Source organism: Streptomyces sp. NPDC040610 (assembly GCF_055594065.1).
This window is the reverse complement of sequence record NZ_JBVIXA010000017.1, coordinates 57,672-173,014: the sequence shown is the minus strand read 5'-3', so window position 1 is coordinate 173,014 and position 115,343 is coordinate 57,672. Positions and strand designations below refer to the sequence as shown.

The following is a 115,343-nucleotide window of genomic DNA, read 5'->3' as shown; positions in this document are numbered from 1 at the left end:
GCTGACGCAGGCCAAGGACGCTCTCGGCAGCGCCAAGAACGACCTGGACCGGTTCACACAGGGCCTGTCGCCGCTGCTCGACAAGGCCGAGACCCAACTGGCGCGCCTGGCCCCGGCCGTGGAGCGCGCCCGGCAGACGCTGCTCGCCGCGAGCAACGCCCTGGACGCGGTCCGGGCCGCGGGCCTGAAGGCCGACGACCTCGCGGGCCGCCTCGCCGCGCTCGCCCCGGAGCTGACCAAGCTGAACCAGGGCGCCGGGCAGCACGGCGTCGCCGACACCCTGCAGCGCGCCGACCGTGTCGTACGGGACGGCGAAGCGGTCCGCGCCGAGGCCGAGCGGCTGCCGGAGCGGGCCCGTGAGATCGACCGGCGCCTGGTGTCGCTGCGTACCCGCGCGCAGGCCCTGACCACCCGCAGCGAGCAGGTGCAGCCGATCCTCAGCGAGCTGCGGCGCCGGTTCACCGCCGCCTGCTGGCAGGACCTCCAGCAGGTGCCGCAGCAGGCCGAGGAGAACGTGCGGCAGGCCGAGACCAAGCTGAAGGAGGCGCAGCGGGCCCGCGAGGACCAGCGCTGGCCGGACGCCACGGCCCTGCTCTCCACCGTACGGGCGCTGCTGAACTCCACCGACGAGGCCGTGTCCGCCGCCGGTGACCGGCTGCGGCGGCTGAACGCCGTGTCGAAGGACCCGCAGGCGGAGATCGAGCGCACCCGCTTCGCCGTCCGGGACGCCCAGCGCCTGGCCATGGCGGGCCGCCAGAAGCCCGACCCGCGCCACGCCCGCCCCCTCGACGACTCGGTGGCCCGGCTGGACCGCGCCGTCGCCGCCCTGGAGGGCCGCCACCCCGACTACTGGCACTTCCTGACCGAGACGGAAGGGGTGCGCACGACCGTCGCGCGGGTCGTCGCGCAGATCAGGGAGGAGCGGGGGCAGGGGGCCTAGGGCCTGTCCGGTCCCGCCGGGAGTCCACGAAGGTGCTGGTCAGCCGCGCTCTTGTTGGCGATCGGGGGTCCCTTGACGGATCCTGGAAGGACGAAGGACGGGCCTCCGCGCGCAGGTGAGGATTCAGGGAGGCGGACATGGCCACGCACGTACTTCACCCCGGCCCCCGGTCCAAGGACCGCAGGCGGCACGTCACCCTCGACGAGCATCTCCCCGTCGACCACCGGCTGAGCCGGATCTACCGCTTCGGCGCCGGTCTGATGGGTCTGGTCCTGCTCGCGTTCGGCATCCTCGGCCTGATCGACAAGATCGGGTTCTTCGACACCCGCGGCGACACCGTGGCGGGCCTGAACACCAACGGGGCGCTGAGCGTCCTGTCGATCTGCGTCGGGCTGCTCCTCTTCGCCGGGATGGTGATCGGCGGCAACTTCGCGTCGACCCTGAACATGGTCCTCGGCATCGCGTTCATCCTCAGCGGCTTCGTCAATCTCGCCCTCCTCGAGAGCAGCCTCAACTTCCTCGCGTTCCGCATCCAGAACGTGCTGTTCAGCTTTGTGGTGGGCGTGCTCCTGATGTTCTTCGGGATGTACGGGCGCGTCAGCGCGACGCTGCCGCACGACAACCCGTACTGGAAGGCGCGGCACCCGGACCGGGCCTGACCGGGCCGGTGCCCCGGGGGCGCGGAGGCTAGCCCGGGGCGCTGTGCGAGCCTGGGGTGCATGGTCGACTTCATGCAGGAGCTGCGGGCGCGGCGGCTCGTCGCCATCGTGCGCGGCACGGACGCGGAGGCGTCGTTCCGTGCGGTCATGGCGCTCGTCGAATGCGGTGTGCCGCTGGTCGAGGTGTCGCTGAGCGGCAGTGACGCGCTGGGAGTGCTGCGGCGGGCGCGGGCCGAGCTGGGGCCGGACGCGTGGCTCGGCGCGGGCACGGTCCTCACGGCGGACGACGCGGCGCGCGCGGCCGACGCGGGCGCGAACCTCGTGGTGACGCCGGGGCTCGGCCCGGGTGTCGACGCCGCCGTCGGCCGGGGGCTGCCCGTGCTCGCCGGGGTCCTCACGCCGACCGACGTGATCGCGGCCGGGGCGGCGGGCGTGAGCGCCCTGAAGATCTTCCCGGCGTCGGCGGTGGGCGGTCCGGCGTATCTGAAGGCGTTGCGCGGGCCGTTCCCCGACCTGCCGTTCGTGCCGGTCGGCGGTGTGGACGCGGCGGCCGCCGCGGAGTATCTGGAGCTGGGCGCGGTCGCCGTCGGAGTGGGCTCGCCGCTGGTCGGTGACGCGGCGGACGGCGGGGACGTGGGGGCGCTGCGGGCGCGGGCCGCGCGGTTCGTGGCGGTGTGCGGGTGAGCGCGGGCGCGGACGTCCTCACCTTCGGCGAGAGCATGGTCGCCCTGCGCGGGGACGGGCCGTTGAGGCTCGGCGGGTCGATGGCGGTGTCCGTCGCGGGGGCCGAGTCGAACGTCGCCATCGGCCTGGCCCGGCTCGGGCACACCGTCCGCTGGGCGGGGGCCGTCGGCGCCGACGAGGCCGGGGAGCTGGTGCTGCGCACGCTGCGGGCCGAGGGCGTGGACGTCCGTGGCGCGGGCCGGGACGCGGGTGCGCCGACAGGGCTGCTGCTCTTCGAGCCCCGGCTGCCGGAGGTGACGCGGGTGCACTACTACCGTGCCGGGTCCGCCGGTTCCCGGCTCGGCCCCGACGCCGTGGAGCGGGCCTTCGCCGCGGGGCCGCCGCCCCGGGTGCTGCATCTGACCGGGATCACCCCGGCGCTGGGTGCGGGGCCACGGGCCGCCTGCGAGCGGGCGCTGCGGCTCGCCCGGGAGCACTCCGTGCGGGTCTGCCTCGACGTCAACTTCCGGTCCCGGCTGTGGAATCACGAGGAGGCCGGGGCGGTCCTGCGGGACTGGATCCCGTACGTCGACGTCCTGGTCGCCTCCGACGACGAGGTGCCGCTGTGCCTGCCCGCCGACGGCGCTCCCGGCGAACTCGCCGACCGGGCCGGGCTGTTGATCGGGCTCGGGGTGCGCGAGGTCGTCGTCAAGCTCGGCTCCCGAGGGGCCACCGCGTACACGCGGGACGGGGAACTCCACTGTCCCGCGCGGCCCGTGCGGGCCGTGGACGCCGTGGGCGCCGGGGACGCCTTCGTCGCCGGGTATCTGTCCGCGCTGCTCGACGGGGCGGACGTGGCCGAGCGGCTGGGGCGGGCGGTCACCACGGGGGCGTTCGCCGTGGCCTCCCGGGGGGACTGGGAGGGGGCGCCCACTCGGGGGGAGTTGGGGATGCTGGAGGGCGGGGACGGGGCCGTGCTGCGCTAGCGCGGGCGCGTCGGCCCAGGTCCGGCCCTTCTCGCCGACGCGTCAGCCCCGGCCCGACCTTCCTCGCCCACGCCTCAGCCCCGGTCCGGCCCTCCCCGGCGACGCGTCAGCCGCAGCAGCCGCCACCGCAGCAGCCACCTCCGCCACCGGCCGCCGGGGCCGACGCTTGCGCCGAGGCCGTCCCCGCCACCGCCACGGTCGACAGGAGCTTCACCGTGTCCTCGTGGCCGGAGGGGCAGGTGGCCGGGGCGGCGGAGTCCGCCATGGGACGGCTCAGCTCGAAGGTGGTGCCGCAGGGGCGGCAGCGGTACTCGTAACGGGGCATGGGGACAGGGTACGGGGGCGGGGGCGGCCCGTGTGTGCGGTGGCCCGGGGGCGGGACACCGCGGTGGGCCCGACCGCCCACCGGGGCGGTCGGGCCGGGACGGTCACGCGGGCCCCGGGTCCCCCAGGAACTCGCGGAGGATCTGTTCCCCTGCCGCGATCCCCCGCTCCGGGAGCACCGTCAGGCCCCGCGCCGTCCAGCCCGTGTCGGCGAGTTCGCCGTGGGACGGGCGCCAGGAGCGGGTGGCGGCTTCGAGGAGGTCGGCGTCGAGAAGGGAGTCTCCGGCGGCGAGGACCTCGGGGGCGCCCGTGCGGCGGGCGACCTCGCGCACGGCCGCGCTCTTGGTGAGCGGTCGCGGCACGGCGTAGATCTTGCGGCCCTGGAGGGAGACGGTCCAGCCGCGCCCCGCGGCCCACTCCCCCAGTTCCTTGACCCAGCCGGACGGCAGCAGCGCGCGGTCCACGACGAGGTAGGCGAACAGGTCCTCGGCGACGCGTTCCTTCAGCAGCCAGGACGGGTCGGCGGTGCGCTGGAGGTGGGCGCGGACCTCGGCGAGGGGCGCGCACTCGGCGGCGATGCGGCGGTCGACGGCGGCCCGCCACACCGGGTCGGACTCGCCGTCGACGAGGAGGTGCCCGCCGTTGGCGCAGATCGCGAACTCCGGTACGGGGCCGGGGAGATGGATGCGGTGGTACTGCTCACGGGTACGGGTCGTCGTGGGCACGAAGACGGTGCGTTCGGCCAGCTCCACGAGGAGCGCGGCGGCGGCCTCCGTGACGTACGACAGGGGCTTGCCCTCGTACACCTCGACGCAGAGCAGCCGGGGCGCGTCGGCGTCGGGCATGCGCAGGCCGAGGGCGGCGGCGGAGTAGATGAGGGTGCGGTCGAGGTCGCTCGCGACGAGCGGACGGGGGGCGCCGGGGGCGGGGGTAGGGAGAGTGCTCATGCGCTCGCCACCGCCTTGCCGTCGGCGCCGGTCGCGCCGCGCGTGTACTTCGGGTGGATCAACCCCACACAGGTGTACGGGAGTTCGGCCACCTCCTCGACGGGTACGCCGCGCTGCTCGGCGAGCAGCCGGACGTGGTCGAGGTCGGCGCCCGCGCCCCGGCGGGCGAGGATCTTCCAGGGGACGCGGCGCAGCAGCACCCGGGTGGTCTCGCCGACACCGGGCTTGACGAGGTTCACGTCGTGGATGCCGTACTCCTCGCTGATGCGCTCGACGGCGGCCCAGCCCTCCCAGGTGGGCTCACGGTCCGCGGCCAGGAGCTCCTTGACCTGGACGTCGACGGCGTCGGCCACCTCGTCGAAGCGGGCGGCGATCGCGGCGACGAAGTCACCGGAGACGTCGGCGTCCGCGAGGTCGCGGTAGAACTTCGCGCCGTGGAAGTCGTCGGGGCCGACCAGGTCGGCGCGGAGCACCGTACGCGATATCAGCCCGGACACCGTGGAGTTGAGGCACGCGGACGGGATGAGGAAGTCCTCGCGGGTGCCGTAGGTGCGCACGCAGGAGCCGGGGTCGGCGAGCACCGCCACCGCGGGGTCGAAGCCGCGGGCGCCGCCCGCCGCCTCGAACTCCTCGATCGCGGCGGCGAGTTCACGGGTGATGGCACCCTTGCCGGTCCAGCCGTCGACGAAGACGACGTCCGCCGGGTCGTGGTGCGCGGCCAGCCAGCGCAGCGCGTTGGCGTCGATGCCGCGGCCGCGCACGATGGACACGGCGTAGTGCGGCAGGTCCAGGCCCCGCCGGTGCTGTGCCCAGCGGCGCATCAGAACGCCGACGGGGGTGCCCGCGCGGGCCAGGGACACCAGCACGGGGCGGCCGGTGCCGTCGGGGCGGGGGGTGGGGGTCCCCCCAGGCTTTCGGCTGTGGGGAAGCTCGGCGAGGACGGTCTCGGTGACCGTGCCGACGGCCTGCGCGATCCGGGCCGCCGAGGTGTCGAGCGCGGCCCGGAACAGCTCCTGGTAGCGCGGGCTCGGCTGGTACTCCACCGGCAGCGACTCGGCGTAGTGCGCGCCGCCGCTCTGGATGGCCTCCTCGCGCTCCTCGGTGGGCGCTTCGAGCGTGACGTCCGACAGGTCCTGGAGCAGCCAGCCGACGTCCTCGGGCGCGTAGGAGGAGAAGTCGGGGCCGCGGAGGGGGTCGGGCAGCATGCGGGATTCCTGATCCTGGGGGGCGTACGAGGAGACACACGAGGAGAGGTGCGGAGAGGCGGGCACGGACGCATTCCGGGACGCGGGCGACGGCACGTACGAAGGGACCACGGCGAGCAGGACGTGCCCGGTGTGCGCGGACAGCTGGGCCAGCAGGCCGTCGGCCGCGTGCAGCCGCTCCGTGTCCGCGACCGAGTCCACGACCGCGACGATCGCGTCGAAGCCGCCGCCCGCCACGTTGTACGCGTAGCGCGGCCCCGGCCCGTCCGCCGGGTCGTCGTGCGCCGGGAAGACGAGGCGGGTGCGGATGGCGTAGCCGGGGTCGTCGACGGCGAGGACGGGTGAGCGGGTGGTCGTGGAGTAGCGGACCTCGGTGCCCGTGCGGCCGAGCCGCTCCTCCAGGGCCACACCCAGCGCCAGCGGCGCGTACATCAGCTCCTCGAAGCCGAGCACGAGGACCCGGCGGGCCTCGTCCGGCAGCGCGGCCGCGACCCGCTCCGCCATGCCCGGCAGCGCCGCGTCCAGGCGCGCCCGGTGCGCGGCGGTGAAGCCGTGCCGGCCGCCGTCGGGCACCCCCGCGGGCCAGCCCAGGGCGACGCGGGTGACGGGCGCCCGCCCCTCGCCGGGCGCGGGCACCGGCGCCGCCGTCTCGTACCGGGCGACCAGCGCCTGCCCCTGGTCCAGGACGTCGGCGGGCAGCCGCACCGTGCCGGAGGCGAGCGCGATCAGGTCGACGCGGGCGCCGATCTCGCGCGCGAAGGCGTCGAGGCGGGCGCGGTCCTCGGGGGCGCGCATGTCGACGAGGGCGACGATGACGTACCGCTCGCGCGGGAAGCTCTCGTGCAGGCCGCGGATGGTGTTCAGGACGGTGTTGCCGGTGGAGAACTCGTCGTCGACGAGGACCAGCGCGCCGTCGCCCGCGAGCAGCCGGGGGTCCTCGGGGAGCAGCAGGTGGGAGGTGGCGTGCGAGTGGGACTCCTCGAAGCCGCCCGCGCGCTCCACGCCGGGCACGGGGCGGCGGGTGGAGTGCAGGTAGGGGGCGAGGGCGAGGCCGTCGGCGACGCTGTGGCCGAGGCCGGTCGCCGTCTCCGCGTAGCCGAGGACGACCGCGCGGGCCGCCTCGTCCGGGCCGAGCAGGTCGCGGACGCGGACCCCGAGGTCGTAGCCGGAGCGCCGGATCACCGACGGGTGCTGCGGCACGTGCTTGCCGAGGACGTTCGACACGAGCAGGTGCGCCCGCTTGGGGTTGCGGCGCAGGGCGAGCCCGAGCAGCTCCTTCAGGGAGCCGGGCCCGGCGGCGTCCTCCGCTCCGGTTCCGCCGCCCTCGGCTCCGCCCTCGACCAGCTCGACCCCGAGCCGCTCAGCGACCCACGTACCCGACCACACCACGTCTTCCGTCTTCCTCACGTCCGTCACGGGAGCAGCCCCGCGCTTCCTCACGTCGCTCACGAGGGCAGCCCCGCGCTGAGCAGTTCCACGAAGCCGACGTCCTCGCGCGCGACGCCGAAGACCTCCGCGCGGCGCAGGGTCCGCTCGGCCCAGGCGCGGTGCGGCTTCACCTCGTTCATCTTGTTCGTGTAAGCGGACCGCATGACGCCGCCGCCGTCCCGCTCCGGGCGCAGGATGTCCTGCGCGTCGCTGTACTCCTCGTGGCTCACGACCGACAGGGCGTGCACGGGCAGGACGTGCGAGGGGTGGATGCAGGTCTTGCCGAGCAGGCCGTTGGCCCGGTCCAGCTCGATCTCGCGCAGCAGGCCGTCCAGGTCGTGCTCGAGCAGGGCCTGGCGCAGCTCCTCGGCGCGGACCTGGAGGAAGGGGCTCTGGCGCAGCTGCGGCTTGAACATCCGCTCCTGCACGCGGAAGTACTCCCAGACGGGCCCGGTGACGGTGAATCCCGTGCCGTCGGCCCGGCCGAGGTGGTTGACCACGTCGGCGATGACGGACGCGACGATCTGGACGTCGTACGCCGTCATGTGCGGGGGTCTGCGCAGGGCGTACGCGGAGCAGAAGTCGGTGACGCCGAGGCGCAGCGCGAGCACCCGGTCGCGGTACTTGTCGACGGTGCGGGCGATTCCCGCGAGGACCTCGGCGCGGCTCTCCAGATACAGCAGCTGGGGCGATTCGAGGACCGGCATCGCGAACAGGCGCCGCCCGGTGGCGGCCTCGGCGGCCGAGAGGGACTCCAGGAACGGGACGCCGCGCTCCTCGGTGAACTTCGGCAGTACGAATCCGGACAGCAGACGGATCGCGGGGCCGAGCCTGCGGGCCAGGTCGGGGATCTGCCCGGGGGTGCGGACCCGGATGAAGAGCAGCGGCGGCTCGGCGTCCCGCCGCCCGGCGAGGTCTACGAAATGCCGGATCAGATTCTCCTCGGCGGCCACGACGTCCGCGTCGCCGATGGAGTCCTCCAGGCAGATGACCATCGAGATCACGCCACGGCTTGCCTGCTTCAGGATGTCGTCCGCGAGCCGCGGCCGGGTGGCCGGGCTGTACAGCGTGGCGCCGAGCGCCACCGCGAGCAGCTGCGGCGGGGAGTCCGCGGTGAAGGCACACGGCTCCCGATGGAAGAGGCGCTCTCGTACCTCTGGGGCTATGTGCCCGAAATGACGCATGGGGTTCCCCTGGGATTCTCCTGATATCGCCCGTATCGCCGACGCGATCCGACGTATCGTCGACGCGATCCGAAGTGATGTGGCCGGTAATAGTACGTAGGGGCGGGTGTCGGAGGTTCCCTCCGGGCATGAAATTCAGGTAACCCGGCCATGTCGCACACGAGTGCCCCACACCGGCACAGGCAGGTGTCATAGGCCACAAGACGGGCAGGACACGGGCAGGACGGCGCCGGGACGGGCAGCTGTCCGAAAGCGTACGCCCGGGCGCGGGCCCGGGCGGCCGGGCGGAAAGACGGCGGGCCCGGGCCCGGGCCCCGCGTTGTCCGGCTCCGGACCAGGAAGGCAGGATGACCGCATGACGCACGCGATGTCGAAGGGGTCCAACGTCCCGCTCGAAGCCACCGCCGTCCGCGCCGTGCTGCGCTGGACGCCGCGCCAGGGCGCCCCCGACGTCGACGCGTCGGCGCTGCTGCTCGGCACCGAGGGACGGGTCCGCTCCGACGAGGACTTCGTCTTCTACAACCAGCCGCGCCACCCCTCGGGCAAGGTCTGGCGGCTGGGCAAGAAGCGGGTCGCCGAGGGCCTGACGGACACCGTCCAGACCGATCTCGCGGGCCTGGACCCGGCGGTCGGCCGGGTGCTGCTCGTCGCGTCCGCCGACGACGTGCCCTTCGAGCACGTCCGCGCGCTGCGGATCCTTTTGTACGACGCCTCCCCGGCCGCGGCCGACGCCGAGCCCCTCGCGTACTTCGACATCACCCCGGAGACCGGCGCCGAGACCGCGCTGATCTGCGGGGAGCTGTACCGCCGCGGCGAGGGCTGGAAGTTCCGCGCCCTCGGCGAGGGCTACTCCAACGGCCTGGTGGGCCTCGCCACCGACTTCGGCATCTCCGTGGACGAGTCGGAGGCCGTGCCCGAGCCGACGCCCGACGCGTCCCTGCCGCAGACGCAGCGCCTGGGCACGACGGGCCCCGCCCCGGTGCCCCCGGCGCACACCCTGCCGCCCGCCCAGCCCGCGGTCCCGTACCCGGCCGCCGCGCCGCCCGCGCCCCCGGCGCCCCAGCCCGCGTACGGCTATCCGCCGGAGCCGCCGCGCTATCCCGCGCCCCAGCCCTCCTACGGCTACCCGCAGCCCGCGCCCACCCAGCCCCCCGTGCCGGCCTACGGCTACCCGCATCCGGTCGCGCCCGCGCCGGTGCCGGACCCGAACTTCCGGCTGCCTCCGCAGGGGCCGCAGTTCCTGCCGCGCTGAGGGGGCCGCGCGGGGCGGCTCAGGTGCCGCCGACCTTGGACTTGTAGCCGCGGCCCCACTGCAGCCCCCAGCCGTACAGCCGGTCCAGCTCGGCCTGGAAGCCGTACACGTACCGCACCTCGCGGCGCACGATCAGCTCGTCCTTGACGTTCTCGATCGTGAGCACCGCGCAGGAGCGGGCCTGCGGGGCGCGTTCCTCCAGGTCGATCTCGACGCGCGGGCCGTTGCTGGGGTAGAGCGTCACCTTGGCGTGGGTACGGTCGAAGGCGGGCGTCTGGTCGTAGATGTAGACGAACACGAGCAGCCGCTTGATCGACTCGCGGTGGTCGAGGTTGACGTAGAGCGTCTCGCCGGAGCCCGAGCCGAACCGGTCGTCGCCGCTGCCCTTCACGTACGGCGGGGAGTTGAGGCTCCCGAAGAAGTGGCCGAGGGGCTGTACCACGCCCTTGCTGCCGTCGGCCAGCTCGTACATGCAGCCCAGGTCGAGGTCCACGTTGACCATGCTCTGGGTGTGCGCCTGCACCGGCTCGGGCTGGAACATCTTCAGCGGGTGCCGCAGCAGGCTGCCGCTCCCGCGCCTCTTGCCGATGAGGTCGGACGTGCGCATCTGCCAGGTCAGGGTGACGCGCAGATTGCCCGTGGCGGCGCCCTGTTTGGTCAGTGAGACCGTCGGATGCCGTTTGGTCAGCTCGATGGAGTTGGTCGCGGCGCTGCCCGATGCGAAGTCCATCGAACGCCCCGGCCGCAGACCGTCCCAGAAGGACATGCCACCCCCAGAAGAAATGCCCCGCGTCTGTTGTCCGTACGTCTCGGGGCGGCCCCCGGGCCACGCCTCAACTACCGCCCCGCACAGAAGCGTTCCTCACCGAAGCGGGCCCCACACGTCCGGATCCCGAAGTCGGCTCACCGTATGTCACCCCGGGTACGCCGATGGCGGCGCCCCCCGTTCGGGGACGCCGCCATCGCGGTGTTCGGGGCGGGACGGCCGCTAGACCCCGGACGGGACCTCGGCCTTCTCGTCCGAGCCGGAGCCCTCCTCGGCCGCGAGCCGCTTGTTGCGGCGCACGGACGACCAGAACGAGGCACCGATGAGGAGCACACCGATCGAGCCGGTGATGAACTCGTTGATCTCGTACTGGATGGTGACGAGCAGGATCGCGGCGAGGGCGCCGATGGCGTAGTGCGCGCCGTGCTCCAGGTAGACGTAGTCGTCGAGGGTGCCCTCGCGGACCAGGTAGACCGTGAGGGACCGGACGTACATCGCGCCGATGCCGAGGCCGAGCGCCATCAGGACGATGTCGTTGGTGATGGCGAAGGCGCCGATGACACCGTCGAAGGAGAAGGACGCGTCCAGGACCTCCAGGTAGAGGAACATGAAGAACGCGGCCTTGCCCGAGAGCGCGACGGCCGAGACGGACTTGCCGGCCTTCTTGGCCTTCTCCTCCTCCTCGTGCTCGCGCTCCTCCTCTTCCTCGAGTTTGTTCTCGAAGAAGCCGGAGAGACCGCCCACCACGAGATAGGTGATCAGGCCCGCGAGTCCTGAGATGAGGACGGTCTCCGCCTTGTCGGCATGGGTGCCGCCGTGCTGATGCGCGTGCTTGGCGAAGGTCATCGAGGAGATCAGCAGCACGATGAGCGCGATGCACACCGAGAGCATGTCGACCTTGCCGAGCTTGGCGAGCGGGCGCTCCAGCCAGCCGAGCCACTTGATGTCCCGGTCCTCGAAGATGAAGTCGAGGAAGATCATCAGCAGGAACATGCCACCGAAGGCGGCGATCGACGGGTGCGCGTCGGTGACCAGCTGCTGGTACTTGTCCTTGTCGTTGAGCGCGAGCCGGACCGCTTCGATCGGGCCCATCTTGGCGCTGACAGCGACGATCACGACCGGGAAGACGAGACGCATGCCGAAGACGGCGATGACGATGCCGATGGTGAGGAAGATCTTCTGCCAGAAGGCATTCATCTTCTTCAGGATTCCGGCGTTGACCACCGCGTTGTCGAAGGACAGCGAGATCTCCATGATGGACAGGATCGCCACGAGCCCGAGCGCCGCCCACCCCCCGAAGAGCACCGCTGCGACCAAGCCGAGCGCAGTGACTGCGAACGACCAGCCGAAGGTTTTCAGTACCACTGGCTACCCAATCGTATGTGTACGGGTCTCCCCCGCGCCGTCCCCGGTGACAGGCCTTCCGGGGGACGCCCCCGGCCTTCCCACTCGGCTGCGCGGAGAACCGTCAGCCGTTTGGGCAAGCCGGGGAGAGTCCTTTAGGAAACATTGACTCCGAAGTCTAGAGCGATGCCGCGCAGTCCGGACGCGTACCCCTGCCCGACGGCGCGGAACTTCCATTCGCCGCCGTACCGATAGACCTCGCCGAAGATCATCGCGGTCTCCGAGGAGGCGTCCTCGCTGAGGTCATAGCGGGCGAGTTCCTGGCCGTCGGCCTGGTTCACCACGCGGATGAAGGCGTTGCTGACTTGACCGAATGTCTGCCCCCGGTTGTCCGCGTCATGGATGGAGACCGGGAAGACGATCTTGTCGCAGTGCGCCGGGACCTTGGTGAGGTCGAGGATGAGCGACTCGTCGTCGCCGTCGCCCTCGCCGGTGAGGTTGTCGCCGGTGTGCTCGACGGAGCCGTCGGGGCTCGTCAGGTTGTTGTAGAACACGAACCACTCGTCGCCGAGGACCCGGCCCGACTGGCAGAGGAGCGCGCTGGCGTCCAGGTCGAACGGGGCTCCGGTGGTGGAGCGAGCGTCCCAGCCGAGGCCGACCATCACCTTCGTGAGATCGGGTGCGGCCTTGGACAGGGAGACATTGCCTCCCTTGGCGAGCGTGACGCCCATGATGCTGATCCTCCCCGAGGTCTTGCGTTTGGCTGCCGTGTGCCCCGGCGCGCGGGCCGGGGCACGGTGGCCGTGCGGTGCCGAGCGCGTCCGGCGCCGCACAGATCTGTGCGGCGCCGGACGGCCCTGCTGGGTACTGCTCGGCTCAGACGTTGACGCCGAAGTCCTGCGCGATGCCGCGCAGACCCGAGGCATACCCCTGGCCGACGGCGCGGAACTTCCACTCCGCGCCGTGGCGGTACAGCTCGCCGAAGACCATGGCCGTCTCCGTGGAGGCGTCCTCGGAGAGGTCGTAGCGGGCGAGCTCCGCCTCGCCGGCCTGGTTCACCACGCGGATGAAGGCGTTGCGGACCTGGCCGAAGGACTGCTGGCGGTTCTCGGCGTCGTAGATCGAGACCGGGAAGACGATCTTCTCGATGTCCGCCGGGACGGCCGCGAGGTTGACCTTGATCTGCTCGTCGTCGCCCTCGCCCTCACCGGTGATGTTGTCGCCGGTGTGCTCCACGGAGCCGTCCGGGCTCTTCAGGTTGTTGAAGAACACGAAGTTGGCGTCACTGCTGACCTTGCCCTCCGCGTTCGTCAGGATGGCGCTGGCGTCCAGGTCGAAGTCCGTCCCGGTGGTGGTACGGACGTCCCAGCCGAGGCCGACCGTGACGGCGGTCAGGCCGGGCGCCTCCTTGCTCAGAGATACGTTGCCGCCCTTGCTGAGGCTGACTCCCACGAGTCCTCCCAAATAGTGTCCAGGGGCGGGGAGCCCCAGTCGTGCTTGCCATCGGATCAACGTGTGGATCCTAGTGACCGGTTCCCGGTGGCCACAGGCTTCCACACGGGTGTTCTCAGAGGTTCCCGAGCGCCTTCGCGTAGTCGTTCAGGTCCCGCGCGTCGGGGAGGCCGTTGACCACGGTCCAGCGCACGACGCCGTCCTTGTCGATGATGAAGGTGCCGCGCACCGCGCAGCCCTTGTCCTCGTCGAAGACGCCGTACGCCCGCGAGGTCTCGCCGTGCGGCCAGAAGTCCGACAGGAGCGGGTACTCCAGGTCCTCCTGCTCGGCGAAGACGCGCAGGGTGTGGATGGAGTCGTTGGAGACGGCGAGGAGCTGGGTGTCGTCGTTGACGAACTTCGGGAGTTCGTCGCGCAGGGCGCAGAGCTCGCCGGTGCACACCCCGGTGAACGCGAACGGGTAGAAGAGCAGCACCACGTTCTTCTCGCCCCGGAAGTCCGCGAGCCGCACCGTGCGTCCGTGGTTGTCCTTGAGCACGAATTCCGGAGCCTTGACGCCGACCTCGATCGCCACGAGGAGCCACTTCCCTTCGCCTGGGCCATTGGGGTGCCCCCCAGCGTACGGGTGGCTCCGGTGCCCTCGCGGGGCGCCCCGGTCCCGCCCCTTCTCCGAACCCCGGGGCTGCACCCCCGGACCCCCGCCGATCGGCGCTCCGCCCCTCGTCCTCAATCGCCGGACGGGCTAGGGGGCGGGGGCTGGACGAGAGGGGAGGGCAGAGGCCGGACGGGCGGGCCCGGGAGGGCCGGGGGGACTGGAAGGGCGGGTGCCCGGGCGGGCCGGAAGGCCTGTCTTGGGCCCGGGCCAGCAGGCAGGCCGACAGAGCGGGTGGGAGGGCGGGTGGGGGCTCTCCCGTACGGGCAGGGGCCCGGGAAAGCCAGAAGGGTGGGCGGGCCCGGAAGGGGCGGCAGGGCTGGCAGGCCTGGGCGGGCGGGGCCCGGGCAGGTCGGCAGGATGGGCGGGCCCGGGAGGGCGGGGGCGGGCCCGGAGGGGGGAAGGGTGGGTGGGTGGGGAATAGCCCGTCCGGTGGTTGAGGGCGGGGGCGTGGTCCGGGGTGTGTGGCGGAACGCGTGAGGCCCCCGACGGGGCGAACCGTCGGAGGCCTCATGGGACTCTGCAGAGGGCCTACGGCCAGCTACCGCTTCTTGGCAGCCCCCTTGGGCGTACTCAGCCGAGAGCCGTTCCAGTCCTTGCCCGCGTTGATGCTCTTGGTCTGGGACAGACCCGCGGTGGTTGCGGCCTCACCGATCTCGCTGGGCTCGACGTAGCCGTCGCGCCCTGTCTTCGGTGTGAGGAGGAGGATCGAACCGCCTTCCTCCATGTACGCGATGGCATCGACCAGCGCATCGGTCAGGTCCCCGTCGTCCTCTCGGAACCAGAGCACCACGGCATCAGCCACGTCGTCGTATTCCTCGTCGACGAGCTCTGTGCCGGTGGCCTGCTCGATGGCCTCGCGGAGCTCCTGATCGGCGTCGTCGTCGTAGCCGATCTCCTGGACCACCATGTCGGGCTGGAACCCCAGCCTTACGGCAAGGTTCGTCTCCGCGTGGTCCGCGGTCGCGCTCACGGATTGCCTCCTGATCTTGTTCTTGGGAATGCCTTCGGCCCCGCGCGTGCGAGGGGCATTGGCCGTAGTCCACACGGGCGGGACGGATCGCGCAAGTACCCAGCCGTCAAGACCGCCGAAACGGTGACGTTCCCGACCGTGTCACCGCAACTGTGGCCGCATCCGAAAGGGGCCGGACGGCTCCACGGAGCCGTTGGGCGGGATGGGCGTATCGTTGCGATTTGGCCGAGCCTACCCCAGGGACGGCGCCCGTCGTCCCGGTTACCTGGAGGTAGAGATGACGTGGACCGCGCCGGGGTAGACGATGGTGAGCGTCGTACGCACGAGTCCAGAGCGTCCAGAGCAGAGCCCCGGCCAGGGCCGGAGCAGAGACCAAGCCAGAGCACGAACCGCATCGCGCGCACCGCGCGACCACACAGCGAAGGAACAGCGTGGCTTCCGGATCCGATCGCAACCCGATCATCATTGGCGGCCTTCCCAGCCAGGTCCCGGATTTCGATCCAGAAGAGACCCAGGAATGGCTCGACTCCCTCGACGCCGCCGTCGACGAGCGCGGCCGCGAGCGGGCCCGCTATCTGATGCTCCGCCTGATCGAGCGCGCCCGCGAGAAGCGCGTCGCCGTGCCCGAGATGCGCAGCACGGACTACGTCAACACGATCGCCACCAAGGACGAGCCGTTCTTCCCCGGCAACGAGGAGATCGAGCGCAAGGTCCTGAACGCGACCCGCTGGAACGCGGCCGTGATGGTGTCCCGCGCGCAGCGCCCGGGCATCGGGGTCGGCGGCCACATCGCCACCTTCGCCTCCTCGGCGTCGCTGTACGACGTGGGGTTCAACCACTTCTTCCGCGGCAAGGACGAGGGCGACGGCGGCGACCAGATCTTCTTCCAGGGGCACGCCTCCCCCGGTATCTACGCCCGCGCCTTCCTCCTCGACCGGCTCTCCGAGCAGCAGCTCGACGCGTTCCGGCAGGAGAAGTCCAAGGCGCCGTACGGCCTTTCGTCGTATCCGCACCCGCGGCTGATGCCGGACTTCTGGGAGTTCCCGACGGTCTCCATGGGCCTCGGCCCGCTCGGCGCGATCTTCCAGGCGCGGATGAACCGCTACATGGCGGCGCGCGACATCGCCGACACCTCCAAGTCGCATGTCTGGGCGTTCCTCGGCGACGGCGAGATGGACGAGCCGGAGTCGCTCGGGCAGTTGTCCATCGCCGCGCGCGAGGGGCTCGACAACCTCACCTTCGTCGTGAACTGCAATCTGCAGCGCCTGGACGGCCCGGTGCGCGGCAACGGCAAGATCATCCAGGAGCTGGAGTCGCAGTTCCGCGGCGCCGGATGGAACGTCATCAAGCTGGTGTGGGACCGCAGTTGGGACCCGCTGCTCGCGCAGGACCGGGACGGCATTCTGGTCAACAAGCTGAACACCACGCCCGACGGCCAGTTCCAGACGTATGCCACCGAGACCGGTGCCTACATCCGCGACCACTTCTTCGGTGACGACCAGCGGCTGCGCACCATGGTCGAGGGCATGACCGACGACCAGATCCTGCACCTGGGCCGCGGCGGCCACGACCACAAGAAGATCTTCGCGGCGTTCGCCGCGGCCAAGGCCCACAAGGGCCAGCCGACGGTGATCCTGGCCCAGACCGTCAAGGGCTGGACGCTCGGCCCGAACTTCGAGGGCCGCAACGCCACCCACCAGATGAAGAAGCTGACGGTCGACGACCTCAAGGGCTTCCGCGACCGGCTGCACCTGCCGATCACGGACAAGCAGTTGGAGGACGGCGCGCCGCCGTACTACCACCCGGGCCGGAACTCGGAAGAGATCCAGTACATGCACGACCGCCGCAAGGGCCTCGGCGGCTACGTCCCGACCCGTGTGGTGCGCTCCGAGCCGCTGCGCCTGCCCGAGGACAAGACGTACGCATCCGTGAAGAAGGGCTCCGGGCAGCAGTCCATCGCCACCACCATGGCGTTTGTGCGGCTCCTGAAGGACCTCATGCGGGACAAGGAGATCGGCAAGCGCTTTGTGCTGATCGCGCCCGATGAGTACCGCACCTTCGGCATGGACTCGTTCTTCCCGAGTGCGAAGATCTACAACCCGCTCGGTCAGCAGTACGAGGCCGTGGACCGGGATCTGCTGCTGGCCTACAAGGAGTCCCCGACCGGGCAGATGCTGCACGACGGCATCTCCGAGGCGGGCTGCACGGCGTCCCTGATCGCCGCGGGCTCGGCGTACGCCACCCATGGCGAACCGCTGATCCCCGTGTACGTCTTCTACTCGATGTTCGGATTCCAGCGCACCGGCGACCAGTTCTGGCAGATGGCCGACCAGCTCGCGCGCGGATTCGTCCTGGGCGCGACCGCCGGCCGCACGACCCTGACCGGTGAGGGGCTTCAGCACGCCGACGGCCACTCCCAGCTGCTCGCCTCGACCAACCCGGGCTGTGTCGCCTACGACCCGGCCTTCGGCTTCGAGATCGCGCACATCGTCCAGGACGGCCTGCGCCGGATGTACGGCTCGTCGGCGGACCACCCGCACGGCGAGGACGTCTTCTACTACCTGACGGTCTACAACGAGCCGATCCAGCACCCGGCCGAGCCCGAGAACGTGGACGTCGAGGGCATCCTCAAGGGCATCCACCGCTTCAAGGCGGGCGAGCAGGGCGCGATCCCGGCGCAGATCCTCGCCTCCGGTGTCGCGGTGCCGTGGGCCGTCGAGGCCCAGCGGATCCTCGCCGCCGAGTGGAACGTCAAGGCGGACGTCTGGTCGGCGACCTCCTGGAACGAGCTGCGCCGTGAGGCCGTCGAGGTGGAGCGGCACAATCTGCTGCACCCCGAGGAGGAGCAGCGCGTCCCCTATGTGACGCGGAAGCTCACCGGCTCCGAGGGGCCGTTCGTGGCCGTCTCCGACTGGATGCGGTCCGTGCCCGACCAGATCTCCCGGTGGGTGCCGGGCACCTACCAGTCGCTCGGCGCGGACGGCTTCGGCTTCGCGGACACGCGGGGTGCCGCCCGCCGCTTCTTCCACATCGACGCCCAGTCGATCGTGGTCGGCGTGCTCACCGAGCTGGCCCGCGAGGGCAAGATCGACCGCTCCGTCCTGAAGCAGGCGATCGACCGCTATCAGCTCCTGGACGTCGCGGCGGCCGACCCGGGCGCCGCCGGGGGCGACGCCTGACGGCCGGGACAACCGGCACGACTGGCACATAAACACCTCATCAGTGCGAAGGGCGGCGGGCCGTGGACCCGGCGCCCTTCGGGCTTTCTACGATGCGGGCATGAAGGAACAGTCGGCACAGGTCCGTTGGGAGCGCCGGACGCAGCGTCCGCTGCTCGCGCTCGCCGTGGCCTTCGCGGTCGCCTACGCCGTGCCCATAGTGCGGCCCGAGGCGGGTGAGTCCGTGACGAGCGCCTGCACCGCGGTGGAGTGGTCCGTCTGGGGTGCGTTCGCCGTCGACTATCTGGTGCGGCTCGCGCTCGCCGAGCGCCGTGCCCGGTTCGTCCGCACGCACTGGCTCGACCTGTGCGCCGTGGTCCTGCCGATGATCCAGCCGCTGCGGCTGCTGCGGCTGGTCTCCACCCTCCTGCTGGTCGGACGGCGGGCCCGGATGGCGTCGCAGATCAAGCTGACGACGTACGTCGTGGGTGCCGTGGTCGGTCTGTTGATGTTCGGCTCGCTGGCCGTGCTCTCGGTGGAGCGGGAGTCGCCGGACGGCAACATCAAGACGTTGGGCGACGCCGTGTGGTGGTCCTTCACCACGATGACCACCGTGGGCTACGGCGACCACGCGCCGACGACCGGGCTCGGCCGGGTGCTCGCGGTCGGCCTGATGCTGTCGGGCATCGCGCTGCTCGGTGTCGTCACCGCCAACATCGCGGCGTGGTTCATCGCCCGCTTCGAGAAGGACGACGCCGAGGAGCGCCGCCAGACCGCCGCGATCGAGTCCCTCACCGCGGAGATCGTCGCCCTGCGCGCGCAGGTCAGCGCCCTCTCCGGGGTACCGGTGGCGGCCACCGTGCCCCGCCAGGCCGCGGCCGACGGCTCCGTCGGCGAGGCGGGGCCGCCGCTCAGCGCTCCCAGATCTTGAACGCCCGCACCTTGTACGGCGACTCCGGGGCCCAGGTGCCGTTGCCCGGATAGGTGTTGAACTCGCCCGTCTCGGCGCACTCCGCCGACTGGTACGTCGTGACGGGCCGGCCGGTGCGGTTGGCGATGGCCTGCGCGCTGCCCCCCTCCGGCAGCGCGACACAGCTCTCGATGTCCGTACCGGCCAGCTCGTACGTGTGCCGCTGGCCCTTGAAGCCCGCCTTCTCCCAGAGGCAGAGTTCCCCCGGGCCGCAGCCGCCGAGCCGTGGTGGCCCGGCGGCCCCGGCGTGTGCGGGTGTCAGGACCACGGCGGCCAGGGCGGCCGTGGTCAGCGCCAGGACGGCCGTGGCTCCGGCCGTGGTGGCGGGCAAGGTGGATCGCGTGGTCGCACGCATGTGCATCAACCCCCGTGTCGTAACGCTCACTTGTCGCCACTCTCGACCGTGGGACACGGGGCCGGAAAGGGGTTCTCGTACCGCTCACCCTGATAGGCGAAAGCCCCCGGAGCGGACCCGGAGGGCTTTCCCTGAGACGGCTTCGCCCGGCGGCGGGGATTTCCCCTAGAGGTGCGCGGCCCCGGCGCCCGCCTCCGCGTTCGCCCCGCGCTTCGTCAGGGTCGCCACCACCGCCGCGATCACGCCGACGACTCCGGCGACCGTGAAGGCCACGCCCATGCCCGACATGAACGTGTCGTGCACGACGTCCGTGATGGTGCCGAGGACGCCCTCATTCACCCCGGGGGCCCGGCCGACCTGCTCCGGCACGGACCCGGTCGCGGCCGCCTTGTCGAGGCCGGGCGGCGGGGCTCCGGGCAGCCCGGCGTCCTGCCAGTTGCCCTTCAGGTCGGAGTCGACGGTGTTGGACATCACCGCGCCGAGGACGGCCGTGCCGAGGCTGCCGCCGACCTGCATGCCGGCCTGCTGGAGGCCGCCCGCGACGCCGGAGAGCTCCAACGGGGCGTTGCCCACGATGACTTCGGTGGCGCCGACCATGACGGGGGCGAGACCGAGGCCGAGGAGGGCGAACCAGACGGACATCGGCAGCGTGCCGGTGCCCGTCGTCATGGTGGTCATGCCGAACATCGCGACCGCGGTGCACACCATGCCGCCCACCAGCGGCACCCGTGGCCCGAACCGGGTGATCAGGGCGCCGGCGAGCGGCGAGGAGACGATCATCATGGCGGTCAGCGGAAGCAGGTGCAGACCGCTGTCGACGGGGCTCATGCCGTGCACGTTCTGCAGATAGAAGGTGACGAAGAACAGGCCGCCCATGAAGGCGAAGGCCATCAGGACCATCAGCGCGGTGCCCGCGGACAGCGGCACCGAGCGGAACAGGCCGAGCGGGATCAGCGGCTCCGCGACCCGGTTCTCCCACCAGGCGAACAGCGCGAAGCACACGACGGAGGCAGCGAGGAACGCCCACGTCCTGGCGCTGCCCCAGCCCCACGGGTCGCCCGCCTTGATGAGCGCCCAGATCAGGGCGAACATCGCGGCCGAGAGCAGCACGATGCCGGGGATGTCGAAGGAGCGCGGCGCGTTCTCCGCCCGGTGGTCCTTGAGGATCAGCACGCCGAGCACCAGCGCGAGCACGCCGACCGGCACGTTGATGAAGAACACGGACTGCCAGCTGACGTGCTCGACCAGGACGCCGCCGAGGATGGGGCCGCCCGCGGTGGAGGCGCCGATGACCATGCCCCAGATGCCGATGGCCATGTTGAGCTGCGCGGCCGGGAACGTGGCCCGCAGCAGGCCGAGCGCGGCCGGCATCAGGAGCGCGCCGAACAGCCCCTGGAGCACGCGGAAGGCGATGACCAGGGAGACGCTGCCGGACAGGCCGATGGCTCCGGAGGCGAGGGCGAAGCCGACCACGCCGATGAGGAAGGTCTGGCGGTGCCCGAAGCGGTCGCCGAGCTTTCCCGCGGTGATGAGGGCGACGGCGAGCGCGAGGAGATAGCCGTTGGTGATCCATTGGACGTCCGCGAGGGAGGCGCCGAGGTCCTTGGTGATCGCGGGGTTGGCGACGGCGACGATCGTGCCGTCCAGGGCGACCATCATCACGCCGATCGCGACGGAGAACAGCGTGAGCCACGGATGTCCGCGCAGGCCGCGGGGGCCGCCAAGTGCACTGGCCGGAGCGGGAGTCGGGACGGGGTCCGGTGCCTCGTCCGCCTTGCCGACGGTGATCTGACTCGTCATGCGCCGAGGCTAATGTCAGCGACTGACAGTTGACAGGTCCTGGCATAAGTCGGTCGCTGTCATTTAGCTCACAGGTGCGGCCTCGCGGGTATGGTGAGCTGGCCAAACGGGCTGGAGCAGCGGAAGAGACGGGGTGCGGGCGTGACCGGGCCGGGCTTGCGCGAACGCAAGAAGCAGCGCACGCGTGACGCTCTGCTGCGTGCGGCGCTCGAACTGTTCACCACCAAGGGGTACGAGGAGACGACGGTCGACGAGATCGTCGAGGCCGTCGACGTCTCCCAGCGCACATTCTTCCGGCACTTCGCGGGCAAGCAGGAAGCCGCCTTCGCCATGCAGGACATGGTGGAGGCACGGTTCCTGCGGGCACTGCGCGAACGCCCCGCCGACGAGGCCCCGTTCGCGGCGCTGCGCGGCGCCGTGCTCGGCTCCTGGGACGCGGTGGGCGAGTCCATCGAGGCCGTCGTGCCGGTCGAACTCCACATGCGCACCTACCGGATGATCGAGTCGACCCCCGCGCTCCTCGCCGTCCATCTGCGCCGCTCCATCGAGATCGAGGAGCAGGTCGCGCAGGTGATCGCCGAACGCGAGGGCGTCGACCTCGCCGTCGACCCGCGCCCACGGGTGGCGGTCGCGGCGTTCAGCGGCGTCATGCGGGTCACCGGGCGGCGGTGGGGCGCGGGCGAGGACATCAGCGTCGACTCGATCCGGGCGATCACAGAGTCCTACCTGGACCATCTGGGCCCGGCGCTCACCGCGGACTGGCGCGCGGGCTGACCCGCCCCCCCACCGGCACCCCCACGACGCACCCGCGTTCACCCACCGGCGCACCCACGTCGAGTGACCACGGCGCACTCCGAGTGACCGCGCGCCGCGCACGCGCCTCGTACGCATCCCAAGCACAGAGCGTGACGAATACGCAAGGGAAGTGTCCGCTTCGCCACAATTACCCCTCCAGAAACGTGATCTGCCTCACCCCGTGCACGGGACGCTTCGCGCTTCTCCTAGGGTGTCCCGCAGTGACTTCCTTCGACTCCTCCCCCCAACTCGGCGTCTGGCGCGCACTGCTCGCGCTCACCGTGGTGTTCGTCATGCTCGCGACCACCGGCTGGACCGCGGTGCGCCAGCACAGCGGCGCGGGCTCGCCGCTCGAAGCCACCCTCGCCGCCTGGGACCGGGGGCGCATCGACGGGCGTGACCTGCCCGACTCCGGTGCCCCCGCGGCCAGGATCGCGCGGTTCTTCGCCTCGCTCACCGCCCCGCAGCGCACGCGCCTCGCCGCCCGCTATCCCCTCGCCGTCGGCAACATGAACGGCGCCCCCGTACAACTGCGTTACCGCGCGAACCGCGTCGCCCTGCGAGAGGCACGCGCGATCGAGAGGGAACGCGTCCACGACGACCGGCTGTCGCCCGTGGGCAAGCAGGAGGCGGAGCGCAGGATGAAGCGGTTCGGCGTGATGATGCGCCCGGACCGCCAGGTCCTCGCCTTCGACCCGATGGGGTCGGGGCGCATGGCCGAGGTCTACGGAGACCTCGACCGGGCCGGACGGGTCTCGGTCGTGGTGCCCGGAGTCGACACGAACGTCCTCACCTTCGAGCGCACCCAGCGCAAGTACGCGGCCCCCGTCGGCATGGCGCGGTCGCTGTACCGCGCGGAGCGCGCCGCCGACCCCCGCGCGCGTACCGCCGTGATCGCCTGGGCCGACTACACCGCGCCCGTCGGCCTCGGCGTGGACGCGGCCACCTCGATGCGCGCCGACGACGGGGCGGTCCGCCTCGACTCCCTGGTGAGCGCGCTGCCCGGCCGGGCCGCGGTGGCGCTGTACTGCCACAGCTACGGCTCCGTGGTGTGCGGAGTCGCGGCCAACCGACTCCCCCGGCGGGTCACCGACATCGCGGTCGCGGGCAGCCCCGGCATGCGCGCCGACAGCGCCACGGGCCTCGGCAGCCGCGCGCGGATCTGGGCCGCACGGGACAGCGACGACTGGATCCAGGATGTGCCGCACATGGAAGTCGGCGGGCTCGGCCACGGCGCCGACCCCGTCTCCGCGGGCTTCGGCGCGCGCGTGGTGTCCGCCGACCGTGCCCGGGGCCACACGGGTTACTTCGAGCCGGGCACGGACAGCCTGCGCAACTTCGCCCAGATCGGGGTCGGCGCGTACGACAAGGTGCGCTGCGCCGTTCAGTCCGTGGCCTGCCGGGAAGGTATGTCCGGTACGACAGCGGCCTGACGCGCGTAGAAATCGACGAAACAGCGGCCCGCCGCAGGAGAGACGGAGAAGCGCGTGCCGCATACGATGAGCCGCATGGGTGATGTACTGGCCGGATTTCACGCCGCCTGGGAGTTCGAGTCCGACTCCGTGCTCATCCGCTTCGAACGGGGGATCCGTACGCCGAAGCTGTTCCAGGCTCTCGGTGAGCGCCGTATCCCTCATGAGGCGATCGCGGGGGTCACGCTCACACCGGGCAAACGCGGGACGACCGTCCTGCACGCCGTCCCGAGAGCGGGCGCCGATCCGCTCATGGAGGCGGCGGCGGGGCAGCTCAAGGACGGCTCCGATCCCTACCGCCTGGTGCTCCCGGCCGAGCGCGAGACGCTCGCCGAGTACTACGCGGACGAGCTGCGCGCCGCCCTCCCCGCGGACGACCCGGGCCCGGCGGAGCGCCATCTCGTGGCCGCGCCCGAGGCGCCGCTCCAGTTCAAGGCGTACGACGGGAAGGCGTCCTTCGACGGCAAGAAGGTGGCCTTCCGGTGGTTCTGGACGGGGGCCTCGTCGGCGAAGTGGAAGGCCGGTGACCAGAGTTTCCTGGTCACCGACCTGAGCGGGGTCGAGTGGCGCTCGCCGGAGGTCTTCGAGGGCCATCTGCGGCTGCTGCGCCGCGAGTCGCCGGTCGCCCAGCCCGCGCAGGCGGACCAGGATCCGGCGGCCGTCGTGTTCGGCCTCGGGTACGGGCCCGTGCACGAGTCGCTGCCGTTCGCCGCGTCCGTCCTCGCGGCCGTGCGGGCGTCGGGGCCCGCGCCCGCCGTGATTCCCGCCGCCGCGCCCGCCGTCCGGCGCGATCCCGCCGACATCGCCGAGCGGATCCGGCATCTCGGGGAGCTGCACCAGGCCGGTCTGCTCACGGACGACGAGTTCACGGCGAAGAAGGCGGAGTTGCTGGCGGAACTGTGACTGGTCCCGGGCCTGGGCAGCCCACCGGGCTGGGGGTCGGTCCAGTTCGGCGGCTGCGGGTGCCTCGTGGCTGAGCGCGCAGTTCCCCGCGCCCCTTGCGGGGCGCCCCTACTGTTCCCGGCCCGCCGACGAGAACGTCATGTCCGCGTACCTGTCCCCCGACACCCGGCCCGCGATCGGCTCCAGGAGAGCCAGTTCGTCGGGGGTCAGCTCGATCCGGGTGGACGCCGTGTTCTCCTCCAGGCGGGTGCGCTTGCGGGTGCCCGGGATCGGTACGACCGGCAGGCCGTGGAGGTCGGCCCGCTGCTGCACCCAGGCCAGGGCGATCTGGGCCGGGGTCGCGTCGTGCGCGGCGGCGACCGTGCGGACCGGGTCCAGGAGGGCCGCGTTCGCCTCGGCGTTGGCGCCGGTGAAGCGGGGCTGCTGGCGGCGGAAGTCGCCCTCGGTCAGCTCCTTGTCGGCGCTCACGAAGGAGCCGGTCAGGAAGCCGCGGCCGAGCGGGGAGTACGGGACGAGGGTCACGCCCAGCTCGGCGGCGGCCGGGACGACGGCGCGCTCGATGTCGCGGCTGAACAGCGACCACTCCGACTGCAGGGCCGCGATGGGGTGCACGGCGTGCGCGGCGCGCAGCTCGTCGCCGGTGACCTCGCTGAGCCCGAGGTGCTTGACCTTGCCCGCGGCGACCAGCTCGGCCATCACGCCGACCGTCTCCTCGATCGGCACCCTCGGGTCGCGGCGGTGCATGTAGTAGAGGTCGATGGCGTCCACGCCGAGGCGGCTCAGGCTGGCGTCGACGCAGGCGCGTATGTACTCCGGCGCGTTGTTGATGACCCGCTTCGTCGGGTCGGCCGGGTCGATGGCCAGGGCGAACTTCGTGGCGACGACGACCTCGTCGCGGTGCGCCGCGAAGAAGGGGGCGAGGAACTTCTCGTTCTCGCCGCTCGCGTACGCGTCGGCGGTGTCGTAGAGCGTGACACCCAGGTCGAGTGCCCGCTCCAGGGTGGCCCGGGCCTCGTCGGCGTCCGTGGGGCCGTACGCGAAGCTCATGCCCATGCAGCCGAGGCCCTGGACGCCGACCTCGGGGCCTGCCGTGCCGAGCCGTGCGGTTTTGATCTTCACTGGGTCGTGCCTCCGCTGGGATTCAGAAGTAGCTGGGGGTTCCGGAGCGGCTGGGCTCAGGAGTAGATGTCGATCTTGTGGTCCAGGACGGCGAGCGTGCCCTGGAGTTCCGCGATCCGGGCCCGGACGTCCCTGCGGGTGCGCTCCAGGAGTTCCCGGCGCCGGGCGAAGGTGTGGTCGCCCTCGCGCACCAGCTCCGCGTAGCGCACCATGTCGGCGACCGGCATGCCGGTCAGGCGCAGCTTGCCGACGAGGGTCAGCCAGTCCAGGTCGCGGTTGCGGTAGCGGCGCTGGCCCGTGTGGGAGCGGTCGATGTGCGGCATCAGACCGATCCGCTCGTACCAGCGCAGGGTGTGCGCGGTCAGACCGGTCACCGCGACGACCTCGCTGATCGTGTAGTGGTCCTGTCCGTCCGGGCGCGGATGGGCGGGCGGGGGCGGGCAGATCTCGGGCCCGTCCTGGTCGCGGGTGGGGGCGGGGGTGGGTGCGGGGGTGGTCTCCATCACCGTCATGGCCCCCACGCTAGAACCTTGGAGCGCACTCCAAGCAAGGGCAATCCGAAAGATCGCCGGACCCGGCCGTAATCCACGGGACGGCGCCGGGGTGCGATGGCTACCGTGCGGCCCATGAATCCTGTACGACGCGCCGCGGCGGCGGACGCCGAAGAAGTCATACGCCTGCGCCAGGTCATGATCGACTCCGTCTTCACCCTGGACGGCACCCCGCCCGCCACCTCCGTCACCGACTGGCACGCCGAGTCCATCCCCACCGTGCGCGAACGCCTCGCCGACCCCGACGGGGACTTCGCCGCGTTCGTCGTCGACCACCCGGAGCGGCCCGGCGCCCTCGCCGCGCTCGCCGTCGGCACCCTGGAGTACCGCATCGGGCGCGCGGGCAATCCGCACGGCCTCGCGGGCTACCTCTTCAGCGTCGCCACCGACCCCGGCATGCGCCGCCGGGGCTACTCCCGCGCCTGCGTGGAGGCGCTGCTCGACTGGTTCCGGGAGCGGGGCGCCGGGCAGGTCGACCTCACCGCGTCGCCCGAGGCCGAGCCGCTGTACGCCTCGCTCGGGTTCGTCCGCAAGCCCGACCCCTACATGCAGCTGAAACTCACGGGCGCTTAGGCTCGGGGGCATGCAGAGCCTGGCGTTGATCGAGAACTGGCCGGTCCCGACCGCTGCCGCCGCCGTCGTCCGCGCGGACGGCACCGTCGCGGGGACGCGCGGGCCCACCGGGCGGCAGTTCGCCCTCGCCTCCGTCACCAAGCCCCTCGCGGCGTACGCGGCGCTCGTCGCGTACGAGGAGGGGGCGATCGAGCTGGACGAGCCCGCCGGGCCCGACGGGGCCACCGTGCGGCATCTGCTCGCGCACACCAGCGGGCTCGCCTTCGACGCCCACGACGTGGTGGCCGCGCCCGGGGTGCGGCGGCTCTACTCCAACTCCGGGTTCGAGGTGCTCGGCGAGCACATCGCCAAGGCCACGGACATCCCCTTCGCGGACTATCTGCGGCAGGCCGTGCTCGAACCGCTCGGGATGACCTCCACGTTCCTCGCGGGGGACGCCTCGCCCGCGAAGGACGGGGTGTCCTGCGTGGACGACCTCGTGCGGTTCGCCGCGGAGGTGCAGCTGCCCCGGCTGCTCGACCCCCGGACCGTGGCCGAGGCCATGTCCGTGGCCTACCCCGGGCTCAAGGGCGTGCTTCCCGGGTACGGGCACCAGAACCCCAACGACTGGGGGCTCGGGTTCGAGATCCGGGACGGGAAGTCGCCGCACTGGACGGGGAGTTCCTCGTCGCCGCGGACCTTCGGGCACTTCGGGCAGGCGGGAACGTTTCTCTGGGTCGACCCGGACGCGGGGGCCGCGTGCGTGGCCCTGACGGACCGGGCGTTCGGGCCGTGGGCCGTGGAGGTCTGGCCGACGTTCACCGACGCGGTGCTGGCCGAGCTTTAGACGCGAGGGCGCCGGGGCGGGGGCGCCGGGGCAGAGCCCTGGCCCATCTCCCACACCAGCAGTTCCGCCCTGCCCCCGTACGACACCACGTCCAGGCCCGGCTCCCCCGTCAGGCGGGCCGAGTCGCCCGGGCCGAGGTCCTCGTCCGCCAGGGCCACTTCGCCGTGGACCACGTGGACGTAGACCGTGGGGGCGTCGGGGAGGGCCGTGCGCTCGCCGGGGGCGAGGCGGCGGACGTGGAGGAGGGCGGAGGCGGCGGGGACGGCGTAGGGCGTGGAGTCGGCGATGCCGCGGACGACGGCGTAGGACGGCGGGCCGCCGGGGTCCCGGGGGGCCAGCCACATCTGGAGGAAGGCCAGCGGCTCGGGGCCCGCGTTGCGCTCGACGTGCCGGACCCCCGCGCCCGCGCTGAGGTGCTGGACGTCGCCGCGGCGGACGACGGACTCGTGGCCCGCGGAGTCGCGGTGGGTCAGCTCGCCCGCGACGACCCAGGTGACGATCTCGGTGTGGCTGTGCGGATGCTCCTCGAACCCGGCGCCGGGCGCGAGGTGCTCCTCGTTGCAGGCCAGGAGCGCGCCGAAGCGGAGGTTGTCGGGCTCGTAGTAGGGCCCGAAGGAGAAGGCGTGGAAGGAGTCGATCCCCGCCATGGGGTCACCCCCGGGATACCGCTCACCGGAACGTCGTACTTCCATCACGCCCCCACCGTAGACCCGGCCCCGCACGCCGCCGTCCCGATAAGGCAGTCTTGTCCCCGTGCCCGAACCTGAAGCGAACTCAGCCCACCAGGACGCCGGAGCCGACTCCCGGCGCGGCGGCCGCGCCCACGCGCACGCCGCGACCCTGAAGCGCCTGGAGAAGTCGTCCGGCAGCCTCGCGGCGCAGGCGATCGCGCGCATGGACGAGACGCTGTCCTGGTACCGGGCCATGCCACCGGAGAACCGCTCCTGGATCGGCCTGGTCGCCCAGGCCGGTATCGCCGCGTTCACCGAGTGGTTCCGGCACCCCGACGCCCCCCAGGCGATCTCGACGGACGTCTTCGGCACCGCGCCCCGCGAGCTGACCCGGGCGATCACGCTGCGCCAGACCGTGGAGATGGTGCGGACCACCATCGAGGTCATGGAGTCGGCGATCGACGAGGTCGCCGCGCCCGGCGACGAGTCGGTGCTCCGCGAGGCGCTGCTCGTCTACGCCCGCGAGATCGCCTTCGCCACCGCGCAGGTGTACGCACAGGCCGCCGAGGCACGCGGTGCCTGGGACGCGCGCCTGGAGTCGCTCGTCGTGAACGCCGTGCTCTCCGGTGAGGCCGATGAGGGAGCCGTCTCCCGTGCCGCCGCGCTCGGCTGGAACTCGCCGGACCACGTCTGCGTGGTCCTCGGCACCGCTCCCGACGGCGACAGCGAACTCACCGTCGAGGCCATCCGCCGGGCCGCCCGGCACGCCAAGCTCCAGGTCCTCACCGGTGTGCTCGGCACCCGTCTGGTCGTCATCGCGGGCGGCAACGACAACCCGCTGGCCGTGGCGAAGGCACTGATCGGGCCGTACGCGGCCGGTCCCGTGGTGGCCGGGCCCATCGTGCCGGACCTGCTGGCCGCCACCCGCTCCGCGCAGGCGGCCGCCGCGGGCCTGAAGGCGTGCGGTGCCTGGCAGGACGCGCCGCGCCCCGTCCTCGCGGACGATCTGCTGCCGGAGCGGGCGATCGCGGGCGATCCGGCGGCGCGCGAACAGCTGGTGGAGGAGATCTACAGACCGCTGGAGGAGGCCGGTTCGGCGCTCCTGGAGACCCTCAGCGTCTACCTCGAACAGGCGAGTAGCCTGGAGGGCGCCGCGCGGATGCTCTTTGTGCATCCCAACACCGTGCGCTACCGGCTTCGACGTGTGACTGACGTCACCGGCTGGTCCCCCTCGGATGTGCGCTCGGCGTTCACTCTGCGCATCGCGCTGATCCTGGGACGTCTCGCAGACGGTGATTCCCAGGCCTGAGTCTTTGTTGGGGTTCTACAATTCCCTCAGCGGTTCTTCGTCCCTGTCCCCACGGGCGGTTCGTACTGTCCACAAGAGAGAGTGTGAGAGTGCTCGTACTCGTCGCTCCCGGCCAAGGCGCTCAGACGCCCGGCTTCCTGACTCCCTGGCTCGACCTCCCCGGTGCCGCCGACCGGCTCGCCGCCTGGTCGGACGCCATCGGGCTCGACCTCGCCCACTACGGAACGCAGGCGGACGAGGACGCGATCCGTGACACCGCCGTGGCGCAGCCGCTGCTCGTGGCCGCCGGCCTGCTGTCCGCCGCGGCACTGGGTGACATCGCGCCCGGCGCCGTCGCCGGGCACAGCGTCGGCGAGATCACGGCCGCCGCGTACGCCGGTGTGCTCACCGAGGACGAGGCCCTGCGGTTCGTGCGCAAGCGCGGCCTGGCCATGGCCGACGCCGCCGCCGTCACCGAGACCGGCATGGCCGCGCTGCTCGGCGGCGACCCGGAGGTCACCCTCCCGCACCTGGAGAAGCTGGGCCTGACCCCGGCGAACGTGAACGGCGCGGGCCAGATCGTGGCCGCGGGCACCCTGGAGCAGCTCGCCGCCCTGGCGGAGGACAAGCCCGAGGGCGTCCGCAAGGTGGTGCCCCTCAAGGTCGCGGGCGCCTTCCACACGGAGCACATGGCGCCCGCGGTGGCGACCCTGGAGACGGCCGCCGCCGGTCTCGCGCCCGCCGACCCGCGGCTCACCTACATCTCCAACCGCGACGGCAAGCCGGTCGGCGCCGGTGCCGACGTGGTCTCCCGCCTGGTCGGCCAGGTCGCCAACCCGGTCCGCTGGGACCTGTGCATGGAGACCTTCAAGGAGCTCGGTGTGACGGCGCTGATCGAGGTGTGCCCCGGCGGCACCCTGACCGGTCTCGCCAAGCGCGCGCTCAAGGGCGTCAAGACACTCGCGGTGAAGACCCCCGAAGACCTCGACGCGGCCCGCACGCTCGTCGCCGAGCATTCCTGAGCGAGACAAGGAGCCGTAGCGCATGTCGAAGATCAAGCCCAGCCAGGGCGCCCCGTACGCGCGGATCATGGGCGTCGGCGGCTACCGACCCACGCGGGTCGTGCCGAACGAGGTCATCCTCGAGACGATCGACTCGTCCGACGAGTGGATCCGCTCCCGCTCCGGCATCCAGACCCGCCACTGGGCCTCCGACGAGGAGACCGTCGCCGCGATGTCCGTAGAGGCGTCCGGCAAGGCCATCGCGGACGCGGGCATCACGCCCGAGCAGATCGGCGCCGTGATCGTCTCCACCGTCTCGCACTTCAAGCAGACCCCGGCCATCGCCACCGAGATCGCGGACAAGCTCGGCACGGGCAAGCCCGCCGCGTTCGACATCTCCGCGGGCTGCGCCGGCTTCGGCTACGGCCTGACCCTCGCCAAGGGCATGGTCGTGGAGGGCTCCGCCGAGTACGTCCTCGTCATCGGCGTGGAGCGGCTGAGCGACCTCACCGACCTGCACGACCGGGCGACGGCGTTCCTGTTCGGCGACGGCGCGGGCGCGGTGATCGTGGGCCCCTCCAAGGAGCCGAGGATCGGCCCGACGGTCTGGGGTTCGGAGGGCGACAAGTCCGACACGATCAAGCAGACCGAGTCGTGGGAGGCGTACCGCAACGGCGCCCCCGACAAGTTCCCTGCCATTACGCAGGAGGGCCAGGCGGTGTTCCGCTGGGCCGTGTTCGAGATGGCGAAGGTCGCCCAGCAGGCGCTGGACGCGGCCGGAATCACCGCGGACGACCTGGACGTCTTCATTCCGCATCAGGCCAACGAGCGGATCATCGACTCGATGGTGAAGACTCTGAAACTGCCGGAGCACGTCACGGTCGCCCGTGACGTGCGCACCACCGGCAACACCTCGGCCGCCTCGATTCCGCTCGCTATGGAGCGGCTTCTGGCGACCGGTGAGGCGAAGAGCGGCGACACCGCGCTCGTCATCGGCTTCGGGGCGGGTCTCGTGTACGCCGCCACGGTCGTTACCCTCCCCTAGGCACCCGCTGCGGATCTTCGGATCCACGCGGCTGCCGCCACACCCTCTGGATACATACGAAGGAGCGCCAACATGGCCGCCACTGAGAAGGAGATCGTCGACGGTCTCGCCGAGATCGTCAACGAGATCGCCGGCATCCCGGTCGAGGACGTCCAGCTGGACAAGTCCTTCACCGACGACCTCGACGTCGACTCGCTGTCCATGGTCGAGGTCGTCGTCGCCGCCGAAGAGCGCTTCGACGTCAAGATCCCCGACGACGACGTCAAGAACCTGAAGACCGTCGGCGACGCGACGAAGTACATCCTCGAGCACCAGGCCTGACAACAGGTCCGAGCCTGACGACCGCAGGCTCGTGCCGGCCGGGGCTTTTGCCAGCCGCCACCCGGCGGTGGCGCCGCCGCATCCGCATCTGAACCAAATCGTGGAGAGAGAAATCCAGTGAACTCGACCAATCGCACCGTGGTCGTCACCGGTATCGGCGCAACCACACCGCTGGGTGGCGACGCGGCATCGACCTGGGAGGGTCTGCTCGCAGGCCGTTCCGGGATCAGCCTCATCGAGGAGGACTGGGCGGCCGAGCTGCCGGTCCGCATCGCCGGGCGGATCGCCGTCGAGCCGACGGAGACCATCCCGCGCCCGCAGGCCCGCAAGCTCGACCGCTCGGCGCAGTTCGCGCTGGTCGCGGCCGACGAGGCCTGGAAGGACGCGGGCTTCACCGCGAAGGCGGGCGAGGACACCGCTGTCGACCCCGACCGGCTCGGCGCGGTCATCGCCTCCGGCATCGGCGGCGTGACGACCCTCCTCGACCAGTACGACGTGCTGAAGGAGAAGGGCGTACGCCGCGTCTCCCCGCACACGGTTCCCATGCTGATGCCCAACTCGCCCGCGGCGAACGTCGGCATCACCCTGAACGCCCGCGCCGGGGTGCACACCCCGGTCTCGGCCTGCGCGTCCGGCGCGGAGGCCATCGGCTACGCGATCGAGATGATCCGCACCGGCCGTGCCGACGTCGTCGTCGCCGGTGGCACGGAGGCGGCCATCCACCCGCTGCCGATCGCCGCGTTCGGCAACATGATGGCGATGTCGAAGAACAACGACGACCCGCAGGGCGCGTCCCGCCCCTACGACCGCGACCGCAACGGCTTCGTGCTCGGCGAGGGCGCGGGCGTGATCGTCCTGGAGTCCGAGGAGCACGCCAAGGCCCGCGGCGCGCGGATCTACGCGGAGGCCGTCGGCCAGGGCATCTCCGCGGACGCGCACCACATCACGCAGCCCGAGCCGTCCGGCAACGGCATCGCCGCGGCGCTGCAGCACCTGGTCGACAACACCGGCCTGAAGCCCGCCGAGATCGTGCACATCAACGCGCACGCCACCTCGACCCCGCAGGGCGACGTCGGTGAGATCAAGGCGCTGCGCCAGGCGTTCGGCGACGACGTCGACCACATGGCGATCGCCTCGACGAAGTCGATGACCGGTCACCTCCTGGGCGGCGCCGGTGGCGTGGAGACCGTCGCGACGGTCCTCGCGCTGTACCACCGGGTGGCCCCGCCCACGATCAACGTCGACAACCTCGACCCCGAGGTCGACGCGGACATCATCCGCGGCGAGCCCCGCCCGCTGCCCGAGGGCACGATCGCGGCGCTGAACGACTCGTTCGGCTTCGGCGGCCACAACGTGGTCCTCGCCTTCCGAACGGTGTAACCACCGTCCGGTGTACGTACGCAGAAGGCCCACCCGGTCGCACCGGGTGGGCCTTCTGCGTACGTGCGCTCAGACGACCTGGTGCAGCCAGCGCACCGGGGCGCCCTCGCCCGCGTACCGGAACGGCTCCAGTTCGTCGTCCCAGGGCTTGCCGAGCAGCTTGGCCAGTTCGGCGGCCAGGTCGCTCTCACCGCTCTGGGAGCGGGCGAGGGCGGCGCGCAGCCGGTCCTCGGGGATCAGGATGTCGCCGTGGATGCCGGTGACGGCGTGGAAGATGCCGAGCCGGGGGGTGGCGCTGTAGCGCTCGCCCTCGGCCGACGCGCTGGGCTCGGCCGTGACCTCGAAGCGCAGCAGGTCCCAGCCGCGCAGCGCGGAGGCGAGCTTGGAGGCGGTGCCGGCCGAGCCCTGCCAGGAGAACTCGGATCTCCATGTGCCGGGCGCCGCGGGCTGTCGAATCCAGTCGAGGCTGACGCGTGCGCCGAGCACGCCCGCGACGGCCCACTCGACGTGCGGGCACAGCGCGCGCGGTGCGGAGTGCACGTACAGAACTCCACGTGTCGTCACCGGGACCTCCAGTGTGGGACGAGGTACGCCTTCCCCAGCGGCCTCGCGCCCGTGCCGAGCGATATTCCCCAAAAGCGGGGAAAGTCAAAAAAGGGGACAGATGTGACGTGATGTAATTTAGCGGAACCGAGAAAATCGGGTGCCACTGGGTCGCGAGGCTACCGTGCGGCGAGGCAAGGAGTGTGACGTACCGTCGGTCCGCATGCCGGGAACCCCCTGGGTTTCACTCGCTGGGAGGCCCGGAAACCCCCGGTTGGGTGTCCCGGGACCGCGCACGGGACATATGAGCACTCGGCGGGACGCAACCTGAACGGTCCGCGCGACGTCACGTTGGACGACAGAGGGGACGAGGATGCGGAATTCAAGGCACCGCGCACGGGCCGCCGTCGCCCTCGCGACGGCGGCTCTCACCGGTTTCGCCACGCTCACCGCGTGTGACGCGTCGGGCGGCGACTCCGCGGCGCCCGGCGGGTCGTCGGCCCAGGACAGAGCGGCCCCCAAGCGGGCCCCCGCCTGGGACACCAGCCCTCGTTCCCTCGCCGCCGTCGGCGACTCCATCACGCGCGGCTTCGACGCCTGCTCGGTGCTCTCGGACTGCCCCGAGGCGTCCTGGGCGACCGGCAGCGACGACGAGGTGCGCAGCCTCGCGCGGCGGCTGCTCGGCAAGCAGCGCGCGGCGACGCACAGTTGGAACTACGCCAAGACCGGCGCGCGGATGGCCGACCTCCCGGGGCAGATGCAGCGGGCGGCGGCGCGCGATCCGGAGCTGGTGACGGTGATGGCGGGCGCCAACGACGCCTGCCGGTCGTCGGCCGACGAGATGACCTCCGTCGCGGAGTTCCGCGCCGACTTCCAGGACGCCCTGCGGGCGCTGCGCCGCACCCAGCCCAAGACACAGGTGTACGTGGCGAGCGTGCCGGATCTGAAGCGGCTCTGGTCCACGGGGCGCACCAACCAGCTCGGCAAGCAGGTGTGGAAGCTCGGCATCTGCAAGTCGATGCTGGCCGACGCGGACAACATGGGCCGGGCGGCCACCGACCGGCGCCAGTCGGTGCAGGACCGCGTGGTGGCGTACAACAAGGTGCTCAAGGACGTCTGCGCGAAGGATCAGCGCTGCCGGTACGACGGCGGGGCCGTCTTCGACTTCCACTTCGACGGGGACCAGTTGAGCCACTGGGACTGGTTCCACCCCAGCAAGGACGGGCAGTCGCGCCTCGCCGAGATGGCCCACCGGGGGGTCACGGCCGCCCGGCCGGGCGGCTAGCGACCACCTCCACCTCGATCAGGGCCTCCGGCCTGAACAGCCGCGGGACCGACACCGTGGTGCTCGTCGGCGGTGTCCCGGTGAGGTAGGTGCGGCGCACGGCCGCGTAGCCGGGCAGGTCGTCCATGTCCGTCAGGAACGTACGGATGTTGATGATGTCGGCGAGCGTCGCGCCGTGCGCCTCCAGGAGGGCGGCGAGGGTCGCGAAGACGCCGTGGGTCTGCTCGGCGATGTCCGCGCCTTCGGCGATCTGTCCGGAGAGGTACAACAGGGCGCCGCCGTCGACGAGTTGGACGCGGGCGACCTGGGAGTAGGGGCCGAGGGGCTGGGGTGCGGTGGCGGGGTTGTCGAGGGTGACGTGCATGGGGCCGGGCTCCTGAAGTCGGGATGCGGGCAGGCTTGGGGGCGGGCCGGGGGTGGTGGCCCGTGGGCGGCTGCTGGTGGGTGGTGGGTGACTGGTGGTGCGTCAGGTGCGGGGCTTGCGGGTGTCGCGGATGTGGGTGACGGCCGCGGCGATGTCCTCGTCGGCCACGGCCGGGTCCGCCGCCGCGGCCTCGTAGTGGCCGAGGACCGCCTCCATCGCGGGCAGCCACGTCGTGCTCGTGGCGAGCGCCACGTCCTTCGCGGCGAGGCCGTTGCCGAAGTGCACGTCGGTGGCGAAGGCGCGGGCGACGGCGCCTCCGAGCGGCCCCTGTGCCAGGACGCCCCGCGCCACCTCCGGGTCCAGGCCCAGCGCGTCGGCCAGCGCCATCGACTCCGCGACCAGGGCGACCCCGCCGAGCACGGCGGTGTTCACGACGACCTTGAGCGCGGCGCCCGAGCCGAGGGGGCCGGTGCGGGTCACCGTGCCGAGGTGGGCCAGCAGGGGCTCGACGGCGGTGGCGTCGCCGCCCGCGAGGATGCCGAGCCGCCCCGCCGCGGCCTTGTCCGTGCTGCCCGCCACGGGCGCGTCGACCAGCGTGACGCCGTCCGGCACCCGCTCCCCCAGCTCCCGTACGGCGTCGGGCCCGACGGTCGACATCTCCACCCAGTGGACACCGACGCGCTCCCGCAGCACCGGCACGATCTCGTCGGCGACGTCCCGCAGCGCGTCCGGCCCCGCGAGCATCGTGATGACCACGTCGGCGTCGCGGACGGCCTCCGCGGGCGAGGAGGCGGGGCGTGCGCCCGCCGCGACGAGCGGTTCCGCCTTCGCGGCGGTGCGGTTCCACACGGTCAGCGGGTGCCCGGCGGTCAGGACGCGGTGGGCCATGGGGGCGCCCATGTGGCCGAGGCCGAGGAAGGCGACGCGCTGGTGCGGGGCGGGTGCGGGCCGGTCGGCCCGCACGGCCTGGTCCTGCTGATCGGTGCCGGGTTCCGTGTGCTGTTCCGTGCGCTGTTCCCTGTTCCGTTCCATGCGTACGACGCTAGGCCCGGGCAGGTGATGCCACAAGCGAATGCCTAGCATGGGAAGCATGCATGATCCGCATGCCCTGAGCGATACCGCGCGTGACGCGTCGAGCGACGTCGCGGCCGATGTGTCGACCGTCTGGCTGCGCGCGTTCGTGACGGTGGCCCGGCACGGGTCCTTCACCGCGGCCGCGCGGCGCCTGGGCTGGACGCAGTCCGCCGTGTCCCGTCAGATCGCCTCCCTGGAGGGCGCGTTGGGAGGCGCGCCGCTGTTCGACCGGCTGGCGCGCGGGGTGCGGCCGACCGCGCACGGGCGGGCCGCGCTGCCGCACGCGGAGGCCGCGCTGCGCCAACTCGGGCTGCTGCGGAGGGAGTTGGCGGACCTGGACGACGTGGCGGGCGGGCTGCTGCGGTTCGGGGCGTTCGCCACGGCGGACGCGGCGCTGGTGCCCCGGGCCATCGCGCTGTTCCGCGCCCGCCACCCCGGTGTGACCCTCGCGCGCGAGGAGGGCTTCACCGGGCCGCTGCTCGGGCGGCTCGCGGAGGGCGAGCTGGACCTGGCCGTCGTGTCGACGACGGGCGGCCCCCTCACCGATGACGCCTACGAGCTGCACCACCTGCTCGACGAGACGCTGTACGTGGCCGTGCCCGCGGGCCACCCGCTGGCGGCCGAGCCCCGCGTCGGCCTCGACCGGCTCGCCGCCGAGGACTGGATCTCCGGCAGCCCCGAACCGGCGGGCACCCTGCTCGACGCGGCGCTGCGGCACGGCTTCCGGCCCCGGATCGCGCACGTGGTCGGCGAGTGGACGGCCAAGCAGGGGTACGTCGCCGCGGGCCTCGGCGTGACCCTGGTCCCGGCGCTCGCGGCACAGGGGGCGCGGCCGGACATCGCCCTGGTGCCGGTGCGCGACGAGGGGGTACCCGCGCGGGTGGTGTACGCGGCGACGGCGCGGGGCCGGACGGCGCCGCCCGCGGTGGCCCCGTTCCTGGCGGCGCTGCGGGAGGCGGGCGGGGGCTCGGCGTAGCCCTGCGGCGGGGCGGACTGAGGGCTGGGGGTGCGTGCGGGACGTAAGGCCCCGGGCACACGCGGGACGTAAGGCTCGGGGTGCGTGCGGAACGCACGGCCCAGGGCGCGCACCGAACACACGACCCGGCGTGCCCGCGAAACGCACGGCCCACGCCACGCACCGAACGCAAGAACCGCAGCGCGCGCGGACCGCAAGGCCCGCGGCGGAATGCCCGGCGTGGAGGCATGGCGCCAACCACCCCCGTCCCGCGATACTTCGGCCACCTCACCTGCAACGGAAGGACTCTCGTGGCTACGTCCCCCACTCCCGGGATATCAGGCCGACGGCTCGGCGTGTACGGCGTGTTCGGTGCCGTGCTCCTCGCCGGGACGTTCGTACCGCCCGCGTCGGCCGCCGACGCCGTCCGGGCCGGCGCGCCCACCGTCGAGGAGCAGCGCCTCGACCGCGCGGCGCCCCAGGAGATCCTGCGGCGCGCCGGGTTCGACCGGGTCGCGCCCGACTTCGCGCGGGACCTCGGCCGTGTGCGCTCCTACGCGCAGGCGGAGCGGCTCGTCGTGCGCGAGGGGCAGGCGCTGTGGCGGCGGGCCGTGGACCGGGCGCAGGGGCGCGGGCCGCTGGGCGGGGACTTGAGCCGGGACGACGACCGACCGTTGTACTGGGCGCGGCTCGGGATGACGCGGGCACTGCGGGTCTTGGAGCCACGCGGGTTCGAGCTGGGGGACGACCGGCGGGAGCGGCTGCTCGGGAAGCTGGAGACGACGTCCCGGGGCCAGGACACGATCAGCTATCCCAAGGGCCACCGGATGAAGCGGGTCCTCGTGACCGGCTTCGACCCGTTCACGCTCGACCGCGACACCCGCATCAGCAACCCCTCCGGGGCCTCCGCGCTCGCCCTCGACGGCACCGTCGTCCGCACCGCCGAGGGTCCGGTGCGCATCGAGACGGCCGTGTTCCCGGTGCGCTGGACGGACTTCGCCGAGGGCGAGGTGGAGCGGGTCCTGCGGCGGCAGCTGCCACGCGTCGACCTGTTCACGACGGTGAGCCAGGGCCGGGTCGGCAAGTTCGACATCGAGCGGACCAACGGGGCCTGGCGGGGCGGGTTCGGGGACAACGAGAACCTGTCGAGCACCGGCACCGTGCCGGTCACCGACCCGGCCTCGCAGCCGCAGTGGACGACGACCACCCTCCCGTACAAGGACATCGTGGCGGCGGACACCGGGCGCTTCCCCGTGTACGACAACACGGCCGTGACCGAGATCCCGGCGGGCGGCAGCACTCCGGTGCAGCGGCCGGACGGGCCGACTCCGGGGTCGGTGGCGCGGGCGGGCGGCGGCGGGGACTATCTGTCCAACGAGATCGCCTACCGGGCCACGCTGCTGCGCGACCGGCTCGGGCTGCACGACCGGCTGCCCGGCGGCCATGTGCACACGCCCGTGCTCCAGTTCGGCGCCGGGAACACCGACCCGGCGACGGGCACGGTCACGGACGCGGAGTTCGTCCGCAACCGGGTCGACATCATCGGGCAGGTGCGGCAGATCGTGGTGACGGCCGTGGAGGCTAACGGGCGGTAGGCGCGCCCCGGCCGTCCGGCCGGGGAGTCCCGCTCGCGTCGCCGGAGTCGGAGTCGGCGTCGTCGTCGGAGTCGTCGTCGGCCCCGGCGTCCTCACCCATGAGGTCCCGTGCCATCAGCGTCGCCCCGGCGACCGCGCCCGGCATCAGGAACACGGCGACGAACGGCACCAGGAAGACGACCGCGAGCGGGGCGCCGAAGCCCCACGCCAGGGACTTGCGGGCCCGGAGCAGGGCCAGGCGGTCGCGCAGCCGCACACCGCGGCGCTGCAGCGCGACCGCCGTCAGCTCCTCCACCAGGAAGAAGCCGGTGACGAAGAAGCCGAGGACGGGGATCACGGTCTGGCCGACGACCGGCACGAAGCCGAGGCCGAAGAGCAGCACGCCCCAGATCGCGGCCCGTACGACGATGCGGAGGCTGTCGCGGACGGAGATGAGCAGCTCGCGCCAGAGCGGCAGGCCCGACTCGGGTGCGAAGCCCGCCACGGAGATGTCGACCTGCTCGGAGAGGGACTCGTAGAACGGCTCGCCGATCACCAGCGTCACCGCGGTGAAGGTCACCACGGAGAGCAGCAGGGCCAGGGCGAAGAGCAGGACCGTCAGGAAGCCGCGGAACAGGCCCGGCCACGGGTCCGACCAGTCGTCGGCGAACGGCGTCGCCCAGGAGACGAAGTCCGTGCCCCACAGGGCGAGCGCGACGAGCGCGCCCGCGTACAGCACGAGGGTGATCAGTCCCGGCAGCAGTCCCCATCCGAACTGCTTGCCGTGCTGGGCGACCCAGCGCTGCCCCTTCACCAGATAGCCGAATCCACGACCCAGTTCACGCATGCGGCACACCTTATCCGGCGCGCGGTGGCGGCCCGGGATCGGTGCGGGTGGGGTGGCTGTTTCGTGAATACCCCCTTGTTGCGCGCGATTTCACCCTGTAGACCTCCCCTACTGATCTCTCGACTGGTCCCTCGGGTCGGCGAACGGCCCACGCTTCGGAGGTACGTATGGGGATATCCCGCCCATCGAGACCCGTGCTCCTGACCGCATCCGCCGCCGCGGGCACGCTCCTGTTCACCGCGCTCACCCCCGGCGGCGCGAGCGCCGACCCCGCGCCCCGGCCGGTGATCCGCGACGAGGCCCCGCTGGACTCGCCCGACCGGGCCGCGCGGGCCCCGCAGAGCGCCGCGGAGCGCGCGCTCGACGACAGCGCGGGCGCCGCCCGCACCGGACAGGGCCGCGGCTATCCGCGCGAGCAGAAGCTGGCCGCGGTGCCGAAGAACCCGGCCGACAAGTCCATCAAGCTGGGCCTGACCCCGTACCACGCCATCGCGCCCCGGCTGAACAAGATCCAGGGCATCGGCGACCGGGTCAGCGTGGAGATAGCCGGGCGGTCGGCCGGAGGGCACGACCTGTATCTGGTGACGGTCACCGCGCCCGAGTCGGCGCGCGAGGCCGCCCGGCAGGAGAAGATGCGCGACCGCATCGAGAACGCGCCCTCGGCCGCCGCCAAGGACAAGGCACTGAAGTCCGCGTACAAGGCGCCGGTGTTCATCAACAACAACATCCACGGCAACGAGTGGGAGGGCACCGATGCCGCCCTGAAGCTCATCGAGAGGCTGGCGAAGGCCAAGGACGCCAAGACCCGCGACCTGCTCGCCCGCCACCGCCTCTACTTCAACGTCACGATGAACCCCGACGGGCGGATCGCGGGCACCCGCGAGAACGCCAACGGCTTCGACCTGAACCGGGACTTCATCACCGCGACCCAGTCCGAGACGCGCGCGGTGCGGCGGATCGCGATCGACAAGCAGCCCACGATGATGCTCGACCTGCACGGGTACGTGAACGGCACGCTCATCGAGCCGACCACCCCGCCGCACGGCGAGAACTACGAGTACGACCTGTTCCTGAAGAACAGCTACGCCAACGCCCTCGGCATGGAGAAGGCCGTCAACGGCCTCGGCTACACCGAGCAGAAGGACGGCGTGCTGCCCGCGGTCATCCCCTTCCGCGACCAGCAGGAGGGCTGGGACGACTGGCCGCCGATCTTCACGCCGCAGTACATGCCGTTCCACGGTGCGGTCGCGGCGCACACCATCGAGTTCCCGATGCAGGTCAACAACGAGGAGTACGACTCCCAGCCCGCCGCCGAGCTGCGCCGCCGCTCCGCCATCAACGTGGACATCGCGGGCGCGGCCATGAAGGCGACGCTCGACTACGCGCGCGGCCACCGCGCGTCGCTGATCGCCGACCAGATCGAGGTGTTCCGGCGCGGGGCCGCGGGCGCGCAGCCGGTGGAGATCTCCGAGGAGACCGTGCCGGGTGTGCCGGGCATCGGCCCGGAGGACGTCTACACGACCGAGTTCCCGCGTGCGTACGTCATCCCGGCGGGCAAGCGGCAGCGCTCCGCCGCCGCCACCGCCCGCCTGGTGGACCATCTCCTCGCCAACGACGTCCGCGTCCGGCGTGCCACCCGGGACTTCCGGCTCGGCAACACCTCGTACGCGAAGGGCTCGTACGTCGTCGACATGCGCCAGCCCAAGCGGGGCATCGCGAACGTGATCCTCGCGGACGGGCGGGACATCAGCGACAAGGTCTCCGCGATGTACGACATCTCGGGCTGGAGCCTCGGCCGGCTGTGGGGCGCGTCCGTGGTCTCCGCCCGCAAGGGCGACCCCGCCGCCGTGCCGTCGCGTTCCGTCCAGTCCGCTGCACGCGTCGGCTATGTCGCCCCGCGCGGTGACCTGCGCCTTCGCCTGGACGACCCCCGCGAGGTGGCCGCGCTCAACTCCCTCACCGGTGACGGTGTTTCAGTACGCCGGGCCGCCGACGGCGGCAGCGTCATCGTGCCGGGTTCGGCGCGGCGGGCCGCCCGGGACGCGGCCGGGAAGTACGACGTGGCGTTCTCCGCGACCAAGGCGCGCGGCAAGGACGTGGTGCGCCGCACGCGGGTCGCCGCGGCCGTGACGCCCGGGGAGCTGTTCGCGCTGCGGGAGATGAACTTCGACGTGCTGCCGGTGTCGACCGCCGTCCTCAACGACGGCTTCGACTGGCGCAGGGCCGACGTCCTCTTCGTGTCCTCCGGGCTCGACCGCGCCGAGCTCAAGCCCGCCGCGCGCAAGCGGCTCGACGCGTTCCTCGCCGGGGGCGGCGGGCTCGTCGGGCGGGGCGCCGGGGGTGTCGCCCTGAACGAGGCCGCGGGGCTCCTGCCCGTCACGGCCGTCCAGGGCAACGGCGACGCCAACGGCGTGGTCCGCGTGCGCAACGCCGGTGGCCCCGTGGCCGGTTCCGGCTCCGGGTACGGCTTCGTCTACGCGCCCCTGTGGTTCACGGGCCTCGGCGACGGCGTCCGGGTCGAGCAGGCCTACGCGGGCGGCAAGCCCCTGGTCTCCGGCCACTGGCGCGCCGACTCCTCCGGCGCGGGCGGCCCCGCCGACGCGGCCGGGGAGGCATCCGTGGTCAGCGGCACCCGCGGCTCCACCAAGGTCGTCCTCTTCGGCACCGAGCCATTGTTCCGGGGGCACCCGAAGGGGGTGTTCGCCGAGGTGGGGCGGGCGCTGTTCGGGGTGCGGTAGGCCTTGCCGGGGGCTCCCCAATCCCACCCCTACCCGATCCTGGGGCTCCGCCCCAGACCCCGCTCCTCAAACGCCGGAGGGGCTGGATGTGTCGCCGGTGCGGCAGATCTTTCAGCCCGTCCGGCGTTTGAGGACGAGGCGCGGAGCGCCGACAGCGGGGGTCCGGGGGCGCAGCCCCCGGTTTCGGGCAGGGGCGGGGTTGGGGAAAGGCTCAGGCGACCTTCAGGTCCACCTTGATGTTGCCGCGGGTGGCGTTGGAGTAGGGGCAGACCTGGTGGGCCTTCTCCACGAGGGACTGTGCCGTGGCGGCGTCCACGTTGGGGATGGAGGCGGTGAGTTCGACCTCGAGGCCGAAGCCGCCCTCGCCGTTCGCGCCGATGCCGACCTTCGCGGTGACGGTGGAACCGGAGATGTCGGCCTTCTCGCGGCGGGCGACGACGCCGAGCGCGCCCTGGAAGCAGGCGCTGTAGCCGGCGGCGAAGAGCTGCTCGGGGTTGGTGCCCGCGCCGCTGCCGCCCATCTCCTTCGGCGGGTTCACGACGACGTCGAGCTTGCCGTCGTCGCTGGCGACCCGGCCGTCGCGGCCGTTCTCCGCGGTGGCCACGGCGGTGTACTTGACGTCGATGTTCTGGATGGACATAACTGCCGATCCCTCCTGGGGTGTGCCGTGTCGCGCGCCCGCCGACCCGGCGATTGTGGAATTAGGTTATCGGATTGCGGAAGGTGAGGGTCACGCGTCCAGGGAGACGATCATCTTTCCGGTGTTCTCGCCGCGCAGCATGCCGAGGAAGGCCTCCGCGCCGCTCTCGATTCCGCGCGCGAACGTCTCGTTGTACTTCAGCTCGCCCGACCGCACCCAAGCCCCGACCTCGCGCACGAACTGCTGCTGGAGGTCCTGGTGGTCCTGGACGAGCATGCCCTGGACCCGGAGCCGCTTGCCGATGATCATGGCCATGTTGCGGGGGCCCGGCGTCGGCTCGGTGTCGTTGTAGCCCGCGATCATGCCGCAGATCGTGATCCGGCCGTGCACGTTCATGCGGCTGATGGCGGCTTCCAGGTGCTCGCCGCCGACGTTGTCGAAGTAGACGTCGACACCGTCGGGGGCGGCCTCCTTCAGCTGGTCGACGACCGGGCGCTCGTCGCGGTAGTTGAACGCCGCGTCGAAGCCGTACTCCTCGACGAGGAGCTTGACCTTCTCGTCCGAGCCCGCCGAGCCGATGACGCGCGCAGCGCCCTTGAGCCGGGCGATCTGGCCGACCTCGCTGCCGACGGCACCCGCCGCACCGGAGACGAAGACCGTGTCGCCCTCCTTGAAGGACGCCACCTCGAGCAGGCCCGCGTACGCCGTCAGGCCCGTCATGCCCAGCACGCCGAGGTACGCCGACAGCGGCGCCGCCTCCGGGTCCACCTTCGTCACGTACGACACGGGCACGGACGCGTACTCCCGCCAGCCCCCGAAGTGCAGCACGTGGTCGCCCACCGCGAAGCCGTCCGCGTTCGACGCCACGACGACACCGACCGCGCCGCCGTCCATGGGCTGGTCCAGCTGGAACGGCGGGATGTAGGACTTCACGTCGTTCATGCGGCCGCGCATGTACGGGTCGACCGAGAAGTACAGGTTCCGGACCAGGACGCGGCCCTCGGCGGGGGCCTCGACCGGGACCTCGCGGAGCGCGAAGTCCTCCGGGACCGGCCAGCCGTGCGGGCGACGCACGAGGTGCCAGGCGCGGCCGGTGGCCGGGAGCTGCTCGGGGGCTGCGGACATGAGGGGTGTCCTCCTCAGGCTGGGGGCGGCGGGGCCGGGAGCGGTCAGCTCGGAGCCCTAATGCTTCATGTTCTGAAATAAGCATGCGCTTCGATATTTCACGTTGTCAAGTAAATGGGTAACCTGGAGCCATGGCCACCCAGAACCCGGACACCCCCGCCCCGCGCGTCGATCCGCTGACCCTTGAGGTCGTGGAGCTGATCGGCGCCGTGGTCGCGCGCTACTACGAGGAGTACGACGTCGCCGCGGGCAAGCACGCGCTGACCGGCGCGCAGGCGCGGGTGCTCGGGCTGCTCTCGCTGGAGCCCATGCCGATGCGGCGCATCGCGCAGAAGCTGAAGTGCGAGCCGTCGAACGTGACCGGCATCGTGGACCGCCTGGAGGCGCGCGGCCTGGTGGAGCGGCGGCCCGACCCCGCCGACCGGCGCGTGAAGCTGGCCGCGCCGACGGAGGAGGGGCTCACGACCGCGCGCAGCCTGCGGGAGTCCCTGAACTTCGCGCGGGAGCCGCTGGCCGAGCTGTCCCGCACGGAGCGGGAGTCACTGCGGGAGCTGCTGCGGCGGATGCTCGGCGGCTGAGCACTCGGGGCATCGCCTCGGGGACACGCCCTGGGCGCACCGCCTCGGGAACACGCCCTGGGCGCACCGGCACGGCAACGCTCCCTACGTGCACCACCACAGGAACCGGTCGCACGTCTCCGACGGGCTCGGGTCCGGGTCCGGGTCGCTCGGGGGCTTCGTGGCGGACGGCTTCGGGTCCGGGTTCTGCGGGCTCGTGGTGGGGTTGCCCGAGGTCGGGTCCGGGTCCGGGCCGCCGGACGTGCCCGTGCCGCCGGTCGCCGTACCGGTGCCGCCGTCGGCACCCTGAGCGTCCCCGTCGGCGCCTTCGCCCTCGTCGCCCTCGGCGCCCTGGGTGCCCTTGCCGTCCTCGGCGGCCTTCCTGCCCTTGCCGTCCTTGCCGTCCTTGGCCGCCTTCTTCGCCGAATCCGACTCGGACGCCGACGGCGAACCGCCCGTCGACTCCGCCACCGGCTCCGCCGACGCCCCCACCCCCTGCCCGTCGCCCCCGGCCCCGGCGCCCTCCGACTCCCCCGCCGACTCCTCGCGGTCCCGAGCCGACGTCGTCTTCGAGTCGTCCGACGCGGACTCCGTGCCCAGCTCGGCCAGGCTCAGGCCACCGGCGGCGAGCGCGACGCCCGCGGCGATCAGGATGACCTTGCGGCGCCTGCGGCGGTGCTGGGCTGCCCGGCGGCCGCGCTCCCTGCGGCGGCCGCGACCCCGGACCCGGCCGCCCGCCGAGGGCTCCTCGTCCGTCTCGTCGAGGCCGTCGGGCTCGTCCTGGGCGGCGAGCGCCTCCGCGTACTCACGGCAGGCTTCGGCCGGGGTGCCGCACCCCGGGCAGGCGAGGGCGCCGTTGAGGTGCCGGTGGCACGCGTGGCAGTAGTCCATGAGGCATGGAGGCTAGGTCCCGCGCCGGTACGGAGGAAGCCGAAGCTGTGAATGTTGTGTGCGAGGTCGATCTTTTCCGCGTGTCCTCGCGTCGGAGCGCGCCCGGCACTGTACGGCAGGGCAGGCTTCGCCCGAATTGCCGCACGGGGAGAGCCGGGGTTCGGCCCGGGCCGGGCCGAGGGAACCGGGGTTCGACTCCTGTCCGGCCGAAGGGGAGCCGGGAGTTCGACCCGGTCCGGCCGGAGCGTCGGGCCCGGACGCCCCCTCACGCCCTCCCGAGTTCCCCCCGCAGCCTGCGCGCCCGCAGCACCAGTTCCAGCTCGAAGCGGCGGTCGGGGTCGTCGACCTCGTCGCCCCACAGCTCCCTGATCTGGCGCAGCCGGTAGCGCACGGTTTGCGGATGCACACCGAGTCGGGCGGCCACCTCGGGGGCGCCACCGCGCGTTTCCAGCCAGGCGAGCAGGGTCTGGGCGAGGCGGCGGCCGTGCGCCGGGCCGCAGTGGTCGAGGGGGGCGAGGCAGCGCCGGGACAGGTCCTCGATCAGCTCCTCGGGCTGGAGCAGGACCAGGGCCTCGGTGTGCTCGGTGCAGTACAGGACCTCGCCGGAGGGCAGCAGCCCGCGTCCCATCAGGGCGACCGCGGCCTCCGCCCAGCGCAGCGACTTGGCGGCGTCGGCGAGCGGCACGGGCGGGCCGATGGCCCCCGACCAGCCGGTCATGGCGCGGCGGAGCAGTTCGGGGCGGCCCGCGGCGTCCGGGTCGGGCACGACCATGCGGGGCTGCTCGGCCTCCATGTCGAGCAGCACGCCCTCGCCGACGGCGGGGGCCACGGCCTCGCGGGCGGGGCGCAGGAGCACGCCAACGGCGACCCGCTCGGGCAGCTGCCAGCCGACGCGGGCGGCCCGCTCGTCCAGGCCGTTCTCGGCGCCGAGCGCGGAGGCCGCGGAGGTGTCGGGGCGCCGCTCGGACAGCAGCAGCTCCATGAGTTTGCGTTGCAGACGCAGCCGCTCACCGGCCTGCCGGGCGGCGGCCTCCGCATAGCCGCGTACCGACTGGTCCACCAGGCCGTCGAGGTACTCGAAGCCGGATTCGGCCAGCTCGTACATCGCCGGGGGCGGGATCTCGGTCTGCTGGCCGATCTCGGCCAGTCGGCGCCAGGCGAGCCGGACGCCGAGGCGGTAGATGGCCTGGAGGGAGTCGAGGCTGCGGCCGTGCAGGCCCTCGCCGCGGCCGAATTCCTGGAAGACCTCGGGGTGGTAGCGCGGCCGGCCCTCCCGGGTGGCGAGCTGCTGCACGAAGCCCTCCAGGGCGCGACGGATCCCGATGAGCGCCATCGGCTCGCCGGAGTCGTCGAGAACGACCGGCAGGCCGGGGTACTCTGCCCGGATTTCGCGCAGGATGTCCTGGGCGAGGATGGGCACTTCCTCCAGGGCGAGCGCGGCGAATCTGCGCACCTGGAGGGGCGGGACATCGCGCCAGGCGGAGCGCTGGTGCGCGGAGCCCGGGGTTCCGGGAGCGCCGTCCGAGATGTTCTCGGGCGCGCTCTCGGAGAGGCTTTCGGAGATGGCGGCCACGTCGGTCACTGGTCCCGCTCGGGCGACTCGTAGTGCACGAGCGGCCGGTTCGGCTGGTCGGGCGTGGCGTTCAGGAGCGCCACGATGCCGAGGGCGGCGCCCACGGCGAGAGCCGCGGCGGCCGCGACGGTCAGCGTGGCGGCGAGCAGTCGGTGCATACAGGGTCAGCCTCTCTGCTGGAGGTCGTCCCCACCCCGCTCCGCAGGAGGACAGTGTCAACAACGCATTGACACTGCGTCAAGGGTCCGCCTACGTTCGCGGCTCATACGGACCAGTAACTCCGTGGAAACAGCGCCGCAGCATTTCGGGCAATCCGGCGGCCGCAGCACCGCAGCAGTGCCCTAACTCGTCGGTAATCCAGCACAGTTGACCGACCGACCCCTGTTCGCCCTCACGGCAGGAGCGCCGGATGCGCCGTACAGCTTCGCCCTTGTCCCTGGTCCTGCTCGGCCTGGGCGCTTTTCTGCTCGTCCTGGCCCCGATGCTGGCCTGGTACGTCGAGCCGCGTGCGAAACGCACGCCCATTGATGTCGATCAGATAACGGTCTTCAAGGGGACCGGCAGCTATTTCGACACCGGAAAGATCAAAACCGTCACCGGCCAGGACCTGACCATCACCCGGCAGGTGCGCGGCGACGTCGCCGACAGCGAGAAGTCGGGGCGGGCGATCTGGGACGTTTCGACCTCCGTCGACCCCGACAAGTCGCTGCCCGCGGCCGATCCGCACGACTCGCTCCAGTGGACCCTGGAGCGCTGGGTGACCGACCGGAAGACCAACAAACCGGTGCATTGCTGCGGCGAGAAGCCGTACTTCGAGGGGGAGGCGTATCTGAAGTTCCCCTTCGACGTCGAGAAGCGCACCTACCAGTGGTGGGACAGCACGCTCGGCGCGACCGTGCCGCTGTCCTACCAGGGCAAGAAGAAGATCCAGGGCTACGAGGGCCTGCGCTTCACCGGCACCGTGAAGGCCACCAGGACCGGCACCCGCCAGGTCCCCGGCCGCCTCGTCGGCCAGCCCAGGCGCAGCCAGGTCATGGCCGAGGAGTGGTACGCCAACCACGGCATCGAACTGGTCGCCGACCAGCGCACGGGCCGGATCATCTACGCGGCGATCGGCCCCCGCAAGACGCTGCGCGCACCCGGCGGCAAGAAGGACGTGACCGTGCTGCTCGACAGCGAGCGGATCGGGTTCACCAAGAAGACCCAGCAGAAGCAGGTGGACCTCGCGGACGACGACAGCTCCCGTCTGAAGCTGGTCGGCGAGACGTTGCCGCTGGTCTCCGTGGTTCTCGGCGGGGCGCTCGCGATCCTCGGCGGGGTGCTCGTGCTGCGTGGCCGGAAGACGGACACGAACGGCTCGGGGAGGGACGGTGAAGGACCGGATTCGATGGGTCCACATTCCGATACGTCCCCAAATTCCCTGCAACCCACCACGATGTGATGAGACGTCAGCGTCAAGAAGGGCCGAAATTGTCACCCCGGTGAGTAGCCGCACCGTTCGGTGCGGCGAAAACTGTCCACTCCACCCAGACACAGTCCCCGCACAGTCCCAGCACAACGGCTGCGCAAGCCACCCGGTGTTTTCCGTCCCCGGAGCACCGGAGTCCCGCCCCGCACGCCGGGACCGACCCCGGTCCCGGCAGCACCTTCCGTACCACCGGCCGCACCGCCGGCCGCACCACCCGCACCACCCCGTAGCACCCGGCACCACCTCGCACCACGGATCCATTCGCGCCACCCGTTCCACCGGGCCCCACCCCGGATCCACCCGAACTCCCCCACAGTTCCGCACCCCGAGACGAGTTGGAGCACCTATGCCCCAGCACGTGCCGTCGTCGCTGCGCCAGGTCGCATCACGGCCCGCGTGGCCCCTTCCGGCGCTCCCCCCACAGCCGCGCCGGATCGCCTTCCTCGCCCGCCGCGACCTGGGAAACCCGGCCGCAGGCGGCTCCGAACTCCTTGTCGACAAGCTGGCCGACGGGCTGACCGCGCACGGCCATCAGGTCACCCTGCTGTGCGGCGGCCCCGCCGCCTACCGCGACTACCGCGTGGTGTCGGCGGGCGGCGACCTCGGCCACTACCTGCGCGCCCGGTCGGCGTTCACCCGCCAGATCGGCGACACCGACCTGCTGGTCGAGGTCTGCAACGGCATGCCCTACCTCGCCCCGCTGTGGCACCGCGGCCCCACCCTGTGCCTGGTCAACCACGTCCACACCGAGCTGTGGTCGATGCGCTTCCAGGGACCGCTCGCCCCGGCCGCGCGCCTCGGGCGGCGCCTGGAGCACTGGGCCCTCTCGGGCGCCCAGCGCGGCAATCTCCTGGTCGCCGTGTCGCCGTCGACCGCGACGGCCCTGCAGGACCTCGGCGTCGAGCCCGACCGCATCCGCGTCGTGCACAACGGCGTGGAGGAGCCCGGGCCGCTGCACGAGCGCTCCGACGAACCGCTGTTCCTGGCCATGGGACGGCTCGTCGAGTACAAGCGCGTCGATCTGCTGCTGCGGCTGTGGGAGCGGGTCCGCCCCGTCACCGGCGGCCGTCTGGTGATCGTCGGCGACGGCCCCGAGCGGGAGCGCCTGGAGCGGATGGCAGGACCCGGCGTGCAGTTCACCGGCCATGTCCCGGAGGCCGAGAAGCACCGGCTGCTGTGCGAGTCGTGGCTGCTGCTGCACCCCTCGGCCGTCGAGGGCTGGGGCCTGGTCGTCACCGAGGCAGCGGCGCGCGCGACGCCCGCGATCGGCTTCGACGTACCCGGCGTACGCGACTCCATAGAAGACGGTGTGACCGGGCTGCTCGCCCACGGCGAGAGCGCCTTCGCCGCCCACTGGTGCACGCTCGCGCTCAGCGCCGAGCGGCGCCGGGCCTTCGGCAAGGCCGCGGCGGAGCGCGCCGCGCACTTCCGCTGGGCGAACACGGTGCGCCAGTTCCGCGCGGTGGCCGCGGAGGCCGTCGCCGCGCACGAGCCGCCGGTGAAGGGGTCTGCGTGAGGGACCCGTCGCTGCGCCGCTCCGTGACCCTGTTCCGGGCCTTCCTGCGCGAACAGCAGGAGCCGGAGAAGTGCTACGCGCTGCTCGCCCGAGACGCCGCCGACCAGGTCGAGCGGCACCTGCCCGTCAAGGACCGGGTGGTCGTCGACGTGGGCGGCGGCGGTGGCTACTTCACCGAGGAGTTCCAGCGGCGCGGCGCGCAGGCCTACCTCTTCGAGCCCGACCCGCACGAACTCGGCGCGAAGCCGCCCGAGGGCTCCGTGGTCGCCGACGGCTATCTGCTGCCCCTCGCGGACGGCGTCGCCGACGTCACGTTCTCCTCGAACGTCCTGGAGCACGTCGACGACCCCGGCACCTTCCTCAGCGAGATGGTGCGGGTCACCCGGCCCGGCGGTCTCATCTACGTGGCGTTCACCAACTGGTACTCCCCCTGGGGCGGCCACGAGTGGGCGCCCCTGCACTACTTCGGCGCCGAGCGGGCCCGTGCCCGCTACGAGCGCCGCACCGGAAAACCCGCCAAGCACAAGCTCGGCGAGAACCTCTTCGCCCACCACGTCGGACCCACGCTCAGACAGGTGCGGGCCCGCGACGACGTCACGGTCGTCTCGGCCCGCTCCCGCTACTGGCCGTTCTGGGCCGAAACGGTCGCGAAGGTCCCAGGAGTGCGCGAAGTCGCCACCTGGAACCTCCTCCTCATCCTCAGGCGGTGTCCATGACCACCACGGTCCAGTCCCCACCCCCGGCGGCCCTGAAGCCGACGGCGCCCGCGCCCGAACCCGGGCGCGGGCCGCGCTCACGGCGCTGGCTCGCCGGGTTCTGGGCCGTGGTGTTCGTGTGCTTCCTCGCCGTGAAACCGGGGCGGATGACGTTCGACACCAAGCTCGGTGTCGCCGTCGACCCCTGGCAGTTCCTCTCCGATCTCGGCCAGCTCTGGCACGACCGGGGCGGCTTCGGCGGCATCCAGGACCAGTACATCGGCTACGCCTTCCCGATGCTGCCGTTCTACGCCCTGGCCGACCTCCTGCAACTGCCGGTGTGGCTGGCCGAGCGGCTCTGGATGTCGGTGATCGTCGCGGTCGCCTTCTGGGGTGCGCTGCGGCTCGCGGAACGCCTGAACATCGGCAGCAGCGGCTCGCGGCTGCTCGGTGCGGTCGTGTACGCGCTGTGGCCGACGTTCACCGTCGTGGTCGGGTCGACGTCGGCGGCGGCGCTGCCCGGCGCGTTCCTGCCGTGGGTGCTCATCCCGCTGACCAACGACCGCGTGACCGCGCGGATCGCGGCGTTCCGCTCGGCGCTCTTCATTCCGTTCATGGGCGGGGTGAACGCGGCGTCGACGCTGGCGTCGCTGCTGCCCGTGGCCCTCTATCTGCTGTCGCGGCCGAACGGCCCGCGCAAGCGCAAACTCATCACCTGGTGGGTGCCCGGCGTCATCCTGGCCACCGCCTGGTGGGTGGTGCCGCTGCTCCTGCTCGGCTTCTACGGCGAGAACTTCCTGCCGTACGTGGAGAACTCGGCGACCACGACCGGCACCATGTCGGCCACCGAGACGCTGCGCGGCGCCGGGAACTGGGTGGCGTACCTGCACTTCGGTGAGGCCTGGCTGCCCGCCGGGTGGACCGTCGCGACGTCCGTGATCGCCGTCGTCTGCTCGGCATTCGCCGCGGCCCTCGGCCTCGCCGGGCTGGCGCGGCGCGATCTGCCGGAGCGGCGCTGGCTGGTGCTCACGGTCCTGTCCGTCGCGCTCGTCACCCTCGCCGGGTACGGCGGCGTGTTCGGCGCGCCCTTCCACGGCACCGTGCAGGACTGGCTGAACGGCGGCCTCGTACCGTTCCGCAACATCTACAAGTTCCAGACCGGACTCGCGCTCGCCCTGGCCTTCGGCCTCGCCCACCTGGTGGGTGTGGCGGGGCGGGCACGCGGGGCGCGGCCGGTGCGCGGGCGGCGGTACGCGCCGCTCGTGGCCGCCGTCCTGGTGCTTCCGGGGCTCGCCTGGCCGTACCTCAACGGCTCGATCCTGCAGCCGGGTTCGTTCCAGAAGCTGCCGAACTACTGGGACACGACGGCCGAGTGGCTGGACAAGTACTCCCCGGACTCGCGCGCCCTGGTCGTGCCCGCGACCGCGCACGGCATCTACACCTGGGGCTCCCCCATCGACCAGCCGCTCGACGTGCTCGCCGAGTCCCGCTGGGCCCAGCGCGACTACGTGCCGTTCGGCACCAAGGGCAACCGGCGCGCCATGGACGCCGTCGAGCAGGCCCTGATGACCGGCGGACAAGTCCCCGGCCTGCGCGACTACTTGACGCGCGCGGGGCTCTACTACGTCGTCGTGCGCAACGACCTCGACCCCGACCAGATCGGCTACGTCCCGACCGCGACCGTCAAGCGCACCCTGGAGGAGTCCGGGTTCAAGCGGGTCACCGGGTTCGGGCCGACCGAGACCGGGGGGCGGATCGCCGACGACACGCCGGTGCAGGTCGAGGGCCTGTACCCGCGCCAGCGCGCGGTCGAGATCTACGCGCCCGGCGACGGCGCCCAGCGCCCCGGCCAGGCGGGCCTGAAGCCGGTGGCCAACACGGCCGTCGTCAGCGGCGGCCCCGAGGCGCTGCTCCCGCTGTCCGCCGACCCGGAGATGAAGGACCGTCCGGCCGTCCTGACCGGCGACAACCACCCGGGCCTCGGCTCGCCGCCCGCCCTGCAGGCGGTCGGTGACGGGCTGCGCCGTGCCGACACGCGCTTCGGCCTGGTCAACACCAACACCTCGTACCCGTACACCAAGGACGAGAAGAACGCGCCGGACGCGCTCCAGGACGGCGGCGAGAAGCCGCGGCAGATCCTGCCGACCAAGGGAGTCAAGCACCAGACCGTCGCGGAGCTGCGCGGCGCCAAGTCCGTGACGGCGTCCAGCTACGGCAACTGGCTGTTCCACCTGCCGCAGTTCGACCCGGTGAACGCCTTCGACGGCAACCCGAACACGGCCTGGACGGAAGGCAACCCGGGCAGCCCGGACGACGAGTGGATCAAGGCGGAGTTCACGAAGAAGACCGCCATCCCGTCGTCGATCAAGGTGACGCCGCTGCCGCAGCAGGGCGTGCGGTCCGCGCCGACGAAGGTGCGCGTGGAGACCGAACAGGGCGAGGCCGTCTCGTACCTGCGGACCGACGGCCAGACGCAGCGCGTCAAGGTCAAGCCGGGCGACTCCTCGTGGCTGAAGCTGACCATCCTGGACGCGCAGGTCGCCACCAAGGGCCTGACCGGCGCCGGGTTCTCGGAGATCAGCATCCCCAAGGTGCAGGTCACCAAGCTGCTGCGGATGCCTGCCGACACCGCGGGCACCGACGGCGCGGACGCCGACGCCACGACGTACTCCATGCACCGCTCGGCCGACCAGTCCGGTCTGTCGCCGGTGACCTCAGAGGCCGGGCTGCACCGCCGCTTCACCACGACGGGCGACGGCAGCTACAAGGTCAAGGCGAGCGCGGTCGCCGTCCCCGGCCAGGGGCTCGACGAACTCCTCTACAAGGTGGCGCCCGACCAGCGCGAGCAGATCATCGCCACCGCCGACTCGACGTCCGAACTCGGCGGGCTCTCACCGCGCAACCTGACCGACGGCGATCTCACGACCGCCTGGATCGCGGGCGACAAGCCGGTCATCCATCTGCGGTGGCCCGGCAAGGTGTCCGTCGGCGAGATCGTGCTGCCGCCCGCGGGCGGTCTCTCCACCCGTCCCGAGAAGATCGAGATCAGCTCTCCGGACGGCGCGGCGACCGCCGGTGTCGACGAGAACGGCAACGCCCGCTTCACGCCGATCGTCACCGACCGCCTCGACATCACCATCACGAAGACGGCGCCGCTCACCCTGCACAACCCGGTGGCGGACGAGAAGCTGCAACTGCCCGTCGGCCTCACCGAGGCCTACGTCCCGGCGCTCGACAAGTTCCGCACCAAGCAGCCCGACCCCGACCGCACCTTCGAACTCGCCTGCGGCGAGGGCCCGGCGGTGTCGGTCGACGGCAAGCTGTACGCGACGAGCGCCGAGGGCACCGTGCGGGACCTGGTGGACCGGCGGCCCGTCGACCTGACGCTGTGCGACGACAACAAGAAGCAGACGTCGGTGGACCTCGCCGCCGGACAGCACCGCGTGGAGGCCGGTGACGAGGGCCCGCTCGCCGTCACCGACGTCTCCCTCACCCGCGGCACCCCGGGCACGCTCGTCACCAAGGCCCGCGAGCTGAAGATCAACGACTGGCTCGGCGACCGCCGCGAGGTGACCGTCGGCGACGGCGCCTCCCAGTACCTGACGACGTACGAGAACGTCAACGACGGCTGGAAGGCCACCCTGAACGGCAAGGAGCTGCGCTCGGTGCGGCTCGACGGCTGGCAGCAGGGCTGGCTCGTCCCGGCCGGCGAGGGCGGCACGATCAAGCTCAGCTACGAGCCGTCCACGGCGTACGAGGCCGGGCTCATCGGCGGTGGCGTGGGCGTCCTCGCCCTGGTGGGCCTCGTGTTCGTGCGGCGCCGCGAGCCGAACCCGGACGGGCCCGGCGTGACCCCGCCGGGGCCGGGGCCGGTGCTCGGCACGGTGGTCCTCACGCTGGTGGCCGTGGTCGTCGCGGGCTGGTTCGCCGTGCTCGTGCCCGTCCTCGCGCTGCTCGCCTGGCGGCGGCAGACGCTGCTCGTACCGGTCGCGTTCCTGGCCATGGCCGGGGCCGGCGTCGCCGCCGCGACCGGCGCGGGCGAGGCCGCCGCCGCGGACCAGGGCGCCTTCGGGCACACGGCCCAAGTCCTCGCGTTCGTCGCGCTGTTCGCGGCGCTGGTGAGCGTGCGGGACGGGGCCGACGCACGGGGTGCGGTGGCCGCTGGGGCCGGAGGCTCTGGGGGTGCCGGTGGTGCCGGGGATCCTTGGCGCACCGGTGGTCCTGGGAGTGCCGCGGGTGTGGGCAGTCCGGTGGGGCCGGGTGGTCCCGGTGGCCCTGGTGGTCCGGCCGGGTCCGGTGGCTTCGCCGGTCCTGCTGGTCCCGCCGGTCCCGGGAGTTCGGGCGGAGCCCCGCCCGTGCCGCCCCACCCGCAGGGCTCCCCCGACGCCGTGACGATGCCGCTCGGTCCGGACCGTGACCTGGGCGGACCGACGGCGCCACCGCTGCCGCACCGCAGGCGCGGGGACGGAACCGACGGAGCCGACGGCCCTGACGGCGGCGACGGCGCGACCGAGGCCGCCGCGCCCGGATCGCCCGGCGCGCCCGAGCCCGACGCGTCCCCGGCCGTCCCCCCGTACAGCGCCGGACCGACCCTGTCGGCCCGCGGCCCGGACCCGCTCCGCAAGGACACGCCCGGACCGGTGGCGGACTCCCGTCCGGACGACGCTCCCACGGATGAGGGGACCCCCGGCCGGGGTACCCGCTCGGGAGAGGACCCGCGCCCGGGAGAGGACAAGGCACCGTGACCGCCCTGCAACACCCGGCCCGGCGTGCGGACGGCCCCGGCCGTCCGCCGCGCCGGGTGCCGTTCCCCGTCGTCGACGAGGTCGCCCGGCACTGCCTCCAGGAGGAGGAGCCGGAGACCGTCCACATCGAGGTGCACCTGCCGGGAACGCCGGACGCCGAGCGGCTGAAGGCGGCGTTCGGCGAGGCGCTGCGGCGCCACCCGCGCATCCTGGTGCGGGAGGCGCGCGGCCCTTGGTACCGGCGGCGGTACGAGTGGGAGCTGACCGAGGGCCCCGACGTGGAGGTGGTCACGTTCCCGGCGCCGGTGCCGGACGCCCTGAAGCGGGCCCGGGAGCGCGCCCTGTGCGACGCGCCGCCGCTCACCGCGTCCCCGCCGATCCGCCTGGAGGTCGTCGCCGACGCGGACGCGGGCGGCACGTCCAGCGTGCTGTTCCTGACCATCAACCACACCGCGCTCGACGGCCCGGCCTGCCTGCGGGTGCTCGCCACCGCGGCCGAGCTGTACGGCGGCCGGGACAACGCGCCCGCCGCGCCCCCGACCCGTACGCCCGTGTCCCCCGCCGCGTCCGGGACGCCCGCTCAGGGTCCTTCCGGGCTGCCGTCGCCGTGGGCCACGCCCGCGCGGGTCGCCCACGGCGCCCCCGAGCGCGTCCCGGCCGCCCGGCCCGGCGGGGCCGCGCCCGTGCCCGGCACCGGTCTGTCCGGCAACGGCATGCTCGTCGCCGAACTGCCCGTGCCGCGCCGCCCCAAGGGCGCGCCGTACACCGTCAACGACCAGCTGATGGTCGCGACCGCCCTGATGATCGCGCACTGGAACCACGAACACGGCTCCAAGCCGCGGCCGTTGCGCATCACGATGCCCGTCGACGACCGCCCGCGCGACATGACGATGCCCATCGGCAACGGCACCCGCCTCGTCGAAGTGCCTTTCGGTGCGGGCGAGTTGATGCCGCAGGGCGGTGACGGGCGGTCCGGGCCCGACAACCTCGGGCCCGAGGAGATCCACGCGCTGCTGCGCCGCACCTCCGACCGCACCCGCGCCCTCAAGGCCCTGTCGCGGCCGCAGCTCGGCCACGGCGCCGCGCTGCTCACCGCGCCGGTCCTGCCGGTGACGATGCGGGCCGCCGTCACCCGCGGCCTGCGCAGGGCCGCCGGTCCGTGGACGTCGACGACCCTGCTCAGCAACATCGGGCGGGTGCCGTACGCCCTGGACTTCGGGGACGCCGGGGCTGCGACGGCGGTGTGGTTCTCCGCGCCCGCCCGCATGCCGCGCGGCCTCACCGTGACGACCGCGTCCACCGCGGGCCGACTGCACCTGGCCCTGCGCTGGTCGCGGACGCTGCTCAGCCACGGCGACGGGGCCCATCTCCGCGATCTCTTCGAGCACTATCTGCGTGCCACGCAGGACCTCCACCCGACCCCGGAGGACGGCGGCTCATGACGACCACACGCACCACCCCGCACACGGAGGGGACACCGGGCACGGACGGGACGGACGGGGCCCGACGACCTTACGAACTGCGGGACTTCTACGAGAACCCGGACGTGCCCGTGGCGTCCGGCGACGCCCGCAGCCTGCGCCAGGCCCGGATGCTCGCCGCCGCCCTCGGCCCCGCGAGCACGCGCGCCGGAGTCGTGCTCGACATCGGCTGCGGCGACGGCAGCGCCGCCCGCGTCGCCGCGCCGCTGCTCGCCGGACACCGCGTCGTCGGCGTCGACTGGTCCCAGGACGCGCTGCGCCGCGCGAGCGGCCACCTGCCGTACGTCGTACGCGGCGAACTCACCGACGGCGGCCTGCCGTTCGCCGACGGATCGGCGGACGCGGTCCTGTTCAGCGAGGTCATCGAGCACCTCGTGGACCCCGACAGCGCGCTCGACGAGCTGCGCCGCGTGCTGCGGCCCGGCGGCCATCTGATGCTGTCCACGCCCAACCTCGCCGCCTGGTACAACCGCGGGCTGCTGCTCGCGGGCGTGCAGCCGGTGTTCTCCGAGGTGAGCCTGCGCGGCATCCACGGGCGGCCCGGGCGTGAGGTGGTGGGCCATCTGCGGCTGTACACCGCTCGCGCGCTCCGGGAGTTCGTGGCCGCGTCCGGCTTCGACGTCATACGGCTCGCGGGCGCGCCCTTCCACGGCGTGCCGCGGCCGCTGCGCGCCCTGGACCGACTCGCCTGCTCCGTGCCGGGCGCCGCCTCCATCCTGCTGCTGCACGCCCGAAAGGCGTAGCCATGTGGTGGGGTGTGGCCGCGGCGCTGCTCGCGAACCTGCTCTACAGCACCGGCTTCGTCCTGGAGAAGCGGGCGCTCACCGCGATGCCGTCGGTCAGCGTCCGCAACCCGGCCCGGCTGCTCCGCCAGGTGATCTCCAGCCCGCTGTGGATCGGCGGTTCGCTGGCCCTCGCGGCGGGCTTCGGCGCGCAGCTCGTCGTCTACCGGACGCTGCCGATCGCGGCGGCCCAGGGCATCTTCGTCTCCGGGCTCGTGCTGCTCCTGCTCCTGTCGGCGAAGCTGCTCGGCGAGCGCACGTCGGGGCGCGAGCGGTACGCGGTCGGCGCGATCCTCGCCGCGCTCCTGATGGTCGTGCTGTCCCTGAAGGAGGGCACGGACACGGTGGGCCGGGACGCGCCCGCGCCGCTCGTCCTCACGGTCTGCCTGCCGTCGCTCGCGGCCGGTCTGTGGCTGTACGCGTCGGCCGAGCGCCGCACCCGCAGCAAGCACCGCCAGCCGACGACGGGCGTGGAGTACGGCGTCGCCGTGGGCCTGCTCTACGGCGTCAGCTCGCTGGCCATCAAGGGCGTGTCCAGCCATCTGCCCACGGACGGGCACGGCGGCCTGGGCGGCGCCCTGTTCGACCTGCTGCGCTCCCCGTACCCCTATCTGCTGCTCTTCACCGGCGCGTTCGGCCTGATCATGTCGCAGGCGGCGCTCCAGCGGTGCCGGGCCTCACTGATCGTCCCGGTGTGCACGACGGTGACGTCGCTGTTCACCGCCGTGCTCGGGACGCTCGCGTTCGGTGAGGCGCTGCCCCACGACCCGGTGCGGCTCACGCTGCGGGTCGCGGGGACGGTGCTCGCGGTGGCGGTGCTCCTGGTGATGCCCAAGCACGACGACCCCGCACCCGCCCTGCCCGCCGAACCGAATCTGCCACCCAAGGAGCTGATGCCCTGATGAACCCCGACGACCCGCTGCTGAAGATCCTCGCCTGCCCGCTCGACAAGGGCCCGCTGATCCTGCTCGCGCCGGAGGCCACCTTCCCCGCCGACCCGTCACCGGACCCGGCGCCGCTGCCCGAACAGGCCCTGTACAACCCGCGCCTGCACCGCCGCTACCCGATCGTGGACGGCATCCCTCAGCTCCTGCCGTCCTCCGGCGAACAGGTCTCGGAGGACGAGCACGAGCGCCTGCTCAAGCTGATCTCGTCGTGACGCCCGCCGCGCGCAAGACCCTCGCCGCCCGCGTCGCACCCCGCCTTCCGATCCGCGCGGTGGCCGCCCTCGCCCGCCTCGTCTATCCGCGCTTCGAGCCGGAACTGGCCCGCCTCGGCGAGCTGTGCCCGCCCGACTGCGGCACCGCCGTGGACGTCGGCGGCTGGTACGGGCCCTGGTCGCGGCGGCTCGCCCGGCGGGCCCGGCGCGTCGTGACCGTGGAGCCGGTGCCGCATCTGGCGCGGCTGCTCGCGGCGGCCACGCCCGGCAACGTCCGGGTGATCCAGGCGGCGGCGGGCGAGGAGCCCGGCACGGCCCGGCTCTGGCTGCCCGAGGACGACCGGGGCGACCGCGGGGTGTCCTCGCTGGTGCGCAGGGACGGCGTGCACGGCACCGCGCTCGACGTGCCGTGCGTGGCGCTCGACGGTCTCGGCCTGCTCGACGTGCACTTCATCAAGATCGACGTGGACGGCCATGAGCTGCCCGTCCTGCGCGGCGCCCGCGAACTCCTCGACCGGGACCGCCCGGCGCTCTTCGTCGAGCTGGAGGCCCGCATCCAGCCCATCGCCCCGGTCGTCGACCACCTCGCGCACGCGCACGGCTACCGCGGCTGGGTCCTGCCGGACGACGCCTGGCTGCCCCTGGACGCCTTCGACCTGGAGGCGCACCAGCGCGCCACCTCGTACGTCGTGTCGCAGGGCCTGGTGCGGCGCGCGCTGACACCGCGGCGGCCGCGATACGTGAACTCGGTGCTGTTCCTGCCGGACGGGCGGCGTCCGACCGGGCGGGCCGTGCGGGACCATGGGGCGTATGTCCGCTAGCTCCGCCGCCGGGTCCGGTCCGGGTTCCGCACGGCCGCCCGGCCCGTTCACGCCGCTCGACTTCCAGCTGGTCCTGCTGCGCCGCATGGCCGACCACAACCCGGGCCTTGTCGAGGACGCCCGGCACACGCTGGGGGTGTCCATCGCCGACATGCGCGAGGCCAACCGCCGCTGGCAGGCGATGCTGCACGCGCGCAAGGGGCGCGCGGCGGTCTCCCGGTACCGCTCGGTGCTCGGCCCGCCCGAGGCGACGGCGCCCCGGAAGATCGGCGACCTGGAGTGCGAGGCGCTGCTCTGGCCCGTGCCGCTCTGGCCCGACCTGCGCTTCGAGGTGCTGCTCGGGCCGAACGCGGCGGTGTGGAACGAGTGGCTGATCCGCGCCCCCGGCGCCCCTGGGACCGCCCTGCGCACCCTCGCCGACCTCACGCCCTGGTCGTGCACCGTCGACGAGGCGGCCCGCGCCTTCGCGCCCGCACGCCCGATGGAGGGCACGGCGCCGACGCGATGGCGGCTCGCGTTCACCGCGCCGGACGCGGAGTCGGGCGAACGGCGGTGCTGTGTCGCGGAGTTCACGTGGGGGCTGCTGCAGCGGGTGTCGTTCCCGGAGGGGTGAGGCGGGCTCCGGTCCTGCGTGACCCGGGGCTGCCGGGCCGGGCGGGCTCCTGGTGCTACCCGCGCTCCTGGCGCTGCCGGTGCTCCCGGTGCTCCCGGTGCTCCCGGTGCTCCCGGTGCTCCCGGCCTATCGGACGGCCTTGAGGATCAGTTCCGCGACCCGGGGCGCCGAGTCCGGGTGGAGGCCGAGGAAGAGGTTGGGCTCGACGAGTTCGAGCTCCATGACGTGCGGACCACTCCCGTCCCCCTCACCGGCCCTCTCCCCCTCGCCGTCCCCGTCCACGAGGTCCACCCGCGCGTACAGCAGCTCGGGCGAGCCCGGTACCGCCGCCAACGCCCGCTCGGCGACGTCGAGTTCGGCGTCGGTGGGCCGCCAGGGCCGCGGGTCGGGGTGGGACACCTTGTCGGCGTCGTACGCGGTGCCGGGCGCAAGGACCGCGCCCTTCCGTATGGCGTGCAGGAACTGGCCGCCGACGAAGACGAGGGCGCGCTCGCCGGTGACGTCGATGCGCCGCATGTAGGGCTGCACCATGGCGGTGAAGCCCTCCTCGTGCAGGCGGGCGATGTGCGCGCGGGCGGCGTCCCGCTCTTCCGCGCGGTACCTGGCCGCGTACCGCGCCCCGGCCCCGGACGTGGGCTTGACGACGAACTCCCGGCCGGCGGGCGGGAGTTCGTCGCCGTCTCCGGGCGCACGGTAGGCCGTGCGGACGGTGGGCACCCCGGCCGCGGCCAGCTCGCCCACGTACCGCTTGTCGGTGTTCCAGCGCACGACGTCCGCGGGGTTGGCGAGGCGGGTGAGCCGGGCGCACCGGTCGGCCCACGCCACGTACTCCTCGGCGCGCCAGCTGTAGTCCCAGGTGGAGCGGATCATCGCGAGGTCGAATCCGGCCCAGTCGACGTCCGGGTCGTCCCAGCCGACGATCCGGACCTCGGCGCCCGCCTCGTCCAGGGCCCGCGCGAGCACCGGCAGATCACGGTCGTGCTCCGGCTGCGGACGGCGGGTGACGAGCGCGATGCGGGGGCCTGCCACGGGGACTCCTTCTCCGTACGCGCGTCGCACGCGCTCTTCGTACGCGGTCACAGCCCCCGCAGGCTAACAACCCGGCACCACCCGCCCCAGGGGCCCCTCAGAGAATGAAGACGCTGCGCGCGGTGGACCCCCTCCGCCGAGCGGACCGCTCCGACGCGACCCGACAGGCACTCAACGTGACGGATCAGGCACGCGTTGTGACGGGCGTGTGGAGGCGGCCCCGGCTCGGGGGCGTGCGCCGTGTGTGGCCCAATCGTGGGGCGGGTCAAGGGAGTTCGTATGATGCGCCCATGGCAAGCACGGGCGAACTGGTCGCCGGACGCTACCGCATCGAGGCGCGGCTCGGCCGTGGCGGCATGGGCACCGTGTGGCGCGCGCGGGACGAACTCCTCGGGCGGGCCGTCGCGGTCAAGGAACTGCACGTCGACGACGCGCTGACCCCCGAGGACGCGCAGCGTCAGCAGGAGCGGACGCTGCACGAGGCCCGGTCGGTGGCGCAGGTGAAGCACCCGGGCATCCTCGTGCTGCACGACGTCGTGCGGTACGAGGAGCGGCCCTGGCTGGTGATGGAGCTGATCGACGGCCGGTCGCTGGCCGACCGGGTGGCGGCCGAGGGGCCGTTGCCGCCCACGGAGGCGGGCCGGGTGGCGCTCGCGCTCCTCGGCGCGCTGCGGGCCGCGCACACGGCCGGGGTGCTGCACCGCGACCTGAAGCCCGCGAACGTGCTCCTGGAGGCGGAGACCGGCCGCGTCGTCCTGTCCGACTTCGGCATCGCGCAGGTCGCGGGGCAGACGCGGCTCACGCAGACCGGGGCGTTCGTGGGCTCGCCCGAGTACACCGCGCCGGAGCGGATGTCGGGGCAGCGGTCCGGCCCCGCGTCCGACCTGTGGTCGCTCGGGGTGCTGTTGTGCGCGGCCGTGGCGGGCGAATCCCCGTTCCACCGGGACTCGGTGGCCGAGGTGCTGCACGCGGTGATCCTGGACGAGATCGCCCTGCCCGACACCCTCGGCCCCCTCCTGCCGGTCGCCCGGGGCCTGCTGGAACGCGACCCGGAGCGACGCCTCACCGCGACGACCGCGGAACAGGCGCTCCGCGAGGCCCTGGACGAGCCGATGCCGCCGGGCCCCTCCCCCTCGACTCCCCGGCCCACCTCGGCCTCAGGTGCGGGCGGAACACCCACCACCCCGCCCGCGGGCAGCCGGCCCACCCAGAGGGCGATGGGGGTACCCGCCGCACCCGCGGCCGAGGCGGGCGCGGGCGGACCCCGCGGCGCCGGGCAGCCCACTCTCCGTATCCCCGGCCCCCGTTCCCGCACAGCCATGGCCCTGGCCACCGCGGCCGCCGTCCTGGCGACGGGCGGCATAGCCACAGCGGCCTGGCTGCTGGCGTCGAGCGGCGACGACTCCGGCGACCGGGGCAAGCGGACGGCCGAGGCAGCGGACAAGAAGGAACTGCCGCCGTCCGAGGACGACTCCCCCTCCGGCCCCGGGGCATCCCCCGACTCCGCCGCGCCACCGGACACCGAGGACCGCCCGGACAACTCCCCGGCCGAGGACTCGGCAAGGCCCCCCGGCGCGGCCGAGGGCAAGGCCCCCGCGGGCTACCGCACGGTCACCGACCAGGCCGGATTCACCCTCGCCGTCCCCGAGGGTTTCACCCGCTCCCCCGAACCGCCCCGCGTCTACTACTACTCCGCCGCCAAGAGGTTCCGCATCGGCGTCCACCCCCAGCCCAAGGCTCCGGCCGGCCCCTACGCGGTGATGCTCCGGGCCCACCGCAAGGGCCCCTCGAACTACCCCGGCTACCGCACCGGCTCCGTCACCCGCACCACCCACAACGGCCACCCCGCCGCCCTGTGGACCTTCGCCTGGGACGGCGCCGACTCCGACGGCGGCCCCCGCGTCACCTACGACCTGAGCTGGAACGAGAACGGCAGGATGCACGACGTGTGGGTGTCGGCGCCCGCGAAGAACCGCGCCCTGGGCAAGCGGTACTTCGACCGGGCAATCGCGTCCTTCAAGTCGTCCTCCTGACGCCCCCCGGCCGCGCATGCCGCAGGCCGCGCGGTGAACTCATGCGAACAGGGGAGCAGTTGTTCCCTGGAACAGGTGATCGTCGCCGCAGGGATTGCGTGCGGCGCGCGTGATTGACGATGCTTACGGTGCGCAAGCGACGTGCTGCAGAACGTAGTTGGCGCGGTCCCATTCGTACACGTACCACCATGTCCCAAGGAGAAGCACCACCATGAACCTGCTCACCGACATCCTCGCCGGCGTCGTCCACTTCGTCGGCTGGCTGGTCTGACGGCCGCGTAGCCGTCAGCGGTAACGAGCCGCGGCGCCGCCTCCCCTCGTCCCACGGGCAGGCGGCGCCGTCATGTCCGGTGCCGGGCACGGGACTTGGGTCAGCGCGGCGGCGGCCCGCCGCCCGCGCGCTCCGGATAGAACTCGCGCGGAGCGCCCCGCGCGTCCCGGGCCCGGCCGAGCAGCCCCGCCGGGTACTCGACGAGCCAGTAGCTCACCGCCGCCGCGGCCACCGCCACGACGAGCACGATCAGCGTCCCGGCCGCGAAGCCGAGCGGACCGCGCGGCAGCAGCCCCCACCGGTCCAGCTCCACCATCACCGGCTCGTGCCAGATGTAGAGGCTGTAGCTGATCAGGCCGACGCCGGTCACCCAGCGCGCCCGCAGCGCCCCGAGCCACCGCGCCCGGCCGCCGTCCCGCTCCCGGGGCCGCAGCGTCGCGTACAGGAGCACGGACCAGAGCAGCGCGGCCAGCGGATGGTAGTAGGTGTACGCGGTGTTCCCCGGGTCGGCCGCGTACGAGAGGGCGTACACGCCGCCGAACGCCGCGAGTGCCAGTGGCCCCGCGACCCGCGCGTCCAGGCGTCCCCGCTCCCCGAGCGCCACCAGGAGCACGGCGAGCGCCATGCCCGCCGCGAAACCGCCGAAGCGGGCCTGCGGGCCGAAGTACACCGGCCAGTCGGTGTACGGCACGTCCAGGACGTGGTGCGCGACCGCGATCCACAGCAGCGGCGCCACGAACAGCGCCCCGCAGCCCGACAGGCACAGCGCCACCCGCGCCCGCCGCGTGGCCAGGCGGCGGCAGGCCCGGATCGCGAGCGGCCCGAGGGCCACCAGGGCCAGGTAGAAGGCGACTTCGAGGGAGAGCGACCAGGTCGGGCCGAGGGTGTAGAAGATGCGTTCGCGGTCGAAGACGTGCGTGAAGGTGAGGTGGCCGAGCAGGTCGCGCCAGTCGCCGGGCAGGGTCGGGTTGCGGCTCGACCAGACGAGCAGGACCGCGAGGAAGTACAGCGGCAGGACGCGGATCGCCCGCCGGAACAGGAAGTCCCGGCCCGAGCGCACCCCGGTCCCCTCGGACGGGGGCGCGTCCGGGCCGTCGATGGCCGCGCGCGCGTACGACAGCGTCAGCAGGTACGCCGACATCACGAAGAACAGGTCGATGACCTCCAGGGAGATCAGCGCGCCCAGGTAGGGGTTGTCGACCGGTGGGTGCGCCCCGGTGGCGTCGTACGTGTAGTACTGCTGCCACACGTGGAAGACGACGGTGCTGAGGGCGGCGAGGCCGCGCAGGCCCTGGAGTTCGACGGCGCGGGCGCGGGCGGGCCTGCGGGTGCGGGGCTCGGGGAGGGGCTCGGCGGGGAGGGGGGCGGCCTTCGTGGGCGTGGGGCTCCGGGGCGGGGCGGGCACCGGGGGCACGTCCGCGAGCGCGTCGTCCGGCGTCCTCATGAGGCCTCCGCGTCCGCCGCCGCGGTGCGCGGCGTGACCCGCCACTGCCGCTGCCCCAGCGCCTCCTTCAGATGCGCCTGCCGGGCCACGAGATTCTTGAAGTGGGTGTAGAAGACCGTGGTGACGAGGAGATAGCGCCAGAACCAGGCCTTCCTGCGGCGCAGTTCGGGCACCGCGAGCCGCCACGCAAAGGCGGCCTGCACCACCCCGGCGGACAGCGTGACCGCCGCGGCGAGCAGGCACACCGGCACCGCCCAGTCCAGCTTGTCCGCGCCGCCCGCCCGCCACGCGGCGTGCAGCAGCACCGGCAGGATCTGCAGGGTCAGCCAGGGCTGCACCTCGCGCCATCCCAACAGGACCCACAGGCCCGTCTTCTGACGGGGTGTGAACTGCTCCGAGCGCAGGGCCGCACGCAGATGCCGCAGCGACACCTGGAGCCAGCCCTGCGCCCAGCGGGAGCGCTGGTTCCACAGCGGCCGCAGTGTCGTCGGGGCCAGTTCGCGCGAGATGAGAGTGCGGTCCATGGCGATGCGGGCGCCCGCGCCGAGGGCCCGCAGGGTGGAGTCGATGTCCTCGGTGAGCATGGAGCCGTGCATCCGGGTGCGGGCGAGGACGTCGGTGCGCCAGAAGCCGTTGGAGCCGCCGAACACCCCGAATCCGTACAGGCGGGTGCGGCCCGGGTGGCTCACGGCGTAGATGGCCTCGAACTCGACGGCGACCATCCGCGCCACCCACGAACTGTCGCCGTTGCGGACCACGCAGTGCCCCTGGACGACGTCGTAGCCGTGGGACAGCCAGTCCCAGGCGTGCCGGAACGCGTCCGGCGCCGGATGGTGGTCGGCGTCGAAGACGCCCACGAACTCGCCGCGCACCCGCGTCACGGCCGCGTTCAGGTTCTGTGCCTTGGACGTGGAGCCCGCGACGGGCAGCAGCACCAGTCGCGGATCGCGGCGCGCCACCTCGCGCAGGGTGTCCTCGACGGGCAGCGGGTGCGGGGTGTTGTAGGCGAGGACGATCTCCAACTCGCCCGGGTACTCCAGGCGCAGGAAGGACTCGACGGTGTCGACGATCGTCGCCGCCTCGTTCGGCAGGTACGCCGCGATGACCGCGCTCGCGGGCGGGTACGGCTGCGCGGCGGCGGCCGGACGCCCCGGCGCGTCCAGCGCGAACAGGCACTCCAGGACGATGAGCAGCGCCGACGCCACGAGCCCCGCGACGACGACCCAGTAGGCGTACGCGGCCACGTCCCAGCCGAGACGGTCGTACGCCTGCTGGTACAACAGAAACGGTACGCCGACGCCGAGGAGCAGCATCAGGACGGGCGAGAGGAGCGGGGTGAGCGCGGCGCGCAGGGCGCCGAGGCCCACGCGGGCGCGGGCGTGCCGGGGCCCGTCCTGCGCCCTCGCCCGCATCCACGGCTCCCAGCGCACCGGCCGCAGATCGCGGTGGCGCAGGGCCTCGTCGGTGGCCTCGCGGGCGCTGCGGGCGGCCGCCTCGTGGCCACCGGAGTCCTCGTACGCGGTGAGCGGGGTGAAGCCGATGGCCGGGGTGAGCCGGACGTTCTCGTCCGCGACGACGAACCGGGTGCCCGCGACCGACGCCGCGAACGCCGCGAGGTCCTGCCGCGCGCTCTCCTCGTCGACGCCGGGCATCAGGACAAGGAGATGCCCGTCGTCGTCCCAGCCGAGCCGGTCGCAGACGCTCCCCAGGCCGCCCCGGGCTCCCGTCCCGACGGGCGCGGTACCGCCCGCGACCTGCGCGAGCCGCTCGGCGACCTCCCGGTGCACGCGCGGCCCGAGCCGCTTCTCCAGGGCGGGCATCTCGGCGACCCCGACGACGGCGAGGACACCGCCGCGCCGCGCGGCCGCGGGACGGCGCAGCTCACGGTCCAGCTCGTCCATGAAGTGCGGCCCGGAGTACAGCCCCGTCCGTGGGTCGCGCAGCAGCTGCTCCACCGGTACGGGGACGCGGTGCAGCTTCGCCGCGATGCGCGCCGACAGTTCGACGGGCGCGCAGCCGCTCGGCAGGCAGTCGTCGGCGCCCCGCCGCAGCAGCTCGGCGACCGCGGCGGGCTCGCGCGCCGCCGCGCCCACCAGGACCAGCGGCAGCGCCTGCCCGGCCGGCTGCGACCGCACCTCCGTGATGACGTCGCCCCCGCAGCGCCGCCCGCCAGGGCCGTCGTCGAGCGCGACGATGGCGTCCGGCGGGGTCTGGCGTATGTGCGGGTGTATGTCACCGGGGACGGTGTGGTCGACCTCGTAGCCGCTCGACTCCAGGGTGCGGGTGAGCTGTTCGCGCCCCGGGCCCGGGGCGGCGACGGCGAGGATGCGGCCGGGGGCATGCGGGGGCGGGGCGCTGGATAGGTTGGTGGTGCCCGAGGGCGTGGCCGGTGCGGGGGCGGTAGGGGTTGATGTCGGAGTGGATCCGGATGAAGAGTACGAAGTGAGCAAAGTGGGTGGTCCCATCCTGTTTCGGATTGTGGGGGGAGGACCGGTTGAGTCGACCGGAGCACGGACCGCGGGCTGCTGCCCAGCGGCGACCGGCTGTTGACTTGTGAACCGCCGAACAGCCCCCAGAACCAGGGACAAACGGCCACTTCAGCCTCAACGATCACTGTGACACCGCACCTTCGGCGGCGTAACGCTCTCATTAAGTCGCCGTGCACACACCGAGGAGTACGACCCGTGGATTCCGAGCCCCTCTTCCCCGCCCTCACCACGCCGGGCCCCGCCCCCGCCGTGACCTTCGGCGACCGCACCCTGACCTACGCCGACCTGGCCACCACCACGACCGCCCTGGCCGCCCGCCTCGCCGCGGCGGGCGCGACCCGCGTGGCCGTCTGGGCCACCCCCACCCTGGAAACGGCGGTGGCGGTGGTGGCGGCGCTGCGGGCCGGGGTGCCCGCGGTGCCGCTGAACCCGAAGTCGGGGGCGGCGGAGCTGGGCCACATCGTGGCGGACAGCGAGCCGTCGCTGGTGCTCGCGGGGGTGGGGGACGGGTTGCCGGAGGTGCTTGAGGGGGTGGGGCGGGTGGATGTGGAGGTGCGGGTGGAGGGCGCGGACGCTGGCACGGGCGCCTCGGGCTCGGCGGGCGCGGACGGCGCGGCCCCTGCGGGCGCGGACGCGGGCGCCTCGTATGCCGTTCCCGCCACCCTGGACCCCTCCTCCCCCGCCCTCATCGTCTACACCTCCGGCACCACAGGGCCGCCGAAGGGCGCCGTCCTCTCCCGCCGGGCGGTCTCCTCCACCCTGGACGCCCTGGAGGACGCCTGGCAGTGGACCGACGCCGACGTCCTCGTGCACGGCCTGCCCCTCTTCCACGTGCACGGCCTGATCCTCGGCGTCCTCGGCCCGCTGCGGCGCGGCGGCTCCGTGCGGCACCTCGGCCGGTTCAGCACGCAGGGCGTGGCCCGGGAGCTGGCCACCGGCGGGACCATGCTGTTCGGGGTGCCGACGATGTACCACCGGATCGCCGAGGCGCTGCCCGACGAGCCGGAGCTGGTGAAGGCCCTGTCCGGGGCGCGGCTGCTGGTCTCGGGCTCGGCGGCGCTGCCCGTCCACGACCACGAGCGGATCGCGTCCGCGACGGGGCGGCGGGTCGTCGAGCGGTACGGCATGACGGAGACGCTCATGAACACCAGCGTCCGCGCGGACGGCGAACCGCGCGCGGGCACCGTCGGCGTACCGCTGCCCGGCGTCGAACTCCGCCTCGTCGACGAGGCCGACGCCGAGATCCCGCGCGACGCCGGGCCCGAGGCGGTCGGCGAGATCCAGGTCCGCGGCCCGAACCTCTTCACCTCCTACCTCAACCGGCCCGACGCCACGGAGGCGGCCTTCGCGCCCGGCGGGTGGTTCCGCACCGGGGACATGGCCGTGCGGGACGCCGACGGGTACGTGCGCATCGTCGGGCGCAAGGCGACCGACCTCATCAAGAGCGGGGGGTACAAGATCGGGGCCGGTGAGATCGAGAACGCGCTCCTCGAACATCCCGGCGTCCGCGAGGCCGCCGTCACCGGGGAGCCGGACCCCGACCTCGGCGAGCGCGTCGTCGCCTGGGTCGCCCCCGCCGACCCCTCCCTCCCCCCGGCCCTCGACGACCTGGCGGCCCACGTCGCCTCCCGGCTCGCGCCCCACAAGCGGCCGCGCGTCCTGCATCTCGTGGACGCGCTGCCGCGCAACGACATGGGGAAGATTCTCAAGCGGGCGCTGGGCAAGGGCTGAGGCCGGGGGCCCTGCCGGCGGCTCCCCAACCCCGCCCCTTCCCGAAACCGGGGGCTGCCGCCCCCGGACCCCCGCTATCGGCGCTTCGCGCCTCGTCCTCAAACGCCGGACGGGCTATGGACAGCCCGTCCGGCGTTTGGCTGACGGGGGGGGTGACCCCTGACCTGATCAGTGGCAGAACGACGAACGTACAGCGGTCACGATGTCCGCCGATTGCTCGGCCGTGAGGAACGGAACGCTTCCGCCCTCGTATCGGAGCTTGGCGCCGTTGTGCAGTGTCTCCGTGTCCACGCCGTTCTTGATGTCCAGGCAGACGTTCCGGGCCCGGCTCACTGCCCGGTCCTCCTTGCTGACCAACCCCGGGTCGACGGCGCCCAGGGCGCGTAACAGCTTCGCTCTCTGTACGGGGTCCGGTGAGGGGACGCCGCTGCCCGTAGCGGACTGGGACGGCTTCCCCTCAGGCTTGCGCTCCTTCGCGGACTCCGTGACCGACGGCTTGGGCTCGGCCTCCGCCTCGCTGCTGTCGTCGTCCTGGAACAGCAGGCCCACCGCACCGATGGCGAACAGCGCCACGCCGCCGATCACCCAGCCACGCGTCTTTCGTTTCATGACCCCTCCCCTGATCGCACGCAAGATCACTCATGCCTATCACGCCGTCTACACACGGTGAACGGCCCTACAGCCCGTCCGGCGTTTGAGGACGAGGCGCGGAGCGCCGATCTGCGGGGGTCCAGGGGGCGGGAGCCCCCGGTTTCGGAGAAGGGGCGGGACTGGGGCGCCCCCGCGAGGCCTACCGCACCCCCACCCCCCGCACCACCTCCTGCGAGACCGACCCGCCCCGGTCGTCCCGCACCTTCGCCCGGAAGGAGATCGCCTCCGCGTCGCCCGGGACCTTCAACTTGCCCCTCCAGGAGGCCGATCGGCCGGAGCGGGCGAGGTGGACGTCCTGCCAGGACTTGCCGTCGTCGTAGGAGACCGAGAGGGTCGCGGCGGAGATGCGGCCCGTGCCGACGGCGCCCCGCACGTACTCGGCGGAGATGCCGACCGGCACGGTCCGGCCGCCACGGACGTCGCCGGAGAGGTCCGTGGGGACATCGAAGCCGAGGTTCAGGAGGGGCAGGAAGGTCTTGCGGTCGTCGGGGGTGCGGGCGGAGCGGAAGGTCCACTCGGAGTGGGCCTTGGTGGCCAGGCGCCAGCGGGAGGGGGACAGGGTGGTGTCGGTGACGAGTTTGTAGGGGCGTTCCTCGGGGGCCGCGCCGGTGACGTAGACGCCGGAGCTGGTGCGGCGGTCGACGAGTTGGCCGTCGGCGTAGACGGCGGTGGTCTGGGTCAGGGAGTCGTCGTTCCAGACGTCGCCGAAGCCGGTGTGGTCGGGCCCGGAGTCGCCCCAGCCGGGGGCGTTGAAGTCGAGGTTGTCGCCGCTGCGCTGCTGGCCCCAGCCGAGGCCGGTGCCGAGCCAGGGGTGCCAGACGGGCTTGAACCAGTCGAGGGGGGTGCGCTTGCCGGGGCGGTAGTCGACGAGGCCGCTGCGCTGTTCGACGGCGTCGGGGCCGTAGTGGAGGGACTCGTGCCAGTGGCGGCCCTTGCCCGCGGCGACGTAGTCGGTGCGGGTGGCGGGGTAGGAGATCCGCTCCGGGAAGCCGAGGCCGATCTCGAAGGTGTCGGTCAGGGAGTAGCGGAACTCGCCGCCGGGTTCGGTGCGGCGGGTGGGGGCGTGGAACTTGGTGGGGACCACGGCGAGTTCGCGTGCCGACGGGCTGTACGTCAGGTCACGGGACGGGATCGCGCCCGCGTGGCCGTCCTCCAGGTCGTACACGTACGGCGTGTAGGCGGTCGACTCGGACTCCACCGAGCGGCCCCGCCGCGCCGCGTCCCGCAGCTTCGCCCCGTCCGCCGCGTTCACCGTGGCGATCCGCAGCGGCCGGTCCGCGTTGTCGTCCGTGCCGAACCAGGCGTTCAGACGGCCGGGCACGCTGTCCGTCACGAACAGCGCCTTCGCGCCCGCGTCCTGTGCGGCCTGCGCGAGCTGCGGGGGTGTCAACTGGTCGGCCGCGCCCTTGCGGGTCACCACGACTGCCTTGCCCCGTACGTCCTTTCCTACGTACGCGGACGGCGATCCGTCACCCGCGTCGACCAGCTTCAGGCGCGTGCGGCCCTCGCCCAGGGTGGAGCCGGGCTGCGCGACGGCCTCGCCGATGCCCTCGACGTCCAGGAGGGGCTTGCCGAGGCGCCACACGGTGCGGTACTCGAAGCGCCCTTCGGCCACCTTCGGGGTCGGCGCCGCGAACACGCTGTCGTACTTCACCGGCACCTGCACGGCACCCTGATAGGCGGAGCCGTTCGCGGTGCGGTCGTACTCCATGACGAGCTGGCGGGTCTCCGCGCGGCGCGGCACCTCGGCCGTGATCTCACGCAACTTCCGTGCGTCCAGGGTCACTTCCCGGTCGCGGTCCAGAGTGGTCTCGGGGGCCGCCAGGAAGCCGATGCCGAGCGCGTCCTTGCCGTGGGCGCCGCGGACGTCCAGGAACGTGGACAGGGCGTACGCCCCGGGCTTGAGGCGGAGCTTCAGCTCACCGGACTCGCCGACCGCCGCCGGGTAGGGGTCGGCGTCCTTCGTCAGCGGCTGGACGACCAGGTCGGCGGGGGTCGCGGCGCCGTCGCGGTCCTTGACCTTGACGGTGAGCGTGTACCGCTCCTCCTCCTTGACCAGGCCGAACGCCGTCCGCGCGACCTCCTTGCCGCCCGCGCTCGCCACCACCGCGCCGCTGGTGGCACCGACGGGGGCCTGGGCACCGTCGCCGGTCACGGTCGTCGAGGCGCTGCCGTGCGCGGGGACGGTCAGCCCGGTGTCGGCGAGGGTGACCACGCCGTCGGCCGCTCCGCGTGCCGCGAGGGTCAACTCCACGGGCTCGGCGGAGGAGTTGGTGTACGTCAGGGTCCGAGTCACCGGCTTGTTCCCGGAGTACGGCCAGCGGTAGAAGCCGAAGTCGGCGCCGCCCGTCGCGGTGACCCTCGCGTCGATCGCCGACGGCACGTCCACCCGGCCCGCGCCCAGCTCGTACACGGACGCGTCGAGGGCGCCGGACGTGGACATCAGGGCGTCCTTGAGCTGCTGTCCGTTCCAGTCGGGGTGCCGCTCGGCGAGCAGCGCGGCGACGCCCGCGATGTGCGGGGTGGCCATCGACGTACCGCTCATGGAGGTGTAGTAGCCCTCCCCGGACGTGAGTTGGGAGCGGGCGGCGAGGATGTCGACGCCGGGGGCGGACAGGTCGGGCTTGAGGGCGTTGTCGCCGGATCGGGGGCCCTGGCTGGTGAAGTACGCGGCCTTGTCGGCGGAGTCGACGGCGCCGACGGTCAGCGCGGAGTCGGCCGCGCCGGGCGAGCCGATCGACGAGGGCGCGCCGGTGTTGCCCGCCGCGACGACGAAGAGCGCGCCGGTGTCCTTGGAGAGCGTGTTGACGGCGGCGGCCATCGGGTCGGTGCCGTCGCTGGGCTCCCGCGAACCGAGGCTCATGGAAACGATCTTGGCGTCGACGTCCTTCGCGGCCCACTCCATGCCCGCGATGATCTCCGACTCGCTGCCGAAGCCCTCGTCGCTGAGCACCTTGCCGACGGCGAGGTCCGCGCCCGGCGCGACCCCCTTCTCCTTGCCGTCGGACGCGGCGCCGCTGCCGCCGACCGTGGACGTGACGTGGGTGCCGTGGCCGCCGCGGTCGGCGACCTCCTGGCCGGGGATGAAGCTCTTCGTCGCGCCGATGCGGTCCTTCAAGTCGGGGTGCGTGAGGTCGGCGCCGGTGTCGAGGACGGCGACCTTCACGCCCTTGCCGGTGAGCCCGGCCTCCCACGCCTTGGGCGTACCGATCTGGGCGTTGCTCTCGGCCAGGTCGGCCTCGACACGGCCGTCGAGCCGGATCTGCGCGATGCCGCCGCCGAAGCGGCGCCCGCCGCCCCGCGCCGCCTCGCCGTCGGCGGTGGTGACGGCCCGCCAGAAGGCGGTGCCCTTGGCCGCCTTGAGCGCGGCGGCGCGCGCACTCGGCAGCGAGCGGATCTTGTCCGCGCCGCGCGGGGCCCGCGCGTCCGCCGCGGTACGGGACGTGTCGTACGTGACGATCAGCGGTGTCGTCGCCTTGGCGCCGCCGCGGTCCCCGCCCTGCCGCAGCAGCCCCGTCACGTCGAACAGCCGCTTGTCCAGGACGCCCGCGCGCAGATAGGGGCGCGCCTCGTCCGGTACGACGGTGACGCGGCCGTCGGCCACGGAGGTGCGGACGGCTCCGCTCGCGCCGCGCGGCCGCTCCACCGTGACGGTCTGCTTGCCGCCGCCGAGCGGGGTGACGGTGACCTCGTCGCCGGTGATGAGGGTGACGGTCCTGGGGGCGCGTGCGGACGCGGACGTGCCGCCGCCGTGCGGCTGTTGGGCCTTGCCCGAGGCCCTGGCGGACTCCGCGGCGGCCGCCGGAGTGCCCGTGGCGGTCGCGGCCAGGGAGGCGGGGAGCAGGGCGAGCGCCAGTCCCGCGGGCAGGATTCCGAGCCGGGCGCCGCGGGCTCTTCGGCCCGCGGGGGCGCTTCCTCTTCGTCGGCTGGGGGCGCTTCGGGGTCTCGGCATCAACGCGACCTCTCTTCGTCGGCTCCGGGTGGGGGGTGGCTCCCGGGTGCTGCGAAGAAGTGTCAGGCGCGTGATGTTGCGGGAGAGTTGCCGGGGACTGGCGGGAAGCTGCCAGGGCGGCTTCCCGCCAGGTCGGCGGTTCGGCAAGAATGTCGGCGAGCGGGTGACACGGGTCTTCTACGGGGGCGGTCATGGACGGTCTGGTGCAGTTCACGACGGACGGCGGCGCGCATGTGGTGCTCGCCGACGTCGACGACGACGGGTCGGGCGCCCGCCTGGTGTCGCGCGGCGACGGCCCCGCCCTGGCCGCCCGCACCTTCGAGGCCTCCCTGGGCCCGGTGCGCACCGCCGCCGAGTCGGCCCTGCGGGTGTTCCGCGACGGCGAACTCGCGCCGGACTCCGTGGAGATCGAGTTCGGCGTACGGATGACGGCGGAGGCCGGGGCGGTCATCGTGAAGGGCTCAGGGGAAGGGCATCTGCTGGTGCGGCTCTCGTGGTCGCCGGAGCGGGGGTCCGAGCGGGGCGGGGCGGCCGGGGCCGTGGATGCGGCCGGGGCGGCGGAGGCCGCCGGTGCCACGGTGGCTCCGGGCGACTCCGAGAACGCGGGCGCCCCGGGAAGCACGGTCGCTCCAGGGACCTTGGGGCCCGCGGCCTCGAACGGAGAGCCAGCGCCCGCCTCATGAGCAGTACGACCTGGCATGCCCGGGTGCAGTGCGGACGCGAGACCGGCGCCGGCTTCCTCGTGTCGGAGCGGCACGTGCTGACCTGCGCGCACGTCGTGCGGGACAGCGGCGCCGCCGGGGTCGCGGTCTCCTTCCCGCACCGCGGGGAACTCGGCGCGGTGACGGCCGTCGTCGGCGCGCACGGCGGCTGGAGCGGCCCCGACGACCACTCCGGCGACCTCGCCGTCCTCGAACTCGACCGGTCCGTGCCGATCCCGCCCGCCGGATTCGCCGCCCCCGACGACGCCTACCTGGAACCCCGCCCGCGCCTGGTCGTGTACGGCTTCCCGCGCGGGTACGCCGAGGGCACCATCGCCGAGTACCGCGCCACCGCCGCCCAGCTGATCGCCGACGAGTGGGTCCAGCTGGAGGCCTGGAGCGCGCACGGCCAGCCGCTCGCGCCCGGCTTCAGCGGGGCCGCGGTCGCCCTCGCCGACAGCGGGCTCGTCGTCGGCATGGTGTCGGCGGTGGCAGGCGCGGCCGGGGTGCGCAACGGGCGGATGCTGCCCGCGCCGGTCATGGCCCGCTACTGGCCCCGCCTCGCCGAGCTGATCCCGGTGCCCGGCCGGGGCCGCACGACACCGCACCGGCTGCGCGCCCTGGTCGAGGACGCCGAGAAGGCGGGCCCGGCGACGGGGCGGTCGGCCGCGTGGGCACCGGAGCGGCTGTACCTCGACGCGGTCGGGCCGCTGGGACCGCCGGTGCCGCCGGGCGGCTTCGCGTCGCTGTGGTCGGCGGCCTGGTACGTCCTCTCGGAGGTGGACGTGCCGGGGGCGGTGGAGCGGTTCGCCGACCGGCTCGCGGAGCTGGCGGAGGGGCGGGGCGAGGGCAGGGGCGAGTTAGAGGAGGGGCTGGGTGCGGGGCTCCGGCCCGGGTCGGGGTGCGCACGGGAGGTACGGCAGGCGTGCGACGTACGGGACGCGCCTCTCGTACGAGACGGTCGGGGCGCCCCCGAGGCGGCGGAGGCCGTGGCCGCGCCGGGGACCCCGGCGGCTCCGCGTGCGGCCGGGTTCGGAGGCTCCCCCTGGCCCTCCTGGTCCCCCATCCTCGTCGAACTCGCCCGCAGCGGCGCCGGGGGCGACCAGGTCCTGGTCGAGGTGTCCGCGTGCCGCGACGGGCACCGGCACCCGGTGGGTTCGCGCACCCTCGCCAGGAGCCAGGTGCGGCCGTACGTCCAGGAGCGCATCGACGAGGCCTTCGGCCAACTCGCGCCGGACGCCGACGAATTGATCGCCTTCGTACTGCCCCGGGAGTGGCTCAACGAGCCCGTGGCCCACTGGGAGCGCAGCGTCGACGACCCGACGCCGCTCGGCTGCTCCTACCCCCTGGTCGTCACCGACCGGGCGCGCCGCGCGGGCGGCCTGCGCCACCAGCTGGCCCGCACCTGGGACCGGCTCGACGGCAAGTCCACGACGGTCGTGCACCGCGTCGACTGCGCCACCGGGGAACAGCCGAACAAGCTGCGCTTCCGCCTGCGCAGCGGGGAGGCCGACCTCGCGGGGTTCGCCGCCCCGCCCCGGGCGCCGCGCCTGAAGCGCCACTTCGAGGTGTCCCTGAACGCGCCCGCGCCGGTGCTGCTGTGGGCGCGGGTGGAGTGTGAGCACGGGGGTGGGGAGACTGGAGGTGCTGAAGGCGCGGGAAGCACTGGCGGCCCCGAGGGCGCCCGTGGCTCCGCCGGAGACCCCGCACCCCCCGCCCCCTGCCCCGGCTCCGCCTTCCTGGATCAGCTCGCCGCCCATCTGACCCGGCTGCCGCCCGCCGAACTTCCCCGCCACGTCCTGGCGTTGCGCGAGAGCGCCGACGCCGCCGACGAGCCCGAGCTGCACTGGGCCCGGGACATCCAGCTCCTGTGGGACGACCCGCGCTGCTTCCCGGACGCGGCGGCCGCCCCGCTGCACTCCCCCGTCACCTGACCCCGCCCGTACCGAGGAGAGAGTCCGCATGTCCCTGTGGCCCGTCTACACCGGCACGAACGAGCCGCACGACGGCATCACGCGGCTGCCCCCGCCGCCGCCGTGGCGCGCCTTCGACGGCGGCCCCGTCCTGGACGCCCCGCGCACGGACCGCTCCGCGACCTCCCCGGACCGCGCGCACCGCGCCCGCACCTACCGCGCCACCGACGAGTGCGTCCAACTCGTCAACGCCGCCCTGTACTTGCGCCGCCCGCTGCTGGTCACAGGGCCGCCCGGCAGCGGCAAGTCGAGCCTCGCGTACGCGGTCGCGCGCGAGCTGGGCCTCGGCCCGGTGCTGCGCTGGAACATCACCAGCCGCAGCACGCTGCACGACGGCCTGTACCAGTACGACCCGCTGTCCCGCCTGTACGCGGCGGGCCGCGCCGCCGCCGAGAGCGCACCGGACACCCAGAGCTCCCCGGACACCGACACCACAGCACGCACCACCCCCACCACCCCGCCCCAGGACCGCACCGGCATCGAGGACCACCTCCGCCTCGGCCCGCTCGGCACCGCCCTGCTCCCCTACGCCCACCCCCGCGCGCTGCTCATCGACGAGATCGACAAGAGCGACCTGGACCTGCCGAACGACCTCCTGAACGTCCTGGAGGAGGGCCAGTACGAGATTCCGGAGCTGGCGCGCGTCGCCCGGCACACGCCGTCCGCCTCGCTGCCCGCCGACGGCTCGGACGATCCGGTCACCGTGGTGAAGGGCCGGGTGCGCTGCCGCGCGTTCCCCTTCGTGGTGCTCACCAGCAACGGCGAGCGCGAGTTCCCGCCCGCGTTCCTGCGCCGCTGCGTCACCCTGCGTCTGCGCCGCCCGCACGGCGAGCACCTGGAGGAGATCGTCCGCGCCCACCTGGGCGAACCCGACGCGCACGCACGGGAGTTGATCGACCGGTTCGTGGCCCGGGGCAGCGGCGGCGAGCTGGCCACCGACCAACTCCTCAACGCCATCTACCTCACCGGCGCGGCCGGTCTCGACACCTCCTCGCGGGACGAGCTGGCGCGGCTGCTCATGCCGTATCTGAGCGAGGGCGCGGAGCACGCTCCGGACCAGGGTTCCGATGCGGCCTTCTGACCGGGCGGAGGGTGGGGGCGGGGGCGCCCCGGGAGCCGGGCGCGCCCCCGCCCCCGCCCGTGCCTCCGCCGTCGCGGGGCTCGCCGCCGTCCTCACCGGCGCGGCGGGCGGAGGCGAAGGGCCGTCCGCCGCCGAGCTCGCCGAACTCCTCTGGCTCGCCCGGCATCTGCCCCCGCCCCCGGAGCCCGAGCGCCCGGACGGGGCGGCGGACAGCGGCACGGCGGCGCGGCCGTCGGCACCCGGCGCCCCGGGCCCGGGCGACCGCTTCGCGACGCCCGACACCGCCCCGGCCCGCCCGTCTTCCTCCGACCCGGCCACCCCGGAAGACCCGGGGGCCCGCACCGGCTCGGCGGCCCCGACCACCTCGGACCCCACCGCGCCACCGCACCCCGGCCGCACTCCCCCGGCCGCCGCCCCCACCCCGCACGCCGACTCCCGCGTCCCCCTGCACCTCCCCGCCGCGGGCCACCGCCCGGGCACCTCCGGGCACACCCCGACGGACCCCGGAGCGGGCCCGGCCCACCCCGCCCGCACAGCGGTCGACGGCACCGTCCTCCACGTACCCGTACCGCCGATGATCGCCCACCCCCTGGCGCTCCAGCGTGCCCTGCGTCCGCTCGGGCGCCGGGTGCCCGCGCCCGTCGGGCGGGTCCTCGACGAGGAGGCGACCGCGCACCGCATCGCCGCGCTCGGCGCGCACCCGCGCGGCTGGCTGCCGGTGCTCCGCCCGGCACAGGAGCGCTGGCTGCGGCTGTGTCTGGTGTACGACGACGGGCCCACGATGCCGGTGTGGCGGCCGCTGGTGCGTGAACTGCACGCGGCCCTGGTGCAGTCGGGGCTCTTCCGCACGGTCGAACTGCACCCGGCCGGGCCCGACGGCACGGTTCCGGCCCGTGCGGCCGCCGCGCCCGCCGCGGGCCGTACCGTCGTCCTCCTGGTCAGCGACTGCATGGGCCCGCAGTGGCGGGAGGGCGGGGCCGGACGCCGCTGGTACCGGACGCTGCGGCACTGGGCGTCGCGGCTGCCCCTCGCCGTGCTCCAGCCGCTGCCCGAACGCCTCTGGTCCACGACCGCGCTGCCCGCCACACCGGGGCTGCTCGCCGCGCCGCACGCCGCCGCCCCCGCCGCCACGTACACGTTCGAGCCCTTCGACCCCGATGCCGCCGAGCCGTCCGCCGTCCCCCCGGACGCCCTGCCGGTGCCCGTCCTCGACGCGTCCCCGCGGTGGCTGGCGAACTGGTCGTCGCTCGTCGCCGACGCGGGCGGGCGCCGACTGCCGGGATCCGTCGGGTGGTTGGCGCCGCGCCCGGCCGCCGCGCTCGCCCGGGACGGCGTGGAGCGCGCGGACGTCACCCTCCTGTCCCCGCAGGACCTCGTCCTGCGCTTCCGCTCCACCGCGTCGCCGGAGGCGTTCCGCCTGGCCGGGCATCTGGCGGTGGGCGAGCCGCACCTGCCGGTCATGCGGCTCGTCCAGGCGGCGGTGGAGCGGCGCCCCCGCGCCCAGCACCTGGCGGAGGTCATCCTCAGCGGCATGCTCACGGACACGCCCGAGGGGCCGCCGGGGTCGTACGCGTTCCGGGACGGCGTGCGGGAGGTGCTGCTCGGGACGGTGCCGAGGTCGGCGCGCGGGCGCACCCGGCAACTCCTGGCCCGGGTGGGGGCGTTGATCGACGAGCGGGCGGGGGTGGCGCCCGGGGAGCTGCGGGCCGTGGCGCGGGGGGTCGGACGGGGTCCCGGGGCGGCGCCCGCGGTGGTCGAGGGGGAGCCGTTCGCGACGGTGAGTCCGCAGAGCGCGCGGCAGTTGTCGGGGGTGGCGGAAGAGGACGAGGGCGCGGTCTCCGGGCTGATCGACGGGCGGTACCGGGTGACGCGCCGGTTCAGACACGGTCACGACCTGTGCGCGCAGGACACCCAGCGAGGCGACCGCACCGTGGTCGTGACACGCTACCGCGACGCGCCGCCGGACTCGCTCTGGCGCTTCGAAACGCTGCGGCGCGCCCTTTCGGGCCTGCGGCACCCGAACGTGGCCGCCCTGCTGGGCGACGGCACCCTGCGCGGAGTACCCCATCTGATCCTGGAGCACCACGAAGGGGAGACACTGCACGCCGCGCTCGACCGGCACCAGGGCGGGCTGCCCGTCGATCAACCCGCCGACCTGGCCCGGCAGTTGGCGCGTGGCGTGCTGGCCCTGCACACGCACGGCATCGCCCACGGCCGTCTCTCGGCCCGCTGCGTCGTCCTCGCCGACCACGGCCCCGTCCTCTACGGATTCGGTCAGCTCGCCCTCGACGACACGACCCGCGCGGCCGACCTCCGCGACCTCGGCCACCTCGTGCACCTGATGCGCACCGGGGACTGGCTGACGCGGCCGGAACAGCTCGCACTCCCCCTCGGCGCGGGCCACACGCTGCCGGAGCACCTGGAGTACGAACTGCGGCAGGCCGTGGCCGACCTGGTGTCCGAGGACGCCGCGCTCCAGACGCGGGGCGCCCAGCGGCTCGAACAGCTCGACACACAGGGGGAGCACCGGCGCCTCTACGACCTGCTCGGCCCGCTGCGCGTCACCCGCGGCGGCTTCCCCCTGGCCGTCGGATCCCCCCAGGAGCAGGCCATGCTCTGCATGCTGCTGCTCCGCGAGGGCGAGGCCGTGCACGAGGACGAGCTGCTGGCCGGGCTGTGGAAGTCCCCCGCGCCACCGGACGGCGGACGGCAGGTGCGGACGTACGCGTCCCGGCTGCGCACCGCCCTCGGTCCGGGCTCCGTGGAGCCCAGCGGTGACGGGTACGCCCTGTCGGCCTCCCCTGACGACGTCGACGTCGTGCGCTGCCGGAGGCTGGCCGCCGACACCGAGGAGGCCCGTGCCTCCGGCGACCTCGCCCGCGCCCGCGCGCTCGTCGAGTCCGCCCTCCGGCTGTGGCGCGGCGACCCCCTGCCGGACGTCCCCGGCCCGGCGGCGAAGGACACCCGCGCCCGGCTGCGCCTTCTGCGTACCGCGCTGCTCCGCACCCGCGCCGAACTCGGCCTGGAGATGGAGGAGTTCGACCGGACCGCGACCGACCTCCGGGCCGCACTGGGCGAGTTCCCCCACGACGAGGACCTGCACCGCCTCCACCTCGTGGCGCTCAAGGGCCAGGGCCGCGTCGACGAGGCGATCAGCGCGTACGAGGAGTACCGCACCCTGCGCCTGGCGGAACTCGGCACCGAGCCGCCCGCCGTGCTGCGGGAACTCCGCCAGGAGCTGGCCGGCCTGCGCGCCGCCGAAGCGACGGCCCAGGCGCCCACCACCCTCGCCTTCGCCTTCGCCGCCAGCCCCGGCTGGCAGGCGGACACCCTGATGAAGCTCAGCCGGACCGTCGCCCGGCTGCTCACGCAGGGCGGCGCCGCGGCGGAGCAGTTCGACCTGCTGCCCCGCGAGCGCGGCTGGGACGCGGTGGTCTCCGCCGAGGTGCCGCGCGCCCCGCTGCTGGCGGCGATCCTGCGCGAACTGCCGTTCACCGTGGGCGCGTACACGGGCCTGGGGCTGTACGTCACCGTCGGGGACGCCCCGGACCCGGCAGGGCCGCCGCACACCGGCATCGCCGCCGGGGCCGGGTCCGACGAGGCGGTCGTCGTGGTCCCGGGTGACGTCCACGACGAGCTGTACCGGGAGGGCCCGGCCGGCATGACGCGCTTCAACCCGGTGCCGGGGTCGACCGCCTGGGTCTGCCGGGTCCCTGCCGTCGCGGGCCGCCCCACCGGCGCGTTCCCCTCGCTGCCTGACACCCTCGACCGGGCCGACACCGTCGTCCTCGGCTTCGACGGCACCCTCACCCGGCTCTACGCCCCCGGCAAGGCCCGCGAGGCCACGCTCCGGCTGCTCGCTCTCGTCGTGGAGCGGCGCGGCCCCGAGGAGGCGCTCGGCGGCACGCCGGTGCCGCGCGCCGAGGGCGGCAGCGAGTACGTCCACCCGCTGGACGTGCTGCGCGCCTTCGCCGCCGAGGGCCCCCTCGCGGCGGACCTCGCCGACCAGTTGGACCGCATCGAGCGGCAGGCCGTGTTCGCCGCGAAGCCCGTGCCGCACGCCGCCGCCCTCGTCAGGCTCCTGGCGGACGGCACCGGCCCCCGCACCGACTCCGGTACCGCCCCCCGCACCCGGCCCCGCGCCGTGTGCCTGGTCACCGACACCGCCCCGCGCGCCGTGGCGACGTACGTGGCCGCCCATGAGCTGGCCGTCCGGGCGGACCGCATCCACTGCCGCACCGGCGACCTCACCCGGCTCCTGCCCGACCCGGAGGGCCTGCGCCGCGTGCTCGCCCGGCCGGGCGTGACCGCCGACCGCTGCCTGATGATCGGCGCCACCGTCGCGGAGGCGACCGCGGCCCGCGCCCTGGACGTCCCGTTCGTCGGGTACGCCCCCGACGGCCGCGTCCGTGAGCGCCTGCTCGTCGCCGGGGCCCGGCACGCGGTGAGCGCGCTCTCCCAGATCGTGGACGCCGTACGCCGGGCCTGAGGGGCCGTGTGCCCGCCCCTGAGCCCGCGTTCCCGGTGCGGTCGTGGGCGTCGGGCGCGGTGATCCGGCCCTCCGTCAGTGCAGGATCTCGGCGCGCAGCCTCTCCTTCGGCGTGTTGATGTCCCAGTAGCGAACACTGCCCCGGGCGTCCTTGAAGGCGCCTGTGCCGCCGGTGATGGCCATGTCGAGCGAACTCGCCTCGTCCGGCCGCAGCGACTGCATCGTCAGGGAGCCACGCTCGAGCTCTATCGTGATCACGGCCTGCGACGTGGCTTTCCCACCGCTGACGTACACGACCTGCGACGTCCCGGCCCCCCGTCCGACATTGCGGCCGTCCTCCACCGCGGTGGCGCAGTAGACACTCATGTCGCCCAGGCTCGGCCCCGGCCTGCCGAGGTCGACGGACTCGTGCTCAAGGTCCTTGAGCTGGAGTTCGATGACCTCGACCCGGCTCTTCTTCGAGGCATCGGCATTCGCGCCCCCCGCGGCGAAGACGCCGACCGCCAGGGTGGCCAGCGACAGGGCGGCGCATCTCTTGAACAGGGTCCGGTTGCTGCTGTTCCCCATGGTGGAAACTCCTCATGGCGATCTACGTGTGCGAACAACTTGACGCTATGGCGGGCGAGTTGAGCGGTCCAAGACCAACATCGCCATGACGTCATAGCCCTGGCGGCATAGTGCCGATCGACACCGGGCGTCGAACCGGAGTCGGCCTGGGTCGGCGTCTTCCGCCGTCAGGCCTCCGGCGAGCGCGCGTCGTAGCGCAGGAAGGCCCGCCACCGCGCGGCGAGCAGGACCACGGCGACGACGCACGCGACACCGCCCCCGACGATCGCCACCCGGGGCGACACCGCCTCGCCGACGGTCCCGGCCAGGAAGTCGCCGAGCCGCGGGCCGCCCGCGACGACCACGATGAACACGCCCTGGAGGCGCCCGCGCATCGCGTCCGGCGTGGCCGCCTGGAGCATCGTGTTGCGGAACACCATGGAGATCATGTCCGAGCACCCGGCGACCGCGAGGAAGAAGACCCCGAGCCACAGGTTCCGGGTGAGGCCGAACACCGCGATCGCCGTGCCCCAGGCCGCCACCGACACCACGATCATGAGCCCGTGGCGGCGGATGCGGCCCTGCCAGCCGGAGAACACCCCGCCGAGCAGCGCGCCCACCGCGGGCGCCGCCGCGAGCAGCCCGGCCGTCTTCGCGTCGCCGCCGTACCAGACCACCGCGACGGCGGGGAACAGCGACCGCGGATGCGCGAGGACCATCGCGCACAGGTCGGTGAAGAAGGTCATGCGGAGGTTGGGGCGGGTGGCGAGGAAGCGCAGGCCGTCCCTGACGGAGGCGCGCTGCCGCTTGCCGTCGCCCGCCCCGGCGGCGTCCTCGGCCCCGTCGCCGCCCGGCCGCATCGCGGGCAGCCGCCACATCGCGTACAGCGCCGCCGTGAACGCCACCGCGTCGATGAGGTACGCCGACTGGTAGCCCCACAGGCCCACGAGCAGGCCGCCGAGCATCGGGCCGACCGTGATGCCCGTCGTCATCGTGAGGGAGTTCAGTGCGTTCGCGGCCGGGAGCTGCTCGGCCGGAAGCAGGCGCGGGATCATCGACGCGCGGGCCGGGGCGTTCAGCGCGGCGCACACCGCCTGCAGCGCGACCACGCCGTACAGGAACCCGACGTGTTCGTAGTCGAGCAGCGCCCCGCCCGCGAGCGCGATCGACAGGGCGCACAGGCCGACCGCCGAGTACAGGCCCACCTTGCGGCGGTCCACGGTGTCGGCGACCGCGCCGCCGTACAGACCGAAGACCACCAGCGGTACGAGCGTGAAGAGCCCGACCAGGCCGACGGCGAAGCTGGAGCGGGTGATGTCGTACACCTGGAGCGAGACGGCGAGGGCCGTCATGGCCTGGCCGATCCAGGAGATGGTGTTGCCGACCCAGAGCCGCCGGTAGTCGACGGAGGTGCGCAGCGGGGTGAGGTCGGCGAGGAGGCGCCGCTTGGGGGCGGGGGCGGGGTGCGGGTCCGGGTCCGGGGCGACGCCGACCGATATCGGAGGGTCGTCCCGCTCGGCTGTGGGAGGGTCGTCCCGCTCGGACCGGTCGCCAGGTGCGTCTTCCCCAGATGCTCGTGTCACACGGGATGCTAACCGGCGCCCGGGCCCCCGCCTCAAGCCGATATCGATCCGAGGATCACCCGCCCGGCGGCACCCCGCCCGGCGCACCCCAGCGCGCGCTCCGCCCCGGGCCGCCGCACGATGCGAGACAGGAACGCCGTCCGGCGGTCCGCACGGTCTGCGCTCTCGGGAGGATCTGCCATGACCGTCAGCCTGGAACAGCTGCGTCGCTGCCATATCGCCGTCGACCTGGGGGCCGCGCGGACCCGCGTGTACGTGAAGGGCGCGGGCCTCGTCGTCGACGAGCCGAGCGCCGCCGCCGTCAACACCCGCACCGGCGCGCTGATCGCCGTGGGCCAGTTCGCGGAGCAGATGACGGGGCGTACGCCCGGCTACATCCGCGTGGTGCGGCCCGTGTCCGGCGGCACCGTCGTCGACATCGAGATGTGCCAGCGGATGCTGCGGCACCTGCTCGGCGAGAAGCTGCGGCGCACGCTGCGCCGCAAGCCGCGGCTGCGGGCCGCCGCGTGCACCCCGCACGACGCGGACCCGCTGGCGCAGCGGGCGGCGGTCGAGACGATGGTCGGGCTCGGCGCGCGCCGCGTGGAGCTGGTGGACACGCTGATCGCGGCCGCGGTCGGCTGCGGGCTGCCCGTGGAGCGCCCCGAGGCGACGATGATCCTGGTCTGCGGGGCCGCGACCACGCAGGTGGCCGTTCTCTCCCTCGGCTCCATCGTGACGGCCGAGCGGATCCCCGTCGGCGGCGAGGCCATCGACCACGCGATCGTGCAGCATCTGCGCCACCAGCACGAGCTGATGCTGCCCTCGCAGTCGGTACGCCCCCTCCAGCTCGCCCTCAGCGGCAACGGTCTGACCCCGCACGGCCCGGAGTCCACCGAGATCCACGGCCGGGACGTGGCGACCGGCCTCGCCCGCTCGGTGCAGGTGGAGACGGCCGCCGTCCGGGACGCCATCCACACCCCGCTCACCGCGGTCCTCGACGGCATCGGCAAGGTCCTGCGGGACTGCCCGCCGGACCTGGTGGCCGACCTCGCCGACCGCGGGATCATGATGGTCGGCGGCAGCGCGCTGCTCCCCGGCCTCGACCAGATGCTCGTGAACGCGACCGGCATGCCCGTACGCATCGCGGAACGGCCCGACGTGTGCGCGGTGCTCGGTCTGGGTGCGATGCTCGAAGGCAAGATCCAACCACTGGTCCTCGACCCACTGGCAGGCTGACCACCACGGGGCCCCGGACCCCGGGTTCCGGGGCCCGACCACCGGGGCCCGACCACCGGGTCTCGAACGCCGGGTCCCGAACCGACGGGTCTCGAACGCCGGGTCCCGAACCGACGGGTCCCGAACGCCGGGTCCCGAACCGACGGGGAGTACGCCGACGCCATGACCGACGACGTCACCGCACCCCCGCTCCCCCTGCTCCTCGACGCCGTCCTCAGCGTCGGCACCGAACTCGAACTCCACGCCACGCTCCAGCACATCGTCACCAGCGCGGTGCGCCTCACCGGCGCGCGATGGGGGGTCCTGGAGGTCGGCGAGGGAGCGGGGGGCGGGGCGGGCGAGGTGTTCACGGCGGGGGTGGGGGCGGAGGTCGGTGGGGGCCTGGGGGGTAGTGGGGGCTCGGAGGGGGGTGGAGGCCTGGAGGGTGGTGGGGCGGTCGGCTCCGGTGGGGCGGGCGGCCCGGGGGCGTTGAGTGTTCCCATCCTCGTGCGCGACGAGGAGTTCGGGACCCTCCATCTCACCGCCGGGGCCGCCCACGCGTTCAGTGACGCCGACCGGGGGCTGCTGCGGGTCCTCGCGGGGCAGGCCGGGATCGCCGTCGGCAACGCCCGCCTGTACGAGACCGCCCGGCAGCGCGAACGCTGGATCGAGGGTGCCGCCGCCGTCACCACCGCCCTGCTCACCGGCGAGGCCGCCGCCGACGCCCTGATGACGGTGGCTCAGCAGGCGCGGCGGCTCGCGGGCGCGGCGGCCGGAGTCGTCCTCCAGCCCACGCCCGCCGGCGGCATGTCCATCGTGGCCGCCGCCACGGACGCCGCGGGCGGCGGGCTCCCGCCCGAGCGCCGCAGCCATCCCGCCGCGGCCGCCCAGAACGACCTCATCGGCACCACCATCGAGCCCGGCAGCGCCGTCCTCGAACAACTCCTCGGCGGCGAACCGGTGTTCATCGAGGACTCCGCGACCGACCCGCGCATGACGACCCACGTACGGTCCCGCTTCGGGCCCAGCATGATGCTGCCCCTCCAGGCGGGCGGCCGCCTCATCGGCACCCTCGCCCTGCCGCGCCGCCGCGGCGACCACCCCTACACCGCCGTCGAACGGCTCCTCGCCACCCAGTTCGCCTCCCAGGCCGCGCTCGCCCTCGTCCTCGCCGACGCGCAGCAGTCCCGGCAGCGGCTCGCCGTCTTCGAGGACCGCGACCGGATCGCCCGCGACCTCCACGACCTCGTCGTCCAACGCCTCTTCGCCACCGGCATGATGCTGGAGTCGACACGGCGCAGGGCCGGTTCGGCGCCGGTGGGGACGGCGCTCGACCAGGCCGTGGACGAGCTGGAGTCCACCATCCAGGAGGTGCGGACGGCCATCTTCGCGTTGCAGCAGCCGCCTGCCGACGCGCCGACGACGTTCCGGGGAAAGGTGCTCAAGGAGACCGCCGGGGCGGGGGCGGTGCTCGGTGTGCAGCCGTCCGTCCACTTCAGCGGTGCCGTCGACGCCCGCGTCGCCGAACCGGCCGCGGGGCGGCTTCTGCGGGCGCTGCGGCGGGCGCTGGCCGCGGCGTCCCGGCGGGTCGGCGTCACCCGGGTCGACGTCGTCGTCGACGCGGGGGTCGGGTTGCCCGATGGGCGGGGTGGGGTGCGGCTCACTGTGTACGACGACGGGGAGACGGATGGGGTGGGTGCGGGGACCACGGTGACGTGGCAGGCGCCGCTGTAGCCCTCGCGGGGCGCCCCAGTCCCGCCCCTTCTCCGGCTGTGTCAATGTGCGGCTCCGCCGCGGGGGGGGCTGCGCCCCTGGACCCCGGGGGTGGGTGTCCCCTGCGGGTGGGCCGGGGGCACCGCCGATCGGGGGCTACAGAGGTACGACGGACACCTCTGTCGCCTTCACGCTCGTCCAGACGGGGGCCCCGTCCGTCAGGGCGAGTTCGGCCGCCGCGGCAGGGGTGATCTCGGCGACGAGGTCGGGGGCGTCCGGCGAGGTGATGAGGACACGCAGCCGGCTCCCGGCCGTGGTGATCTCACGGACGGTCCCGGGCCACACGTTGCGCGGACTCCCGGCGGGCTTCTCCCGGTGGACGGACACCGCCTCGGGCGCGATGACGGCAAGCACCGAGACCCCCACGTCGAGGGGTTCGGCGACAACCAGCCGCCCCGCCCCGTCAAGGGCGAGCGTACCGTCGGAGGCCCCTGTGCCGGACCACGCGTTGCGCCCGAGCATGCGCGCCACCCACGGCGACCGCGGATGCCGGGTGACCTCGGCGGGCGGCGCGTCCTGCAGGGCACGCCCCTCGTCGAGCACGAGGACCCGGTCGGCGAGGGACACGGCCTCGACCGGGTCGTGCGTGACGATGAGGCAGACCCCCCCGAAGCCGTCGAGGTGCCCCCGCAGGGTGTGCCGCACGTGCGCCCGCGTGGTCTGGTCGAGCGCGGCGAGCGGCTCGTCGAGGAGCAGCAGCCGCGGCCGCGCGGCGAGGGCCCGGGCGAGGGCCACCCGCCCGGCCTGCCCGCCGGACAACTGCGCGGGCCTGCGGTGCGCGAGGTGCCCGACGCCGAGCCGGTCGAGCCACGCCTGCGCCGCCCGCCGGGCCTCCGCACGCGGTACGCCCTGGGCCCGCAGCCCGTACGCCGTGTTGCGGAGAGCGGTCAGGTGCGGGAAGAGCGCGCCGTCCTGGGGCACCCAGGCGACCCCCCGCCGGTGCGGCGCGAGCGCGGTGACGTCGGCGTCGCCGAGGCGCAGGGCGGCGTGCGCGCGGGGCGTCAGGCCGAGGAGGGCGCGCAGGAGGGTGGTCTTGCCCACGCCGTTGGGCCCGACGACGGCGATGGTGGTGCCGGGTTCGGCGTCGAGGGTGAGGCGGGTGAACCCGGTGACGTCCGCGTGCAGCGCCCAACTCCCACCGGGTGCGGCCACCTTGGCGAGGGGGTCACCGGCCGACGAATCCGGTACGGCATCGGCGCCCCGCCCACGTACGGCATCGGCGCGCGACCCGCTCACGCCGTCGGCACCCGGCCCACGCAAGACATCGGCGCCCGCCCCACCCACACCACCGGCACCCGGCTCCCGTACCGCATCGGCACCCGACCCACGTACCCCCTTCGCACCGCCACCACCGCTCCCCGCGCCCCCACCGCCCCCGGTCCACCGCCCCCGCAGCGCCACCAGCACCGCCATCGCGATGGCGAGCAGCAGCAGCGACACGGACGTGGCCGCCTCCGGCGAGTCCTGGAGCAGCAGGTACACCTGGAGCGGGAGGGTCTGCGTCGTCCCGGGCAGGTTCCCCGCGAACGTGATCGTCGCGCCGAACTCGCCGAGCGCCCGCGCCCAGGTGAGCGCGGCCCCGGCGGCGAGGCCGGGCGCGACCATGGGCAGGGTGACGGTGCGGAACACCCGCGCCGGGGACGCGCCGAGGGACGCGGCCGTCTCCTCGTAGCTGGGCCGCAGCCCGGCGATCGCGCCTTCCAGGCTGATGACGAGGAACGGCATGGAGACGAACGTCGCCGCGACGACGGCACCGGAGGTGTGGAAGGGCAGGACGACGCCGAAGGTGTCCTCCAGCCAGGGCCCGAGCAGCCCGCGCCGTCCGAAGCCGAGGAGCAGCGCGACCCCGCCGACGGTCGGCGGCAGCACCATCGGCAGCAGGACGAGGGACCGGACCAGCGCCTTCCCGGGGAACGGGACCCGCGCGAGCAGCCAGGCCAGCGGCACGCCGAGCAGCAGGGAGAGCCCGAGCGCCCAGAAGGACACGATGAGCGACAGCTTGAGCGCCTCGGTCACCCCGGGGCTGGTCAGGTGTGCGCGGAGCTGCCCCCACTCCGTACGCGCCAGGACCCCGACGAGGGGCATCAGCAGGAACGCGACGGCGAGCAGCGCCGGCACCGCGAGCACGAACGGCGCGCGGACGCGGCCCCCGCCCGGCCGCGGGCGGCTGCGGAAGCGGTTCATCGGTGGGTCCTGACGTACGGGGCGGAGCGGAGGGGCAGAGGGGCAGGGAGGCAAGGGGGCGAGGGGTCAGAGGTTCACGGATTCACGGGTTCAGGGGCTCCCAAGTTCAGGGGCTCCCAGGGCCCTGGTCGCGTCACGGCTTCTGGAAACCCGCGTCCCGAAGAATCTTCTGCGCCTCGGGCGTGCTGAGCCACTTCACGAACGCGTCCGCGGCCTCCTTGTGGCCGGACTCCTTGAGCGTGGCGGCCGGGTAGGACGCCACGGCGTTCTGCGCGTCGGGGATGGTGACGGCGTCGACCTTGTCGGGGGCGGTCGCGGCGTCCGTCTTGTAGACGATGCCCGCGTCGGCCTCGCCCAGCTCGACCTTGCTGAGCACCCCGCGCACGCTCGTCTCCTGCGAGACGGGCTCGACCTTGAGCTTCTGGGCGTCGAGCACCTGCTGGCTGTAGCGCCCGACGGGCACCTCGGGGGCGGCGAGCACGACCTTCAGGCCGCTGTCGGTGAGGTCCTGGAGGCTCTTGATCTTCTTGGGGTTGCCGTCGCGGGTGGCGATGACCAGGCGGTTCTTGGCGATGACGCTCGGCGAGCCGACGTCGGACCTCAGGCCGTCCATGGTCTTGGTGTCGGCGGTGACCAGCACGTCGGCGGGCGAGCCCTGCTTGACCTGCGCGGCCAGCTCCTGCGAACCGGCGAAGGAGAAGGTGAGCTTCGTGCCCGGGTGCTTCTTCTCGTACGTGGTCTCGACGGTCTTGAACACGTCGGTGAGCGACGCGGCGGCGAGCACGGTCAGGTCGGCCTCGGGCACGGCACCGCCCTTGCCTCCCTTGCCGCCCTTGTCCTTCTTGCTGCCGCCGTCGCCGTCACCGCCGCAGGCGGCGAGCGGGAGGAGCAGCGCGGCGGCGGCCACCGCGGCGGCGGCGCGGCGCCTGCCCCGCGGGGAGCGCGCGGCGCGGGACAGGAGCGAGGCAGGGGAAACGGGGGACATGAGCGGGACTCCTAGGAAGGCGTTCGCGGGTTCAGACGCGGTCGATGTGCACGCTGGTGGACTTCACCCGGGCGGTGGCCTCCATGCCGACCTCAAGCCCCAGCTCCTCCACCGCCTCACGGGTGAGCAGCGAGACCAGGCGGTGCGGGCCCGCCTGGATCTCGACCTGCGCGGCGACGTCACCGAGCTTCACGGCGGTGACGATGCCGGGGAAGGCGTTGCGCGCGGACGTGTACGTGTCCTCGTCCTCGGTGGTGCCAGGACCGTTCTGGGCCAGCTCCACGGAGAACGCCGCCAGGTCGCGCCCGTCGATGACGCGGCGCCCGGCGTCGTCCCGCCGCGTGGCGACCCGCCCGGCGTCCGCCCAGCGACGGGCGGTGTCGGGGCTGACGCCGAGGAGCCGGGCGGCCTGACCGATGGTGTAGGACTGCATGTGCAGCACGATAAGCCCGTTTGCCTGGCAGTTGTAAAAGTTCGGGCGAACCTACATCGCAGATGCGAGGGGGCGTTCCACCGGCTGGACGAAGCGCCAAGGCGGCCCGGGAGCGCGGCCGAGGGGCCCGTACGTCACCGCGCGTCCGTGCTCCGTACCGTCAGGATCCGCACCGACCGCTCCCCCGTGTGCCCGTCCCGCCCGTGCCAGCAGCGGTAGTTGTCGAGTACGAGGATGTCGCCCGCGTCGAGCCGGAAGCGCGGCAGCCCGTCCTCAAGGCCGTGCACGGTCCGCGTGAAGCGCTCCAGGAGGGCGGTGACGCGCTCGGCGTCCGGATCGCGGTGCAGGGGCACGGCACCGTCGGTGCGCCGCACGATGCGCCGCCCGGTGCGCGTCCACTCCACGTGCCGTCCGACGCGCGGCGTCGCGGGCAGCCCGCGCAGGCCCGCCCACGCCCCGTACAGATCCACGTCGCACCCCGTCAGGAACTCCGCCAGCTCCGGGTCGGCCGCCGCGAGCCCGTCCACGAACCGGCCCGCGTCCAGCGCGAAGGAGTGCCCGCCGGACGGGGCCGGGCGCACGCAGCGCACGAAGACGTGGTCCTCGTCGGGGTGGCGGCGTCTGCTGGGGACGCCGCCCACGTCCACCGACACGTCGAAGCTGTCCGCGTGCAGGTGGACGGGGCCGCCGTCCCGCGAGGTCCGCAGCCGCTGCGGGTACAGCTCGCGCAGCCGGGCGCCGAGCATCCGCGCGGCGGCGAGGGCGAGGGGGTCGGCGCCGCCCGTCGCGTACGCGGAGAGCACGACGGCGCCGTGCTCGGCGAGCAGCGCGGGGGCCTCGTCGATGCGCTCGGGCGGGACGCGGGGCGGCACGATGCCGCGGCCGGGCACAGTGGCCGAGGAGCGATCGCCGCGCGGCGGCTGACCGTCACCCGGTGGGTGACCGCCGTCCGACAGGGGGTCACTCATCCCGTACGCCCCCCTCACGCGACTCCCGGCGCGCGAACCCGCGCGCGCTCGGCACCAGCGCCGCCGCCGCGGGCGCCGCGAAGCACAGCACCGCGCACACCGCGAGCACAGGCCGGGGCCCGAACTGCTCGATGGCCGGGGCGATCAGGGCGAGCCCTGCGGGCGCGAGGCCGTAGGACAGCATGAAGTCGAGGGACGAGACGCGGGCCAGCTTGTCGGGGGCGACCTCGCGCTGCGTCGCCGTGAACCAGGGCACGTTGAACAACTCGATGCCGATCCCCGCCACCGCGTACGCGGCCACGACGACCGCCCAGTGCACGGGAAGCAGCAGGCTCAGCGGCGCGAAGCCGTACAGGCCGAGACCCGCGAGCGCGGCCCAGCCCTGCGCGCGGGGGCGCCAGCGCGCGACGACGACGGCCCCGCCGAGCGCGCCCAGCGTGTACGCGGTCATGGCGGCGGCGAGGACGAAGCCGGTGTCGTACTTGTCGCGGCTGACCAGCGGAAGCGCGACGCCGGTCGCCGAGTAGCCGGTGCTGATGACGACGGTGAGCGCGCCGAGCCCGGCGAGGAACCAGGGGTGGCGGCGCGCCTCGCGCAGCCCCTCGGCGAACTCCGCGAGGAACGAGGGCCGTCGGCGGGCACCGTCACGGTCCGCGCCGTCACCGTCCAGCCCGTCCGCGCTCACGCTGTCACCGTCCACGCCGTCGGCCTCCGCGCCCTCGGCCGCGTCGGCCCCCGGCCGCTTCGCCCCGGGCCCCGGCATCAGCGCCGCCACCAGCCACAGCACCCCGATCCCGAGCAGCAGCGTCCAGGTGTCGAGGGCGACGGCGAGCAGCGCCGTCAGGGAGGGTCCGGCGAGCGTGGTGGCCCGTACCGACAGGGTCATCGCGGCGTTGGCCGCCTGGCGGCGGTCCTCGTCGACGACCTCGGCGGTGAGCGCCTGGAAGGCGGGGCGGCACGCGCCCTGCCCCGCGCCCGCGACCACGGCGGCGGCGAGCATCAGCGGGAGCGACCGCCCGAGGCCCAGGGCGAGCAGCGGCGTCGCGGCCGCCGCGGCGAGGCCCGCCCAGAGGACGACGCCGCGCCGCGAGTACCGGTCGGCGAGGACCCCGCCGACGGCGACGGCCACGAGGAAGCCCGCGGTACGGGCGGCGAGCAGCAGGCCGAGCGTCGCCGCGCCGATGGTCCGGTCGAGGACGGCGAGCCCGAGCACGAAGGGCAGCGCCCAGGTCGCGAGCCCGGACGCGGTGGTCCCGCACCAGAGCCGCAGGAAGGCCAGGTCCCGCAGCACACCCGGCCCCCGGCCCGTTTCCCCGGCCGCCTCGGCCCCGTCGGCCCTGTCGGCTCCCTCGGCCTCTGCAGCCCCTTCGGCCCCCTCGACCCCTTCGACCCCCTCGACCTCCCGGGCCCCGTCGGCCTCCGTCCGTATCGGCGTAGTCGCCACGTGACGCACGTCCTCTCCTGATCGTCCGCGCGGGCCTCCCACGGCCCTCGTACGGATCTCGAAATCGTTATGCGGCCCGGCATCGGCACCCAACTGGCCTGCGACAAGCAGCAGTTGAAGCGGACCTGCGGCGCGCCGCCGACCGGCGACGGCCACCCCGGAGCCCATTAATGAAAATGATTGCCATTACAGTACCCTTATCGCGTCCCACCCGAGACCGGAGGTCCCATGCGCCACCGCCACCCCGCCCGCTACGGCATAGCCGCCCTCGCACTCGCCCTCACGGCCGTCGGCTGTTCGTCCTCCGACGGCGGCGGCTCCGCGTCGGACGACAGGGCGGGCGGCCGGGAGACGACCGTCACGAGCTGCGGCCGGAAGCTGAGCTTCGACGGCCCGCCCGAGCGCACCGTCGCCCTCGACCAGTCCTCCACCGAGGTGCTGCTCGAACTCGGCCTCCAGGACCGCATGGCCGGTACGTCCAACCTGAAGACGAAGATCGCGCCCGAGTACAGGAAGGCGTACGACAAGGTCGACGTGCTCAGCCCGAAGATCCTCACGAGCGAGCAACTGCGCGCCGCCACCCCGGACTTCACCATCGGCGGCTTCACCGACTACTTCACCAAGGACCGCGTCGGCACCCGCGAGGAGCTGGCCGACCTCGGCCTGCCGTCGTTCGTGAGCGCCGTGGACTGCCCGAAGCAGAACGCCGCCAAGGGCACGAAGTCCCCCTTCGATCTGCTCTTCCAGGACTACCGGGACCTCGGCGAGATCTTCGGCGTCGAGAAGCGGGCCGCGAAGCTGGTCGAGGACCAGCGCGCCACGCTCACCGAGGCGGCGAGGACCGCGGACCGGGTCAAGGGCAAGCCCACCGTCGTGTGGCTGTACTCCGTGTACGGCGACACCCCGTACGTCGCGGGCAGGAGCGCGATCCCCAGCGAGATGAGCCGGACCGTCGGCGCGAGGAACGCCTTCGACGACATCGACGAGGACTGGCCGACCGTCACCTGGGAGCAGATCGCCGAGCGCGACCCGGACTTCATCGTGATCGGCGATCTGTCGGAGCGCGGCAAGCCCGGCGACAGCGCGGCCGACAAGCTCAAGGCGATCCGCGCGAACCCGGTGACGGCGAAGCTCGACGCCGTCGAAAAGAAGCGGTTCATCGAGATCCCGGGCACGGAGATGGACCCGTCGGTCCGCACGGTCGGCGCGCTGCCGCGCCTCACCGCGGGGATGAAGGACCTCGGGTATGCCCGCTAGCCCGGGCGGCACGGACCTGCTGCACCCCTCGGCCCGGGACATCGCGGCGCCACCGCCCCCGGTGGACCCCGCCCCGGAGCGGACGGCGCGCCGCGCGCGCCTGTCCGCCCCCTCGGCGGCGACCCTCCACCTCCTCGCCGGTCTCGCCCTCGCCGTCTCCCTCGTCGCGTCCGTCCGGATCGGCACCACCGACGTGTCGTACGCCGACGTGGTGCGCACGGCCGGGTTCCATCTGGGCCTGGACGTCGAGCCGTTGCCGCGCCTGGTGGACTCGCTCATCTGGGAGCTGCGGGTGCCGCGGGTGGTGATGGCGGCGCTGGTGGGGGCCTCGCTCGCGGTGTGCGGCGCGGCGCTCCAGGCGATCACGCGCAACGCGCTCGCCGACCCCTATCTGCTCGGCATCTCCTCGGGGGCGTCGACGGGCGCGGTCGCGGTGGTCGTGCTCGGCGTCGGGTCCGCCTCGTTCGGGGTGACCGGCGGCGCGTTCGTGGGCGCGACGGTGTCGTTCGGGCTGCTGATGCTGCTGCTCAGGAAGGGCGGCCTGGACTCGGTCCGGGTGGTCCTCACCGGTGTGGTCGTGTCGCAGCTCTTCACGGCGCTGACCTCGCTCGTCCTGATGGCGTCCGGCGACTCCGAGGCGATCCGGGCGATCACGCAGTGGCTGCTCGGCTCGATGGCCCCGGCCCGCTGGGACACCACGGCGGTGACGGCGGCGGTGACGGCGGTGGGGCTGCTCGTCCTGTGGCTCAACTCGGCCGCCCTGGACGGGTTCTCGTTCGGTACGGACACGGCGTCGTCGCTCGGCGTGGACGTCCGGGCGACGCGCTGGGTGCTGCTCGTCGTGACGTCGCTGATGACGGCGGTGGCGGTGGCGTCCGTGGGCGCCATCGGGTTCGTCGGCCTGATCGTGCCGCACGGCGTGCGGTTCCTCGTCGGGCCGCGGCACCGGACGCTGCTTCCGCTGTCGGCGCTGGTGGGCGCGGTGTTCCTGGTGTGGACGGACGCGCTCGCGCGGGTCGCGTTCGCGCCGCAGGAGGTGCCCGTCGGGGTGTTCACGGCGCTGCTCGGCGTGCCGCTGTTCCTGCTGGTCCTGCGCAAGCGGGGGGAGCTGTGAGGATCACCGCCGAAGGCCTCGCCCTGTCCGTTGCGGGCAAGCGCATCCTGACCGGCGTCGGCCTGGACGTCGCGCCGGGCGAGACGGTCGGCCTGATCGGCCCCAACGGCTCCGGCAAGTCCACCCTGTTGCGCTGTCTCGCGGGTCTGCGCACCCCGACGTCCGGCTCGGTCTCGTACGACAAGGAGCCGATCCGGTCGTGGAGCGCGCGCCGGATCGCCCGCCAGGTGGCGTTCGTGGAGCAGGCCGCCGACACCGACAGCGATCTGCGGGTCGAGGACGTGGTGACCCTCGGCCGTACGCCCTTCGGCGACCGGTGGCGCGGCTTCGGCGCGCGGGACCGGGCCGTCGTCGCCGCGGCCCTCGCCCGCCTCGGCCTCACCGAGCTGCGCGAGCGCCCCTGGAAGGCGCTGTCGGGCGGTGAGCGTCAGCGCGCCCACATCGCGCGGGCCCTGGCGCAGCAGCCGTACGCGATCCTGCTCGACGAGCCGACCAACCACCTCGACGTGAAGCACCAGTTGGAGCTGCTCGGCCTGCTCGCGGCCACCGACCAGACCGTCCTGGTCGCCCTGCACGACCTGTCCCTCGCCGCCCGGTACTGCGACCGGCTGCTCCTGCTGCACGGCGGCCGCCTCGTCGCCGAAGGGCCGCCCCGGGAGGTCCTGACGCCACGGCTCCTCGCCGAGGTGTTCGAGGTGGACGCGGTGACCGGCCCGGACGCGCTGGGGCACCTCGCGGTCGCGTACCGGGGTGCCGCCGCGCCCCCTGTCACCGCGGCCCCGGACGTCCTCCGGTCCCCCGCCCCCGCTTCCCCCGCCCCCTCATCCCCCGTCCCCGCGTCCCGCACCCCCCTGGGCCACCCCGCCCCCACCCCCGAACTCGTCGACTCCCCCACCCCGAAGGAGACCTGATGGACAGCACGGCCACCGGAGCCGCCCTGCTCGACCAGTTGCCGCCGCCGCTGCCCGCCGCGCGCGTCATCGCCCTCAACCAGCCCAAGGCGGACCTGCACACCCCCCGCTCGTACACCTGGAACGGCTGGTCCTTCGACGTGCCGCCCGGCGTGTTCATACCCGGCTGGACCAGCCGCCTCGTCCACGAGCGGCTGCTCGACGGCCGCATCGAGACGCGCTTTCGCCGGTACGCGGCGATGGGTGCCGGGCTCGGCGTGGAGGCGGTCGCGGCGGGGGTGCGCGGGGCGCGTGAGATCTACGCGCTCGACGTGCACCCCGAGAGCGTCGCCACGGCCGCCCGGCACTACGCGCGCCTGGTCGGCGAGCGCTCGGGCGCGGACCTCGTCCCGGTCGTCGGTGACCTCTTCGACGGACTGCCCGACGGCGTCCGGCTCGACGTCGTCACGTTCAACCCGCCCGCGGTCAGCCAGCCGGTCAGCGAGGACCCCGACGTCGTACGCAATGTGTGCGTGGGGGCGCCGCTGCTCGCGCGGTTCTTCGCGCAGCTCGCCGAGCGGGATCTGCTCGCGCCGGGCGGTGAGGTGTACGTGATCGTGTCGAACACCGCCGATCTGCGCGCCATCGTCGGGGACGCGCTGGCCAGGGGCTTCACGGCGGAGGTCGACCATCTGCACGACTGGGAGGACGGCGTGCTGACGTTCCTCCTCAAGTTCCGGCTTCCGCCCGGGGCGACGTCCCAGCCCACGTCCCAGCCCGCTTCCCAGCTGATCCGCGGAGGCCTCGCGTGAAGACCGTCGACGAACTCCTGTCCGCCGTACTCGCCGGTGAACTCGGCCCCGATCCAGCCGAGTTGACGGCCACCAGCGTGTTCTGGATCCACCACGGCACGCGTCTCGCGGGCGGCCATGTCACCTACCTCAACCAGTACGTCCTCGTGCGCGTCGGCGGGGCCTTCGGCGGCTGCGCCTTCGAGGCGGGCGAGATCGACCCGGCCATCTGCCGGGACGCGTCGGGCAGTTCGCTCGCCACGCTCCTCCGGGAGGCGCCGCGGGCGCTGCGGACGGCCGCGCTCGACGCCTACCTGGCCGCCGTCTCACCGCACCGCGAGGCCCCCGGCGCCGAGCCCGTGACGCTGCCCGCGGGCCCGCCGGAGGTCCGCGCGGTGGCACGGGACACGGCCATCGCGGGCCTCCTCGACATCGAGCCCGGCGCCAAGGTCGCGCTCATCGGTGTCGTCAACCCGCTGGTCGCGGCGATCCGCGAGCGCGGCGGCGACCCGCTGCCGTGCGACCTCAACCTGCGCACGACCCAGTGGGGCGACCCCGTCAGCGACGACATGCACGAGGTGCTCGCCGCGGCCGACGCCGTCGTCGCCACCGGCATGACCCTCAGCAACGGCACCTTCGACACGATCCTCGCCCGCTGCCGCGAACGCGAGGTGCCGCTGATCGTGTACGCCCAGTCGGGCAGCGCGGTGGCCCGGGCGTTCCTGGGCGCGGGGGTGACCGCGCTGTCCGCGGAGCCGTTCCCGTTCTCGCAGTTCAGCGCCGAGCCGACGGCTCTGTACCGGTACCGGGCGGCGCCGCGCGCGAAGGGCGGGTCGTGACGGACGCGGCGCCGGAGGGCGTGGTCGGCACCGGTCACGCCGCCTGTCACCACGGCGAGATCCTCCAGGGCGTCTTCCTCGACGAGCGCGGGCGGCGCCGCGCGGGCCTGGTCACCCTGCCGATGCCCGCCCTCGGCACCCGCGCGGAGTTCGTACGCCGCCCGGGCGCCGAGGACGTGACGGTGCTGCCCGCCGACCGCACCAAGGCGCTGCGGGCCGCCACGTACGCGATGGCGGAGTGCGCGACGCACTGCCAGGAGCCGTTGTGCGGCGGCGAGTTGAGGCTCACCGGCGCCATCCCCGTGGGCCTCGGCATGGGCTCGTCGAGCAGTGACGTGATCGCCGCGGTGCGCGCGGTCGCGGACGCGTTCGGGGTGCTCCTCGCGCCGGAGGCCATCGCGCGGCTCGCGGTGCGCGCGGAGCGGGCGTCGGACCCGCTGATGCTGGACGGCCGCCCGCTGCTCTTCGCCCAGCGGGAGGGCCGGGTCCTGGAGGAGCTGGGCGCCGCGCTGCCGCCCGCGGTCGTCGTCGGCTGCGCGCTCGGCGGCGGGCGGCCCGTGGACACCCTGGCGCTGCCGACGCGCGGGTACGACGACGAGGACGTGCGCGCGTACGAGCGGCTGCGCGCCCTGCTGCGGCGGGCCGTCGCCGACGCGGACCCGGTACTGCTCGGGCATGTCGCGACCGAGAGCGCCCGGCGCGGCCAACGCGTCCTGCCGCACGAGGAGTTCGGGGAGCTGACGGCCATCGCGGGCCGGGTCGGCGCCGTGGGCGTGCAGGTCGCGCACAGCGGCAATGTGGCGGGGCTGCTCTTCGACCCGGCGGCACCGGACCTGCGGGGGCGGCTGCGCCGCTGCTCCCAGGCGCTCACGGCGGCGGGCATCCCGGCGACGTACACCTTCGCGACGACCTCACGGGGCGCCACCCCGCACGCCCCGCACCCCTCACCCCCACCACCCACCCCTTGCACAAGCGCACCCACCAGCGAGGAGTCCCCGCATGGCCGAGACGGACGAGACGGACGAGATAGACGAGATGGGAGAGATGCGCGAGAAGGCCGGGACGGACGAGCACATCGCGGAGGCGATCGGCCGCCCCGACCTGATACGTGTCGACGAGGGGCTCATCTGCCTGCGCTTTGAGACCATGAAGGTCGTGTCGGCGCTCGCGGCGGTCCGGCATCTGCTCGCCACGGGCGCGGTACGCCGGGGCGACACCCTCCTCGACAGCTCCAGCGGCATCTACGCGTACGCCCTCGCCCTGGCCTGCCACCGCTACGGCATGCGCTGCCACATCATCGGCTCCACCACCGTCGACCACACGCTGCGCACCCAACTCGACATCCTGGGCGCGCACTTGGAGCAGATGCCACCCAGCTCCGACCTGAAGCTGGACCAGAAGCGGCGGGTCGCCCGCGTGCACGAGATCCTGCGCGTGCACCCCGAGTACCACTGGATGCGGCAGTACCACGACGACATCCACTATCTCGGCTACCGCGCGATCGCCGACCGCGTCCGCGCCGCGGCGCCCGCGGACGGATCGCCGCTCACCCTGGTCGGCGGGGTGGGCTCGGGCGCGTCGACCGGCGCCCTGGCCCGCTACCTGCGCGCGGACGGGGCGGGCCCGGTGCGGCTCGCGGGCGTGCAGCCCTTCGGCAGCGTCACGTTCGGCAGCGAGCACGTGGCCGACCCGGAGATCATCATCGCGGGCATCGGCAGCTCGATCCCGTTCGCCAACGTGTCGCACACCGCGTACGACACCGTCCACTGGCTGTCGTTCGACACCGCCCTCGCCGGAAGCGTCGACCTGCTGCGCCGCCACGCCGTGTTCGCGGGCCTGTCCACCGGCGCGAGCTACGCGGCGGCCCGCTGGGAGCACGCCCAAGTCCCCGGCGGCACCACGGTGTTCATCGCGGCCGACACCGGCCACCGATACGTCGACACGGTCTTCGCCCGCCACGCGGAAGCCACCGACCTGGACACCCTCGCGCCCCGCACGGTGGCCTCCCTGGCGGAACTGGCCCTGCCCTGGTCGCGGATGGAGTGGGGCGGGGCGGAGGCGCCCACGCGGGCGGAGGCGGCGGCCGGGATGGCGGAGGGGCCCGGTCGGGCGGATTTCCGGGGGTAGGCGCGGGGTTTGACATGATCGAGGGAGGGGTGGACGGGGGGAGGCTGGGCGTGGGTGTGGACGTCGGTGTGGGCATGGGCGTGGGCCTGGGCGGCCATGGCCACCACTGCGCGGACTCGGGCGCAGGCACGGACGCATGCCTGGACCTGGGCATCCGTGACCCCCGCGACCGACCCGATCTCGGTGCCCTCCGTGCCGTCACCCGGCGTCTGATCGGCCTGGACTCCACCGGGGGCGGGGCTGCCGCCGTGCCCCTCGTGCGGGCGATCGTGCGCGAGGTGTCCGAGGTGACCGCCGACCCCGCCGCCCTCGTGGGCGCGGGGAGCGACCGGCTCGCCGTGCTCGCGGAGTTGTGCGAGGTGGTCGGGTGGATCCTCTTCGACGCGGGGCACCACGCGGCCGCCCACCGGACGAACGCCCGCGCGCTCGCCCTCGCCGAGCTGTGCGGCGACCGCTGGACGGCCCGCCTCACCCTGCTCAACGACAGCATGCTCCTGACCCACACCGGGCGCCCCCGGGCCGCCCTCGCGGCCGCCGCCCGGGCCCGGGGCCCCCGCCCGCTGCCGCCGCGCGTCGCGGCCCTCGTACTGATCCGCGAGGCGCATGCGACGGCGCTGCGGGGCGCCCGGCGGGAGCCGGTGGACCTCATGGCCCGCGCCGACAGCCTGTTCCTCGACGGCGTCTCGCGGCACGACCCGGCGTGGGCCTGGTGGCTCGACGAGCGGGAGCTGACCGGCCACCGGGGCTGGGTCGCCGCCCGCGTGCGGGACTTCGACCGCGCCGTCCCGCTGCTGCGCAGCGCCGCCACGGGCCCCGGCGACCCGTCCTACCGCCACCTGTTCTCGGCCCACCTCCTGGCCGCCCTGACCGGCGCCGGGGCCTGGACCGACGCGGAGCGGCTCGTCGCGGACCTCGCCCCGCGCGCCGCGGCCCTCGGCTCGGCGCGCACCACGGAGAGCCTGCGGGCCACCGCGCGCCGCCTCCTGCACGGCCCGGACCGCGCCCCGGCGTCCGTACGGGACGCGGCGGTGTTCCTCCTGGAGTCACTGCCGTCGCCCCCTGAGGCGTGCCCGATGGGCCCACGCCCCTGACACCCCCGGTCCACGAGCTGCTGCGCGAGCCCAGGCCGGTGCCAACCGTGCGGGTCAGGCGGGCGCCGACAGGGGCCGACGGCGTCGGCGGACCGGGCCGCGCCCCGGTCCGGAGGAAGGGCCTTTCAGGTGAAACGTGCGCTTAACGCCTTGTCGTAGCGGTCGAAGCCGCCCCCCACCACCCCACAGTTGACGCGTCCTCAGGTCCCCTCGTGGTCGGAAGTGCTGTGGTCCCCATCGCCCGCCGGTACCGTCGCGCCCTCGTCGCCGCGGTGGCCGTCCTCGTCGCCGCCCTCGCCGCGCTCGCCCTCGTGCCCCACGACAGCGCGGCCCGCGCCGACCCCCGGATGAGTGTCCGCCTCGACCCGGGCACGTCGCCGGTGCCCGCGGGCGACCACGTCACGTACAACGGGTTCATCCAGTGCTCGATCCCCGGCGACTGCCAGTCGGTGACCGTCACCTTCACACCCCCGCCCGGCGCCTCCGGCAAGGGCGTGGTGTCGCAGCCCTACCCGCCGGGCGTCACCGGCGTGACCTCGAACGACGACGGCACCGTGACCGTCACGTACAGCTCGATCGCCAGCGGGCAGAGCTCCCAGCTCACCGTGAGCTGGCCCACCGAGGACTACTGGACGCCGCCGGGCGGCCAGGAGGCGCGGATGTCGGCGACCGCCACCAACGGCGACGGCACCCCGAGCACCGACGACGCCGTCGTCGAGGTGAGCGCCGAGCCGAACCCGGCGATCCGCAAGGAGGGCCCCTCCCGCGCCCGCCCCGGCGAGACCCTCACGTACAAGGTCACCGCCACCAACGACCCCCGTAACGCCAACCGCCCGCGCGGCAACCTCGCCCTGGAGAACACCGTCCTCACCGACGTGCTCCCCGAAGGCGTCGACCTCGTCGACGCCACCCCCGCGGGCTACACCTACGACGCGGCGACCCGCACCATCACCTGGCCCGTCGACACCGAACCCGACCGGCCCGGCGACCAGCTGGCGCAGGTGAAGAGCTACCCCTACGGCGTCGTGCACGAGATCCGCGTGAAGGTGCGCGACGGCGTCGCCGACGGCACCACCCTCACCGACACCGCGTCCGTCACCGGCGACCCGTTCGGGCCGGAGACCGAGAAGATCACCAAGTCCGACACGGCCGACACCGTCGTCGGCACCGGCGGCGGCGAGGTGTCCGGCACCCTCGACAAGTCCGTCGACCCGCCGCTCGCCGCGAACGGCCAGCGCGTCTCGTACGTCCTGCGCTTCGCCAACACCGGCACCGACGCCGCGGACGCCCGCCTCAGCGACACCCTGCCCCGCGGGTTCGACCCGCGGACACTCAGCCTGTCCACCCCCTCCGGCGGAACCTACGGCGGCGACTGGTCGGTGGTCGTGACCCGGCGCGACGGCAGCACCGAGACCATCACCCCGTCCGGGCAGACCATCGACCTCAGCCGCGCGGGCGACCTCGTCGCCGTACGCGTCGACGTGCCGCGGCTGCCCGCGGGCACCAACCTCGTCGTGCAGATCTCCGGCCGCGCCGACGGCTCCGAGATCCCCGGCGGCAGCGGCGACATCGACAACTGCGCCCGCCTCGGCCTCACCGGCGCCGCCGGCACCGCCGACGAGGAGTCCTGCGCCGGCTTCCACATCGAGCCCGAGGTCTCCCAGCCCGAGCTCGCCAAGTCCACCGACCCGGCACCGGTCGGCCCCGGCGGCCACCACACCTGGACCGTGACCCTCACCAACGACCGCTACCGCACCGGCTCCTCCCCGCTGCGCCCCCGCTTCGTGGACCTCGTGCCCCGCCAGCTCGCCTACGAGAAGGGCTCCTGGACCCTCGCGGACGACCAGCCCGACTACTGCCCCGCGGGCGACCGCTTCACCGAGTCCGTCACCGAAGGCCCCCAGATCCCGGACGGCCGCACCCGCGTCGAACTCACCGCCGAACCCGGCGCCGAGATCCCCGCCGACGACTCCTCCTGCGTCTACACCTTCCGCACGACCGTCGAGCCCGGCGTCGCCAGCGGCACCTACGGCGGCTCACCGGGCGACGCCGACTACGCGGGCAACCGCGCCGGGCTCTACGACGCCGAACGGCCCGTCAACACCCGCACCACCGACCGCCACGACATCGACGGCGACGGCGACACCGGCGAGAACGTCGCCGAGGCCACCGACGACTTCGCGATCGCCGAGTCCTCCGCGCTGTTCGTGACCAAGGAGGTCAAGGGCGACGAGGACGAGGCGTTCAAGGGCTCCGCGGAAGTCCCCGGCAAGGAGGGCGAGGTCGGCCGGTCGACGATCGGCGGCACCGTCGAGTACCGCACCGTCCTCGGCAACATGGGCAACACCGCCCTCACCAACGTCGTCGCCTACGACCTGCTGCCCGCCCCCGGCACCACGGGCGTCACCAGCGGACGGTACGAGGACGACGTCACCAGCCAGTGGCGGCCCCGGCTCACCGGGCCGATCGACGCGGGCTCGGCGCCCGTGACCCTCACCTACTCGGAGAAGGCCGACCCGTGCCGCCCCGAGATGGACAACACCCCGGACAAGAGCGCCCCCTTCCAGTGCGACGGCCGACCCGACCCGACCTTCGTGCCCGCCGGTCAGGTCACCGACTGGAGCCGGATCCGCTCGGTCCGCTTCGACTTCGGCGACCATGTGTTCTCGGCCGGGGAGCGCTATACGCTGCGCTGGACCATGGACGTGCCCGAACGCGGCCCCGGCGGGGAGCCGTTCGAGGGCGGCGAGCGCACCTGGAACAAGGTCGCCATCGCCGGTGACCGCCGCCAGCCCGACGGGACGACGCGGCGGCTGCTCGCGACGGAGGCGCCGTGGGTGGTGGACGAGATCCGCCCGGCGCCGTCGCCGTCACCGTCGGACTCCCCCTCGCCGTCGGACTCCCCGTCGCCGTCCCCGTCCCCGTCGGACTCGCCGTCCCCGTCCCCGTCGGACTCGCCCTCGCCGTCCCCCTCGGACTCCCCCTCCCCCTCACCCTCTCCGTCGGATTCTCCCTCGCCCTCGCCCTCTCCGTCGGACTCCCCCTCCCCCTCGCCCTCTGACTCCCCGTCGCCCTCGCCTTCGGACTCGCCCTCGCCGTCCCCGTCGGACTCCCCGTCCCCGTCTCCGTCCCCCTCGGATTCCCCTTCGCCGTCCCCGTCCCCGTCCGACTCCCCCTCCCCCTCCCCCTCGGACTCGGACTCGCCTGCGCCGTCCCCCTCGCCGTCGGAGTCCGCCCCGACGCCGCCGCTGCCGGACACGGGATCCGGGGACATGTGGATGACATCGGGGATCGCCGCGGCGCTGCTGGCGGCGGGTACGTTGCTCGCGGCGATCGCCCGCAGGCGACGCGAGGTACGCGACGGCCTGTAGAGCGAGCCCGCACGCGGCGCCCGCACCCGCACCCGCCCACCCCTCCCCGAACCGGGGGCGGGTGGGCGGCGCCATTCCCGGGAGCACCCCCGGAAAACATCCCCCTGGCATCGCGGACGGCATTGCGGACTTTGGACCTGACCGATTTGGGACCAATGGCACCCACTACCTCCTGAATGCGCCGATACCTTTGCCCCTTCTTGACACTTTCTTTAACTGGGAGGGGACCCGTGTCAGAGAGCCCACCAAGGCGCCCATTTCGGAGAGCGGCGGCGCTGAGCACCTGTCTCGCGCTGTCGGGGCTGCTCACGTTCGAGGCCGTCATATCCGGCGCCACCGCCCTGACCGCCACCGCCGCGTCGCGACCCGGCAAGGCCGAGAAGACCGACAAGGCCGACGGCCGGGGGCCCGCCGCCGCACCGCGGCCCGCGACGGACACCTCGAGCGCCGCGCTGAAGGCGCGCCTTGACGGCAAGCGCGTCGAGGTCGTCGGTGGACGTACCGAGACCCGTACTCTGTGGGCGAATCCGGACGGGACCCTGACGGAGGACGAATCGGCCGGTCCGGTGCGGTTCCGTGGGGAGGACGGCTCCTGGCGGAGCGTCGACATCAATCTCGCCGAGCGGGCGGACGGCGGTGTCGCGGCCAAGGCCCACCCCCTGGACCTCACGCTCGCGGGCCCCGCGCCCGAGCGCGACGACAAGGCGGCCACCCGTCGGCTCCGAGCCGACGGGCCGGTGGCCGCCGCCACTCCCCTGGTGTCCCTGAAGTCTCCGGACGGTCAGCGCGTCGAGCTCGGTTGGCGCGGCGCCCTGCCCGGGCCCCGGATCGACGGCACCAGGGCGACCTACCCGGACGCCCTGCCGGGTGCCGATCTCGTCGTGGAGGCCACCCGTACCGGCTTCGAGCAGTTCCTGACCCTCAAGTCACGCGCGGCCGTGGACGACGCGGGCACCGTGCGCATGACGCTCACCGCGAAGGGTCTGACCGCGAAGGCGGCCCCGGACGGCGGGGTGACCTTCACCGACGCCAGGACGGGGCAGGCCGCGGGGACGCTGCCCGCCCCCGTCATGTGGGACGCCCGCGTCGACGAGCGCTCCGGCGAGCACACCCACCGCGCGCCCGTCGAGATGGACTTCGCCCAGCGCGGCGACGTCATCGACCTGACGCTCACCCCGGACGCGGAGTTCCTCACCGACTCCAGGACCCGGTTCCCGGTCACCGTCGACCCGTCCGTGAACCTGCTGTCCACCTTCACCACCTTCGTGCAGGAGGGATGGACCACCGACCAGTCCACCGCCAAGGAGCTGAAGCTGGGCGACAACGGGTCGGGGCAGGTCGCCCGTTCCTTCCTGAAGTTCGACAACCGGCCGGTGAAGAACGCCGAGATCAAGTCGGCGACGCTCAAGCTCTGGAACCACCACTCGTGGTCCTGCCAGGCCCGTGCGTGGGAGGTGTGGGACACCAACTCGGCCGGCACCGCGACGCGCTGGGACAGCCAGCCCAAGTGGAACCGCAAGTGGGCGACCTCCACGCAGACCAAGGGGTTCGGCAGCGGCTGCGCGGCCGGTTGGGTGAGCGCCGACATCACGAACCTCGCGCAGGCCTGGGCCACCAACCCGTACAACGAGAACGTCCTGGGCATCCGGGCCGCGGACGAGAAGGATCCGTACGCCTGGAAGCGCTTCAGCTCCCGCAACGCCGCGAGCGGCGTGCCGGTGATCTCGGTGACCTACAACCGCCTGCCCGCGGCGCCGGGCGCCGTGCAGCTCGACCCGTCGGCGGCCAACACCTTCAACAAGCGGACGTACGCCACCTCCACCACCCCCACCTTCTCCGCGAAGGTCTCCGACCCGGACGGCGGCACGGTCAAGGCGCAGTTCGAGGTGACCGCCGACCCGGGCCCCGGTGACGCGGGCTCCTACTCCTGGACCGGCACGAGTACGGGTGTCGCGTCGGGCGCCACCGCCAAGGTGACGCTGCCCGCGGACAAGAAGCTCGGCTCCTTCGCCTACCGTGTCCGCGTCCGGGCCCACGACGGCACCGCCCACGGCCCGTGGAGCGCGTACGTGCCCTTCCGGGTGAACACGCTCAAGCCCGTTCGCCCCACGGTCAGTTGCGAGGGATTCGCGCAGGACGAGTGGACCGACAAGAACGGTGAGCTGAGCTGCACGTTCACCACCACCTCCAGCGACGGCCGCGGCTTCCTTTACGGCCTGGACGACCCGAACACCCAGAAGCAGGTCAACGACCCGGCGGGCACCGGCGGCAAGCCGGGGACCGTGAAGCTCAAGGCCGCCAAGGGCTGGCACACCCTGCACGCCCGCACCGTCGACTCGGCCGGGCTGCTCTCGGGTACGAGCACCTTCCAGTTCGGCGTCGGCCCCAAGCCCGCGGTGCTGCCCGTCCCGGACCTGCCCACCACGCTCCAGGAGGGTGCGACCGACACCCCGGCCCCGCTCCTGTCGGGCGTCGTCACGTCCGCCGACCAGGCCCGGGTGAGCGGCGAGTTCGCGCTGTACGACGCCTCCGGCAAGGAACTGCCCGGCGTCGTCCTGCCGCAGTCCACCGAGGAGAGCGGCAGCCGCGTGGCGACCGCGGTCCCCGAGGGCACGCTCGTCCCGGGTACCAAGTACCAGTGGGCCATGCGCGCCTGTGGTGAGGCCGCGTGCTCCCCGTGGACCCCCAAGCGCACGTTCACCGCGAAGGACGCGAAGGACGATCCGGTGCCGGACACCCGGACCGTCGAGATCACGGCGCTGTCGGACGCCACCGCACCGGTCGGCGCCGAGGACTGCGCGGGCAAGGACTGCGCCGCCGTCCGTGACGAGACGCTGCGCGTGGGCACGCCCGGCGGCGTCTCCTGGCGCTCCTGGCTCAAGGCGGACCTGGCCGCGGTCCCCGCCGGAGCGCGGATCACCGACGCCCGCCTGAAGCTGCACCGCGCGGACTGTGCCGCCGACGACGACTGTGTCGAGCCCGCCGCGACCGTGAAGGACCTCGCCGAGGCGTGGGACCCCGAGCAGAGCGGCCAGGCCCTGGCGGCCGCGGCGAGCGACGAGGCGTTCGACACGGAGGAGGGGCTGCCGCTCCCTCTCCAGGACCTGAACGTCGCTCCGCTGGTGGCGGACTGGCTGGAGACCGGCGAGAACCACGGTCTGAGCCTTCAGCTCGGTGACGAGAAGGACGCCGCCCCCGGCGTGGTGTACCACTCCGCACGCGCCGCCGACCCGGCGAAGCGACCGCGGCTCGTCATCTCCTACATCCCCTCGGACGCGCCCGGCGTCCCGCAGGACGTCAAGGCCGTTCCGGCCGACGGCGGGCTCCTCGCCACCTGGAACGCCCCGCGGGACCCGGGCTCCGCGACCGACGCCCTGAAGTACACCGTGGTCGTCCACAAGGGCACGGCCGAGGTCGCCCGCAGGACGGTGGACGACACCCGCGCGGTCTTCTCCGGCCTCGCCAACGGCGCCGCCCACACCGTCACGGTCAGTGCGGCCTCCGAGTTCGGCACGTCGAAGACGGCCTCCTCGGAGCCCGCGAAGCCGGTGGCGGTCACCTCCCAGGACCGCTATGCCCAGGCCGTACGGGACTACTTCAAGGCCCGGGCCGCGCTCCTCAAGGGCACGCACACCACCGCGGAGAAGGCCGCGGCCGCGTCCCCGCACGCGGCGATGTTCCGCGACCTGCTCGCCGGGCAGGAACCCGACCTGACCCTCACCCGTGAGGCCAACGCCCGCCACGGCCGCCACTTCTCGGAGGTCGAGGCCACCTTCGACGACCTGCTCACCGGCCCGGGCCCGGACCACACCGTCGTCGTGCGCGGCCGGGTCGTCGAGCGGACCGTCCTCACCGGCAAGGACGGCGACCAGGAGCCCGAGGAAGGTGAGGTCCCCGGCCGGTTCGTCTTCGCCGACGGCGTCCTGCGCATGGAAGCCGACGACGCCGCTGTCGAGGTCACGATGCCCACCGACGAGGCCGCCGCCCAGGCCGCCACCGTCGCCCCGCCCGCCGAGGACAGCGTGGCGGAGATCGTGTCCCCCGAGGACGAGGGGCTCCCCACCGAGCTGGACGAGGACGGCATGCTCGTCGACGACCCGGCCGCGGCGGGACCGCCCCTCGCGTACGCCGCGCCGAACCACAGCGGCACCGCCTCCTGGGCCAAGCGCCACGTCAACATCGGCTGGGACCACGGCAACGACTGCGCCAACTTCGTGTCCAAGGCCCTGCACCACGGCGGCAAGATGAAGATTCGGAAGGGCCCGCGCAGGAACCTGTCGAGTTGGTACCGCGGGAAGATCTTCTGGAAGCGGGTCGACAGCTTCACATGGGCCGCCGCGGCCAACCTCCGCCAGCACCTGAAGAACCATCGGGGCGGCCGCGAGATCTCGCGCTACAACGCCCGGCCGGGTGACGTGATCTTCGCGTTCTACCGGAAGGACCGGCAGTGGAACCACGCCGGTGTGGTCACCGGCGGCAAGCGTGGCAACCTGAACATCACCCAGCACGGCAGCAAGAATCACACCACCCTCAACCAGTGGCTCAAGCCCAAGAAGATCACCGCAGTCAGCATCATCAGGCCGGGGAGGCGCAAGTGAGGAGAGCACGCATCGCGGGCTCGTTGGCCGCGGCGGCGCTGCTCCTGAGCGCCTGCACCGCGGAGGACCACACCCCGCCGTACGTCAAGGACGGCACGGCCGACCTCGACCTGTCGGTGACGGGCCAGCCGGTCCCCAAGACCCTGGCCCTCGTCGAGAAGGCGCTCGTCCGCATCCAACGGCACGACGCCGACGGTCTCGCGAAGCTGTCGTACGACGACGAGCACGCCAAGGAGACAGCCGACGCCTGGGTGACGAAGTGGGGTGACGCGGCGCGGAAGCCCATGGTCGCGAACTTCCTCGTCAGTCCGAAGAAGTACGTGGACGTCACGGTCCGTTTCAAGGGGGTGAAGGGCAGTCTGGCCCTCACCCTGCAAGAGGACACGGACGACTGGACGTACGGCATCGTGACCCGCGAAGGGTTCTACGACGACTGATCCATCGCCTGCTCCGCGCACTGGCGCAGGTGTCCGGGAGCACGCTCGCGGCCCAGCCGGACCCGGTCCGGCTGGGCCGTGCTTCCCCGCCACGCGCCGCGCTGGAACCGGCTCGATACACACCCCCGGGCGGTAGTCCTGCCGCGTGACGGGTACTGCTGGTCCATGAGGATTGTCGTGCTCTGCGGTGCGGAGAGCCTCGAACGCTACGTCTCCCTGGAATCCGGCCTGTCGGTGGCCCGCGCGCTGACGGAGCTCGGGCACGAGGTCAAGGTGATCGACCCGGCCGCCCCGGACCCGGTACTGGCGGGGCCGACGCGCACCGCCGACGCCCTGCCACGGTTCACCTCACCGGTCCGCCTCCCCGACAGGGACGAAGCGCGGGACAGGCGACGGATGTTCGCCGTTCTCACCCACGGCCCCGTGCTGGACGCGCTGCACGCCGCCGACCTGGTCTTCCTCGCGCTGCACGGGGGCTGGGGCGGCGACGGGCACATGCAGTCCCTGCTGGAGATGGCCGGCATCCCCTTCACCGGTGCGGGCAGCGCGCAGTGCAGCCTCGCCTGGGACAAGCGGCGCACGCTGCAACTGCTGCCGCACGCCGGGGTACGGGTCGGGCCGTGGACGGCGCACCGCACGGACGACGGGCGCCTGCCGCCCGAGCCCCTCGCGCTGCTCGAAGACGGCCCGGTCGTGGTGAAGTCCGCGGCGGGCACGGCCCACGAGATGCTCCATCTGGTGTGCGGGGAAGACGAGTTGTCCCGGGTGTTGCAGGACGTGCCCGCGGGCGAGGAGCTGGTGCTCACCCCGTATCTGCCCGGCCGGGAATTCTCGGTGGGAGTGCTGGGCCCGCGCGTACTGCCCGTCGTTGAGTACGTGTTCGACGGCCCCTTCCTGGACTACCGGGCGAAGTACGCCGAGGGCGGCGCGTCCCACACCTGCCCCGCCCGCATCCCGCCGCGGCTGGAGCGGCATCTGCGCGAGCAGGCCCTGCGGGCCCACCGGGCCGTGGGCCTCGGGGACACGGACTACTCCCGCTCGGACTTCCGCTGCGACCGGCGGGGAGAACCGCACTGCCTGGAGGTGAACGCCTGCCCGGGACTGCGCACGACCAGCGCTCTCGCGCACGCGGCCGAAGGCGCCGACATCCCCTACCCCGCCCTCATCGACCGGATCGTGCACCTGCGGAGGCACGGCATCGACGGTGACGAACAGCGGAAGCACGGCATCGACCTCGGCGAGCAGCAGAGGCGCGGCCTTGACGGTGACGAGCAGCAGAGGCGCGGCACTGACCGCGACGAGCACTGGCTCGATCTTTGAGATCGAGGGGCGCACGCGGCTTCGAATGCGGCGCGGAGTGCTCCCGGCCCGCCGCCCGCCGCCCGCCCGGCTGCTACTTGACCACGCGTACGGTGTCGAAGGCGGGGTCCGCGGCGTCGGGGAGGTTCATCCCGGCTGCCACGCCGGTCCGCAGATAGGCGAGGACCGGTTCGGTGAGGCGCTCGCCCGGCAGGACCGCCGGGATCCCCGGCGGGTAGGGAGTCACCATTTCCGCGGCCACGCGGCCCGCAGCCCGCCCGACGGGGACGTCCTCGGTCGGGGCGAAGTAGGCGTCCCGGGGCAGGCACGCCTGTTCCATGCGCAGACCGTCGGCGCTCGGCACCGCCACGACGGGCGCCTTGTCCCAGCCGCGGGCGGTGTCCACGAGGTCGTGGAGCGCCCGCAGCAGGGGCTCGGTGGTGAGCCGGCTGTCGGCGTGGGTGATCTGCACGTTGATACGGCGATGGTCGGCGATGTGGACGTTGATGGAGCGGTGCTCCCGCAGCCAGTCGGCCGCCCGGTAGCCGGAGAGCGCGGGCCCGGACAGGTCGACGACCACGGGCAGCGGGTCGAGGTCGTCCGCGCGGCCGGGCCCGCAGAAGTCCCGCGCGTCGTTCACGTGGAGGCCGTCGATCCGTTCGACGGCGCGCCGCAGTTCGTCGGCGGTGGCGAGGGCGTGGCCGATCAGCTCGTGTCCGTGCAGCGCCATCTGGCGGCGCCAGCCGTCCATGGCGGCGTAGACGAGGACCGAGGGGCTCGTCGTTCCCATCAGGTCGGCCCGGTTCTTGAGCACTTGGGGCTCGACCAGGTCGCCCTGGAGGTGGAAGACCGACCCTTGCTCCAGGCCGCTGCCCATCTTGTGGATGCTGGTCACGCAGACGTCCGCGCCCGCGTCCATCGCCCAGACGGGCAGATCCCGGTGGAAGGGCAGATGGGCGCCCCACGCCTCGTCCACGATCAGCGGCCGGCCGTGGCGGTGGCAGACCTCGGCGACACCGCGCAGGTCCGCGCAGCCGCCGTAGGGGGTCGGGCTGGTGATCAGCGCTCCCCGGGCCTGCGGTGCGCGTGCGAAGGCGGCCGCGTAGTCCTCGGCCGAGGGCGGGTGGGCCAGATGCCGTTCGTCGTCCCAGCGCGGTTCGACCCACACGGGTTCGATGCCGGACAGGATCAGGGCGGCGACCACGGACTTGTGGGCATCCCGACTGACCAGGAGCCGCTGGCCGGGCCCGGCAACGGACAGCATCGCCGCCTTGACCGAGAGGGAGCTGCCGCAGGTGGTGAAGAACGTGTGCTCCGCGTGGACGGCGTCCGCCATCAGCTTCTCGGCGTCCCGCAGATACCCGCCCCGCGTACGCCGGTCGTCCAGGCCCCCGGAGGCCAGGAGATCGTGCTCGAAGACCTCCCGCCCCAGGAGACGTCGTACGTCGGGATCCGCGCCCGCGCCCTGTTTGTGCCCGGGGGGCGTGAACGACAGCATGCCGCGGCGCCGATGAGCGTCCACCGCCTCCACGACGGGAGCCCGTGAGTGATCGAGTGCCATGGATGCCTGCCTTCCTTCTACTTCCCTGCCGCCTTCCCTGCCGCTTTCCCTGCCGCTTTCCCTGCCGCCTTCCCTGCCGAGAGCGGGACCCTCGCCCCGCGCGTCCGCACGACTGTTCGAAACCGCGGATCAGGGGTGGGGGCTTCCTTGGTCGGGGTCGTCGTCGGGGGTCTGCCAGGTGTCACCTCGCTGCGCCTCGCCGCCGGTGGGCGTGGCGCCGTGGGCGGGCGTGCTGCTTTGCGTGCGGCGGGCCGCGCGGCGGCGGCCCGCGACGAACATGGCGATGAGGCCGACGACCACGACGACGCCGACGACGATGAGGGCCAGCGAGGCGCCACCGGAGGCGGCCAGGACGGTGTGGCTGTGAGTACGCATCTCGGTGGAGTACCCGATCGTCGGCAGAAATCGCAGGGCCGGTCGGGTGAGAATCGAGGGACGCCGCCACACGGGCGCCGCCACACAACCGCCGCTCCACGCGCGCTCGCGTGCCTGCGGGCGCACCCTGGAGAAACGGCTCAAGAGACGCAGCCGACTGCTGCCGGGGCCGGAGCCTCGTACGGACAAGACACCTCACGAGGCCCGCGTGACGAAAGGAAGGCGCATCACATGTCCGACAAGCCGCTCGACGGCCGCCGTGTACTGGTGCTCGTCACCAACTATGGAGTCGAACAGGACGAGTTGCTGGTGCCCGTCCGTCGGCTACGGGACGACGGCGCGGACGTCACCATCGCAGCCGTGAGTTCGGACCCCATCGCGACACTGGTCGGCGACCGGGATCCGGGCGAGACGGTCGAGCCGACCACCGTGCTCGACTCGGTGGACCCCGGCGCGTACCAGCTGCTGCTGATCCCCGGCGGCACCATCAACGCCGACCAGTTGCGCCTGCAGCCCAAGGCCCTTGAGGTGATCAAGGAGTTCGCGGCGGCGGGCCGCCCGATCGCCGCGATCTGCCACGGCCCCTGGGCCCTGGTGGAAGCGGACGTGCTGCGCGACAAGACCCTGACCTCCTATCCCTCGGTCCGCACGGACGCCCGCAACGCGGGCGCCAAGAGCTGGGTGGACGAGGCGGTGGTGAGCGACGGCGCCCAGGGCTACACCCTCGTCACCTCCAGGACGCCGAAGGATCTCGACGACTTCGTGCGCGAGGTCCACAAAGCCCTGGCCGGATCCTGAGCCGACCGGCCGCCTCAGGATCCGACCAGGGGGCGCCCGGGGGTGCTGCCGGACGGTGCCCGGCGGTGCGGATGGAGCGCGTCGGCTCGGGTACCCGGGCCGGGCGACGGTGACGGCACCGTCGGAGCCTGACGAAGGAGGTCCCATGGCCCAGCGAGTACGCGACATCATTTCCGGCGCACCCGTCGCCGTCGAACCGCTCACTTCCGTGCGGGAGGTGGCCCGCCTCATGCGCGACCAGGACCTCGGGGCCGTCCTGGTGACGGAGGCGGACGAGCTGCGCGGGCTGGTCAGCGACCGCGACCTGGTGGTGCGGGTGCTGGCCGAAGGCGCCGACCCGGACCGGACGACGGTCATCGGCGTGTGCAGCGAGGAGGTGGTCACCGCGGCCCCCGACGAGCACCTGAGCCAGGTCGCGGAACGGATGCGCAAGCACTCGGTCCGCAGGGTCCCGGTCGTCGACCACGGCCGAGTGGTGGGCATCGTCGCCCTCGGCGACCTGGCCATAGAACGGGACCCGGAGTCGGCACTCGCGGACATCAGCGCGGCGAAGCCCAACCGGTAACGGCCGGGTCGCACAAGCGCATCACGCATCGAGCCCCTGCGTCGCGCCGCTGAGGTTCCTCATCGCCCGACCCACAGGACGCAAGCCACCAGATCGAGGCCCCTCGGACGGGCAGGAGCGTCCAAGAAGACGACCCGAACGAGAGTCTGCGTCCCGCGGCTTGACGCGCGTCCCGAATGCGTCCCGCCGATCATGAAATCCTCATCGAGGAAGACCCGCCAGGCCCCCTCGACCATCGCCCCGACCAGCAAAGTCGCTGGTCGGAACGATTCTTCGCACATGGTGCGGAGTGGGGCGGGTGGGACTCGAACCTAAAACGGTGACCCATCTCACCTGCGGTTTTATCGGGGAACCGGACATGTCCACCCGATTCGATCCTCCCAAGTCCCGTTCGATCCCGCTCAATCCGGTGTGGTGAGGCAATTGCCTCACCATGATCCGAGGCCGTGTTGCCTCGCGGCGAGTGGAACGCAGCCACGATGACGCAGGCACGAGAATCGCATTGCGCGAGCAGCGAAGATGCCTCTCGGTACCCCATTGACGCGATCTGTGTCGCAGTTACGGACTGTAGCGACAGGAGACTCGACGCCCTATCACTCAGCCAGCTTAGGGCGGCCGGCTGACTCCGAGCTACGTGACGCGCTTCTATCGGGCGGGGATGCTCAGGACCTCCGCTCACGCAGAGAGCACGCCACGTCGTCCGAGTCGGCCAGCACGTACCCCGGTTCACCTCCGCTCGCACGGAAAGCACGGCCTGCTCGAGACGCCCCTCCTGGACGGGCACGGTTCACCTCCGCTCTCGCGGAGAGCACGTCCGAACCGCC

92 protein-coding genes and 1 CRISPR repeat array (2 of these 93 cut by a window edge) are annotated in these 115,343 nt (G+C 73.3%); of the genes, 54 read left to right on the top strand and 38 right to left on the bottom strand.

What is annotated here, in order from left to right; genetic code table 11:
• The 4 genes from ACZ6AA_RS37020 to ACZ6AA_RS37005 form a co-directional block, all read left to right on the top strand.
• A protein-coding gene (locus tag ACZ6AA_RS37020; protein ID WP_471462866.1) for a hypothetical protein crosses the window boundary here: on the top strand, positions 1–940 show its 3' portion. Its footprint begins 524 nt before the window's first position; 940 of the gene's 1,464 nt are visible here — the last part of the coding sequence; its start codon lies off the left edge, out of view; it ends in the stop codon at positions 938–940.
• Positions 941–1,077: 137 nt separating this feature from the next.
• Positions 1,078–1,599, top strand: a complete 522-nt coding sequence (locus tag ACZ6AA_RS37015) for a DUF4383 domain-containing protein (protein WP_468449501.1) — start codon at positions 1,078–1,080, stop codon at positions 1,597–1,599.
• A 60-nt stretch (positions 1,600–1,659) separates the two neighbouring features.
• Positions 1,660–2,283, top strand: a complete 624-nt coding sequence (locus tag ACZ6AA_RS37010; RefSeq protein ID WP_468449502.1) for a bifunctional 4-hydroxy-2-oxoglutarate aldolase/2-dehydro-3-deoxy-phosphogluconate aldolase — start codon at positions 1,660–1,662, stop codon at positions 2,281–2,283.
• A gap of 35 nt (positions 2,284–2,318) precedes the next feature.
• On the top strand, positions 2,319–3,248 hold the full coding sequence (locus ACZ6AA_RS37005; RefSeq protein ID WP_471462878.1) for a sugar kinase: 930 nt from the start codon (positions 2,319–2,321) through the stop codon (positions 3,246–3,248).
• Between the two features lie 106 nt (positions 3,249–3,354).
• Here the strand turns inward: ACZ6AA_RS37005 and ACZ6AA_RS37000 are convergent, their stop codons facing one another.
• The 4 genes from ACZ6AA_RS37000 to ACZ6AA_RS36985 all read right to left on the bottom strand — a co-directional run bounded on the left by ACZ6AA_RS37000 (position 3,355) and on the right by ACZ6AA_RS36985 (position 8,336).
• The gene (locus ACZ6AA_RS37000) at positions 3,355–3,573 is read right to left on the bottom strand and encodes an FmdB family zinc ribbon protein (protein ID WP_468449503.1); all 219 of its coding nucleotides are present in this window, start codon (positions 3,571–3,573) and stop codon (positions 3,355–3,357) included.
• Between the two features lie 103 nt (positions 3,574–3,676).
• The gene (locus ACZ6AA_RS36995; protein ID WP_468449504.1) at positions 3,677–4,519 is read right to left on the bottom strand and encodes an HAD family hydrolase; all 843 of its coding nucleotides are present in this window, start codon (positions 4,517–4,519) and stop codon (positions 3,677–3,679) included.
• Complete coding sequence (locus tag ACZ6AA_RS36990; RefSeq protein ID WP_468449505.1) at positions 4,516–7,131, bottom strand: phosphoribosyltransferase; 2,616 nt, start codon at positions 7,129–7,131, stop codon at positions 4,516–4,518. Before ACZ6AA_RS36990 ends, ACZ6AA_RS36995 begins: the two co-directional genes overlap by 4 nt.
• Positions 7,132–7,169: 38 nt before the next feature.
• A complete protein-coding gene (locus ACZ6AA_RS36985; RefSeq protein ID WP_468449506.1) occupies positions 7,170–8,336 on the bottom strand; it encodes an HpcH/HpaI aldolase/citrate lyase family protein in 1,167 nt (388 codons plus the stop codon).
• Between the two features lie 355 nt (positions 8,337–8,691).
• On the opposite strand from ACZ6AA_RS36985, the gene ACZ6AA_RS36980 reads away from it, so the two are divergent.
• Complete coding sequence (locus ACZ6AA_RS36980; RefSeq protein ID WP_468480920.1) at positions 8,692–9,588, top strand: TerD family protein; 897 nt, start codon at positions 8,692–8,694, stop codon at positions 9,586–9,588.
• A gap of 19 nt (positions 9,589–9,607) precedes the next feature.
• On the opposite strand, the gene ACZ6AA_RS36975 is transcribed toward ACZ6AA_RS36980, so the two are convergent.
• The 6 genes from ACZ6AA_RS36975 to ACZ6AA_RS36950 all read right to left on the bottom strand — a co-directional run bounded on the left by ACZ6AA_RS36975 (position 9,608) and on the right by ACZ6AA_RS36950 (position 14,775).
• Entirely contained in the window at positions 9,608–10,354 is a 747-nt protein-coding gene (locus tag ACZ6AA_RS36975; RefSeq protein ID WP_471462864.1) for a TerD family protein, read from the bottom strand.
• 222 nt (positions 10,355–10,576) lie between these two features.
• Positions 10,577–11,719 carry a DUF475 domain-containing protein gene (locus tag ACZ6AA_RS36970; RefSeq protein WP_468449509.1) on the bottom strand — a complete coding sequence of 381 codons (1,143 nt, stop codon included), beginning with the start codon at positions 11,717–11,719 and terminating at the stop codon, positions 10,577–10,579.
• A gap of 134 nt (positions 11,720–11,853) precedes the next feature.
• Positions 11,854–12,429, bottom strand: a complete 576-nt coding sequence (locus ACZ6AA_RS36965) for a TerD family protein (RefSeq protein ID WP_468449510.1) — start codon at positions 12,427–12,429, stop codon at positions 11,854–11,856.
• 145 nt (positions 12,430–12,574) lie between these two features.
• Complete coding sequence (locus ACZ6AA_RS36960) at positions 12,575–13,150, bottom strand: TerD family protein (protein WP_016642563.1); 576 nt, start codon at positions 13,148–13,150, stop codon at positions 12,575–12,577.
• A gap of 115 nt (positions 13,151–13,265) precedes the next feature.
• On the bottom strand, positions 13,266–13,724 hold the full coding sequence (locus ACZ6AA_RS36955) for a peroxiredoxin (protein WP_471462861.1): 459 nt from the start codon (positions 13,722–13,724) through the stop codon (positions 13,266–13,268).
• A gap of 619 nt (positions 13,725–14,343) precedes the next feature.
• Positions 14,344–14,775: a DUF3052 domain-containing protein gene (locus tag ACZ6AA_RS36950; protein WP_030358529.1), complete on the bottom strand. Its 432-nt coding sequence runs from the start codon at positions 14,773–14,775 to the stop codon at positions 14,344–14,346.
• A 431-nt stretch (positions 14,776–15,206) separates the two neighbouring features.
• Between ACZ6AA_RS36950 and aceE the strand changes: the two genes are divergently transcribed.
• Both aceE and ACZ6AA_RS36940 read left to right on the top strand, forming a co-directional pair.
• Positions 15,207–17,954, top strand: a complete 2,748-nt coding sequence (gene aceE / locus ACZ6AA_RS36945) for a pyruvate dehydrogenase (acetyl-transferring), homodimeric type (RefSeq protein ID WP_468449512.1) — start codon at positions 15,207–15,209, stop codon at positions 17,952–17,954.
• Positions 17,955–18,054: 100 nt separating this feature from the next.
• Positions 18,055–18,864 carry a potassium channel family protein gene (locus ACZ6AA_RS36940; protein ID WP_468449513.1) on the top strand — a complete coding sequence of 270 codons (810 nt, stop codon included), beginning with the start codon at positions 18,055–18,057 and terminating at the stop codon, positions 18,862–18,864.
• Here the strand turns inward: ACZ6AA_RS36940 and ACZ6AA_RS36935 are convergent.
• Both ACZ6AA_RS36935 and ACZ6AA_RS36930 read right to left on the bottom strand, forming a co-directional pair.
• Positions 18,845–19,258, bottom strand: coding sequence for a peptidase inhibitor family I36 protein (locus ACZ6AA_RS36935; protein ID WP_471462858.1), 414 nt, complete (start codon positions 19,256–19,258; stop codon positions 18,845–18,847). The two genes, ACZ6AA_RS36940 and ACZ6AA_RS36935, sit on opposite strands and share 20 nt — an antisense overlap.
• 165 nt (positions 19,259–19,423) lie before the next feature.
• Positions 19,424–21,058: an MFS transporter gene (locus tag ACZ6AA_RS36930; RefSeq protein ID WP_468449515.1), complete on the bottom strand. Its 1,635-nt coding sequence runs from the start codon at positions 21,056–21,058 to the stop codon at positions 19,424–19,426.
• A gap of 141 nt (positions 21,059–21,199) precedes the next feature.
• Here ACZ6AA_RS36930 and ACZ6AA_RS36925 point away from each other — a divergent pair, with 141 nt between their 5' ends.
• The 3 genes from ACZ6AA_RS36925 to ACZ6AA_RS36915 all read left to right on the top strand — a co-directional run bounded on the left by ACZ6AA_RS36925 (position 21,200) and on the right by ACZ6AA_RS36915 (position 24,228).
• Entirely contained in the window at positions 21,200–21,832 is a 633-nt protein-coding gene (locus ACZ6AA_RS36925) for a TetR/AcrR family transcriptional regulator (protein ID WP_468449516.1), read from the top strand.
• Between the two features lie 242 nt (positions 21,833–22,074).
• Positions 22,075–23,286 carry an alpha/beta hydrolase gene (locus tag ACZ6AA_RS36920; RefSeq protein WP_468449517.1) on the top strand — a complete coding sequence of 404 codons (1,212 nt, stop codon included), beginning with the start codon at positions 22,075–22,077 and terminating at the stop codon, positions 23,284–23,286.
• A gap of 66 nt (positions 23,287–23,352) precedes the next feature.
• Complete coding sequence (locus ACZ6AA_RS36915) at positions 23,353–24,228, top strand: DUF4429 domain-containing protein (RefSeq protein ID WP_468450154.1); 876 nt, start codon at positions 23,353–23,355, stop codon at positions 24,226–24,228.
• A gap of 108 nt (positions 24,229–24,336) precedes the next feature.
• On the opposite strand, the gene ACZ6AA_RS36910 is transcribed toward ACZ6AA_RS36915, so the two are convergent.
• Both ACZ6AA_RS36910 and ACZ6AA_RS36905 read right to left on the bottom strand, forming a co-directional pair.
• Positions 24,337–25,347 carry an aldo/keto reductase gene (locus ACZ6AA_RS36910; RefSeq protein WP_471462855.1) on the bottom strand — a complete coding sequence of 337 codons (1,011 nt, stop codon included), beginning with the start codon at positions 25,345–25,347 and terminating at the stop codon, positions 24,337–24,339.
• A 56-nt stretch (positions 25,348–25,403) separates the two neighbouring features.
• Entirely contained in the window at positions 25,404–25,859 is a 456-nt protein-coding gene (locus tag ACZ6AA_RS36905) for a MerR family transcriptional regulator (RefSeq protein ID WP_471462853.1), read from the bottom strand.
• A gap of 114 nt (positions 25,860–25,973) precedes the next feature.
• Here ACZ6AA_RS36905 and ACZ6AA_RS36900 point away from each other — a divergent pair, with 114 nt between their 5' ends.
• Positions 25,974–26,471, top strand: coding sequence for a GNAT family N-acetyltransferase (locus tag ACZ6AA_RS36900; RefSeq protein WP_468449520.1), 498 nt, complete (start codon positions 25,974–25,976; stop codon positions 26,469–26,471).
• 10 nt (positions 26,472–26,481) lie between these two features.
• On the top strand, positions 26,482–27,297 hold the full coding sequence (locus ACZ6AA_RS36895; RefSeq protein WP_468449521.1) for a serine hydrolase domain-containing protein: 816 nt from the start codon (positions 26,482–26,484) through the stop codon (positions 27,295–27,297).
• Here ACZ6AA_RS36895 and ACZ6AA_RS36890 read toward each other — a convergent pair.
• On the bottom strand, positions 27,294–27,989 hold the full coding sequence (locus ACZ6AA_RS36890; RefSeq protein ID WP_468450156.1) for a pirin family protein: 696 nt from the start codon (positions 27,987–27,989) through the stop codon (positions 27,294–27,296). The genes ACZ6AA_RS36895 and ACZ6AA_RS36890 overlap by 4 nt on opposite strands.
• 61 nt (positions 27,990–28,050) lie before the next feature.
• Here ACZ6AA_RS36890 and ACZ6AA_RS36885 point away from each other — a divergent pair, with 61 nt between their 5' ends.
• The 5 genes from ACZ6AA_RS36885 (at position 28,051) to fabF (ending at position 33,003) form a co-directional block, all read left to right on the top strand.
• Positions 28,051–29,277 carry a PucR family transcriptional regulator gene (locus ACZ6AA_RS36885; RefSeq protein WP_468449522.1) on the top strand — a complete coding sequence of 409 codons (1,227 nt, stop codon included), beginning with the start codon at positions 28,051–28,053 and terminating at the stop codon, positions 29,275–29,277.
• 89 nt (positions 29,278–29,366) lie between these two features.
• Positions 29,367–30,278: an ACP S-malonyltransferase gene (locus ACZ6AA_RS36880; RefSeq protein WP_468449523.1), complete on the top strand. Its 912-nt coding sequence runs from the start codon at positions 29,367–29,369 to the stop codon at positions 30,276–30,278.
• A 22-nt stretch (positions 30,279–30,300) separates the two neighbouring features.
• Positions 30,301–31,302: a beta-ketoacyl-ACP synthase 3 gene (locus ACZ6AA_RS36875; RefSeq protein ID WP_468449524.1), complete on the top strand. Its 1,002-nt coding sequence runs from the start codon at positions 30,301–30,303 to the stop codon at positions 31,300–31,302.
• Between the two features lie 72 nt (positions 31,303–31,374).
• Positions 31,375–31,623: an acyl carrier protein gene (locus tag ACZ6AA_RS36870; protein WP_030358543.1), complete on the top strand. Its 249-nt coding sequence runs from the start codon at positions 31,375–31,377 to the stop codon at positions 31,621–31,623.
• Positions 31,624–31,740: 117 nt separating this feature from the next.
• A complete protein-coding gene (gene fabF, locus ACZ6AA_RS36865; protein WP_468449525.1) occupies positions 31,741–33,003 on the top strand; it encodes a beta-ketoacyl-ACP synthase II in 1,263 nt (420 codons plus the stop codon).
• 69 nt (positions 33,004–33,072) lie between these two features.
• On the opposite strand, the gene ACZ6AA_RS36860 is transcribed toward fabF, so the two are convergent.
• Positions 33,073–33,567, bottom strand: a complete 495-nt coding sequence (locus ACZ6AA_RS36860; RefSeq protein WP_380857411.1) for a DUF3145 domain-containing protein — start codon at positions 33,565–33,567, stop codon at positions 33,073–33,075.
• Between the two features lie 352 nt (positions 33,568–33,919).
• Here ACZ6AA_RS36860 and ACZ6AA_RS36855 point away from each other — a divergent pair, with 352 nt between their 5' ends.
• Entirely contained in the window at positions 33,920–34,831 is a 912-nt protein-coding gene (locus tag ACZ6AA_RS36855; RefSeq protein ID WP_468449526.1) for an SGNH/GDSL hydrolase family protein, read from the top strand.
• On the opposite strand, the gene ACZ6AA_RS36850 is transcribed toward ACZ6AA_RS36855, so the two are convergent.
• Together ACZ6AA_RS36850 and ACZ6AA_RS36845 are read right to left on the bottom strand one after the other, a co-directional pair.
• The gene (locus ACZ6AA_RS36850) at positions 34,806–35,195 is read right to left on the bottom strand and encodes a RidA family protein (RefSeq protein WP_468449527.1); all 390 of its coding nucleotides are present in this window, start codon (positions 35,193–35,195) and stop codon (positions 34,806–34,808) included. The two genes, ACZ6AA_RS36855 and ACZ6AA_RS36850, sit on opposite strands and share 26 nt — an antisense overlap.
• 102 nt (positions 35,196–35,297) lie before the next feature.
• Positions 35,298–36,227 carry an NAD(P)-dependent oxidoreductase gene (locus ACZ6AA_RS36845; RefSeq protein ID WP_471462848.1) on the bottom strand — a complete coding sequence of 310 codons (930 nt, stop codon included), beginning with the start codon at positions 36,225–36,227 and terminating at the stop codon, positions 35,298–35,300.
• A 58-nt stretch (positions 36,228–36,285) separates the two neighbouring features.
• Between ACZ6AA_RS36845 and ACZ6AA_RS36840 the strand changes: the two genes are divergently transcribed.
• Positions 36,286–37,245, top strand: coding sequence for a LysR family transcriptional regulator (locus tag ACZ6AA_RS36840; protein ID WP_468449529.1), 960 nt, complete (start codon positions 36,286–36,288; stop codon positions 37,243–37,245).
• 335 nt (positions 37,246–37,580) lie between these two features.
• A complete protein-coding gene (locus tag ACZ6AA_RS36835; RefSeq protein ID WP_468450158.1) occupies positions 37,581–38,819 on the top strand; it encodes a pyroglutamyl-peptidase I in 1,239 nt (412 codons plus the stop codon).
• Here ACZ6AA_RS36835 and ACZ6AA_RS36830 read toward each other — a convergent pair.
• Positions 38,806–39,645, bottom strand: a complete 840-nt coding sequence (locus ACZ6AA_RS36830; RefSeq protein ID WP_468449530.1) for an EI24 domain-containing protein — start codon at positions 39,643–39,645, stop codon at positions 38,806–38,808. The two genes, ACZ6AA_RS36835 and ACZ6AA_RS36830, sit on opposite strands and share 14 nt — an antisense overlap.
• Positions 39,646–39,812: 167 nt before the next feature.
• On the opposite strand from ACZ6AA_RS36830, the gene ACZ6AA_RS36825 reads away from it, so the two are divergent.
• Positions 39,813–42,383, top strand: coding sequence for a M14 family zinc carboxypeptidase (locus ACZ6AA_RS36825; protein ID WP_471462846.1), 2,571 nt, complete (start codon positions 39,813–39,815; stop codon positions 42,381–42,383).
• Between the two features lie 211 nt (positions 42,384–42,594).
• Here the strand turns inward: ACZ6AA_RS36825 and ACZ6AA_RS36820 are convergent, their stop codons facing one another.
• Both ACZ6AA_RS36820 and ACZ6AA_RS36815 read right to left on the bottom strand, forming a co-directional pair.
• On the bottom strand, positions 42,595–43,023 hold the full coding sequence (locus ACZ6AA_RS36820; RefSeq protein WP_468480898.1) for an organic hydroperoxide resistance protein: 429 nt from the start codon (positions 43,021–43,023) through the stop codon (positions 42,595–42,597).
• Positions 43,024–43,113: 90 nt separating this feature from the next.
• Positions 43,114–44,148: an NADP-dependent oxidoreductase gene (locus ACZ6AA_RS36815; protein WP_468449533.1), complete on the bottom strand. Its 1,035-nt coding sequence runs from the start codon at positions 44,146–44,148 to the stop codon at positions 43,114–43,116.
• Positions 44,149–44,279: 131 nt separating this feature from the next.
• On the opposite strand from ACZ6AA_RS36815, the gene ACZ6AA_RS36810 reads away from it, so the two are divergent.
• The gene (locus tag ACZ6AA_RS36810; RefSeq protein WP_468449534.1) at positions 44,280–44,726 is read left to right on the top strand and encodes a MarR family winged helix-turn-helix transcriptional regulator; all 447 of its coding nucleotides are present in this window, start codon (positions 44,280–44,282) and stop codon (positions 44,724–44,726) included.
• A gap of 84 nt (positions 44,727–44,810) precedes the next feature.
• Here ACZ6AA_RS36810 and ACZ6AA_RS36805 read toward each other — a convergent pair whose 3' ends face one another.
• From ACZ6AA_RS36805 to ACZ6AA_RS36795, 3 genes are all read right to left on the bottom strand, one after another.
• Positions 44,811–45,596, bottom strand: a complete 786-nt coding sequence (locus tag ACZ6AA_RS36805) for an SCO2400 family protein (protein WP_468449535.1) — start codon at positions 45,594–45,596, stop codon at positions 44,811–44,813.
• Positions 45,597–45,861: 265 nt separating this feature from the next.
• Entirely contained in the window at positions 45,862–47,124 is a 1,263-nt protein-coding gene (locus tag ACZ6AA_RS36800) for a PucR-like N-terminal domain-containing protein (RefSeq protein ID WP_468450160.1), read from the bottom strand.
• Positions 47,125–47,174: 50 nt separating this feature from the next.
• Positions 47,175–47,327 (bottom strand): hypothetical protein, encoded by a 153-nt coding sequence (locus tag ACZ6AA_RS36795; protein WP_193560699.1) that lies wholly within the window; start codon positions 47,325–47,327, stop codon positions 47,175–47,177.
• A gap of 251 nt (positions 47,328–47,578) precedes the next feature.
• On the opposite strand from ACZ6AA_RS36795, the gene pgfA reads away from it, so the two are divergent.
• The 10 genes from pgfA (at position 47,579) to ACZ6AA_RS36745 (ending at position 60,449) form a co-directional block, all read left to right on the top strand.
• Positions 47,579–48,610 (top strand): cell envelope lipid trafficking protein PgfA, encoded by a 1,032-nt coding sequence (gene pgfA / locus ACZ6AA_RS36790; protein ID WP_468449536.1) that lies wholly within the window; start codon positions 47,579–47,581, stop codon positions 48,608–48,610.
• 373 nt (positions 48,611–48,983) lie between these two features.
• Positions 48,984–50,153, top strand: a complete 1,170-nt coding sequence (locus ACZ6AA_RS36785; protein ID WP_468449537.1) for a glycosyltransferase family 4 protein — start codon at positions 48,984–48,986, stop codon at positions 50,151–50,153.
• On the top strand, positions 50,150–50,869 hold the full coding sequence (locus ACZ6AA_RS36780) for a class I SAM-dependent methyltransferase (protein WP_468449538.1): 720 nt from the start codon (positions 50,150–50,152) through the stop codon (positions 50,867–50,869). Before ACZ6AA_RS36785 ends, ACZ6AA_RS36780 begins: the two co-directional genes overlap by 4 nt.
• Complete coding sequence (locus ACZ6AA_RS36775; RefSeq protein ID WP_471462842.1) at positions 50,866–55,593, top strand: alpha-(1->3)-arabinofuranosyltransferase domain-containing protein; 4,728 nt, start codon at positions 50,866–50,868, stop codon at positions 55,591–55,593. Before ACZ6AA_RS36780 ends, ACZ6AA_RS36775 begins: the two co-directional genes overlap by 4 nt.
• Positions 55,590–57,035 carry a condensation protein gene (locus tag ACZ6AA_RS36770; RefSeq protein ID WP_471462840.1) on the top strand — a complete coding sequence of 482 codons (1,446 nt, stop codon included), beginning with the start codon at positions 55,590–55,592 and terminating at the stop codon, positions 57,033–57,035. Before ACZ6AA_RS36775 ends, ACZ6AA_RS36770 begins: the two co-directional genes overlap by 4 nt.
• A complete protein-coding gene (locus ACZ6AA_RS36765; RefSeq protein ID WP_471462838.1) occupies positions 57,032–57,817 on the top strand; it encodes a class I SAM-dependent methyltransferase in 786 nt (261 codons plus the stop codon). The genes ACZ6AA_RS36770 and ACZ6AA_RS36765 overlap by 4 nt, the downstream gene beginning before the upstream one ends.
• A gap of 14 nt (positions 57,818–57,831) precedes the next feature.
• Entirely contained in the window at positions 57,832–58,758 is a 927-nt protein-coding gene (locus ACZ6AA_RS36760) for a hypothetical protein (RefSeq protein WP_468450162.1), read from the top strand.
• Complete coding sequence (locus tag ACZ6AA_RS36755; protein WP_468449542.1) at positions 58,758–59,015, top strand: Trm112 family protein; 258 nt, start codon at positions 58,758–58,760, stop codon at positions 59,013–59,015. Before ACZ6AA_RS36760 ends, ACZ6AA_RS36755 begins: the two co-directional genes overlap by 1 nt.
• Complete coding sequence (locus tag ACZ6AA_RS36750; protein WP_468480890.1) at positions 59,012–59,836, top strand: FkbM family methyltransferase; 825 nt, start codon at positions 59,012–59,014, stop codon at positions 59,834–59,836. The genes ACZ6AA_RS36755 and ACZ6AA_RS36750 overlap by 4 nt, the downstream gene beginning before the upstream one ends.
• On the top strand, positions 59,817–60,449 hold the full coding sequence (locus ACZ6AA_RS36745) for a hypothetical protein (protein ID WP_471462836.1): 633 nt from the start codon (positions 59,817–59,819) through the stop codon (positions 60,447–60,449). Before ACZ6AA_RS36750 ends, ACZ6AA_RS36745 begins: the two co-directional genes overlap by 20 nt.
• A gap of 126 nt (positions 60,450–60,575) precedes the next feature.
• On the opposite strand, the gene ACZ6AA_RS36740 is transcribed toward ACZ6AA_RS36745, so the two are convergent.
• Entirely contained in the window at positions 60,576–61,478 is a 903-nt protein-coding gene (locus ACZ6AA_RS36740; RefSeq protein ID WP_468449545.1) for an ATP-grasp domain-containing protein, read from the bottom strand.
• Positions 61,479–61,768: 290 nt separating this feature from the next.
• Between ACZ6AA_RS36740 and ACZ6AA_RS36735 the strand changes: the two genes are divergently transcribed.
• Positions 61,769–63,511 carry a serine/threonine-protein kinase gene (locus ACZ6AA_RS36735; protein ID WP_471462834.1) on the top strand — a complete coding sequence of 581 codons (1,743 nt, stop codon included), beginning with the start codon at positions 61,769–61,771 and terminating at the stop codon, positions 63,509–63,511.
• Between the two features lie 371 nt (positions 63,512–63,882).
• On the opposite strand, the gene ACZ6AA_RS36730 is transcribed toward ACZ6AA_RS36735, so the two are convergent.
• Positions 63,883–65,226, bottom strand: coding sequence for an acyltransferase family protein (locus ACZ6AA_RS36730; protein WP_471462832.1), 1,344 nt, complete (start codon positions 65,224–65,226; stop codon positions 63,883–63,885).
• Entirely contained in the window at positions 65,223–67,691 is a 2,469-nt protein-coding gene (locus ACZ6AA_RS36725; protein ID WP_471462830.1) for a glycosyltransferase, read from the bottom strand. Before ACZ6AA_RS36725 ends, ACZ6AA_RS36730 begins: the two co-directional genes overlap by 4 nt.
• A 219-nt stretch (positions 67,692–67,910) precedes the next feature.
• Here ACZ6AA_RS36725 and ACZ6AA_RS36720 point away from each other — a divergent pair, with 219 nt between their 5' ends.
• Positions 67,911–69,446: an acyl-CoA synthetase gene (locus ACZ6AA_RS36720; protein WP_471462829.1), complete on the top strand. Its 1,536-nt coding sequence runs from the start codon at positions 67,911–67,913 to the stop codon at positions 69,444–69,446.
• Between the two features lie 168 nt (positions 69,447–69,614).
• Here the strand turns inward: ACZ6AA_RS36720 and ACZ6AA_RS36715 are convergent, their stop codons facing one another.
• Complete coding sequence (locus ACZ6AA_RS36715; protein WP_468449550.1) at positions 69,615–70,055, bottom strand: hypothetical protein; 441 nt, start codon at positions 70,053–70,055, stop codon at positions 69,615–69,617.
• Between the two features lie 181 nt (positions 70,056–70,236).
• A complete protein-coding gene (locus ACZ6AA_RS36710) occupies positions 70,237–74,049 on the bottom strand; it encodes a S8 family serine peptidase (protein WP_471462828.1) in 3,813 nt (1,270 codons plus the stop codon).
• A 191-nt stretch (positions 74,050–74,240) separates the two neighbouring features.
• Here ACZ6AA_RS36710 and ACZ6AA_RS36705 point away from each other — a divergent pair, with 191 nt between their 5' ends.
• Genes ACZ6AA_RS36705 through ACZ6AA_RS36690 form a run of 4 tightly spaced genes read left to right on the top strand, consistent with a single transcriptional unit; the run spans position 74,241 to position 82,293 of the window.
• Positions 74,241–74,732 (top strand): CU044_2847 family protein, encoded by a 492-nt coding sequence (locus ACZ6AA_RS36705; RefSeq protein WP_471462826.1) that lies wholly within the window; start codon positions 74,241–74,243, stop codon positions 74,730–74,732.
• Complete coding sequence (locus tag ACZ6AA_RS36700) at positions 74,729–76,684, top strand: VMAP-C domain-containing protein (protein WP_471462825.1); 1,956 nt, start codon at positions 74,729–74,731, stop codon at positions 76,682–76,684. The genes ACZ6AA_RS36705 and ACZ6AA_RS36700 overlap by 4 nt, the downstream gene beginning before the upstream one ends.
• A 28-nt stretch (positions 76,685–76,712) precedes the next feature.
• Entirely contained in the window at positions 76,713–77,804 is a 1,092-nt protein-coding gene (locus ACZ6AA_RS36695; RefSeq protein ID WP_471462823.1) for an AAA family ATPase, read from the top strand.
• Positions 77,791–82,293: an SAV_2336 N-terminal domain-related protein gene (locus ACZ6AA_RS36690; RefSeq protein WP_471462821.1), complete on the top strand. Its 4,503-nt coding sequence runs from the start codon at positions 77,791–77,793 to the stop codon at positions 82,291–82,293. Before ACZ6AA_RS36695 ends, ACZ6AA_RS36690 begins: the two co-directional genes overlap by 14 nt.
• Before the next feature lie 75 nt (positions 82,294–82,368).
• Here the strand turns inward: ACZ6AA_RS36690 and ACZ6AA_RS36685 are convergent, their stop codons facing one another.
• Both ACZ6AA_RS36685 and ACZ6AA_RS36680 read right to left on the bottom strand, forming a co-directional pair.
• Positions 82,369–82,860 carry an allene oxide cyclase barrel-like domain-containing protein gene (locus tag ACZ6AA_RS36685; protein ID WP_471462819.1) on the bottom strand — a complete coding sequence of 164 codons (492 nt, stop codon included), beginning with the start codon at positions 82,858–82,860 and terminating at the stop codon, positions 82,369–82,371.
• 167 nt (positions 82,861–83,027) lie between these two features.
• Complete coding sequence (locus tag ACZ6AA_RS36680) at positions 83,028–84,338, bottom strand: MFS transporter (protein WP_468450164.1); 1,311 nt, start codon at positions 84,336–84,338, stop codon at positions 83,028–83,030.
• A 264-nt stretch (positions 84,339–84,602) separates the two neighbouring features.
• Here ACZ6AA_RS36680 and mreB point away from each other — a divergent pair, with 264 nt between their 5' ends.
• Together mreB and ACZ6AA_RS36670 are read left to right on the top strand one after the other, a co-directional pair.
• Positions 84,603–85,640 (top strand): rod shape-determining protein MreB, encoded by a 1,038-nt coding sequence (gene mreB / locus ACZ6AA_RS36675; RefSeq protein ID WP_468449557.1) that lies wholly within the window; start codon positions 84,603–84,605, stop codon positions 85,638–85,640.
• A 162-nt stretch (positions 85,641–85,802) separates the two neighbouring features.
• Positions 85,803–87,353, top strand: coding sequence for a GAF domain-containing protein (locus ACZ6AA_RS36670; RefSeq protein ID WP_468449558.1), 1,551 nt, complete (start codon positions 85,803–85,805; stop codon positions 87,351–87,353).
• Positions 87,354–87,488: 135 nt separating this feature from the next.
• Here the strand turns inward: ACZ6AA_RS36670 and ACZ6AA_RS36665 are convergent, their stop codons facing one another.
• From ACZ6AA_RS36665 to ACZ6AA_RS36645, 5 genes are all read right to left on the bottom strand, one after another.
• Positions 87,489–89,576, bottom strand: a complete 2,088-nt coding sequence (locus ACZ6AA_RS36665; protein WP_471462816.1) for an ABC transporter permease — start codon at positions 89,574–89,576, stop codon at positions 87,489–87,491.
• Positions 89,577–89,709: 133 nt separating this feature from the next.
• On the bottom strand, positions 89,710–90,561 hold the full coding sequence (modA, locus tag ACZ6AA_RS36660) for a molybdate ABC transporter substrate-binding protein (protein WP_468449560.1): 852 nt from the start codon (positions 90,559–90,561) through the stop codon (positions 89,710–89,712).
• A gap of 31 nt (positions 90,562–90,592) precedes the next feature.
• A complete protein-coding gene (locus ACZ6AA_RS36655; protein WP_468449561.1) occupies positions 90,593–90,994 on the bottom strand; it encodes a TOBE domain-containing protein in 402 nt (133 codons plus the stop codon).
• 134 nt (positions 90,995–91,128) lie between these two features.
• A complete protein-coding gene (locus tag ACZ6AA_RS36650; RefSeq protein WP_471462814.1) occupies positions 91,129–91,962 on the bottom strand; it encodes a TauD/TfdA family dioxygenase in 834 nt (277 codons plus the stop codon).
• The gene (locus ACZ6AA_RS36645) at positions 91,955–93,232 is read right to left on the bottom strand and encodes an MFS transporter (protein ID WP_471462874.1); all 1,278 of its coding nucleotides are present in this window, start codon (positions 93,230–93,232) and stop codon (positions 91,955–91,957) included. The genes ACZ6AA_RS36650 and ACZ6AA_RS36645 overlap by 8 nt, the downstream gene beginning before the upstream one ends.
• 402 nt (positions 93,233–93,634) lie before the next feature.
• Between ACZ6AA_RS36645 and ACZ6AA_RS36640 the strand changes: the two genes are divergently transcribed.
• From ACZ6AA_RS36640 to ACZ6AA_RS36585, 12 genes are all read left to right on the top strand, one after another.
• Complete coding sequence (locus ACZ6AA_RS36640; protein WP_471462812.1) at positions 93,635–94,663, top strand: ABC transporter substrate-binding protein; 1,029 nt, start codon at positions 93,635–93,637, stop codon at positions 94,661–94,663.
• Positions 94,653–95,777 (top strand): FecCD family ABC transporter permease, encoded by a 1,125-nt coding sequence (locus ACZ6AA_RS36635; RefSeq protein WP_471462810.1) that lies wholly within the window; start codon positions 94,653–94,655, stop codon positions 95,775–95,777. The genes ACZ6AA_RS36640 and ACZ6AA_RS36635 overlap by 11 nt, the downstream gene beginning before the upstream one ends.
• Complete coding sequence (locus ACZ6AA_RS36630) at positions 95,774–96,688, top strand: ABC transporter ATP-binding protein (protein ID WP_471462809.1); 915 nt, start codon at positions 95,774–95,776, stop codon at positions 96,686–96,688. Before ACZ6AA_RS36635 ends, ACZ6AA_RS36630 begins: the two co-directional genes overlap by 4 nt.
• On the top strand, positions 96,688–97,479 hold the full coding sequence (locus ACZ6AA_RS36625) for a class I SAM-dependent methyltransferase (protein ID WP_468480880.1): 792 nt from the start codon (positions 96,688–96,690) through the stop codon (positions 97,477–97,479). The genes ACZ6AA_RS36630 and ACZ6AA_RS36625 overlap by 1 nt, the downstream gene beginning before the upstream one ends.
• Positions 97,476–98,297 carry a Rossmann-like domain-containing protein gene (locus tag ACZ6AA_RS36620; RefSeq protein WP_468449567.1) on the top strand — a complete coding sequence of 274 codons (822 nt, stop codon included), beginning with the start codon at positions 97,476–97,478 and terminating at the stop codon, positions 98,295–98,297. The genes ACZ6AA_RS36625 and ACZ6AA_RS36620 overlap by 4 nt, the downstream gene beginning before the upstream one ends.
• A 20-nt stretch (positions 98,298–98,317) precedes the next feature.
• Positions 98,318–99,439 (top strand): GHMP family kinase ATP-binding protein, encoded by a 1,122-nt coding sequence (locus ACZ6AA_RS36615; RefSeq protein ID WP_471462806.1) that lies wholly within the window; start codon positions 98,318–98,320, stop codon positions 99,437–99,439.
• Positions 99,342–100,424, top strand: coding sequence for a pyridoxal-phosphate dependent enzyme (locus ACZ6AA_RS36610; RefSeq protein ID WP_468480915.1), 1,083 nt, complete (start codon positions 99,342–99,344; stop codon positions 100,422–100,424). Before ACZ6AA_RS36615 ends, ACZ6AA_RS36610 begins: the two co-directional genes overlap by 98 nt.
• Before the next feature lie 50 nt (positions 100,425–100,474).
• The gene (locus ACZ6AA_RS36605) at positions 100,475–101,515 is read left to right on the top strand and encodes a DNA-binding protein (protein ID WP_471462804.1); all 1,041 of its coding nucleotides are present in this window, start codon (positions 100,475–100,477) and stop codon (positions 101,513–101,515) included.
• Between the two features lie 212 nt (positions 101,516–101,727).
• Entirely contained in the window at positions 101,728–104,886 is a 3,159-nt protein-coding gene (locus ACZ6AA_RS36600) for a hypothetical protein (protein ID WP_471462802.1), read from the top strand.
• A 230-nt stretch (positions 104,887–105,116) separates the two neighbouring features.
• Positions 105,117–109,484: a DNRLRE domain-containing protein gene (locus tag ACZ6AA_RS36595; RefSeq protein ID WP_471462800.1), complete on the top strand. Its 4,368-nt coding sequence runs from the start codon at positions 105,117–105,119 to the stop codon at positions 109,482–109,484.
• Entirely contained in the window at positions 109,481–109,921 is a 441-nt protein-coding gene (locus ACZ6AA_RS36590) for a hypothetical protein (RefSeq protein WP_468449572.1), read from the top strand. Before ACZ6AA_RS36595 ends, ACZ6AA_RS36590 begins: the two co-directional genes overlap by 4 nt.
• Positions 109,922–110,086: 165 nt before the next feature.
• A complete protein-coding gene (locus ACZ6AA_RS36585; protein ID WP_471462797.1) occupies positions 110,087–111,241 on the top strand; it encodes a D-alanine--D-alanine ligase in 1,155 nt (384 codons plus the stop codon).
• Between the two features lie 73 nt (positions 111,242–111,314).
• Here the strand turns inward: ACZ6AA_RS36585 and ACZ6AA_RS36580 are convergent, their stop codons facing one another.
• Positions 111,315–112,781: an aminotransferase class I/II-fold pyridoxal phosphate-dependent enzyme gene (locus tag ACZ6AA_RS36580; protein ID WP_468480874.1), complete on the bottom strand. Its 1,467-nt coding sequence runs from the start codon at positions 112,779–112,781 to the stop codon at positions 111,315–111,317.
• Positions 112,782–112,910: 129 nt separating this feature from the next.
• On the bottom strand, positions 112,911–113,156 hold the full coding sequence (locus ACZ6AA_RS36575) for a DUF6479 family protein (protein WP_468449575.1): 246 nt from the start codon (positions 113,154–113,156) through the stop codon (positions 112,911–112,913).
• Between the two features lie 231 nt (positions 113,157–113,387).
• Here ACZ6AA_RS36575 and ACZ6AA_RS36570 point away from each other — a divergent pair, with 231 nt between their 5' ends.
• Together ACZ6AA_RS36570 and ACZ6AA_RS36565 are read left to right on the top strand one after the other, a co-directional pair.
• Complete coding sequence (locus ACZ6AA_RS36570) at positions 113,388–113,954, top strand: type 1 glutamine amidotransferase domain-containing protein (protein WP_468449576.1); 567 nt, start codon at positions 113,388–113,390, stop codon at positions 113,952–113,954.
• 145 nt (positions 113,955–114,099) lie between these two features.
• On the top strand, positions 114,100–114,519 hold the full coding sequence (locus ACZ6AA_RS36565) for a CBS domain-containing protein (protein ID WP_468449577.1): 420 nt from the start codon (positions 114,100–114,102) through the stop codon (positions 114,517–114,519).
• 722 nt (positions 114,520–115,241) lie between these two features.
• Positions 115,242–115,343: a CRISPR direct-repeat array (repeat unit 29 nt) (it continues 1,879 nt past the right edge of the window).

Coding starts and splice junctions, on each gene's coding strand:
- ACZ6AA_RS37015 (WP_468449501.1), top strand. CDS start 1,078: ATGGCCACGCACGTACTTCACCCCGGCCCCCGGTCCAAGGACCGCAGG.
- ACZ6AA_RS37010 (WP_468449502.1), top strand. CDS start 1,660: ATGGTCGACTTCATGCAGGAGCTGCGGGCGCGGCGGCTCGTCGCCATC.
- ACZ6AA_RS37005 (WP_471462878.1), top strand. CDS start 2,319: ATGGTCGCCCTGCGCGGGGACGGGCCGTTGAGGCTCGGCGGGTCGATG.
- ACZ6AA_RS37000 (WP_468449503.1), bottom strand. CDS start 3,573: ATGCCCCGTTACGAGTACCGCTGCCGCCCCTGCGGCACCACCTTCGAG.
- ACZ6AA_RS36995 (WP_468449504.1), bottom strand. CDS start 4,519: ATGAGCACTCTCCCTACCCCCGCCCCCGGCGCCCCCCGTCCGCTCGTC.
- ACZ6AA_RS36985 (WP_468449506.1), bottom strand. CDS start 8,336: ATGCGTCATTTCGGGCACATAGCCCCAGAGGTACGAGAGCGCCTCTTC.
- ACZ6AA_RS36980 (WP_468480920.1), top strand. CDS start 8,692: ATGACGCACGCGATGTCGAAGGGGTCCAACGTCCCGCTCGAAGCCACC.
- ACZ6AA_RS36975 (WP_471462864.1), bottom strand. CDS start 10,354: ATGTCCTTCTGGGACGGTCTGCGGCCGGGGCGTTCGATGGACTTCGCA.
- ACZ6AA_RS36965 (WP_468449510.1), bottom strand. CDS start 12,429: ATGGGCGTCACGCTCGCCAAGGGAGGCAATGTCTCCCTGTCCAAGGCC.
- ACZ6AA_RS36940 (WP_468449513.1), top strand. CDS start 18,055: ATGAAGGAACAGTCGGCACAGGTCCGTTGGGAGCGCCGGACGCAGCGT.
- ACZ6AA_RS36935 (WP_471462858.1), bottom strand. CDS start 19,258: ATGCGTGCGACCACGCGATCCACCTTGCCCGCCACCACGGCCGGAGCC.
- ACZ6AA_RS36930 (WP_468449515.1), bottom strand. CDS start 21,058: ATGACGAGTCAGATCACCGTCGGCAAGGCGGACGAGGCACCGGACCCC.
- ACZ6AA_RS36915 (WP_468450154.1), top strand. CDS start 23,353: ATGAGCCGCATGGGTGATGTACTGGCCGGATTTCACGCCGCCTGGGAG.
- ACZ6AA_RS36905 (WP_471462853.1), bottom strand. CDS start 25,859: ATGACGGTGATGGAGACCACCCCCGCACCCACCCCCGCCCCCACCCGC.
- ACZ6AA_RS36900 (WP_468449520.1), top strand. CDS start 25,974: ATGAATCCTGTACGACGCGCCGCGGCGGCGGACGCCGAAGAAGTCATA.
- ACZ6AA_RS36895 (WP_468449521.1), top strand. CDS start 26,482: ATGCAGAGCCTGGCGTTGATCGAGAACTGGCCGGTCCCGACCGCTGCC.
- ACZ6AA_RS36890 (WP_468450156.1), bottom strand. CDS start 27,989: ATGGAAGTACGACGTTCCGGTGAGCGGTATCCCGGGGGTGACCCCATG.
- ACZ6AA_RS36875 (WP_468449524.1), top strand. CDS start 30,301: ATGTCGAAGATCAAGCCCAGCCAGGGCGCCCCGTACGCGCGGATCATG.
- ACZ6AA_RS36870 (WP_030358543.1), top strand. CDS start 31,375: ATGGCCGCCACTGAGAAGGAGATCGTCGACGGTCTCGCCGAGATCGTC.
- ACZ6AA_RS36855 (WP_468449526.1), top strand. CDS start 33,920: ATGCGGAATTCAAGGCACCGCGCACGGGCCGCCGTCGCCCTCGCGACG.
- ACZ6AA_RS36850 (WP_468449527.1), bottom strand. CDS start 35,195: ATGCACGTCACCCTCGACAACCCCGCCACCGCACCCCAGCCCCTCGGC.
- ACZ6AA_RS36845 (WP_471462848.1), bottom strand. CDS start 36,227: ATGGAACGGAACAGGGAACAGCGCACGGAACAGCACACGGAACCCGGC.
- ACZ6AA_RS36840 (WP_468449529.1), top strand. CDS start 36,286: ATGCATGATCCGCATGCCCTGAGCGATACCGCGCGTGACGCGTCGAGC.
- ACZ6AA_RS36830 (WP_468449530.1), bottom strand. CDS start 39,645: ATGCGTGAACTGGGTCGTGGATTCGGCTATCTGGTGAAGGGGCAGCGC.
- ACZ6AA_RS36825 (WP_471462846.1), top strand. CDS start 39,813: ATGGGGATATCCCGCCCATCGAGACCCGTGCTCCTGACCGCATCCGCC.
- ACZ6AA_RS36820 (WP_468480898.1), bottom strand. CDS start 43,023: ATGTCCATCCAGAACATCGACGTCAAGTACACCGCCGTGGCCACCGCG.
- ACZ6AA_RS36815 (WP_468449533.1), bottom strand. CDS start 44,148: ATGTCCGCAGCCCCCGAGCAGCTCCCGGCCACCGGCCGCGCCTGGCAC.
- ACZ6AA_RS36810 (WP_468449534.1), top strand. CDS start 44,280: ATGGCCACCCAGAACCCGGACACCCCCGCCCCGCGCGTCGATCCGCTG.
- ACZ6AA_RS36805 (WP_468449535.1), bottom strand. CDS start 45,596: ATGGACTACTGCCACGCGTGCCACCGGCACCTCAACGGCGCCCTCGCC.
- ACZ6AA_RS36795 (WP_193560699.1), bottom strand. CDS start 47,327: ATGCACCGACTGCTCGCCGCCACGCTGACCGTCGCGGCCGCCGCGGCT.
- pgfA (WP_468449536.1), top strand. CDS start 47,579: ATGCGCCGTACAGCTTCGCCCTTGTCCCTGGTCCTGCTCGGCCTGGGC.
- ACZ6AA_RS36785 (WP_468449537.1), top strand. CDS start 48,984: ATGCCCCAGCACGTGCCGTCGTCGCTGCGCCAGGTCGCATCACGGCCC.
- ACZ6AA_RS36775 (WP_471462842.1), top strand. CDS start 50,866: ATGACCACCACGGTCCAGTCCCCACCCCCGGCGGCCCTGAAGCCGACG.
- ACZ6AA_RS36765 (WP_471462838.1), top strand. CDS start 57,032: ATGACGACCACACGCACCACCCCGCACACGGAGGGGACACCGGGCACG.
- ACZ6AA_RS36755 (WP_468449542.1), top strand. CDS start 58,758: ATGAACCCCGACGACCCGCTGCTGAAGATCCTCGCCTGCCCGCTCGAC.
- ACZ6AA_RS36745 (WP_471462836.1), top strand. CDS start 59,817: ATGGGGCGTATGTCCGCTAGCTCCGCCGCCGGGTCCGGTCCGGGTTCC.
- ACZ6AA_RS36735 (WP_471462834.1), top strand. CDS start 61,769: ATGGCAAGCACGGGCGAACTGGTCGCCGGACGCTACCGCATCGAGGCG.
- ACZ6AA_RS36730 (WP_471462832.1), bottom strand. CDS start 65,226: ATGAGGACGCCGGACGACGCGCTCGCGGACGTGCCCCCGGTGCCCGCC.
- ACZ6AA_RS36725 (WP_471462830.1), bottom strand. CDS start 67,691: ATGGGACCACCCACTTTGCTCACTTCGTACTCTTCATCCGGATCCACT.
- ACZ6AA_RS36715 (WP_468449550.1), bottom strand. CDS start 70,055: ATGAAACGAAAGACGCGTGGCTGGGTGATCGGCGGCGTGGCGCTGTTC.
- ACZ6AA_RS36710 (WP_471462828.1), bottom strand. CDS start 74,049: ATGCCGAGACCCCGAAGCGCCCCCAGCCGACGAAGAGGAAGCGCCCCC.
- ACZ6AA_RS36705 (WP_471462826.1), top strand. CDS start 74,241: ATGGACGGTCTGGTGCAGTTCACGACGGACGGCGGCGCGCATGTGGTG.
- ACZ6AA_RS36700 (WP_471462825.1), top strand. CDS start 74,729: ATGAGCAGTACGACCTGGCATGCCCGGGTGCAGTGCGGACGCGAGACC.
- ACZ6AA_RS36695 (WP_471462823.1), top strand. CDS start 76,713: ATGTCCCTGTGGCCCGTCTACACCGGCACGAACGAGCCGCACGACGGC.
- ACZ6AA_RS36690 (WP_471462821.1), top strand. CDS start 77,791: ATGCGGCCTTCTGACCGGGCGGAGGGTGGGGGCGGGGGCGCCCCGGGA.
- ACZ6AA_RS36685 (WP_471462819.1), bottom strand. CDS start 82,860: ATGGGGAACAGCAGCAACCGGACCCTGTTCAAGAGATGCGCCGCCCTG.
- mreB (WP_468449557.1), top strand. CDS start 84,603: ATGACCGTCAGCCTGGAACAGCTGCGTCGCTGCCATATCGCCGTCGAC.
- ACZ6AA_RS36670 (WP_468449558.1), top strand. CDS start 85,803: ATGACCGACGACGTCACCGCACCCCCGCTCCCCCTGCTCCTCGACGCC.
- ACZ6AA_RS36665 (WP_471462816.1), bottom strand. CDS start 89,576: ATGAACCGCTTCCGCAGCCGCCCGCGGCCGGGCGGGGGCCGCGTCCGC.
- modA (WP_468449560.1), bottom strand. CDS start 90,561: ATGTCCCCCGTTTCCCCTGCCTCGCTCCTGTCCCGCGCCGCGCGCTCC.
- ACZ6AA_RS36655 (WP_468449561.1), bottom strand. CDS start 90,994: ATGCAGTCCTACACCATCGGTCAGGCCGCCCGGCTCCTCGGCGTCAGC.
- ACZ6AA_RS36650 (WP_471462814.1), bottom strand. CDS start 91,962: ATGAGTGACCCCCTGTCGGACGGCGGTCACCCACCGGGTGACGGTCAG.
- ACZ6AA_RS36640 (WP_471462812.1), top strand. CDS start 93,635: ATGCGCCACCGCCACCCCGCCCGCTACGGCATAGCCGCCCTCGCACTC.
- ACZ6AA_RS36635 (WP_471462810.1), top strand. CDS start 94,653: ATGCCCGCTAGCCCGGGCGGCACGGACCTGCTGCACCCCTCGGCCCGG.
- ACZ6AA_RS36625 (WP_468480880.1), top strand. CDS start 96,688: ATGGACAGCACGGCCACCGGAGCCGCCCTGCTCGACCAGTTGCCGCCG.
- ACZ6AA_RS36610 (WP_468480915.1), top strand. CDS start 99,342: ATGCGCGAGAAGGCCGGGACGGACGAGCACATCGCGGAGGCGATCGGC.
- ACZ6AA_RS36585 (WP_471462797.1), top strand. CDS start 110,087: ATGAGGATTGTCGTGCTCTGCGGTGCGGAGAGCCTCGAACGCTACGTC.
- ACZ6AA_RS36580 (WP_468480874.1), bottom strand. CDS start 112,781: ATGGCACTCGATCACTCACGGGCTCCCGTCGTGGAGGCGGTGGACGCT.
- ACZ6AA_RS36575 (WP_468449575.1), bottom strand. CDS start 113,156: ATGCGTACTCACAGCCACACCGTCCTGGCCGCCTCCGGTGGCGCCTCG.
- ACZ6AA_RS36570 (WP_468449576.1), top strand. CDS start 113,388: ATGTCCGACAAGCCGCTCGACGGCCGCCGTGTACTGGTGCTCGTCACC.
- ACZ6AA_RS36565 (WP_468449577.1), top strand. CDS start 114,100: ATGGCCCAGCGAGTACGCGACATCATTTCCGGCGCACCCGTCGCCGTC.